Annotated in this window: 92 protein-coding genes; 48 read left to right on the top strand and 44 right to left on the bottom strand. The window is 69.6% G+C overall.

Annotated elements, in window-relative coordinates; translation table 11 throughout:
- Window positions 1-7: 7 nt before the first annotated feature.
- Window positions 8-1786, top strand: a complete 1779-nt coding sequence (locus C9992_RS12845) for a DEAD/DEAH box helicase (RefSeq protein ID WP_106816227.1) — start codon at window positions 8-10, stop codon at window positions 1784-1786.
- A gap of 115 nt (window positions 1787-1901) precedes the next feature.
- A complete protein-coding gene (locus C9992_RS12840; RefSeq protein ID WP_106816021.1) occupies window positions 1902-3266 on the top strand; it encodes a coiled-coil domain-containing protein in 1365 nt (454 codons plus the stop codon).
- A 75-nt stretch (window positions 3267-3341) separates the two neighbouring features.
- Here the strand turns inward: C9992_RS12840 and hpf are convergent, their stop codons facing one another.
- The 5 genes from hpf to mtrA form a co-directional block, all read right to left on the bottom strand.
- A complete protein-coding gene (gene hpf, locus C9992_RS12835; protein WP_106816020.1) occupies window positions 3342-4001 on the bottom strand; it encodes a ribosome hibernation-promoting factor, HPF/YfiA family in 660 nt (219 codons plus the stop codon).
- 120 nt (window positions 4002-4121) lie between these two features.
- Entirely contained in the window at window positions 4122-4841 is a 720-nt protein-coding gene (locus C9992_RS12830; protein ID WP_106816019.1) for a phosphoribosyltransferase family protein, read from the bottom strand.
- A gap of 95 nt (window positions 4842-4936) precedes the next feature.
- Complete coding sequence (locus tag C9992_RS12825) at window positions 4937-6628, bottom strand: LpqB family beta-propeller domain-containing protein (protein ID WP_106816018.1); 1692 nt, start codon at window positions 6626-6628, stop codon at window positions 4937-4939.
- A complete protein-coding gene (mtrB, locus tag C9992_RS12820) occupies window positions 6625-8301 on the bottom strand; it encodes an MtrAB system histidine kinase MtrB (protein WP_106816226.1) in 1677 nt (558 codons plus the stop codon). Before mtrB ends, C9992_RS12825 begins: the two co-directional genes overlap by 4 nt.
- 64 nt (window positions 8302-8365) lie before the next feature.
- The gene (mtrA, locus tag C9992_RS12815) at window positions 8366-9046 is read right to left on the bottom strand and encodes an MtrAB system response regulator MtrA (protein WP_106816017.1); all 681 of its coding nucleotides are present in this window, start codon (window positions 9044-9046) and stop codon (window positions 8366-8368) included.
- A 259-nt stretch (window positions 9047-9305) separates the two neighbouring features.
- Here mtrA and C9992_RS18500 point away from each other — a divergent pair, with 259 nt between their 5' ends.
- The 6 genes from C9992_RS18500 to aqpZ all read left to right on the top strand — a co-directional run bounded on the left by C9992_RS18500 (window position 9306) and on the right by aqpZ (window position 15974).
- Complete coding sequence (locus C9992_RS18500) at window positions 9306-10709, top strand: glycerophosphoryl diester phosphodiesterase membrane domain-containing protein (RefSeq protein WP_106816016.1); 1404 nt, start codon at window positions 9306-9308, stop codon at window positions 10707-10709.
- Window positions 10706-11386, top strand: coding sequence for a DUF4129 domain-containing protein (locus C9992_RS12805; protein ID WP_146145332.1), 681 nt, complete (start codon window positions 10706-10708; stop codon window positions 11384-11386). Before C9992_RS18500 ends, C9992_RS12805 begins: the two co-directional genes overlap by 4 nt.
- A complete protein-coding gene (locus C9992_RS12800; RefSeq protein WP_235008221.1) occupies window positions 11383-12627 on the top strand; it encodes a DUF4350 domain-containing protein in 1245 nt (414 codons plus the stop codon). Before C9992_RS12805 ends, C9992_RS12800 begins: the two co-directional genes overlap by 4 nt.
- Window positions 12624-13631 (top strand): AAA family ATPase, encoded by a 1008-nt coding sequence (locus C9992_RS12795; RefSeq protein ID WP_106816013.1) that lies wholly within the window; start codon window positions 12624-12626, stop codon window positions 13629-13631. Before C9992_RS12800 ends, C9992_RS12795 begins: the two co-directional genes overlap by 4 nt.
- A 99-nt stretch (window positions 13632-13730) precedes the next feature.
- The gene (locus tag C9992_RS12790) at window positions 13731-15032 is read left to right on the top strand and encodes a DUF58 domain-containing protein (protein ID WP_106816012.1); all 1302 of its coding nucleotides are present in this window, start codon (window positions 13731-13733) and stop codon (window positions 15030-15032) included.
- A gap of 153 nt (window positions 15033-15185) precedes the next feature.
- Entirely contained in the window at window positions 15186-15974 is a 789-nt protein-coding gene (gene aqpZ, locus C9992_RS12785) for an aquaporin Z (RefSeq protein WP_106816011.1), read from the top strand.
- Window positions 15975-16046: 72 nt separating this feature from the next.
- Here the strand turns inward: aqpZ and katG are convergent, their stop codons facing one another.
- The 3 genes from katG to C9992_RS12770 form a co-directional block, all read right to left on the bottom strand.
- The gene (gene katG / locus C9992_RS12780; protein WP_106816010.1) at window positions 16047-18356 is read right to left on the bottom strand and encodes a catalase/peroxidase HPI; all 2310 of its coding nucleotides are present in this window, start codon (window positions 18354-18356) and stop codon (window positions 16047-16049) included.
- A gap of 46 nt (window positions 18357-18402) precedes the next feature.
- Window positions 18403-18891 carry a Fur family transcriptional regulator gene (locus tag C9992_RS12775; protein ID WP_106816009.1) on the bottom strand — a complete coding sequence of 163 codons (489 nt, stop codon included), beginning with the start codon at window positions 18889-18891 and terminating at the stop codon, window positions 18403-18405.
- A 179-nt stretch (window positions 18892-19070) separates the two neighbouring features.
- Complete coding sequence (locus C9992_RS12770; RefSeq protein ID WP_106816008.1) at window positions 19071-20066, bottom strand: stage II sporulation protein M; 996 nt, start codon at window positions 20064-20066, stop codon at window positions 19071-19073.
- 16 nt (window positions 20067-20082) lie between these two features.
- Here C9992_RS12770 and C9992_RS12765 point away from each other — a divergent pair, with 16 nt between their 5' ends.
- A complete protein-coding gene (locus C9992_RS12765) occupies window positions 20083-20955 on the top strand; it encodes an RDD family protein (RefSeq protein WP_106816007.1) in 873 nt (290 codons plus the stop codon).
- Between the two features lie 269 nt (window positions 20956-21224).
- On the opposite strand, the gene ahcY is transcribed toward C9992_RS12765, so the two are convergent.
- On the bottom strand, window positions 21225-22721 hold the full coding sequence (gene ahcY, locus C9992_RS12760; RefSeq protein WP_106816006.1) for an adenosylhomocysteinase: 1497 nt from the start codon (window positions 22719-22721) through the stop codon (window positions 21225-21227).
- Between the two features lie 100 nt (window positions 22722-22821).
- A complete protein-coding gene (locus C9992_RS12755) occupies window positions 22822-23028 on the bottom strand; it encodes a DUF3499 family protein (protein WP_106816225.1) in 207 nt (68 codons plus the stop codon).
- Window positions 23029-23217: 189 nt separating this feature from the next.
- On the opposite strand from C9992_RS12755, the gene C9992_RS12750 reads away from it, so the two are divergent.
- Window positions 23218-23658 carry a metallopeptidase family protein gene (locus tag C9992_RS12750; RefSeq protein WP_200826326.1) on the top strand — a complete coding sequence of 147 codons (441 nt, stop codon included), beginning with the start codon at window positions 23218-23220 and terminating at the stop codon, window positions 23656-23658.
- 119 nt (window positions 23659-23777) lie between these two features.
- Here C9992_RS12750 and C9992_RS12745 read toward each other — a convergent pair whose 3' ends face one another.
- The 4 genes from C9992_RS12745 to manA form a co-directional block, all read right to left on the bottom strand.
- Window positions 23778-25184, bottom strand: a complete 1407-nt coding sequence (locus tag C9992_RS12745) for a DUF5719 family protein (protein ID WP_106816004.1) — start codon at window positions 25182-25184, stop codon at window positions 23778-23780.
- Window positions 25181-28117: a glycosyltransferase gene (locus C9992_RS12740; RefSeq protein WP_106816003.1), complete on the bottom strand. Its 2937-nt coding sequence runs from the start codon at window positions 28115-28117 to the stop codon at window positions 25181-25183. The genes C9992_RS12745 and C9992_RS12740 overlap by 4 nt, the downstream gene beginning before the upstream one ends.
- An 84-nt stretch (window positions 28118-28201) precedes the next feature.
- Window positions 28202-28528, bottom strand: coding sequence for a WhiB family transcriptional regulator (locus C9992_RS12735; RefSeq protein ID WP_106816002.1), 327 nt, complete (start codon window positions 28526-28528; stop codon window positions 28202-28204).
- A gap of 179 nt (window positions 28529-28707) precedes the next feature.
- A complete protein-coding gene (gene manA, locus C9992_RS12730; RefSeq protein ID WP_106816001.1) occupies window positions 28708-29850 on the bottom strand; it encodes a mannose-6-phosphate isomerase, class I in 1143 nt (380 codons plus the stop codon).
- 61 nt (window positions 29851-29911) lie between these two features.
- Here manA and C9992_RS12725 point away from each other — a divergent pair, with 61 nt between their 5' ends.
- The 4 genes from C9992_RS12725 to C9992_RS12710 are packed head-to-tail and all read left to right on the top strand — an operon-like array spanning window position 29912 to window position 35785.
- The gene (locus tag C9992_RS12725) at window positions 29912-31363 is read left to right on the top strand and encodes an O-antigen ligase family protein (RefSeq protein WP_106816224.1); all 1452 of its coding nucleotides are present in this window, start codon (window positions 29912-29914) and stop codon (window positions 31361-31363) included.
- A complete protein-coding gene (locus tag C9992_RS12720; RefSeq protein ID WP_106816000.1) occupies window positions 31360-32838 on the top strand; it encodes an O-antigen ligase family protein in 1479 nt (492 codons plus the stop codon). Before C9992_RS12725 ends, C9992_RS12720 begins: the two co-directional genes overlap by 4 nt.
- A gap of 56 nt (window positions 32839-32894) precedes the next feature.
- On the top strand, window positions 32895-34805 hold the full coding sequence (locus tag C9992_RS12715) for a glycosyltransferase (protein WP_106815999.1): 1911 nt from the start codon (window positions 32895-32897) through the stop codon (window positions 34803-34805).
- The gene (locus tag C9992_RS12710; RefSeq protein WP_106815998.1) at window positions 34802-35785 is read left to right on the top strand and encodes a glycosyltransferase family 2 protein; all 984 of its coding nucleotides are present in this window, start codon (window positions 34802-34804) and stop codon (window positions 35783-35785) included. Before C9992_RS12715 ends, C9992_RS12710 begins: the two co-directional genes overlap by 4 nt.
- A 31-nt stretch (window positions 35786-35816) precedes the next feature.
- Here C9992_RS12710 and C9992_RS12705 read toward each other — a convergent pair whose 3' ends face one another.
- The 3 genes from C9992_RS12705 to glf are packed head-to-tail and all read right to left on the bottom strand — an operon-like array spanning window position 35817 to window position 38532.
- Entirely contained in the window at window positions 35817-36566 is a 750-nt protein-coding gene (locus C9992_RS12705) for an ABC transporter ATP-binding protein (RefSeq protein ID WP_106815997.1), read from the bottom strand.
- Window positions 36566-37372: an ABC transporter permease gene (locus C9992_RS12700; RefSeq protein WP_106815996.1), complete on the bottom strand. Its 807-nt coding sequence runs from the start codon at window positions 37370-37372 to the stop codon at window positions 36566-36568. Before C9992_RS12700 ends, C9992_RS12705 begins: the two co-directional genes overlap by 1 nt.
- A 23-nt stretch (window positions 37373-37395) precedes the next feature.
- Window positions 37396-38532 carry a UDP-galactopyranose mutase gene (glf, locus tag C9992_RS12695; protein WP_106815995.1) on the bottom strand — a complete coding sequence of 379 codons (1137 nt, stop codon included), beginning with the start codon at window positions 38530-38532 and terminating at the stop codon, window positions 37396-37398.
- 168 nt (window positions 38533-38700) lie between these two features.
- On the opposite strand from glf, the gene C9992_RS12690 reads away from it, so the two are divergent.
- Entirely contained in the window at window positions 38701-40635 is a 1935-nt protein-coding gene (locus C9992_RS12690) for a DUF6541 family protein (RefSeq protein ID WP_106815994.1), read from the top strand.
- Between the two features lie 55 nt (window positions 40636-40690).
- Here the strand turns inward: C9992_RS12690 and C9992_RS12685 are convergent, their stop codons facing one another.
- From C9992_RS12685 to C9992_RS12675, 3 genes are all read right to left on the bottom strand, one after another.
- Window positions 40691-41632 (bottom strand): UDP-glucuronic acid decarboxylase family protein, encoded by a 942-nt coding sequence (locus C9992_RS12685; RefSeq protein WP_106815993.1) that lies wholly within the window; start codon window positions 41630-41632, stop codon window positions 40691-40693.
- Between the two features lie 64 nt (window positions 41633-41696).
- Window positions 41697-42575, bottom strand: coding sequence for a glycosyltransferase family 2 protein (locus tag C9992_RS12680; RefSeq protein WP_106815992.1), 879 nt, complete (start codon window positions 42573-42575; stop codon window positions 41697-41699).
- A 5-nt stretch (window positions 42576-42580) separates the two neighbouring features.
- The gene (locus C9992_RS12675; protein ID WP_160150888.1) at window positions 42581-43639 is read right to left on the bottom strand and encodes a glycosyltransferase family 4 protein; all 1059 of its coding nucleotides are present in this window, start codon (window positions 43637-43639) and stop codon (window positions 42581-42583) included.
- A 218-nt stretch (window positions 43640-43857) separates the two neighbouring features.
- Here C9992_RS12675 and C9992_RS12670 point away from each other — a divergent pair, with 218 nt between their 5' ends.
- From C9992_RS12670 to C9992_RS12640, 7 genes are all read left to right on the top strand, one after another.
- Window positions 43858-45075, top strand: coding sequence for a glycosyltransferase family 4 protein (locus C9992_RS12670; RefSeq protein ID WP_106815990.1), 1218 nt, complete (start codon window positions 43858-43860; stop codon window positions 45073-45075).
- Complete coding sequence (locus C9992_RS12665; RefSeq protein WP_235008220.1) at window positions 45072-46271, top strand: glycosyltransferase family 2 protein; 1200 nt, start codon at window positions 45072-45074, stop codon at window positions 46269-46271. The genes C9992_RS12670 and C9992_RS12665 overlap by 4 nt, the downstream gene beginning before the upstream one ends.
- A gap of 3 nt (window positions 46272-46274) precedes the next feature.
- A complete protein-coding gene (locus C9992_RS12660) occupies window positions 46275-47399 on the top strand; it encodes a glycosyltransferase family 4 protein (protein WP_106815989.1) in 1125 nt (374 codons plus the stop codon).
- Entirely contained in the window at window positions 47396-48640 is a 1245-nt protein-coding gene (locus C9992_RS12655) for a lipopolysaccharide biosynthesis protein (protein WP_106815988.1), read from the top strand. Before C9992_RS12660 ends, C9992_RS12655 begins: the two co-directional genes overlap by 4 nt.
- A gap of 68 nt (window positions 48641-48708) precedes the next feature.
- Window positions 48709-49713 (top strand): GDP-mannose 4,6-dehydratase, encoded by a 1005-nt coding sequence (locus C9992_RS12650; RefSeq protein WP_106815987.1) that lies wholly within the window; start codon window positions 48709-48711, stop codon window positions 49711-49713.
- Window positions 49710-50645, top strand: coding sequence for an NAD-dependent epimerase/dehydratase family protein (locus tag C9992_RS12645; protein ID WP_106815986.1), 936 nt, complete (start codon window positions 49710-49712; stop codon window positions 50643-50645). Before C9992_RS12650 ends, C9992_RS12645 begins: the two co-directional genes overlap by 4 nt.
- A complete protein-coding gene (locus C9992_RS12640; RefSeq protein ID WP_160150887.1) occupies window positions 50642-52852 on the top strand; it encodes a glycosyltransferase in 2211 nt (736 codons plus the stop codon). Before C9992_RS12645 ends, C9992_RS12640 begins: the two co-directional genes overlap by 4 nt.
- Window positions 52853-52870: 18 nt before the next feature.
- On the opposite strand, the gene C9992_RS12635 is transcribed toward C9992_RS12640, so the two are convergent.
- Genes C9992_RS12635 through C9992_RS12620 form a run of 4 tightly spaced genes read right to left on the bottom strand, consistent with a single transcriptional unit; the run spans window position 52871 to window position 59995 of the window.
- Window positions 52871-55573, bottom strand: coding sequence for a hypothetical protein (locus C9992_RS12635; protein ID WP_146145331.1), 2703 nt, complete (start codon window positions 55571-55573; stop codon window positions 52871-52873).
- Window positions 55574-55629: 56 nt separating this feature from the next.
- Window positions 55630-56430, bottom strand: coding sequence for an NAD-dependent epimerase/dehydratase family protein (locus tag C9992_RS12630; RefSeq protein ID WP_106815983.1), 801 nt, complete (start codon window positions 56428-56430; stop codon window positions 55630-55632).
- A 5-nt stretch (window positions 56431-56435) separates the two neighbouring features.
- The gene (locus C9992_RS12625; protein ID WP_106815982.1) at window positions 56436-57836 is read right to left on the bottom strand and encodes a polysaccharide biosynthesis protein; all 1401 of its coding nucleotides are present in this window, start codon (window positions 57834-57836) and stop codon (window positions 56436-56438) included.
- On the bottom strand, window positions 57833-59995 hold the full coding sequence (locus C9992_RS12620) for a glycosyltransferase (protein ID WP_106815981.1): 2163 nt from the start codon (window positions 59993-59995) through the stop codon (window positions 57833-57835). The genes C9992_RS12625 and C9992_RS12620 overlap by 4 nt, the downstream gene beginning before the upstream one ends.
- Before the next feature lie 224 nt (window positions 59996-60219).
- On the opposite strand from C9992_RS12620, the gene C9992_RS12615 reads away from it, so the two are divergent.
- From C9992_RS12615 to C9992_RS12600, 4 genes are read left to right on the top strand one after another with little or no spacing between them, the layout of a single operon-like run.
- A complete protein-coding gene (locus C9992_RS12615) occupies window positions 60220-61680 on the top strand; it encodes a UbiA family prenyltransferase (protein ID WP_160150886.1) in 1461 nt (486 codons plus the stop codon).
- Entirely contained in the window at window positions 61677-62105 is a 429-nt protein-coding gene (locus tag C9992_RS12610; RefSeq protein ID WP_106815979.1) for a GtrA family protein, read from the top strand. Before C9992_RS12615 ends, C9992_RS12610 begins: the two co-directional genes overlap by 4 nt.
- Complete coding sequence (locus tag C9992_RS12605; protein WP_106815978.1) at window positions 62102-63226, top strand: glycosyltransferase; 1125 nt, start codon at window positions 62102-62104, stop codon at window positions 63224-63226. The genes C9992_RS12610 and C9992_RS12605 overlap by 4 nt, the downstream gene beginning before the upstream one ends.
- A complete protein-coding gene (locus C9992_RS12600; protein ID WP_106815977.1) occupies window positions 63223-64275 on the top strand; it encodes an acyltransferase family protein in 1053 nt (350 codons plus the stop codon). The genes C9992_RS12605 and C9992_RS12600 overlap by 4 nt, the downstream gene beginning before the upstream one ends.
- Here the strand turns inward: C9992_RS12600 and C9992_RS12595 are convergent.
- Window positions 64259-66193 (bottom strand): hypothetical protein, encoded by a 1935-nt coding sequence (locus C9992_RS12595; protein WP_146145329.1) that lies wholly within the window; start codon window positions 66191-66193, stop codon window positions 64259-64261. The two genes, C9992_RS12600 and C9992_RS12595, sit on opposite strands and share 17 nt — an antisense overlap.
- A gap of 133 nt (window positions 66194-66326) precedes the next feature.
- Between C9992_RS12595 and C9992_RS12590 the strand changes: the two genes are divergently transcribed.
- A complete protein-coding gene (locus C9992_RS12590) occupies window positions 66327-67631 on the top strand; it encodes an acyltransferase family protein (protein ID WP_106815975.1) in 1305 nt (434 codons plus the stop codon).
- A gap of 69 nt (window positions 67632-67700) precedes the next feature.
- Here the strand turns inward: C9992_RS12590 and C9992_RS12585 are convergent, their stop codons facing one another.
- Window positions 67701-69842: a glycosyltransferase family 4 protein gene (locus C9992_RS12585; RefSeq protein ID WP_106815974.1), complete on the bottom strand. Its 2142-nt coding sequence runs from the start codon at window positions 69840-69842 to the stop codon at window positions 67701-67703.
- Between the two features lie 110 nt (window positions 69843-69952).
- Here C9992_RS12585 and C9992_RS12580 point away from each other — a divergent pair, with 110 nt between their 5' ends.
- Both C9992_RS12580 and C9992_RS12575 read left to right on the top strand, forming a co-directional pair.
- Complete coding sequence (locus C9992_RS12580; protein ID WP_106815973.1) at window positions 69953-70822, top strand: ABC transporter permease; 870 nt, start codon at window positions 69953-69955, stop codon at window positions 70820-70822.
- A gap of 46 nt (window positions 70823-70868) precedes the next feature.
- Window positions 70869-71543 (top strand): ABC transporter ATP-binding protein, encoded by a 675-nt coding sequence (locus C9992_RS12575; protein WP_235008219.1) that lies wholly within the window; start codon window positions 70869-70871, stop codon window positions 71541-71543.
- A gap of 31 nt (window positions 71544-71574) precedes the next feature.
- Here C9992_RS12575 and C9992_RS12570 read toward each other — a convergent pair whose 3' ends face one another.
- On the bottom strand, window positions 71575-72501 hold the full coding sequence (locus C9992_RS12570) for a glycosyltransferase family 2 protein (protein ID WP_106815971.1): 927 nt from the start codon (window positions 72499-72501) through the stop codon (window positions 71575-71577).
- 86 nt (window positions 72502-72587) lie between these two features.
- Between C9992_RS12570 and rfbA the strand changes: the two genes are divergently transcribed.
- The 3 genes from rfbA to C9992_RS12555 are packed head-to-tail and all read left to right on the top strand — an operon-like array spanning window position 72588 to window position 75867.
- Complete coding sequence (rfbA, locus tag C9992_RS12565) at window positions 72588-73460, top strand: glucose-1-phosphate thymidylyltransferase RfbA (RefSeq protein ID WP_106816222.1); 873 nt, start codon at window positions 72588-72590, stop codon at window positions 73458-73460.
- The gene (rfbB, locus tag C9992_RS12560) at window positions 73457-74458 is read left to right on the top strand and encodes a dTDP-glucose 4,6-dehydratase (protein WP_106815970.1); all 1002 of its coding nucleotides are present in this window, start codon (window positions 73457-73459) and stop codon (window positions 74456-74458) included. Before rfbA ends, rfbB begins: the two co-directional genes overlap by 4 nt.
- Window positions 74458-75867: a sugar nucleotide-binding protein gene (locus C9992_RS12555; protein WP_106816221.1), complete on the top strand. Its 1410-nt coding sequence runs from the start codon at window positions 74458-74460 to the stop codon at window positions 75865-75867. Before rfbB ends, C9992_RS12555 begins: the two co-directional genes overlap by 1 nt.
- A gap of 127 nt (window positions 75868-75994) precedes the next feature.
- Here C9992_RS12555 and C9992_RS12550 read toward each other — a convergent pair whose 3' ends face one another.
- From C9992_RS12550 to C9992_RS12525, 6 genes are all read right to left on the bottom strand, one after another.
- Window positions 75995-77125, bottom strand: coding sequence for a glycosyltransferase (locus C9992_RS12550; protein ID WP_106815969.1), 1131 nt, complete (start codon window positions 77123-77125; stop codon window positions 75995-75997).
- A 3-nt stretch (window positions 77126-77128) separates the two neighbouring features.
- A complete protein-coding gene (locus C9992_RS12545) occupies window positions 77129-78601 on the bottom strand; it encodes an LCP family protein (protein ID WP_106815968.1) in 1473 nt (490 codons plus the stop codon).
- Window positions 78598-79065: a 5-(carboxyamino)imidazole ribonucleotide mutase gene (gene purE, locus C9992_RS12540; protein WP_106815967.1), complete on the bottom strand. Its 468-nt coding sequence runs from the start codon at window positions 79063-79065 to the stop codon at window positions 78598-78600. The genes C9992_RS12545 and purE overlap by 4 nt, the downstream gene beginning before the upstream one ends.
- Before the next feature lie 462 nt (window positions 79066-79527).
- Window positions 79528-80664, bottom strand: coding sequence for a 5-(carboxyamino)imidazole ribonucleotide synthase (locus C9992_RS12535; RefSeq protein WP_106815966.1), 1137 nt, complete (start codon window positions 80662-80664; stop codon window positions 79528-79530).
- An 86-nt stretch (window positions 80665-80750) separates the two neighbouring features.
- On the bottom strand, window positions 80751-81335 hold the full coding sequence (locus C9992_RS12530) for a PH domain-containing protein (protein ID WP_106815965.1): 585 nt from the start codon (window positions 81333-81335) through the stop codon (window positions 80751-80753).
- Window positions 81336-81443: 108 nt separating this feature from the next.
- Entirely contained in the window at window positions 81444-82253 is an 810-nt protein-coding gene (locus C9992_RS12525; RefSeq protein WP_106815964.1) for a biotin--[acetyl-CoA-carboxylase] ligase, read from the bottom strand.
- 149 nt (window positions 82254-82402) lie between these two features.
- On the opposite strand from C9992_RS12525, the gene C9992_RS12520 reads away from it, so the two are divergent.
- Window positions 82403-83992, top strand: coding sequence for an acyl-CoA carboxylase subunit beta (locus C9992_RS12520; RefSeq protein WP_407662245.1), 1590 nt, complete (start codon window positions 82403-82405; stop codon window positions 83990-83992).
- Window positions 83993-84026: 34 nt separating this feature from the next.
- On the top strand, window positions 84027-84254 hold the full coding sequence (locus tag C9992_RS12515) for an acyl-CoA carboxylase subunit epsilon (RefSeq protein ID WP_106815962.1): 228 nt from the start codon (window positions 84027-84029) through the stop codon (window positions 84252-84254).
- A gap of 443 nt (window positions 84255-84697) precedes the next feature.
- Here C9992_RS12515 and C9992_RS17975 read toward each other — a convergent pair whose 3' ends face one another.
- The 4 genes from C9992_RS17975 to C9992_RS12490 are packed head-to-tail and all read right to left on the bottom strand — an operon-like array spanning window position 84698 to window position 89116.
- Window positions 84698-85831: a hypothetical protein gene (locus C9992_RS17975; protein ID WP_146145328.1), complete on the bottom strand. Its 1134-nt coding sequence runs from the start codon at window positions 85829-85831 to the stop codon at window positions 84698-84700.
- Window positions 85828-87084, bottom strand: coding sequence for a sensor histidine kinase (locus C9992_RS12500; protein ID WP_200826325.1), 1257 nt, complete (start codon window positions 87082-87084; stop codon window positions 85828-85830). Before C9992_RS12500 ends, C9992_RS17975 begins: the two co-directional genes overlap by 4 nt.
- On the bottom strand, window positions 87065-87742 hold the full coding sequence (locus tag C9992_RS12495; protein ID WP_106815959.1) for a response regulator transcription factor: 678 nt from the start codon (window positions 87740-87742) through the stop codon (window positions 87065-87067). Before C9992_RS12495 ends, C9992_RS12500 begins: the two co-directional genes overlap by 20 nt.
- A 9-nt stretch (window positions 87743-87751) precedes the next feature.
- Window positions 87752-89116 (bottom strand): class I SAM-dependent RNA methyltransferase, encoded by a 1365-nt coding sequence (locus C9992_RS12490; RefSeq protein WP_106815958.1) that lies wholly within the window; start codon window positions 89114-89116, stop codon window positions 87752-87754.
- A 200-nt stretch (window positions 89117-89316) separates the two neighbouring features.
- Between C9992_RS12490 and C9992_RS12485 the strand changes: the two genes are divergently transcribed.
- Window positions 89317-90003: a Maf family protein gene (locus C9992_RS12485; RefSeq protein ID WP_106815957.1), complete on the top strand. Its 687-nt coding sequence runs from the start codon at window positions 89317-89319 to the stop codon at window positions 90001-90003.
- A gap of 118 nt (window positions 90004-90121) precedes the next feature.
- Window positions 90122-91888, top strand: coding sequence for an acetyl/propionyl/methylcrotonyl-CoA carboxylase subunit alpha (locus C9992_RS12480; protein WP_106815956.1), 1767 nt, complete (start codon window positions 90122-90124; stop codon window positions 91886-91888).
- A 385-nt stretch (window positions 91889-92273) separates the two neighbouring features.
- Here the strand turns inward: C9992_RS12480 and C9992_RS12475 are convergent, their stop codons facing one another.
- Window positions 92274-93731, bottom strand: a complete 1458-nt coding sequence (locus C9992_RS12475) for an NAD(P)H-quinone dehydrogenase (protein ID WP_106815955.1) — start codon at window positions 93729-93731, stop codon at window positions 92274-92276.
- 149 nt (window positions 93732-93880) lie between these two features.
- Between C9992_RS12475 and C9992_RS12470 the strand changes: the two genes are divergently transcribed.
- Complete coding sequence (locus C9992_RS12470; protein WP_106815954.1) at window positions 93881-94714, top strand: purine-nucleoside phosphorylase; 834 nt, start codon at window positions 93881-93883, stop codon at window positions 94712-94714.
- Entirely contained in the window at window positions 94711-96921 is a 2211-nt protein-coding gene (locus C9992_RS18595; RefSeq protein WP_456085561.1) for a phospho-sugar mutase, read from the top strand. The genes C9992_RS12470 and C9992_RS18595 overlap by 4 nt, the downstream gene beginning before the upstream one ends.
- A 523-nt stretch (window positions 96922-97444) precedes the next feature.
- Here C9992_RS18595 and C9992_RS12455 read toward each other — a convergent pair.
- The 5 genes from C9992_RS12455 to C9992_RS12435 all read right to left on the bottom strand — a co-directional run bounded on the left by C9992_RS12455 (window position 97445) and on the right by C9992_RS12435 (window position 102774).
- Entirely contained in the window at window positions 97445-98365 is a 921-nt protein-coding gene (locus C9992_RS12455) for an ATP-binding cassette domain-containing protein (RefSeq protein WP_106815953.1), read from the bottom strand.
- A complete protein-coding gene (locus tag C9992_RS12450; protein ID WP_106815952.1) occupies window positions 98362-99216 on the bottom strand; it encodes an ABC transporter ATP-binding protein in 855 nt (284 codons plus the stop codon). The genes C9992_RS12455 and C9992_RS12450 overlap by 4 nt, the downstream gene beginning before the upstream one ends.
- On the bottom strand, window positions 99213-100100 hold the full coding sequence (locus tag C9992_RS12445; protein WP_200826324.1) for an ABC transporter permease: 888 nt from the start codon (window positions 100098-100100) through the stop codon (window positions 99213-99215). Before C9992_RS12445 ends, C9992_RS12450 begins: the two co-directional genes overlap by 4 nt.
- Window positions 100097-101056: an ABC transporter permease gene (locus C9992_RS12440; RefSeq protein ID WP_106815951.1), complete on the bottom strand. Its 960-nt coding sequence runs from the start codon at window positions 101054-101056 to the stop codon at window positions 100097-100099. Before C9992_RS12440 ends, C9992_RS12445 begins: the two co-directional genes overlap by 4 nt.
- Before the next feature lie 122 nt (window positions 101057-101178).
- Complete coding sequence (locus tag C9992_RS12435) at window positions 101179-102774, bottom strand: ABC transporter substrate-binding protein (RefSeq protein ID WP_235008218.1); 1596 nt, start codon at window positions 102772-102774, stop codon at window positions 101179-101181.
- Between the two features lie 121 nt (window positions 102775-102895).
- Here C9992_RS12435 and C9992_RS12430 point away from each other — a divergent pair, with 121 nt between their 5' ends.
- Both C9992_RS12430 and C9992_RS12425 read left to right on the top strand, forming a co-directional pair.
- Window positions 102896-103480, top strand: coding sequence for a GNAT family N-acetyltransferase (locus C9992_RS12430; RefSeq protein ID WP_106815950.1), 585 nt, complete (start codon window positions 102896-102898; stop codon window positions 103478-103480).
- Between the two features lie 723 nt (window positions 103481-104203).
- Entirely contained in the window at window positions 104204-105166 is a 963-nt protein-coding gene (locus tag C9992_RS12425) for a type IV toxin-antitoxin system AbiEi family antitoxin domain-containing protein (protein WP_146145327.1), read from the top strand.
- Between the two features lie 365 nt (window positions 105167-105531).
- On the opposite strand, the gene C9992_RS12420 is transcribed toward C9992_RS12425, so the two are convergent.
- On the bottom strand, window positions 105532-107469 hold the full coding sequence (locus C9992_RS12420) for a BglG family transcription antiterminator (protein WP_106815948.1): 1938 nt from the start codon (window positions 107467-107469) through the stop codon (window positions 105532-105534).
- A 119-nt stretch (window positions 107470-107588) separates the two neighbouring features.
- Between C9992_RS12420 and C9992_RS12415 the strand changes: the two genes are divergently transcribed.
- From C9992_RS12415 to C9992_RS12380, 8 genes are all read left to right on the top strand, one after another.
- Window positions 107589-107903: a PTS sugar transporter subunit IIB gene (locus tag C9992_RS12415; protein ID WP_106815947.1), complete on the top strand. Its 315-nt coding sequence runs from the start codon at window positions 107589-107591 to the stop codon at window positions 107901-107903.
- Window positions 107904-107952: 49 nt separating this feature from the next.
- Window positions 107953-108231, top strand: a complete 279-nt coding sequence (locus C9992_RS12410) for an HPr family phosphocarrier protein (protein ID WP_106815946.1) — start codon at window positions 107953-107955, stop codon at window positions 108229-108231.
- A 1-nt stretch (window position 108232) separates the two neighbouring features.
- Window positions 108233-109921 (top strand): phosphoenolpyruvate--protein phosphotransferase, encoded by a 1689-nt coding sequence (gene ptsP, locus C9992_RS12405; protein ID WP_106815945.1) that lies wholly within the window; start codon window positions 108233-108235, stop codon window positions 109919-109921.
- Between the two features lie 36 nt (window positions 109922-109957).
- Window positions 109958-111514, top strand: coding sequence for a PTS mannitol transporter subunit IICB (locus tag C9992_RS12400; RefSeq protein WP_106815944.1), 1557 nt, complete (start codon window positions 109958-109960; stop codon window positions 111512-111514).
- Between the two features lie 157 nt (window positions 111515-111671).
- A complete protein-coding gene (locus C9992_RS12395; RefSeq protein ID WP_106815943.1) occupies window positions 111672-112109 on the top strand; it encodes a PTS sugar transporter subunit IIA in 438 nt (145 codons plus the stop codon).
- Window positions 112109-113263, top strand: a complete 1155-nt coding sequence (locus tag C9992_RS12390; RefSeq protein WP_106815942.1) for a mannitol-1-phosphate 5-dehydrogenase — start codon at window positions 112109-112111, stop codon at window positions 113261-113263. Before C9992_RS12395 ends, C9992_RS12390 begins: the two co-directional genes overlap by 1 nt.
- Before the next feature lie 88 nt (window positions 113264-113351).
- Window positions 113352-114074, top strand: a complete 723-nt coding sequence (locus tag C9992_RS12385) for a sulfite exporter TauE/SafE family protein (RefSeq protein ID WP_160150885.1) — start codon at window positions 113352-113354, stop codon at window positions 114072-114074.
- A 126-nt stretch (window positions 114075-114200) separates the two neighbouring features.
- On the top strand, window positions 114201-115343 hold a 1143-nt coding region (locus tag C9992_RS12380; protein WP_106815940.1), incomplete at its 3' end, for a flavin-containing monooxygenase.

Genomic DNA, 115343 nt, shown 5'->3' with positions numbered 1-115343 from the left:
CGCAGCGATGACCTTCTCCGACCTCGGGCTGAGCCAGCCCGTCCTCAAGGCGCTGAAGGACATCGGCTACGAGACCCCCTCGGCGATCCAGGCGGCGACCATCCCCACGCTCCTCGGCGGGCGTGACGTGGTGGGCATGGCGCAGACCGGAACCGGCAAGACGGCCGCGTTTGCGCTGCCGATCATCGACAGGCTCGATCTCAGCCAGAAGTCGCCGCAGGCTCTCGTCCTCGCGCCGACCCGTGAGCTCGCCCTGCAGGTCTGCGAAGCGTTCACGACCTACGCCGCGCACCTGAAGGACGTGCACATCCTTCCCGTCTACGGCGGTCAGGGCTACGGGGTGCAGCTGTCCGCCCTCCGGCGGGGCGTGCACATCGTCGTCGGCACGCCGGGGCGGATCATCGATCACCTCGAGAAGGGCACGCTGGACCTCTCCGAGCTGCAGTACCTCGTGCTCGACGAGGCGGACGAGATGCTGAAGATGGGCTTCGCCGAGGATGTCGAGACGATCCTCGCCGAGACGCCCGAGACGAAGCAGGTCGCGCTCTTCTCCGCGACGATGCCCGCGCAAATCCGCCGCATGTCGAAGCAGTACCTGCACGACCCCGAAGAGATCACGGTGAAGGCCAAGACGCAGACGTCGGCCAACATCACCCAGCGCTACCTCATCACCGCGTGGCAGCAGAAGATGGACGCGCTCACGCGCATCCTCGAGGTCGAGAACTTCGACGGGATGATCGTGTTCGGCCGCACCCGCAGCGTCACCGAGGAGATCGCCGAGAAGCTGCGGGCGCGCGGCTACTCGGCCGCCGCCATCAACGGCGACATCGCGCAGCCGCAGCGTGAGAAGACGGTCAACCAGCTGAAGTCCGGAAAGCTCGACATCCTGGTGGCCACCGACGTCGCCGCCCGCGGGCTCGACGTCGAGCGCGTGTCGCACGTCGTGAACTACGACATCCCGACGGATGCCGAGTCCTACGTCCACCGCATCGGCCGCACCGGCCGGGCGGGCCGATCGGGCGACGCCATCAGCTTCGTCACTCCGCGCGAGCGGGGTCTCGTGCGCATGATCGAGCGCGCCACGCGGCAGGAGCTCACCGAGATGCCGCTGCCCAGCGTCGACGAGGTGAACGAGACGCGCCTGTCGCGGTTCGACGACCGCATCACGGCGGCCCTGGACGAGGCCGAGCGCATCGAGCGCTTCCGCGACATCGTCGCGCACTACGTGCGGCATCACGATGTGCCCGAGGTGGATGTCGCGGCCGCACTGGCCGTCGTCGCTCAGGGCGAGACGCCGCTGCTGCTGGAGCCGGACCCCGAGCCCGCGCCCGCCCGCGAGCGCCGGGAGCGCCCGGAGCGTGGCGAGCGCCCCGAGCGCGGCGAGCGCCGCACGCCGCGTGAGGGCTTCGCGACGTACCGCATCAACGTGGGCAAGCGGCAGCGCGTCGAGCCGCGCCAGATCGTGGGCGCGCTGGCGAACGAGGGCGGCCTGCGCCGCGACGACTTCGGCGCGATCAAGATCATGCCCGACTTCTCGCTCGTCGAGCTGCCGGCGAACCTTCCCGCGGGGGCGCTGGACCGCCTGGCCGACACCCGCATCTCGGGGCAGCTCATCGAGCTGCGTCCCGACACCGGTCGCCCGCAGCGCCGCAAGGACGCTACGGGCGGTTCGTACCGCGACAGCCGCGGGTCCGGCGACCGGTATGCCGGCCGTTCGCAGTCGCGCGGCTCGTACGGCGACGACCGTCCGGCGCGCAAGCCCCGGCACAAGCGCGGCGACGGCTGACCCGTTCCCTCCGGCCTGGGCGCAGCCCTCGCGGACGGTCACGCCCTGCGCGAAAATCCCCCCGTCGCACCCGCCCGCCTCAGCCCGCTCCCAGTCAGCCCCGTAGGATCGATCCATGGCCGGATTCTGGGGCAGACGCAAGCGTGAACAGGAAGAGCTGACCGCGCAGGATGCCGACCTCGCACGGCGCGCGCAGCAGGCCCTCGTCGCCGCCGACGAGCGCATCCGCCTCACCGCCGACGAGCTCGTCTTCGCCGACGCGGAACTCGGCGCGGGGCCCACACAGGAGCTCCGCGAGGCGCTCGACGCGGTGCGCACGCACCTGCAGGAGGCCTTCCACCTGCACCAGCTCAACCACGACGAGATCCCCGACACCCCGGAAGAGCTGCGCACGCGCAACGCGCGCATCGTGCAGCTGTGCGAGTGGGCGGAAGACCTCCTCGACGACCGCACCGAGGCTCTCGCCGCCGCGATCGAGCGGGCGCGTCGGGCGCCGGAGATCATCGCGAAGGTGAGGGCGGATGCGGCGCGGCTGCGCCTGCGCATTCCCGACGCCCGCGCCACCGTCGAACGGCTCGCCGCGCGCTACTCCGCTCAAGCTCTCGCCCAGATCGATGCCAACCCGGCCGAGGCCGAGCAGCTGCTCGGATTCGCCGAGCACAGCGCCGGGGTCGCCGAGCGCCGGCGTGAGGCGGGCCAGCGTGAGCAGGCGAACATGGCGTTGGAGGCATCCGCCGAGTCCGTCCGCCGCGCCGAGACCCTCCTCGATGCCGTCGAGACGTTCGAGGTCGAGGCCCTGCGCGCCGAGTCGACGCTCGCGGCCATCGTCGAGGACTCCCGCAACGATCTCGTGGTGGCGCTCAAGGAGCCGCAGACGCCGGCGGTATCCGCTGCCATCGCCGAGCTGCAGGGTGCCCTTGCCGCCCTGCCCGCCGCGGGCGTCAACACCGATCCGTTCGAGCAGCTGACCCGCTTGCGCGAGGCGAACGCCGGACTGGACGCTGCGATCGCCGCCGCTCGCGAGCGCGCGGCTCGCCCGATCCCGCCGCTCGAGCACGTGCGGCACGCGATCGACGACGCCGACCGGCAGCTCGCGGTCTCACGGGACGTCATCGCCGGTCACCGTGGCTGGATCGGCGCCGACGCACGCACCCGGCTCGCCGAAGCCGAGCGGGTGCGCGCCGACCTCGACCGCTACCTCGGCGCCTCCGCGGCCGCCGCGACCTCCATCGACGAAGATCATCGCGAGCAGGCGTTCGCCATGGCGCGTCGCGCCGCATTCCTCGCCAGCGAGGCGCTGCAGCTGGCCCAGCGCGACATCGACGCCGCCCGCCCGCAGCCCGACCAGTGGGGCGCTCCCGGCTTCGGCCAGGGCTACGGTCCCGGTTACGGCGGTCGCCGCGGCGGCGGTTCCGACGTGATGGGCGGGATCCTCGGCGGCCTCGTCATCGGCAGCATCCTCGACGGCATCTTCGACTGAACACCACCGACGACAGCAGGAGGGTGCGGCCCCGGGGCCGCACCCTCCTCGTCTGTCACACCGACGCGCGGTGCTTCAGGATGCCAGCTCCTCCGGCTGCGCCTGCGTGGCCAGCGAGATCACGCCGTAGTCCCATCCCTTGCGGCGGTACACGACGCTCGGGTGGTCGGTGCGTGCGTCGATGAAGAGGAAGAAGTCGTGACCGACGAGTTCCATGCGGTCGACGGCCTCCTCGACCGACATCCACTCCGGCTGGAACTCCTTCGTGCGGATGACGACGGGCGTGTACCCCTCCTCCTCCTCGCTTCCGGTGACGATCGGGATCTCGCCGGTCGCGACGGCGCGGAGCACGTCGGCGGATGCCGGCTGCACGTCGATGCCCTGAAGAGCACCGCTCCCCTTCTCGAACTTGGCGCCGCGAGGGTGGTTGCGCGCGTCGACGCGCTTGTCCTTGGCGCGCCGTAGCTGCTCGCACAGCTTGTCGACGGCGAGATCCAGCGCGGTGAATTTGTCACCGTCGGTGGCCTCGGCCCGGATGACCGGACCCTTGCCGTTGACCGTCAGTTCGACTGTCTCGTCTTCCATGCGACCGTTGTGATACGCGCGGTGCGTGACCTTGACGTCGACGCGTTGCGCGCGGGGGGCGATGTTCCCGATGCGGACGGCCTTCTCCTCGACGACACTGCGGAAGCGATCCGTGATGCCCACTCCCACGCCGACGATGCTGGTTTCCATCCTGACCTCCTTGTTCCGGTCCTCCCGGCCAAGGGCGGACCATCAGTCGCCTTGTGCACCCCACGGTAGCCGGGCGTTCGGACTCTGTCACCTGTGAGTTTGGAATGCGTCGACGCCCGTTCACCTCCGCCCGGCGAAGCGGCGCGGAGTGGCCGCGACGGTCACTGCGGCCACGACATCCACCCCCGCGGCACGGAGCGCGCGCACCGCCTCCGACAGGCTCGCACCGGTCGTCACGACGTCGTCGACCACGATGACGCGCGGACCTTCGGCCCTACTCGCATGCGCCTCCGACGCGGCTGCCGAGCCCCTGGAGCGGGTGCGCACAGGGGTCCGCGCGACCAGGCTGGAGGCGACGTTCCGGCGGCGCGCGTCGCGGTCGAGACCGCGCTGATCGGCTGTCCGCCGCGCGTGACGCAGCAGTCGGCGGGGCCGCCGCCCGGCACGCCGGATGAGCAGCTCGGGCACGCGGAAGCCCCGGCGCCGGAACGCCGCCGGTGACGTCGGCATCGGCACCAGCTCCGCATCAGCCGCACCGGTCCGGGCGAGCGCCGCCGCGAGGGCGGGAGCCAGTGCCGTCGCCAGCATCGTGCGCCCGTCCTCCTTCAGTGCCCGCAGCACGCGCGCTGCCACGCCGTCGAACTCCAGTCCGCTCCACACCGGCACGTCGCCGACGGCGGTGCGGATCACCTGACGCTGCGGGTCGGGCGTGAGCGCGAGCGCACACCGCTCGCACAGGGCGACATCGGGTTCGTCGCATCCGGCGCATGAGACCGGCAGCAGAAGGGCGAGGGCGTCGGCGCACGCCTCGCGAACCGCCTTGGCGAATGTGCTGTCCACGGTGCCAGCCTCGCCGCACGGGTCCCCCTCCGGGGCGCGCCCATCTGGATCCGGGGACGATGACGCGACGGCGCCCGCTGGGGAGGAGGCGACGGCTACTGCGGCTCGCCCTGCTCGGTGGCCAGCACCTGGATGCCGGCGGCCGTGGCCTGCCACGACGTGCCGCGCTTGACGTACAGCGTCCCGTCTTCCGCGCGCAGGCGCAGGCTCGAGATCCCGTTGCCGCCCGCGATGGAGGCCATGTCGGCGGGCGCCGACGAGGTCGCGGTCGGACCACCGACGAGCTGCTCGACGACGATGGACTGCCCGTCTCCTCGCCCGAGCACTCCCACACTCAGCTCGTCGATCCATGTGATGCCGACGCCGGATCCCCCGACCACGGCGAGCTGCAGCGGCGTGCCCAACCCGACGGGCACGCCGTCCGGGTCGCGCACGACCCCGGCGACGGAGACGAGGGTCCGGCCGCCCGTGGCGGTGATGGCCGCCAGACGTGCGCCGTCGCGCGACAGTGCCATCGCCACGATCGACGTCGCGTCGCTCCAGGCGTCGGGGACGTCGACGACGTCTCCCGACGGCAGGAAGGCCCGCAGCGCGGTCGGATCCTCACGCGGCACGCTCCAGACGATGCCGAAGCGGTCGATCGTCGGATCGACCAGGCCGCTGCGGGTGTCGAGCACGGCGGGGTCCGCCCCGCCGGAGTCGAGCCGCACGACCTGTCCGGCCGCCGTGCGCGCTGCGGCGAGATCGCGCTCAGGTCCCACCTGGACGCTCACGGGCGCCGCGTTCTGGACCGCCGCCGACAGGCCCGGGATCTGGTCGATCTCGTCGCCGGTGAGGAAGCCGAATCCGTCCTCCGTGAGCACGAGCGGCGCCGCGGGAACCCGCGTGGAGCGCACCGCGACCGGTTGCGCGTCGATGGGGGTCGAGTCCACGCTCATCACGACGTCGCTCACCCCGGCCGCCCGCAGACTCTCCTCGAGCTGGGTCAGCATCCGGTCCTGCAGGGTACGGCTGGCCGCCAGCACCGTCTCGGACAGCACCACCTCGGCCACGCCGTCGTCATCGACGATCACCGACGGCACCGCGGCCACGTCGTCGGGGAAGGCGGTGACCACCGAGTCGGCGAGCCACTCGCTCTTCGGCTTGTTGACGAGGGTCCCCGCGATGCTCCCCGCGGCCTTCGTGACGGGGAACCAGCGCACATCGGGGACGAGGTACTCCCACGACGGATCGAAGTACATCAGCGGGTAGCGGCGGAAGACGCTCGGGAACTGCTCCTCGTCGAGCCAGATGCCGTCGGGGGCCTCGGTGATGCGCCACTCCCCGTCGGACTGCTTCGCGAGGCGGAACGCGGTGCTCCCGGGCGCCAGCTCGGCGCGCTGGTACGAGCCCTTGTCGTCGACCGTGCCCACCACGTCGTAGGCGAAGTCCACGGTGCCGTCGCCGGTGTCGACGTAGTCCCGCTCGGCGCGCTCATCGACGGTGACGCTGGACTCGGGCTTCCATGTCTTGGCCAGCGACGGCGCCAGGAACTCCCGCGCGACGGCCCAGTTGCCGGCCACGCCCGGACCGGAGCCGGCGTCGATGAATCCCTCCACGATCTGCTGCGGCGTCGCGCCGGGCTGCGGCCGGTTCGGGATGAACGCGACGTTCTGCGATCCGTTTCCGGTCCCGCCGGACTCCAGCCCGTACTCGGGCGGTCCACTCGTGGGAAAGCCGGTGCATCCGGTGACGATCATCGCGCTCAGTGCGAGCAGGAGGGCGAGGATGCCGCGAGCGCGGGTCATGCGGAACCTCCTGGAGTCGCAGCCGGTCCGCGTCGCCCGGTCGCCCCGCCGACGTCCGGCGCGTCGACGGGAGGCAGATCGATGGGCGCCGTCATGCCGAGGTCTTCCCGCCCGTCCACCGTGTCGTCCCCGGGATCCACGGGAATGGGTGACGCCCCCGTGAGGTGGGCACCACGGCGCGGCAGGGTGAGGACGAAGTTCGTCCCGCGCCCAGGCTCCGACCACACCGCCAGTTCCCCGCCGTGCAGCTTCGCATCGCCCAACGCGATGGACAGCCCCAGGCCCGTGCCGCCGATCGTGCGCTTGCGCGAAGGATCGGCCCGCCAGAAGCGGTCGAACACATGGTCGACGTCTTGCTTGCGCATGCCCATCCCGTAGTCGCGCACACCGATCGCGACTGCCTGCTGATCGCTGTCGACCGTGACGACGATGGGTCTGCCCTCACCGTGCTCGATCGCGTTGCCCAGCAGATTGCGCACGATCCGCCGCACGCGCCGCGGGTCCATGTCGACGGGTGAGTACCCGCCGGGTGCCACCAGCCGCACATCGGTGCCGTGCTGCTCGGCCAGCTGCTGCATGGAGCCGATGACGTCCTCGGCCAATTGCGCCAGACTCGTCGGCTCGAGCTCCAGCTGCACCGAGCCCGCGTCGTAGCGGCTGATCTCGAGCAGGTCGCTCAGCAGCGTCTCGAACCGCTGCACCTGTGCGTTGAGCAGTTCGGCGGCTCGCGCCGTCGCCGGATCGAACTCGTCACGCTGATCGTTGATCATGTCGGCGGCCAGTCGGATGGTCGTCAGCGGCGTGCGCAGCTCGTGCGAGACATCCGACACGAACCGCTGCTGCACGAGTGACAGGTCGGCGAGCTCCTTGATCTGCGATTCGATGCTGTCGGCCATCGCGTTGAACGACCGCCCCAGCGTGGCGAGCTCATCCTCTCCGTGCACCTGCAGGCGCACGTCGAGGCGACCGGCGGCGAGCTTGGCGCTGGTGTCGGCTGCCTCGCTGATCGGCACGGTGACCGAGCGCAGCACGAACCACGCGATGACGCTGATGAGCAGCACGAGCGCGATGCCGACGAGCCAGAGGGTGCGCTGGACGAACGTGAGCGTCTGCGGCGCGTTGGCCAGGTCGTACGCGAGGTACAGCTCGTAGGAGGCGACACCCCGGATGTCGAGCTGCTGGCCGACCATGATTCCCGGAACGCTGCCGCTCCCCTCGGGGAGGGCGACCGGCTGCCAGATCTGCTGGTCGGGATTCGCCTCCACGAGCGCGCGCATGGCCGGCGTGAGCAGTTCGTCCACCACCCCTTCGGCGGTGCTGAAGTCCTGCGGGGCGTTGGGGACCGGCGGCCCGATGCGGTAGGCGGCGACCATCGTCGCCGAGGACTGATCGCGCAGCGCCGAGTTGGCCAGCGTCATGACGTTCTGCAGCTGCACCGCGTCGCTCTGGACCGCGGCATCCAGTGTGCGCTGCGCGGCCGCCCGTGCCTGCTCGGCGTCGATGAGCACCTGGTCCTTGCGCGAGGCGAAGAGGTCGTTCTGGATGGCCAGGGCCATCCAGACGCACGCCACCACGACGGCCAGTGCCGTCAGCCCGATCGTGACGAGGATCGTCCGGAAGCGCAGCGACCGCCGCCACAGCGTCGCGACGCTTCCCGGCCAGGAGCGCCACATGCGCCACCAGGGGACCGCCGGGCGCGCGGTGATGACGCCCGAGATCGGCGCTGTCACGACGACCTCAGACGACGGCGCCGGCGCGGTATCCGACGCCGCGCACCGTCGTCACGATCTTGGGATTGTCGGGATCCTTCTCGACCTTTGCGCGCAGGCGTTGCACGTGCACGTTGACCAGGCGGGTGTCGGCCTTGTAGTGGTAGCCCCAGACCTGTTCCAGCAGCATCTCCCGGGAGAACACCTGCTGCGGCTTGGAGGCCAGCGCCACGAGCAGCTCGAACTCGAGCGGGGTCAGGGCGATCGGGCCGTCGCCGCGGCGCACCTCGTGCGCGGCGACGTCGACGGTGAGGTCGCCGATGCGCAGCGTGTCGCCGGCCGGCTGCGCCGTGGGCCGCAGCCGCGTGCGGATGCGGGCGACCAGCTCCTTGGGGTTGAAGGGCTTGACGATGTAGTCGTCGGCGCCGGATTCCAGACCCTTCACCACGTCGGCGGTGTCGGTGCGGGCGGTGAGCATGATGATCGGGATGCCGGATTCCGCGCGGATGCGGGTGCAGATCTCGATGCCGTCCATGCCGGGAAGCATGAGGTCGAGGAGGATGAGGTCGGGCCGCTCGGTGCGCCAGGCGTCCACAGCCTGGGCGCCGTCGGCGCAGAACACGGTCTCGAACCCCTCCGTGCGCAGCACGATGCCGATCATCTCGGCGAGGGCGGTGTCATCGTCGACCACCAGGATGCGTGAAGTCATCGCGCGGGTTCGTTCCTTCTCTTCAGGCACGGGACCGGCACGCGCCGTCCCCATGCGCTTCCCACAGAGTAGTCGACACCGCCTGTGGAGCGGCCGAACCTCGCCCCAACCGTCGCCGGGAGCCGGGCGACCGCTGTCCCCAGGATCCGGCGGACGGCGGCGGAGGCATCCGGTCGATGTGGAACGATAGGGGCAACGCCGACCAGACGGCGCCTTCCCGCGCCACGCGCGGGGTCGCGCGCCGACGGAGAGGGGAACTGTGACCGCGTACCCGGCCTGGACGCCGGCGTCCCGCCCCGGCATCATCCCGCTGCACCCGCTCACGTTCGGCACCATCCTCGGTCGTTCGTTCGCCGCGCTGCGGCAGAACCCCCGTGTGCTGCTGGGGTTCGCGCTGGTCGTGCAGACGCTCGCGTACGTCGCGCTGCTGGCCGGCGTGCTGGCGGTGATGTGGGCGAGCTTCTCCCGCCTCGACACGCTGACCTATGGCACCGAGGAGTACGACACAGTCATGGCCGGGTCGATCGGCCTCACGGCCGTCGCGGGCATCGTCCTGTCACTGGCGGCCGGAGCGCTCAGCGTCATCGTGCAGGGCATCGTCGTGGTCGAGGTCACGCACGCCGCCGTCGCCGAGAAGCTCACCCTGGGCGCGCTGTGGCGACAGGTCAAGCCGATCGCCTGGCGGCTCATCGGCTACTCCCTCCTGCTCATCCTCGCCGTCGTCGCCCTGCTCGCCGTCGTGGTCGTCGCGGTGGTCGGCATCGCGATGGTCGCCCCGCCGGCCGCCATCGCGCTCACCATCGTCGTGATCCTCGCGGCCATCCCGCTCACCTGGTGGCTCATGATCAAGCTGCTGCTCGTGCCGGCGGCGATCATCATCGAGCACGCGACGATCCTGCAGGCGCTCTCGCGCTCGTGGACCCTCACGCGGCGGCGATTCTGGCCCGCGCTCGGGATCATCCTCCTGATCAGCGTCATCTTCGCCGTGGTCGCTCAGGTCGTCAGCATCCCGATGACCTTCCTCTCGCTGGGACTGACGACCGTGATCGCCCCGACCGGCGCGCCGGAGCCGACGGCGATCATCGGCTTCCTGGCGACGGCGGTGCTCACCCAGGTGCTCACGCTGTTGCTCCAGTCCGTCGCGGTGGTGGTGCAGTCCACAGCGACGGCGCTCATCTACATCGACTGCCGCATGCGCCATGAGGGGCTGGACCTCGACCTGCTCGCGTATGTGGAACGACGGGATGCCGGAGCACGGGGCCTTCCCGACCCGTACCGGCAGCACGTCGGCCGCGCCATCGCGCCGCGCTGGATCTCGCCGCAGGGACAGCCGTTCCCGCCGCCGGGACAGCCGTCCCCGCCCTCGTTGGCCGGCGGCCCGCAGCCCGCCCCCCCGGTCTACGCGGCGCCGTCCGCCCCCGCCCCGTCTGCGGGCGTCGGCTCCGCCGCGGCACCCGCGCCGGCGTACCCGCCGTACGCGGTCCCCCCGGCGGGACCGGCCGCGCACGCGGCGGCGCCGCAGCCGACGGCATCCCCCACGTCCCCGGCATCCCCCGACCCCCGGACCGCCGAACCGCCGCGGTCTCCCGACCCGTCGCCGACGACGTGGACGGCCCCCGGCGCCGCAGCCGACGGCACCGACCGAGAGTCGCCGTGGGCGTGATCCCGATCGTGTGGGCTCGACTCGCACGGGCCGCGGACGGCGTCCCGCCGCTCACGCCCGACGGCGACGAGGCGCGGCGGTGGGCGGAGCAGGAGCTCTCCGACCCGGCCTACGCCATCGCGGAACCCACACCGTTCGATCGCATCGCACGGGCGATCGGCGACTTCATTACGTCGCTGCTGAACCCCGATCTCTCGGGCGGATGGGGCTCGACTTTCGCGCTGGTCGCGGCCGTCGTCGTCGTCGCGATCATCGTCGCGGCGTTTCTGGTGTGGGGCATGCCGCGCGCGACCCGGCGCGCCCCGGCGCGGGCGGCGGCGCTGTTCGGCGAAGACGGACAGCGTTCGGCGGCGGAGCTGCGTTCGGCCGCCGCCGAACGCGCGCGGGCGGCGGAATGGGAAGCGGCCATCGTGCTGCGCTTCCGTGCTCTCGCCCGCGGGTGCCTGGAGCGGGGACTGGTCGATCTGCCACCGGGGGCGACCGTGCACGCCTTCGCCCGCGCCGCCGCCCGCGTGTTCCCTGCGCTGGCCGGCCGGCTGGAAGACGCGGCATCCGCCTTCGACGATGTGCGCTATCTGCGCAGACCGGGAACGCCCGAGCTGTACGACGCGGTCGCGGCCGTGGACGACGAACTCGCGGCGGCACGGCCGCCCGTCCTCGAGGGGGCGACGGCGTGAGCACCGCGGTGAGCGCGGCCCGCCCGCCCGTCCCTGCGGCGGCCGGCACCGCCGGCGATGTTTCCCCGTCGGGGTCGCCCGAGCCCGGGCTTCCGGCTTCCCGGCGGCGGCGCGTGGTCGCCTGGGTGGCCATCGGCCTCGCGCTGCTGGTCGTGGGCGGCATCGGCGCCGCGGTCTCGACCGCCAGCCAATGGGCCTCCCGCGGTGTGCTCGATCCCGAGTCCGCCGGCCCCGACGGAGCTCGCGCGATCGCCGACGTCCTGCGCGACCACGGGGTGGACGTGCGCGTCGTGCGCGACCGCGCGGCCGCGGCCGATGCGCTGACCGTCGGACCGGCCACGCTGGTGCTGCCCGATGCGCCGGCTCTCTCCGACGACGCCGTCCAAGGGCTCGCCGACGCGGCGACCGACGTCGTGCTGATCGAGCCGCGAGCCCGCACGCTCGATCTGCTGCTTCCCGGCTCCTCCCCCGCCGGCGCCAACCCCGGTGGCGCCGTCCGCCCGTCGTGCGACCTCGGTGACGCGGGGCGCGCGGGCCCGATCGCGCCGGGAAGCGTCTACCACCGTCCCGCTGAGGGTGAGGCGTGCTACCCCGCGGGAGACGGCTTCGGACTGGTCGTCACGCAGACCGACGCCGGGCGGATCGCCGCCATCGACGGGCGCACCGTCTTCGCCAACGACGTCCTGGCCGACGACGGCAACGCCGCGCTCGGGGTCAACCTCATGGGCCGGCATCCGGTCGTCGTCTGGTACGTGCCGGGCCTTGGCGACACCGACCTCGCCGACGCCGATCCCACCCTGGGCGAGCTCACGCCGCCGTGGCTCAGCCCGGTGATCGTGCTGCTGCTGTTCTCGGCCCTCGCGGCGGGCGTGTGGCGCGGGCGCCGGTTCGGTCCGCTCGTGACGGAGCGTCTTCCGGTCACCGTGCGCGCCTCGGAGACGACGGAAGGACGCGCGCGGCTGTACGCGCGTGCGCGCGATCCGCTGCACGCCGCCGACCGTCTTCGCATCGGGGCGCTGCGCCGCATCGCGGGGCGGCTCGGGCTCGGACCGCGCGCCGCGGCCACCGAGATCGCCGACGCCGCGGCGGCGGTCGCCGGGGCTGACCGTCGCATCGTGCGCGGCATCCTGATCGACGACATCCCGCGAAGCGACGCCGACCTCGTCGCCCTGAGCATCCGGTTGCGAGACCTCGAGGACGCCGTGCACGCGGCCGTCCGCCCCGAAAGGAGCCCACGATGACCGACTCCCCCACCACGACGGCCACGCCGGATCCCGGCCGGCCGCAGTCCGACGACGCGGCCTTGCGGGAGGCGATGAACCGCGTGCGCGTCGAGGTCGGCAAAGCGGTCGTCGGTCAGGACGGCACCGTCACGGGGCTTCTCATCGCGCTGCTCGCCCGCGGCCACGTGCTGCTGGAAGGCGTGCCCGGCGTGGCGAAGACCCTCCTGGTGCGGGCGTTCTCCACGGCGCTGGGCTTGGACAACAAACGCATCCAGTTCACGCCCGATCTGATGCCGGGCGACGTGTCGGGTTCCCTCGTCTACGACGCCAAGGCCGGCGAGTTCGAGTTCCGCGAAGGTCCCGTGTTCACCAACGTCGTGCTCGCCGACGAGATCAACCGCACACCGCCCAAGACACAGGCCGCGCTCCTGGAGGCGATGGAGGAACGCCAGGTCTCGACCGACGGCGTCACCCGGGCCCTTCCCGACCCGTTCCTCGTCGCGGCGACACAGAACCCCATCGAGCACGAGGGCACGTACACCCTGCCCGAGGCGCAGCTGGACCGGTTCCTCCTCAAGCTCATCGTCGACGTGCCGGCACGGGATGCCGAACTGGCCGTGCTGCGCCGTCATGCGAGCGGCTTCGATCCGCGCGACCTCGCCGCGGCCGGACTGCGTCGCGCCGCCACGGCCGACGAGATCCGCGCCGCGCAGCACGCCGCGGCATCCGTCACCGTCTCGGACGATGTCCTGGGCTACGTGGTCGCCCGCGCGCAGGCCACCCGCCGCAGCCCGTCGGTGCAGCTCGGGGTCAGCCCTCGAGCGGCCACCGCGCTGCTGGCGGCATCGAAGGCATGGGCCTGGCTCGGCGGCTATCCGGCCATCACGCCCGATCATGTGCAGACGATGCTGGTGCCCACGTGGCGCCACCGCATCCGGCTGCGCCCCGACGCCGAGCTGGAGGGCGTCTCGGTCGACGCCGTGCTGGGCTCGGTGCTGCAGCAGACGCGCGTTCCGATGTGACCTGGACGCGGGACGGGTCAAGGCGAGCGCCAGCGCGTTGACGCGGCCCGGGCCAAGATCGGTTAGCGAGGAACGAGCGCATCGAGATCCAGGGAGAACATGTACGTCACCGGTCGTCTTCCGCTCCTCGTCGCCGTCGGCGCGGCGCCCGTCGTGCTGCTGTCGGCAGCGGGCGTGGACGCGTGGCTCGCGGCGGCGGGATGGGTCCTGCTGTGCGTCCTGGCGGCACTGGGCGATGCCGCGGCGGCTCCCGATCCGCGCCGGGTGAGTGTGACGCGGGCCACGTCCCCCCGTGTGCTCCTGGGCCAGCCGGCGCGCACAGACCTGACCCTGCGCAACACCGGGGACCGCACGATCCGGGGGCGGATCCGCGACGCCTGGCAGCCGACGGCCGGCGCGCCGGCTGACCGGCCCGCGATCGAGATCCCACCGGGTGAGGCCCGCACCGTCACCGTTGCGCTCCTCCCCCGCCGGCGCGGGGAACTGCGCTCCCGCTTCGTGGTGATCCGCGCGCTCGGCCCGCTGCGCCTCGCGGGTCGCCAGGCGCGCCTGGATGCGCCCGGTGCCGTCCGCGTCCTGCCTCCCTTCACGGCGCGCCGCCATCTGCCCTCGCGGCTGGCGCGACTGCGCGAACTCGACGGGAACACCAGCATCCAGGTGCGCGGTCAGGGCACCGAGTTCGACAGCCTGCGCGAGTATGTCCGGGGCGACGACGTGCGCTCGATCGACTGGCGGGCCACTGCCCGGGCGAGCACCACGATGCTCCGCACGTGGCGACCCGAGCGCGACCGCCACGTCGTGATCGTGATCGACACCGGCCGCACGGCCGCGGCCCGCGTGGGCGACGGCGTGCGGATGGATGCCGCCATGGAGGCGGCGCTGCTGCTCGCCGCCCTGGCGACCCGTGCGGGCGACCACGTCCACCTGCTGATGTTCGACCGCGTGATCCGCGCCCGCGTGACACGTGTCGAGGGGCCCGCCCTGCTGCCCGCGCTGGTGGATGCCATGGCGCCGGTGGAGCCGCAGCTGATCGACACGGATTGGGATGCCGCCTTCGCGCAGGTGCGTGCCCTCACCTCGCGCCCCTCGCTGGTGGTGCTGCTGACCGCACAGGACGCCGCCGAGGCCGCGCGCGGATTCCTCGGGTCCCTTCCCGCACTCACCCGGAGCGCCCACGTCCTGGTGGGAGCCGTCACCGACGAGCTCGACCCGCTCCCGGTGCGCCCGGACGCGGCCGACGTCTACCGCGCCGCCGCGATCGAACGCAGCGCGCAGGATGCCGCGGTCGTCGCAGCCGCGATCGGACGCGCCGGGGGCGAGGCCATGGCCGCCACCCCGGAAGAGCTGCCTCCGCGCATCGCCGACCGCTATCTGGCGCTCAAGGCCGCCGGGCGTCTCTGAGACCGGCGGGAGCTGTCGGATCCGAGCGGACATGAATGCCTGAACAGGAGGTGAAACTTCGGACATCCGGCGTCACAAGTCGACACTCCGCCGCTGATTCCTGGGAAAACGCTGGACGTAGCGCTAGCCTCGCGTCGAGGAAAGGAGTCCGCCATGTCGGATACCACCACCAATCCGCCGTCCACGGCGACCAAGCTCGTCGCCGAGGCGATCGGCACGTTCGTGCTCGTGTTCGGCGGCGTCGGCACGGCGCTGTTCGCCGCCAACTTCCCGGCCGGATCCGAGGGGAACCCGCTCGGGGTCGGCTTCGTCGGCGTCGCGCTGGCCTTCGGTCTGACCGTCCTGGCCGGGGCCTACGCATTCGGTCCCATCTCGGGCGGCCACTTCAACCCCGCCATCACCCTCGGGCTCGCCGTCGCGGGCCGCTTCGAGTGGCGCAACACCATCGGCTACATCATCGCGCAGCTGATCGGCGGTGCACTCGGCACGACGCTCCTCGTGCTCATCGGCCTGTTCGGCCCGGCCGACTGGCTCGCCACCGCGCAGGACGGCGGCTTCGCGTCGAACGGCTACGGCGAGCTGTCGCCGGGCGGCTTCGGCCTGGGCGCCGCGATCATCGCGGAGATCCTGCTCACGGGGCTCTTCGTGCTGATCATCCTCGGGGTCACGCACACGGTCCGCGGCACGGCCGCCCTCGCTCCGCTGGCGATCGGCCTCACGCTGACCCTGATCCACCTCATCTCGATTCCCATCGACAACACCTCGGTCAACCCGGCCCGCTCGATCGCCGCGGCGATCTACGGCGGACCCGGCCCGCTCTCGCAGGTGTGGGTGTTCATCGTGTTCCCGATCGTCGGCGGCCTGCTCGCCGGCCTGCTGCACCGCGCCCTGTTCGAGCCGAAGGCGCTGCCCGCGGACCGCGCAGAGGCACGCGTGCGCTGACGCCGCCGAGCCACGTCGCACGAAAGCAGAAGCGGCCCGCCCCCTGCCGGGGCGGGCCGCTTCTCGCATGATTCAGACGAGGTCGAAGCGGTCGAGCTCGGTGACCTTGCCCCACGCCTTCACGAAGTCGCGCACGAACTTCTCCTGGGCGTCGTCCGAGGCGTAGACCTCGGCGAGCGCGCGCAGCTCGGAGTTCGACGCGAACAGCAGGTCGACGCGCGTGCCGATGCCCACCGGCTCACCCGAACCGTCCTTCGTGCCCGAGAACGCGTGGGAGCCCGGGTCGAGCGGCTTCCACGTGGTGCCGAGGTCGAGCAGGTTCACGAAGAAGTCGTTCGTGAGCACGCCCTTGCGGTCGGTGAAGACGCCGTAGTCGGAGTCATCCCAGTTCGTCCCCAGCACCCGCAGGCCGCCGACGAGCACCGTCATCTCGGGTGCGCTCAACGTCAGCAGGTTCGCACGGTCGATGAGGTGGTGCTCCTCCGGCATGAACGCGTTCGGGCCGTAGTAGTTGCGGAACCCGTCGGTGACCGGCTCGAGGAACGCGAACGACTGCACATCGGTCTGCTCCTGCGTGGCGTCGGTGCGTCCGGGGTGGAAGGGGACCTCCACGTCGACTCCGGCATCCTTGGCAGCCTTCTCGACGGCGGCGTTGCCGGCCAGCACGATGAGGTCGGCCAGCGACACCTTCTTGCCGTCGGTGCGGCCGTCGTTGAACGAGGCCTGGATCTGCTCGAGCGTGCTGAGCACGGTGGCGAGCTGGGCGGGCTTGTTGACCTCCCAGTCCTTCTGCGGCGCGAGGCGGATGCGGGCGCCGTTGACGCCGCCGCGCTTGTCGCTGCCGCGGAACGAGGATGCCGCCGCCCAGGTCGTCTCGACGAGCTGCGAGACCGTCAGGCCCGACTCGAGGATCTGAGCCTTGAGGGCCGCCGCGTCGGCGGCGTCGATCAGCTCGTGATCCACCGCGGGGACGCGGTCCTGCCACAGCAGCTCCTCCGACGGCACCTCGGGGCCGAGGTAGCGCTCGATGGGCCCCATGTCACGGTGGGTCAGCTTGAACCAGGCGCGGGCGAACGCGTCGGCGAAGGCATCCGGGTCGTCCTTGAAGCGACGCGAGATCTTGTCGTACTCGGGGTCCATGCGCAGGGCCAGGTCGCTCGTGAGCATGCGCGGCTCGCGACGGCCGTTCGAGTGCGCGAGCGGCACCATGTCGGCGCCGCCGCCGTTGATCGGGCGCCACTGGTGTCCGCCGCCCGGGCTGCGCATGAGCTCCCAGTCGTACGCGTACAGGATGTGGAAGAACTCGTTGTCCCAGCGGGTGGGGTGGTAGGTCCACGTGACCTCGAGACCCGACGTGATGGTGTCGTCGCCGTGGCCGGTGCCGTGGTTGTTCTTCCAGCCGAGGCCCTGCATCTCCAGGCCCGCGGCCTCGGGGTTGTCCTCGACGTTGGTGTCGGGTGCGGCGCCGTGGGTCTTGCCGAACGTGTGACCGCCGGCGATCAGGGCGACGGTCTCCTCGTCGTCCATGGCCATGCGGCCGAACGTCTCGCGGATGTCGCGGGCCGAAGCCAGCGGGTCGGGGTTGCCGTTGGGGCCTTCCGGGTTGACGTAGATGAGGCCCATCTGCACGGCGGCCAGCGGCTTCTGAAGCTCACGGTCGCCGGAGTAGCGCTCGTCGCCGAGCCACGTGGTCTCGGGGCCCCAGTACACGTCGGCGTCCGGCTCCCACACGTCGGCGCGGCCGCCGGCGAAGCCGAAGGTCTTGAAGCCCATGGACTCCAGCGCCACGTTGCCGGCGAGGATCATCAGGTCGGCCCACGAGATCGACTGACCGTACTTCTTCTTGACCGGCCACAGCAGGCGGCGGGCCTTGTCGAGGTTGACGTTGTCGGGCCAGCTGTTCAGCGGCGCGAAGCGCTGCTGGCCGGCGCCACCGCCGCCGCGGCCGTCGGTCACCCGGTACGTGCCCGCGCTGTGCCAGGCCATGCGGATCATCAGCGGACCGTAGTTGCCGAAGTCTGCCGGCCACCAGTCCTGCGACGTCGTGAGCACCTCGGCGATGTCGGCCTTCACAGCCGTGAGGTCGAGGGCCTCGAACGCCGCCTTGTAGTCGAAGTCCTCACCGAGCGGGTTGGCGACCGCAGGGTTCTTCGCCAGGATCTTCAGGTTCAGCTGGTTCGGCCACCAGACGCCGTTCGCGTTGCCGGTCGTCGGGTGCGGCTGACCGCCGTGGATGACAGGGCAGCCCTCGGCCTCGTTCGGGCGCGGACGGGTCTCGCCGTCCTCGCGCTCGTCGACCGGCGTGTCGATCGGGGTGACCGCCTGATCCGCGTCGGTGGGGTTCTCACCGATCTCGGGAATCGTCTCGTTCGTGTCGGTCATGGGCTTCCTTCCAATCGGTGTGGGCTAGGGGAATCGGACGGACAAGTCAGGATGCCGTGGCCGCGGCACGCGAGCCGGCATCGCCGGGCGCCGCGAGCGCCTCGGTCTCGGTCGCCGCGCACGCGGGGCACAGTCCCCAGAACGTGACCTCGGCGACCTGCACGGCGTAGCCGTGCGTCTCGGACGGGGTCAGGCACGGCGCCTCGCCCACCACGCAGTCCACGTCCTGCACCGCGCCGCATCGCGAGCAGATGAGGTGGTGGTGGTTGTCGTCGACACGCAGTTCGAACAGACCCGGGCGTCCCGCCGGCTCGAAGCGGCGCACCAGTCCGGCGTCGACGAAATCGCCGAGCGCGTTGTAGACCGACTGCAGACTCGTACCCGGGACGGTCTGCGCGACGATGCCGTAGAGCTCGTCGGCGCTCGCGTGCGGCCGCTCGATGAGCGCCTCGACGACCGCGCGCCGCGAGTCGGTGACCCGCAGTCCCGCCGCGCGCAGCCGCGCGACGGTGTCGACGGCGTGTGCGGAGGTCATGCCTCCACCCTACCGTTGTTTTGAGTAGCTCAAAACAACAGCAGATTCACTTGCGCTGAACGTACGCGATTTGCCCCCCTCTCGCGTACGTTCAGCGCAAGTGAACCGTTTCAGGCAGTAGCGCCCGGAGGACGGCGGCGAGGACGGCGGCGAGGACGGATGCTGACGCCGGCGCCGGATCAGCCGGTGACGAGCGTCGGCGTGCCGGCCTCGAACTCCGTGAGGTCGCCCGTCTCGCCGAGGCGCTGGGCGCGCCGGCCCACGACGAGCATGTAGACGAGGAAGGCGGCCAGCGCCGCGGCGCCGATGCCGATCTTGACCGGCCACGGCCACGGCTGCGCCGTGACGAAGCCCTCGATGAGCCCCGACAACCCGAGGGCGAAGACGAGCCCGATCGCGATGGTGGCCAGCGATCGCCCCGCCGCGGCGAGCGCCTCTCCGCGGGACCGGGGTCCCGGCGCCACCCACGCCCAGAAGATGTGCAGGCCCGCCGCCCCCGCCACGAAGAGCGATGTGAGCTCGAGCAGCCCGTGGGGGAGGATGTACAGCACGAACACGTCGGCGCGGTCGAACGCGGTGAGGATCGCCGCTGCCGTGCCGACGCCGACGGCGTTCTGGACGAGCACCATGACGGGCCAGATCCCGGTGATTCCGAAGAGCACGCATTGCGCCGCGATCCAGGCGTTGTTCGTCCAGACGGTTCCGGCGAAGACGGCGGCCGGGTTCTCGCTGTAGTACTCCGTGAACTGGTTCTCGGCGTAGTGCTCGAGCTGCGCCTGGCTTCCCAGGCTCGCCACGAGCGCGGGATCACCCGACACCCACAGCGCGGTCACCACCCACACCGCCACGAAACCGATCGCGATCGCCAGGGTGGTCCAGCGCACCCGGTACAGGGCCGCCGGCAGCTGCAGCACGAAGAATCTCGGGATCTGGCGCAGGGGATTCTCGGGGACGCCGGTCAGGCGCAGGCGGGCGCGCGCGAGCATGGTCGACACATGGTCGCTCTGCACGCTGCGTCCTGCGGAGGTCTTCGCGTCGGCAAGATCAGCGGATGCCGCGCGGTAGCGCGTGACGAGCTCGTCGACCTCCGCCCCGCTGAGGTGGCGTGTGCGGCTCAGCTCCTCCAGGCGCGCCCACTCCTCCCGCCGGGCGGCGGTGAGCGCATCGAGGTCCATGCGCTTTACTGTAGCCATGAGCGCTCCGCAGCCCGCCCCCGCTCCGAGCGTCCCGGGCGGTGCGATCGTCGACATCCAGCAGGATGAGGTGCTGACGGGCGAGGCCGTCGCACTCGACGTGCAGCCCCTCGGGTACTTCCTGCGGGCGCTCGGTGTCTTCATCGACATGCTGATCGGCGTCGTGGTGCTCCTCCTGTTCGCGTGGGGCGCGACCTGGCTGGTCGGCGCCGGCGCATTGGATGCGAACGTCCTGCCGATCCTCACGATCGTCGTGCTGGTGCTCGTCATGGTGGTCGTCCCGACGGTGGTGGAGACGTCGACGCGGGGCCGCAGTCTCGGGCGCCTGGTGGTCGGCGGGCGCATCGTCCGCACCGACGGCGGCGCTGCGGGGTTCCGGCACGCGTTCATCCGAGCGCTGGTGGGGGTCTTCGAGCTGTGGTTCACACTCGGGGCGGTCGCGGCGCTGGTGGGCGCGTTCACGCCGCGGTCCCAGCGCCTGGGCGACCTCATGGCCGGCACGTACTCCGAGCGCACACGAACCCCAAGGCTTCCCGACACGTCGTTCGGCGTGCCGCCGGTCCTCGCCGCGTGGGCGCAGATCGCCGACGTGGGCCGCCTTCCCGAACGGCTCTCACGCCGCCTGGCCCAGTTCGCGGCCTCGGCGGCGAGCCTGGATCCAGCCGCACGCGCCCGCGTCGCAGCATCCCTCGCCCACGAAGCCGCTCAGCACGTCGCACCCGTGCCGGCGGTCGATCCCGAGACGTTCCTCATCGGCGTCGTGGCCCTGCGGCGCGAGCGCGAGCTGCGCGCCCTCCGCCTCGAGACGGCGCGCGCCGAGGCGCTGGCCGCACCCGTTGCCGCGCCGCCTCGCGGCTTCCCGCAACGCTGACCCGCGCCGCCCCCCTGCGTGCCGCCGCCTGCGCCTGACCCTCTTCCCGCCTCGCACGCGCCCTCCACCCGCGAGACTCCATCCGAGCGCCGAAACTTCGGCCCCGAACCGCAGTCTCGGCAGCCCGTTGAAGTCTCGCGGCACCGTGCGGCGCTCGACGCCCCGGCCGTGCTGACGCCCCGAACGTGCCGGCGCTCCGACGCCCCGAACGTGCCGCGCTCCGGCGCCCCGGACGTGCGGCTCGCGCAACGCCCGGCGCGACGCCGGCGTCAGTAGCGGTAGTGGTCGAGCTTGTACGGGCCCTCGACGGGAACCCCGATGTAGGCGGCCTGCTCGTCCGACAGCGTGGTCAGCTTCACACCGAGCGCGTCGAGGTGCAGGCGCGCGACCTTCTCGTCGAGGTGCTTGGGCAGCGTGTACACGGCGGTCGGATACTCGTCCCGCTTAGTGAACAGCTCGATCTGCGCCAGCACCTGGTTCGTGAACGACGCGCTCATGACGAACGACGGATGCCCCGTCGCGTTGCCGAGGTTGAGCAGCCGGCCCTCGCTGAGCACGAGCACGCTCCGCCCGTTGGGAAGACGCCATTCGTGCACCTGAGGCTTGATCTCGACCTTCTCGACACCGGGGAGGGCCTCGAGCCCCGCCATGTCGATCTCGTTGTCGAAGTGCCCCACGTTGCCGACGATCGCCAGGTGCTTCAGGGCGAGCAGGTGATCGACCGTCACGACGTCCTTGTTGCCGGTTCCCGTGATCACGATGTCGACCTGGTCGGCGACATCGGCCAGCCGCGCGACCTGGTAGCCGTCCATCGCTGCCTGCAGCGCGCAGATCGGATCGACCTCGCTCACGATCACGCGAGCGCCCTGGCCGCGCAGAGCCTCGGCCGCGCCCTTGCCCACATCGCCGTAGCCGCACACGAACGCGATCTTGCCGCCCATCAGCACGTCGGTGGCGCGGTTGATGCCGTCCGGCAGCGAGTGGCGGATGCCGTACTTGTTGTCGAACTTCGACTTCGTCACCGAGTCGTTCACGTTGATCGCGGGGAAGAGCAGATCACCGGATGCCGCGAGCTCGTACAGCCGGTGCACTCCGGTGGTGGTCTCCTCGGTCACCCCGAGCAGGTCGGCGGCCATGCGCGTGAAGCGCTGCGGGTCGCGGGCGAGGCTGGCCCGGAGCGTATCGAGGACGATGCGGTACTCGGCGGAATCGTCGGCCGCGGCATCCGGCACCGCCCCGGCCTTCTCGAATTCGACGCCCTTGTGCACGAGGAGCGTGGCGTCGCCGCCGTCGTCGAGGATCATGTTGGGGCCGTCGAAGCCCTCGGCGGACCAGTCGAAGATCCGGTCCGCCAGGCGCCAGTACTCCTCGAGAGTCTCGCCCTTCCACGCGAACACCGGGACCCCGGCCGGAGCGTCGACGGTGCCCCTGGGCCCGACGACAACGGCGGCGGCCGCCTCGTCCTGCGTCGAGAAGATGTTGCAGCTGGCCCAGCGCACCTGCGCGCCGAGCGCGACGAGCGTCTCGATGAGCACCGCCGTTTGCACCGTCATGTGCAGCGACCCGGCGATGCGCGCGCCCTTCAGCGGCTGCGAGGCGCCGAACTCCTCGCGCAGCGCCATGAGCCCCGGCATCTCGTTCTCGGCCAGACGCAGCTGGTGCCGCCCGGCATCGGCGAGCGCGAGGTCTGCGACCTCGTACTCGAGCCGCGTCGACGGAGTCTCGGCGGAGGCAGCAGGCGTGGCGACGGGCGTGTGGGTCGGCATCCGCCCATTCTCCCACGCCGGTTCGCGCCCCGACACGTCAGAGGCCGCCGGGACGGATGCCGCGCCGGCGACGGGCGCGGGGGTGCGGGATGCCGGGCGGTCAGGCCTGCAGCGTCTCGTGGCGCACGACGACCCAGCCCTTCGGGACGGACAGGCGGTCGGTGTGCACCGCGCACAAGTCGTGGGCGTGCGGGTCGCCCGCCGCGCCGAGCGGCCCGATCGCGGCCATCTGGTCGCCGTAGTCGTAGGTGAGGGTCGACACGGCCTCTCGGGCGCACCCGACCTTGGAGCAGACTCTCTCGCGCATCGGCTCGACGCTACCGCCCGCCACCGACAGCGGTCGGGATGCCGCGCCGCACGTCTGCCCTCCTCGAAGGCGGAAGAGCGCCGAGATGCGGATCGGCTGCCCGCACGGGCTCCTCATCTCGGCATTCGTCCTCGTCCGGGCACGCACTTCCCGAGGACGCGGCTCGCCGCCGCGACCTAGGATGGGGGCATGGCGTGGCGTCGGACCCGGACCAGCGAACGCGCGCCGCGGCGCGCATCCCGTCATGGCCGCCACGGCCGTGAGGGACGCAGCTCTGTAGTGCGTCCGCCGCTGCCCCCGCTGGACACCCGCGTCGAGCGGTTCGATCTCTCTGTCGGCACTGCCGCCGAGTTCCTCCGCTCCGCATGGCCCGAGCTGCGCGACGTGCGCTTCGAGGTGGCCGACATGCCCGCCGCCACCGACGACGACGGCATCCCGCGGTGGACCGTTCTGCCGGGCGAACAGCGGATCATCCTGTACCACCTGCCCATCGAGCGCCTCACGCACATGCACCGCGACGACGAGCTGCACCGGCGGATGATGGTCGAGGGCGCGGTGTTCCGGGCCGCCGCCGAGTACCTCGACCGCGACCCCTGGGACCTCGGTCCCGAGCGGTTCCGCTACTTCTGATCCCCCTGCCGGCGTTCCCGTGCGCCGAGCCCCCGCCGGTCGAGAGGCGAGGAACGAGCCGTATCGGAACCCGCCCCCACCACCACGCGCGCCGCCCCGGAACCACGCACGGCGGGAGGTCAGGGGTAGACGATGACCTCGGCGGTCGCGACGTCCGCGGGCCAGATCGGCACGCCCGCCAAGGCGCCGTCGCCGGCGAACGACAGGGCGGCTCGAACGGGAGCCTCGGGATCGAGCGTGTAGAGCGTCCGCGCCGACAACCGCACCTCGATCGACCCGCTCGCGGGCACCGTGAGGTCGAAGGGCGAGCCGCCGTCGAGCGGCGTCACCGCGACGGCGACCGCATCATCGCCCGGGTTCACGACCGTCAGCGACGGGGTCGGGCCGCTGGGAGTGGCGAACAGCGACGGCACCGCCACCTCGGGGGCGGGCGTGAACCACGCGAAGTCGTCGCCCTCCTCCACGCCGGTCGCCTGCCACACCGCGGCAACGACGGGTGCGTCCGCGTCGACGGTGACGGTGTACGACCCCGCGCTCAGGCTGTCGAGGGCGAGCTCGAGCGGCTTGCCGGCCTCCAGCTGCACCTCCTGCGGTTCCCCGGTCGATCCGGAGCCCCCGGCCGACGCGATCGTCACCCGCGCCGTCGCCGCCGCGGAGGGCGACAGCATCCGCAGCACGGTCGCCGCTTCGGAGGCACCCGCCGCCGTCCCGGAGCGGGTGACCGTCACGCCGGCGATCACCTGGGTGTTCTCGGCCTGCGCGACGGGACCCACCTGGTCGACACCGCCCGGAGTGAGGGTGCGCGTGATGCTGGTCTGCAGCGACGCGTGCACCGGCGCGCCGACCGCGGAGACGCGCACGATGGGCGTCTCCTCACCCAGTGCGATGCCCGCCAGGGGCACGACGCGTTGCGTTCCGGGCGCGACGACGAGATCGGCGGCGCCCGGCGGCGTCTGCGCTCCCGACGCGCCGTACACGGTGAGCTGAACCGTCGCCGGCACGGAGCCGGGATTTCCCAGCAGCACCAGGTCGGCGGCGCCGGTGGCGGCCGATCCTCCGACGAGCCAGGAGTCCAGCAGCGGGGGGCGGCACGCGGACGCGGCGAACCCGGCGAGATCGTCCGCGGCGACCGTCGCGGCGCCCGTGGCGGCGACGTCGACGGCGTGGTCGTCGAACGGCGGCGCGACGAACGCCAGCGGGCCGGGGCCGACGTCCGTGGTGTACAGCCGCTCCTCCCGCGGGTCCCCGCCCTCGGCGGCACCGCTGATCACCGACTGCGGCGCGGCGACGGTGAGGGCGTCGGCATCCGTCGGGTCACGGCCGATCGAGAGGAGCGCACCATCGCACGCGACGATGGATGCCGCGGGAGCGGGGGTGGCGGCGAGGCTCAGCGGCTCGCGCACGACTGTCGGCCAGGGCACCGACACCGCGGTCACGACCGCGATGACCGCGATGATCGCGACCAGCGTGCCGATCAGCAGGCGGGCGCTCGTCGTCGCCCAGCGGAAGATCCGTCGATCGCTCATCGCCCCTCCTGCCAGTGCGGTCCCACGACCCGCGGTGTGCGTCGCGCCTCGCGGATCGACGCGCCCGTCGGCACGGCCAGCAGCAGTGCGATGCCGAACACGGCCAGCTGGCCGACGGCGATCCACTGACCGAGAGACGTGACGGATGCCGGCTCCTGCGGGCGCGGCGCCACCTCGTCCACGACGCGCCACAGCTCGCCCTTGGCCGTGTCGCCCACGACCACCAGCGTGTCGCGCTGGCCCAGCGCGGTCACGGCCGACAGGCGCGTGGTGCGGGCGCCGTCCGTCTCGGGAGGCGTCGTCGGCGCCAGCAGGATGAAGCCGATTCCGCGCTCGGCGAGCTCTGTCACGACATCGTCGGATGACGGTGTGACGAGGTCGGCGGCGAGATCGGCGAGCTCCGCGTCCTGAGGCGTCGGGTCGGTGCGCGTGGAGAGGAGGGTCGACTGCCCCCCGATCGTCTCGCTCGCCCCCCACACGACCTGCGCGGCGACGCCGGAGTCCGGTTGCGGCGTGAGGACGATCGTGCCGACATCGGGGTTGTCGCGACCCTCCGCCGCCACGAAGGCGGGCAGCGTGCTGGCGGGGCCGTTCGCGATGGTCGCGGCACCGCGCGAGAGGGCCGTGAGCGACGGCACGGCGAGCACCACTGCTCCGGCGAGAACGAGCGCGGCGGCGATCCCGCGCACCAGGGCGACCCGGGGGGCGAGCCCGGCGTCAAGCGAGACCAGCGCCCCGCCGAGCGCACCGAGCCAAGCGAGGCTGAGAGCTGTGCCGGGCCAGAGGGGCACGGTCTCGGACTGCAGGAACTGCACCGAAACCCCCACCGCCATGAACGCCGTGCCGAGTCCGAGGGCGGTGACCGCCAGCAGCGCGGTGCCGACGGCCCATCGCTGCGTCAGCGGAGCGGCGAGGGCGAGGAGCGCGAGCGGGACGCTGAGCAGGGGCACCCACCACACCGGGCCGTCGGTGAAGGTGGTCCACCCGGCCAGATCCGGTGTCGGGATGCCGGCGGCCAGGAGTGCGCGCCCGGCCGCGTCGGCGGCGACCTGCGGCCCGGCCCAGGGGACGCCCGGGTCGGCGACCAGCCCCCAGGCACCACCGTGGCCGACCGTGTTCCAGACGAGCGGCAGCGCGAGGGCGGCGGCGGGGATGACGGTCCAAACCAGCCGTGCGACCCCGCGACCGGCACGCAGGACGATGGCCAGCAGCACGGCGGCCAGCCAGATCACCGCGAGCGCCGGCGTGAGCGTGGGAGCCGTCGCGAGCACCGCCGCCAGAAGGAGGGAGGCTGTCCCGGCGCCTGTCCAGGAGCGGTGCGCGACACTGCCGGCGTAGAACAGCCACGGCAGCAGCAGGTGCACGATGACGCCGGTCGGCCGGCCCTGCGTCAGCGCGACCAGGAGGGTCGGCGAGAGCGCCCAGACCGCGCCGCCCAGCAGCCTCAGGCTGGATCGCTCGGTGACGCGGGTTGCCGCGAACCAGCCGCCGAGCGCCGCGAGCGGCAGGGCCGCGATCCACAGCAGCACCAGCGCTCGCGACGGTGACCAGGCCGTGAGCGAGCCGAGCACGGCGACCACTGCGGCGAACGGGTCGGCCGGACCGATCGTGTCGAGCCCGAGGGCCCGCTGGCCGAACGCGGCGTCGTCCCACAGCTGCCCGATCGTCGTCGCGAGCGGCTGCACCGCTCCCCCGCCGAGGACGGGCCAGGCCAGCAGGGCCGGGAACGCTGCGATCGAAAGGGCCAGCGCCGCCAGCACCAGCCACGCGCCGCCGCCCGAGAAGAAGCGCAGGTCGCTGCGCCGGTGACCGCCGAGGGCGACCTCGGGCTCATCGTCGAGGCGTTCCCGCAGCTCGCCCTGGCTCGTGCGCAGCGGGGTGATCTGCGCCCACGTGGCCGTGCGCGCACGGCTCAGCCGTCGCCGTGCCCGCCACACGGGCACGATGCCGACGAGGACGACCACGGCGGCGCCCCATTCGGGCGCGATCCTCCCCGGCTGCTTGCGGACGAGGTCGACGATCGTACGCCAGAGCGCGAGAGGAAGGATCGACAGCCAGTGCAACGGCACCCACGGTGGGCGGGCGTACACCAGGCGGCGATGCAGCTGCGCGACGCGCTCCGCGTAGACCGCGCGGCGGCGCCGCTGCGGGGTGAGCGGCGCGGGGGCGCCAGCCACGCCGTCGCCGGCGGTCGCCACCAGGGCGCTGGGAGCGAGCGCCACCCGGCCACCGGCCAGCCGCGCGCGCACACCGAGGTCGAGACCCTCGTCGGCGCCCGCCAGCCCGCGATCCAGTCCGCTCAACCGCCGCCACGCATCGGCACGGACGAGGATGCCTCGCACGTCGGAGCCGAGAGCATCCTCGAGCGCATCGTGCTGGCCCTGGTCGAGCTCGCCGTCGGAGAGCCCGACGGTCCGGCCGAAGCGGGTCATACCGACGCCGAGCGACACGATCTCGGAGCGATCGTCCCACCGCACGAGTTTGGGCGCGACGAAAGCCGCCGAGGGCGAGCGCTCCAGTGCACCCACCAGCTGGGCGAGCGCGTCGGGCTCGGGCGCGGTGTCCTGGGCGAGCAGCCAGACGGCTTCGCCCTCGAGTGTCCGGGTCGCCAGCGCGGTCGCGGCTGCGAACCCGGTCGACGCCGGAGCTTTCACGACGGTGCCGGCGCCCGCGGCATCCACCACTTCGAACAGGTGGTCGTCGCCGCCGCACACCACGATCGACAGCACGTCGACCGCACGGCTCTGCTCACGGACCGCGGCCAGCGTCCGGCGCAGGTGGAAGGCGGCCGGTGTCCGCCCGTCGGGACGGACGACCAGAACGGCGTGCACCCGGTAGGCGGGGAGCGCCGCCGGCGAAGGGGTGGCGTTCGGGGTCACCGCGTTGGACCGGGCGGCGTCAGACAGGGTGTCGTTCGAAGGGGCAGCGGGCATGTCCTGGCCAGCCTAGGCGCGCCGGTGCGGGACGCCGGGCGCACGCGCCGGATCGGCCGGATCCACCGGCCGACCCACGTGCGTTCAGCCCGCGCGACGCTTCAGCTTGCGACGCTCGCGCTCGCTGAGACCGCCCCAGATGCCGAAGCGCTCGTCGTTCTGCAGCGCGTACTCGAGGCATTCGCCTCGAACATCGCACGACGTGCAGATGCGCTTGGCATCGCGCGTGGAGCCGCCCTTCTCAGGGAAGAACGCCTCCGGATCGGTCTGCGCACACAGTGCGTCGGTCTGCCATGCGAGCGGATTGTCTTCTTCCGCATCGATGTTGCGACGTACCCCCGGAACCCCCAGTTGAACCGGATCGACGAACCAGTCGTCGGGAACGCCGGAACGGTACTGCGAAACCGCCATGTCGTTCTCACCCCCCGTGATCCTGCTCCACGCTGGTGCGTGTACCGATAATTACACTCGTGTAGTTCCCGGAGGTCAAGTCGCAGATAGTAAAGGCTCAACCGGCTCTTGAAGCTTCACGACGCGCCGACGACGCGCCCCGCTGTGTAACGGTCAGATGAGAAACCGCGAGCGAGCTCTCAGCGCCCCGGCAGCGCGATGAAGAGGTCCCCGGCGCCGGCTGCTCGGACGCCGCCTTCGTCTGGGGTGATGAGCGCCGCCCGGCCCGGTGTGAGCCGCTCGGAAGCACCGGTCGAAAGCCCCGTCACCTCGATCGCACCGGCGGTGACGACCGCGACCGCGGGGCCGGCGAGGGGCACGTCGACGCCGAGCGCAGGCGGCGTGACGGCGAGCAGCGCGAAGTCCCGCACCGGAACGTCGTACTGGTGCACACCGGGACTGACCGGACGCGGCGCGATGATCGGCGGCAGGCCGGGCGTCGGGTCGAGCACCCGCACGAGCTCCGCGGTGTCGATGTGCTTGGGGGTGAGTCCTCCGCGCAGCACGTTGTCACTGGCCGCCATGAGCTCGACGCCGAGCCCTTCCAGATACGCATGGAGCACGCCCGCGGGCAGGAACAGTCCCTCGCCGCGCCGGAGGGTCACGAGATTCATGAGCAGGGCGACCACGATGCCGGGATCGCCGGGGAACTGTTCGTCGAGTGCACGAGCGAGGTCCAGCTCGGCGGCGAACTCGTCGGAGTGCGCGGCGACGGCGGCGGCGATGACTTCACGGGCGACGTCGGAGCCGTCGGAGAGGAGCCAGCCGATGACGTCTGAGAGCGAGGCATCCGTCAGCTTCTCCGCCAGCGGCGCGGCACCGGGTCCGAGCGCCGCGACCAGGCGGCGCGTCGCCGTGAGGTCGCGCAGGCCCGCGAGCGCCCGGAAGGTGTCGCTCAGGGCGACGATCAGCTCGGGCTTGTGGTTGGTGTCTCGGTAGGTGCGCTCGGCCGCGTCGCGCGGGATGCCGGCGGCGTCTTCGCGGGCGAAGCCCGCTTCGGCCTCCTGCTTCGACGGGTGGGCCTGGATCGACAGCGGGGATGCCGCGGCCAGCAGCTTGAGCAGATACGGCAGCGGTCCGTCGAGGCCCGCGGCCCCGCCCTCGTCGGCGATCCAGCGGTCCAGCGTACGACCGTCGGGAAGCTCGGCCGGGTCCCCCGGGTGGTCGCCGAACCAGACCTCGGCCTCGGGCCGGGAGGCGGGCTGCCGCCCCTCGAGACCGGCGAGGAGGGACGTCGAGCCCCACGCGTAATCACGGGGCGCATTGGCAAGCGGGATCAGCACGCGAACAGCCTAGCCAGGCTGCAGGATCCGCCGAGCGGCCCCGGGTACCCTGAGAGCGATGATGGCCGTCCACTCGAAGCACCCGGCGTCGGCGCCGCCGGGACCGCCGGTACGCGAGAAGACCGGCCACCTGCTGCTGCGTGGCTGGTGCATCTTCGTGCTGTTCCTGTCGCTGTCGGGCACCGCCTGGGTGAACGCCTTCGGCGAGCCGGTCGCCGCCGGCGTCGCGATCGGCGGCGGCGTGCTCTCTGTGGTGCTGTGGATCGTGCTCCGGCCCCCGGTGCAGTGGCGTCGCCTCCCCTGGTTCGTGGTCGGGTACGTCGGCTGGGCTACCCTCTCGCTGGCGTGGTCGGCCTGGCCGCAGACCACCGCGCTGACGCTCCTGCTGCTGTACATCACGACGGTGCAGGCCCTGTTCGTGGGCAGTGTCCTCACCTGGCGCGAACTGGTGCGCGCCGCGGCATCCGCCCTCAAGTGGGTCGTCGCCCTGTCGTTCCTGTTCGAGCTGTGGGTGTGGGTCTTCGTGCGAGCGCCGATCCTGCCGGGCTGGATCATCGGCAAGGCGGACGACCCGATCGAGTACTGGTCGCGCGACAACCTGTTCGAGTGGGACAAGCGGATCCAGGGCATCATGGGCAACGCCAACCTGCTGGCGCCCGTCGCACTCCTGGCGATCGTCGTGTTCGGCATCCGGTTGGCATCCGGAGCTCCGCGCCGAACGTTCCTGTGGATCTGGATCGGGCTCTCGGCGTTCCTCTTCATCCGAGCCTCGTCGGCGACGGCCTATGTGACCGCGGCCGCTGTGGCCGTCGTGCTCGTCACCGTGCTCCTCATGCGCCGGGCGACGCGGCCCGGCGAGCGCACGAAGTACTACATCGCCTACGCGATCGTCGGCGTCGGAGGTCTCGCGTCGCTCTGGCTGCTGCGCGACACGCTGTTCTCGGCGCTCGGTCGCAGCGCCGATCTCACCGGGAGGGAGCGCATCTGGGAGGCGGTGCTCTCGCGCGCCGCCGAGCGCCCGTGGACCGGGTGGGGTTTCGCGACACCGTGGGTCCCGTCGGATCCCGCGTTCGACCGCTGGATCATCGACCACGGCCAGACCGTCATGCAGGCGCACAACATGTGGGTGGATGTCGCGATGCAGCTGGGCATCATCGGCGTCGTGCTCCTGACGCTGCTGTACCTCGCGTTCGTGTGGCGTGCCTGGTTCTTCGCCGTCGACCGCCCACGCTGGGATCTCCGAGCCGATCGCCCCTACTCCCCCGTGACGCTCCTGCCCACCCTGGTGGGTGCGATCGTCCTCGTGCAGGGCTTGGCGGAATCCAGCCCCCTTCTCCTGTGGGGATGGCTGTTCGTCGTCATGCTCGGCGCCAAGATCAAGCAGTCGCCGCACGTCGGCGTCGGGCCCGCCGAGCAGAGCGCGGCCATCGAACGCGGTGAGCGCGTTCGAGCGGGCAGCCGATTCCGCCTCGACGAGCCCATCGGCTCCCACCGCCGGGGAACGACGGAGTGACCGACGCGCCGCGCTCCGCATCGCCCGGATGGTGGGGCGCGGTGCTGGCGTCGGCATCCTTCGCGCGCGCGTACACGCTCGTCGTCTTCACCGCCGTCTTCTCGGCGTTCGCGATCGAGCGGATCGCGGGCCGCGTCACCTACGTCACGATCATCACCGGGCTGTGCCTGCTCGGCATCGCCGTGATGATCGCGCGCCGGCGCGAGATCTCGCTGCTGCGTCTGGTGCCCACCACCGTGGTGGTGTTCATCGGCTGGGCGTTCGCGAGCATCTTCTGGAGCAGCGACGCGAGCGCGTCGTTCTGGAGCTGGGTGTCGATGGCCGCGGTCGCCTTCCTGGCGGTAGTGATCGGCCACGTGCGCGACACGCTCCAGACGGTGCGGGCGCTCGGCGACGTGCTGCGCGTGCTGCTCGGGGTATCGCTCGGGCTCGAGGTGCTGTCGGGCATCCTGCTCGACGTGCCGTTCACGTTCCTGGGCATCCAGGGCAATCTCGCCCTGCTGGGGCCGGTGCAGGGCATCTTCGGCACGCGCAACCTGCTGGGCTTCGTCGCCGTGCTCGCGCTCATCACGTTCCTCGTCGAGTACCGCACCCAGTCGGTGCGCCCCGGGGTGTCGGTCGCATCGGTCGTGCTCGCCGGCGGGCTGGCGGTGCTGAGCGACTCCCCCACCGTCGTCGTCCTCGCCGTCGGCGTGGGCCTCGCGGTCGGGGCGCTGGCGCTGGTGCGGCACTCCCGGCCTGAGCGTCGCGCGGGACTGCAGCTTCTGCTCGGAGCGCTCGTGGTCGTCGGGGTGTTCATCGGCTACGCGGCGCGGCATCCGATCATCGCGTTCCTCGGCGCCGGCACGGACTTCTCGGTGCGGGTGGACCTCTGGAACTTCATGGTCGACATCCTCCGCCAGCGGCCCGTGCAGGGATTCGGGTGGTACGGCGTGTGGGACCAGCAGGAGTATCCGTTCAACGCCATCAACTACTGGCTCGACACCAGCCATGCCAGCGGGCTCAACGCCTACTTCGACACCGCCCTGCAGCTCGGCTGGGTGGGACTGGTGCTGTTCCTGGCCCTCGGTGCCCTCGCCTTGGCCCGGTCCTGGCTCGTCGCCGGCGAGCGCCGCTCGGTCATCTACGCGTGGACGCCCCTCATCCTCGTGGCCCTGCTCGTCGACTCGATGTTCGAAAGCTTCACGCTCACCGGACTCGGCTGGCTCATGCTCGTGCTGTGCGCGGTGCGTGCCGGCCAGTCGCGGTCCTGGCGCGAGCGCCTGGACAGCGGGACGGATGCCGGCGACGGCGGCACCGGCGCGGGCTCGGGGCTGCCGCACGCGGGTGGCGAGCAGCGCACGACGGGCTCGGGCCTGCCGTCGGGCGGCGACGCGACGCGCTCGGGCGGCGAACCGGGCACGCCGCCCGGCCAGCAGCCGCGGCCTCGGGACGAGCCGCCGCGCGCCCAGGGTCAGCCGAGGACGGCAGGGTAGGCTTCTCTCCGGCCCGACGTCTCGGCGCCCGCCGCACCGTCCCCGGAGAATCCCCCGTGACCCACGTCCTCCAGAACGTCGTCTTCCCGCTTGACCGCGATCCCGATCTGCTTCCTCTCTATGTGGATCCCGACACGTGGTCCGTGATCGACGAAGAACCGGTGCGTGTCTCCAACAGGGCTCAGCTGGGCAACATCCTGTCGCGGACCTCCGCGCGCATCGTGGCAGGGCGCCGCGTCTCGTTCGGCACCTATTTCAACGCATTCCCCGCGTCGTACTGGCAGCACTGGACATCCGTTCGGAACGTCACGCTGACCGTGCGAACCGACGGGCCAGCGACCATCCTCGTCTACCGATCTAATGGCTCCGGCGTTAGACAGCGGATCGAGACTCGCGAAGTGGAAGGGTCGGCCGTTTCGACCTTCGAGCTCGTGCTCGACCAGTACAGCGACGGCGGTTTCATCTGGTTCGACATCGTGGCCGACGAGAAGAACGCTGTCTTCCACGGCGCAGAGTGGACGACGGAGCAGGCGCCGGCACGTGAGGGCAAGGCGTCGATCGGAATCACGACCTTCAACAAGCCGGACTACTGCATCTGGACCCTGATGAATCTGGCAGACGCGCCTGAGGTCCTCGAGGTCGTCGACCGCATCTTCCTGATCGACCAGGGTGATCGACGTGTCGATGCGCAGCCGGAATATGCGGGAATAGCCGAGCGCCTGGGCGACACGCTGCAGGTCATCACCCAGCCGAATCTGGGAGGCTCAGGCGGGTTCGCTCGCGCGATGTCCGAGACACTCGACCGCCCCGAGAGCGACTTCGTTCAACTCCTCGATGATGACGTCCGGATCGAACCCGAGTCCATCCGCCGTTCGGTGATCTTCGGCCGGTTCGCGACCGTGCCCACGATCGTCGGCGCCCACATGTTCGATCTCCTCGACCGACCGAAGCTTCACGCGTGGGCCGAAGTCGTCGACGACGTGCCGTTCATGTGGCGGGCGCTCTACCAGGAGAAGCTGCCGCACGACTTCAGCGTCTCCAACCTCCGGCAGACACCCATGCTGCATATGCGCCTGGATGCCGACTACAACGGGTGGTGGATGTGCCTCATCCCGGTCTCCATCATTCGCGAGGTCGGTCTCCCGCTTCCCGCATTCATCAAATGGGACGATGCCGAGTACTGTCTCCGCGCCCGAGACGCGGGCTATCCCACTGTGTCCATGCCTGGCGTGGCACTCTGGCACGTCTCGTGGGTGGGAAAGGACGACTCGATCGACTGGCAGGCGTACTTCCATGCGCGTAACCGGATCGTGGCTGGCCTGCTTCACTCGCCCGTCCCCAAGGGCGGCACGTTGATCCGCCACAGCCGGCGCGTGGACCTCAAGCATCTGATGATGATGCAGTACTACCCCGTCGCTTTGCGTCATCTCGCCCTGCGCGACGTCCTGTCGGGCCCCGAGCACATGCGCTCCAACCTGGCAACGGCGATGCCGCGCGCACGAGCTCTGGCCAAGGACTTCCCCGAGACCGTTGTGCACCGGGACAGTGGCGTACCGCTCAGGTCTAGACGAGGGCGCCTCGTCTTCAAGACCACCCGGCGAAACGAGTTCGACAGTCCCACGGGTCTGCGGCTCCGACTTTTCACAGCCAGGACTTTGATGTCGCATTGGTTCCACAAACCAGAAGGCGTCAATGTCCAGCAGCCTGAGGTGGAGTTCGGAAAGAACGACGCGCACTGGTGGCGTGTTCCGATGTATGACAGCGCACTCGTGAACTCAGCGGACGGTTCCGGCAAGAACGTCTACACACGCGATCGGAGACTCTTCCGCTCGATGCTGCTCGAGAGTGTGCGCCTACACCGAAGACTCCAACGCGAGTGGCCACGGTTGGCGGCAGAGTACCGATCCGCCAGGCAGGAACTGACGTCGCCGACTGCCTGGCAGCGCACTTTTGAGGTTGTCCGATGAGCGCGACACCTTCCACTTTCGAACCCGCGACCGCGACCATCGCGATCGTCACCTACAACCGGTCCGGCCTGCTGACGCGTTTGCTGACCAGCATCTCGGAGATGGAGCCGAAGCCCGGCCACGTCGTCGTGATCGACAACGCATCGACCGATGACACGACGGACGTCGTGGAGTCCCTCCGCGAGGCTCTCGCTCCTGTCGCCGTCGTCTACCGCCGGATGGAGACGAACACCGGCGGCTCCGGTGGGTTCAGCGAGGGCATGCGCGTCGCGTACGAGCTCGGCTCCGAGTGGATCTGGCTCATGGACGACGATGTCGAGGTGCTGCCGGACGGCCTCGCGAAGATGGGTAAGTGGGCGCCCCGCTTCAAGAGCATCCAGGGGCGCCGCTACGACTACGACGGCAGCCCGTTCTACTGGCAGTATCGGGTCGCCGAGCCGCTCGGCATTCCGATCCCCTTCGCGCCTGCCGGGTTCGACGAGTCCGGCTACAAGCCGATGAACTCCGGATGCTTCGAGGGCATGTTCATCCACCGCGACATCGTCCGCCAGATCGGCCTCCCCGACCCGCGCTTCTTCATCTACTGGGATGACCAGACCTACGGCTGGCTGGCTTCGCGTGTCACGCAGTCCGTCGTCGTGGATGACTTCGTCCTGCGGCGCACCCGCGAGATCAAGCAGTGGGACATGGGCATCCGCCACCTGAACGCGTCGAGCAACGCCTACCGCTACTACATCATGCGCAACCGGGCATACATCAAGAAGTACTACCGCGCGCTGGGCGTCTACCGTCCCGTGCCGTTCGCGCTCGGCACGGCGCTGACCTTCGGCAAGGAGCTGATTCGCCTGGTCTTCGTGGAGCGGACGGTCCGCGGCACCTCGAACCTCTTCCGCGGCCTGAGCGATGGACGGAAGATCGCGAAGGACGCCTCGTGGGAACCGATGCCGCCGCTGGAGACTGCGACGACCTTCGGTCGTTGAGCGAGCGAGGAACGAGCGAGACGAAACGCGGTCAGCCGCCGGTCGTGTAGTCGGCGTTGTAGCGGTCGAGAACCTCGCCGATCGGAGCATCCATCGCCAACCGATGCTTGTCGAGGTAGAGGCCGCGGTCGCAGAAGCGCCGCAGATCTCGCTCGCTGTGCGAGACGAAGAACAGGGTGCGGCCGTCGGCGAGGAGCTCATCGATGCGGGCATAGCACTTCTCACGGAAGGCCTTGTCGCCCACCGCAAGCACCTCGTCGACGAGAAGGATCGGCTCTTCAAGCTGCGACACCACGGAGAAGGCCAAGCGCACCTTCATACCGTTGCTCAGATGCTTGTACGGCGTATCGACGAAGTCGTCGAGCTCGGCGAAGTCGATGATCCCGTCAAAGCGCCGCGTGACCTCCGCCTTCGACATACCGTGCAGTCCAGCAGTGAGTCGCACATTTTCGCGGACCGTGAGATCGCCCACAAACCCGCCAGTGATCTCGATCAGTGGGGCGACACCACCGTTGACCGAGACGGTTCCCTCATCGGGCAGCAACACACCGGCGACGAGTTTGAGCAGAGTGGACTTTCCCTGTCCGTTGCGGCCGACCACGCCGATCGACTCGCCGGGCTTCACGTCGAAGTCGACATCCCGCAATGCCCAGAACTCACCCGGCTTCGAGCGGCGCGAGGAATCGGCGAAGAGGTCCTTAATGCTGCGGCGACCCCGACGATTGCGACGGAATCGCACGCCCAGGTCCCTGACCTCGATCGCCAGCCCGGCTGCCGTCATCACAGCTCCTTCAGCATGGGACGCTCGAGTCGCTGGAAGGTGAAGATCCCGAGAGCGAGGAACAAGAACGACATCACCGCGCCCATCGCGATGACCCACGGGTCCCACTCCTGGGGAAAGAACCCGACGCGATAGAGCGCGAAGATGCCTGACAGGGGGTTGAAAGCGGCGATGGTCTCGAAAGCACCGGGCAGGTCCTCGACGCCGTATATGACCGGCGACGCGTAGAACAGTGCGCGGAGGATGAGCTTCGTGGTGCGCTCCAGGTCCGTCCACAGCACGCACAGCGGCGATATGAGCAGACCGAGCCCGACGAGAAGGACCGCTTGAAGGAGGATCGCCACGGGGAACCAGAGCAAGCCCCAGTTCAGTTCAGCGGGCGTCTCACCGAACTGCGCGATCACGATGAACAACACCAGCACTGGTATCGAGCACAGGAACTCGATCCCCTTGGAAAGCACGATCCGGTTCACCCAGATGGTGCGAGGAATGGCAGTTGAGCGGACCAGTCGCGCATCCTTGTTGAAAGCACGCGTGAAGTCAGAGACCGCCGCGTTGAACCACACCCAGGGCAGCAGTGCAGTGATGAGGAACACGATGTACGGTTCGTGGCCCACAGTTCGCTGGAACACTTGCGTGAACACGAACCAGTAGATCGCGCTCATCACCAGCGGATCGAGGACAGACCACAGATAGCCGAGCGCGCTCGTGGAGTAGCGCACCTTGAGGTCGCGCGCCGACAGCAGCCACAGCGAGTGGAGGTAGCGCCGGGGCGATCCGGGGGCGCCAACGGCGGCAGTGCTCACGAGACGAGTCTACGAGGGCGGAGTCACGCGAGCTGGTTGTTCCACATCGAGAGCGCCGACCCGATGGCCATGTGCATGTCGAGGTACTGATATGTGCCCAGACGACCGCCGAACAGCACGTCGCGCTCGCCCTTGGCGAGCTCACGGTATGCCATGAGTCTGGCGCGGTCCTCCGGCGTGTTCACTGGGTAGTACGGCTCGTCGTCGCGCGATGCGAATCGCGAGAACTCGCGCATGATGACGGTCTTCTCCGCGGGATAGCGGTCGGCGCGCTCGGGGTGAAAGTGCTTGAACTCGTGGATCCGCGTGTACGGGACGTCAGCGTCGGCATAATTCATCACGGGCGTCCCCTGGAAGTCGCCGACGTCGAGCACCTCCTGCTCGAAATCCAACGTCCGCCAGGAAAGGGCACCCTCCGTGTAGTCGAAGTAACGGTCGACCGGCCCGGTGTAGACGATCGGAAGCTGACCGACGGTGGCGTTCTTGTTCAGCGGTTGGGATCGGTCGAAGAAGTCGGTGTCGAGCTTTACGTCGATGTTCTCGTGGTCGGCCATCCGCTCGAGCCAAGCCGTGTATCCGTCCGTGGGCAGGCCTTCCCACGTGTCGTTGAAGTAGCGGTTGTCGTAGTTGTACCGGACCGGGAGGCGGCTGATGACCTCGGCCGGCAGCTCCTTCGGGTCCGTTTGCCACTGCTTGCCGGTGTAGTCGCGGATGAAGGCCTCGTACAGCGGGCGTCCGATCAACGCGATGCCCTTCTCCTCGAGATTCGCGGCATCCTTCGCGTCGAACTCGCCTGCTTGCTCGTGGACGAGCGCCCGCGCCTCGTCGGGAGAGTATGCGGCCCGGAAGAACTGGTTGATTGTGCCCAGGTTTATGGGCATCGGGTATACGACGCCGTTGTGGTTGGTGTAGACGCGGTGGACGTAGTTCGTAAACGTCGTGAATCGGTTGACGTACTCCCACACTCCGCGGTTGGAAGTGTGGAACAGGTGCGCACCGTAGCGGTGGACCTCGATGCCCGTCGTCGCTTCATCCTCGCTGTACGCATTGCCCCCGATGTGGTGACGACGGTCGATGACGGTGACCTTGCGGCCGGACGCTGCAGCACGCTCCGCGATGGTGAGGCCGAAGAAGCCGGAGCCGACGATGAGGAGGTCCATGGAGAGTTTGCTTTCAGGGTCGACGCGGGACAGGGCGAGGCCTGACGTGCCATAGCCCCGAGCAAGTGTACCCGTCGGCGATCGGCTGACTCGGCGGCTTCGATATCCGGCGCACATGACCGGTCGGTTACGATTGCTGATTGCTGTCTGCGCCACTAACGGAGGGTCATGATCGAGGACTGGGTTCCTGCAGCGCTGCCGGCTCTTGTTGGCGCGCTGCTCGTGACGGTACCGGGGCTGATCGTGGTGTTCTCCGGCTGGGGAGCGCTGCGCGTCACTCACCTCCTCCTTGCACCGGCGGTCTCCATCGCCCTGGTCGGCGTCAGCGCCACCATCGCTCCCCTCGTGGGCATCAACTGGTCGATCGTGCCGTTGCTCGTGCTCACCGCCGTCGCGGCGGGCTGCGCGTATCTGCTGCGACGACGCGTCGTCGAGGGGCCGATCCCCACGCCGCGCCGCACGGCGATCACCGTACCCCTCGCGTTGGCGGCCGCGGCATCCATCCTCTTGATCCAGTTCGTCCGCGCTTTCGGCACCGCCTCGAGCATCGCCCAGCGATTCGACAACATCGTCCATCTGAACGGCGTGAAGTGGGCGCTGGATACGGGGAACGCGTCGCCGTTCAACATCGGCGCCACGTCGGACATCGGCTTCTACCCGAACGCATGGCACGCGCTCACCGCGCTCACGGCTCAGTTGAGCGGCGCCGATGTCGCCGTGTCCGTGAACGCCGCGAATCTGATCATCGTGGCCGTCGTCTGGACCGCATCGAACATGGCCCTGGCCGGTGTGCTGTTCTCGGGCAGGGCTGCCGCGTATGCCACGGCCGCCGCGCTGTCGACCGGCTTCGGCGCGTTTCCGGCGCTCTTCTTCAATTGGGGCGTGCTGTACCCGAACGTCCTCGGCTACTCGCTGATCCCCGCCACTCTGGCCGCCGGGTTGTCGCTGATCGGCACGCAGGGGTGGGCCGCGCGAACCCGCGACGGACTCCTCCTCGCCGTGGTCACCACCGGGATGTTCCTCGCGCATCCCAATGCCCTCCTGGCCGCGACGCTGTTCGGGTGGCTCCTCGCCCTCGGAATCTGCGTGCGCGATCTCAGCGACCGGCGCTCGCGTGCGGTCTGGATCCGCACCGCGATCATCGGGGCCGGCGGGGCGGTGGCGTGCGTGGTCCTGTGGACCGTCGCCCGGACACCCCCCGAGCACTCCGGCTGGCTGCCATGGCAGAACGCCGCCCAGGCGGTCGGCGAAGCTCTGCTGGTCTCGCCGCGCGGATTCATGCCCACGATCGTCACGACGGTGCTCCTCGTATCCGGTTTCGTGGCGCTGGTCACCACACCGCGCCTGCTGCCGCTCGCGCTGCCTTTCATCGCGGCCGTGACACTGTTCGTCCTGGCCTCCGGGTTCCCGGTCGGCTACCCCTTCCGATCCCTGCTCACGAACCCCTGGTACAGCGACTCCAATCGCCTGGCCGCGCTGCTTCCCATCGCCGCGATCCCCATCGCCACCGCGGGAGCGGTGTTCCTCGTGGATCTCGTGCAGCGATGGGTCGCTCAGCGCTCGGCCCCTGGAGGCGCCCGCCCGAAGTGGTTTGCCGGAAGCCTGGTGGTGATCGGCGTAGTCGCGCTCGCATCGATCGCGATGGGCCCCAATGCTGCGAAATCTCTTAGACAGGTACGTGAGGCGTACACCGCGACGGCCGACTCGCTGCTCATCTCCGACGACGAGAGAAAGCTGCTCGACCGGCTGGACACACAGACGCCCGACGACGCCCTGATTATCGGCAGCCCACGCACCGGAGCGTCGCTGGCGTACGCGCTCGCCGACCGCGAGGTGACCGAGAGGCACATCTTCGGGAGCCCGTCCGCGGACAAACTGTTCCTCGATCTTCACCTACGCGACATCGAGACCGATCCGCAGGTGTGCGCGGCGGTGAACCGGCTGGGCGTCGACTATGTGCTCGACTTCGGGAGCCGCGACGTCATCGATGACACGGCTGCATCGGCGTACGCCGGCGTGATTGACCTCGTCCCCTCGCGACGACTCGTCCTGGTCGACTCCGAGGGTCCGAACGCGCGCCTCTTCCGCATCGACGGATGCTGAAGGGGCATCCGCGGCACTGCGGCAGCGGGAAGCGCTTCGATCAGCCCCCGGAACGTCACTCCGTGAGAACGCGCCGGAAGTAGTCGACCGTGCTCTGGAGGCCGGCGGCCAGAGCGACCGTCGGCTCCCAGCCCAGTTCGGACCGCGCACGCGAGATGTCGGGCTGACGCTGCTTGGGGTCGTCCTGAGGAAGCGGGCGGTGCTCGATGCTGGACGAGCTGCCCGTGATCTCGAGTACAGCCTGCGCGAGTTCGAGCATCGTGAACTCGCCCGGGTTTCCCACGTTGATCGGTCCGGTCACCTCGTGCGGGGTGTTCATCAACCGCACCATCCCATCGACCAGATCGTCGACGTAGCAGAAGGACCGCGTTTGCGAGCCGTCGCCGTAGATCGTGATCGGCTCACCTCGCAGCGCCTGGACGATGAAGTTAGACACCACGCGACCGTCGTTGGGGTGCATCCGCGGCCCGTAGGTGTTGAAGATGCGGATGACCTTGATGGACAGGTCGTGCTGGCGCCGGTAATCGAAGAACAGCGTCTCGGCCGCTCGCTTGCCCTCGTCATAGCAAGACCGCGGCCCGATCGGGTTGACGTTCCCCCAATACTCCTCGGTCTGAGGGTGCACCGCCGGATCGCCGTAGACCTCGGAGGTCGACGCCTGCAGGATAGGGATGCGCAGTCGCTTCGCGAGGCCAAGCATGTTGATGGCGCCGACGACGCTCGTCTTCGTGGTCTGGACCGGATCGTGCTGATAGTGCACAGGTGAGGCCGGGCAGGCGAGGTTGTAGATCTGGTCGACTTCGACGTACAGCGGGAAGGTCACGTCGTGGCGCAGCACCTCGAAGCGGGGATGCCCGAGGAGGTGCTCGATGTTCGACTTCGAGCCGGTGAAGAAGTTGTCGACGCAGATGACCTCGTTGCCTTCGGCGAGAAGCTTCTCGGACAGATGAGAACCGATGAACCCGGCTCCGCCGGTGATGAGGATCCTTGACGACACCGAGCAAGCTTACCCGAGCACAGCACCCGCCCACCCGCCGCCGAGGGCCGTCGGCTCACGCACGTCAGCGCGTGGCCGAGACCATCTGCCGCTGGCCGAACGTACGCCCGAGCATCCCCTCGAGACGGCCGACGAACATGGGCCAGCCGTCGGCGAGGGTGATTGGCGCCGCATTCCGCACGCCGTACAGCAGCCCGGCTCCGGTGAACGCCGCGCGCCACCACCACGGATAGCCGTGGGCGCTCATGGCGCGTCCCGTGCCTCGTCCGTAGGCACGCATCTTCCTACGCCGCTCCTCAGTCGTCAGCCCGAAGGCCGTGGAGATGCCGTCGACGTGGACTTCGTGGGGCAGCCACACGAACTGCGTCGCCGCCTCGGGGTGGCGTTCGATCACACGGAGCAGGAGGTCGGTCCCCTCGGCGACCTGCCACGGGGTCGAGGCGCCTGGTCCGATGCCCTCATCGAATCCCCCGACGTCCTCGAACACCGAGCGCCGTAGCAGGATGCCCATCTCGATGACCGTCCACACGTTCCAGCGGTCGACAACGGTGCCAGGGGCGGGGAGCACGGTCTTGGGGCCCCGCTCGTCCCACGACGAGAACCCGCCGGCGAGGAAGTCGGTGCCGACGGCTGCGCGGATGCGGTCCACGGTGCCCGGGGGAAACACCGTGGTGTCGTTGGGGAAGTTGAGGACGAAGTCCCCGGCCGGCAAGGCTGCGACCCCCGTGTTGCGACCCAACGAGGCACCCCGTGCGGACTGCGTCACGATCACCGGCAGGCCACCCGCGGAGTACTCGTCTGCCAGCTCGACGACCTCTGCATACCTGCCCTGGGCGACGAGCACGACGCGGTCTGCGGGTGCGAGCTCCCCCTCGAGAGAGGTCAGGAGCGCGCGCAGCGGCTCGATGCGACCGAGAGTGGTGACGATGAAGCCCAGGTTCACGATCGCTATTCTCCCCGACGGATCAGCTCGTCCCATCCCCGAGCCGTCCTCTCCCACGTGAAGCGCCCGGCGTTCTCTACGCCGCGGGCCCGCAGCACCTCACGCAGATCCGAGTCCTCGGCGAGCTCGACCATCGCCCTGGCGAGCGCGCCCGCATCCTCGGCGGGAAAGTACTTGGCCGCCTCGCCCAGCACTTCGCGATTGATCGGGATGTCGGAGGCGATGACGGGAACACCGAGGCTCTGCGCCTCGACCGGGGGGATGCCGAAGCCTTCGTGAAGCGACGGCCAGATGAACCCGACGGCGTCACGGTAGTCCTGCGCCAACTCCTCATCGGTGACGGGCCCCTTCCAGTCGAGCCTTTCGCCCGGCACGTTCCTCTCCGCCGCGTACGGCTGGAGCGCCGGATCCAGTTGACCGATCAGCCGAACACGGACAGCCGACCCCTCGGGAAGCTCAGAGGCAGCATCGATGACCGTGCGGATGTTCTTCGCCGCGCCCTGGCGACCGAAGACTAGGAACGTCGAACCGGTCGGCGTGGCGTGCGCCGCCGACCGAGCCGCGACGAAGCTGTCCGCCCCCGCGTACACGACATCGATCCTGGCCGGGTCGATCCCGAACTGCTCGGCGATCTCACGCTGGGAGGCCCTGCTGATGGTCACGAGCCGCTGCCCGTGCCGCAGCATCCCGAGGCGCACCGCCAGGTACCACTGCACGCGGAACAACGGGGTGAAGTCCTGCGGGCGCATCGCGGGGGCGATGTCGTGAACGACGGAGATCTGCCTTCTGTAGAGGAAGGGCGCGATGGTGGCCGGATTCAGCAGGAGCGGCGTCCCGTTAGCCCGCAGCCACAGGGGCAGTTCGATCTGCTCCCAGATCGGCCCGGCGAAGCGGCCGATGACCTGATGGGGCACGTCGGGAACCTGGGTGCCTTCGGGAAGCGGGGGCGTCACCAGAAGGATGTCGCCCCGCAGGCGCGCGAGGCGCTCGGTGAGCTCGGTGGCGAAGCGCCGCGCACCTCCGAACGAGTTGAGAAGGAACCGCCCGTTGATCACCACTGTCACGGTGGCCATCGTAGTTGTGGCTCGTCGTGCGGCCGGGGGCCGGCCCACGGCCGGAACCCGCCCAGGCGCCATCGACTACGATGGCTCACTGTTGTCCAGGGCCGACGAGGAGGATCATGACCAGGCAAGCGACGTCCGTCGCGGTACCGATGTCCGTGACCCCACGAGTCGTCGCACCTCGGCACTCCTCCCGTCCTCGCAGGGGGCGCTGACTCCGCATGTCGACGGCCCGGATCGCGATCGCGTACGACTGCCTCTACCCGTTCACGACGGGTGGCGGTGAGCGTCTGTACCGTTCCTACGCGGATCACATGTCGCTCCGCGCCGTAGCGGTGGACTACCTCACGGCGCAGCAGTGGCCCGACGGCGAGGCACCTGACGAGGCCGCCTTCCGAGTCGTCCCCGTCACCGGTCGGCTGCGCCTCTACGACGAGGCTGGCGTCCGACGCACCTCCGTGGCCCTGCGCTTCGCGTGGGGGCTGTTCCGCGCGCTGGTGCGCCGTCGGCGCTCCTACGATGCGGTCGTCGTCAGCGGGCTGCCCGTTCTCAACGTCTTCGCGGCGCGTGCGGCGCTCCTGGGGTCGCGCACGCGCCTCGTCGTGGACTACCTCGAGGTCTGGGGTCGCCGGCAGTGGAGGGAGTACGCCGGCCCCGCAGTCGGCATGATCGCCTGGATGCTCCAGCGACTCGCCGTCGCGCTGACCCCGACCGCGACGTGCCATTCGCAGCTCACCGCCCGCCAGCTGCGCGTCGAGGGCATGCGGCGCCGCATTCTGCTGAGCCCCGGCCTCATCGACGGCGAGTCCCCCCACGCCTTCGTCCCGGAGGCGGCAGCGCCCCCGTATGCGGTGTACGTCGGCCGACACATCCCCGACAAGCGCGTCGAGGCCGTCCCTCCCGCTGTTGCGCACGCACGCCGCACCATCGCCGATCTCGGACTGGTCGTGCTCGGGTCGGGTCCGAGCACGGCCGAGGTCGAGGCCGCGGTGAAAGCGGCGGGCGGCGACCGCTGGACCCGGCGCCCGGGGTTCGTCCCGCAGGAGCAGCTCGATGACCTCATGGCGAATGCCGCGGTGCTCGTCAACCCGTCGCGTCGCGAAGGATACGGCCTGGTCGTCGTCGAGGCATCGGCCCACGGCACCCCCGTCGTACTCGTCGACGATCCCGGCAACGCGGCGACCGAACTCGTCGAGCCCGACGTCAACGGCGTCGTCGCGGCATCCGCGTCCGCATCCGATCTCGGCGCGGCAATCGTGCAGGCGGTGCAGGCGGGCCCGCCGCTACGGCGCCGTGCGCGATCGTGGTACGACACGGCCATCAAGACCCGAACCGTCGAGCGCACAGTCGGAGGCATTCTCGCCGAGCTCGGAATCGCCTCGCCTGCGCCGACGGGGGCGGACGCCCACCCCGCCGACTCCGAAGAAGGACCAAAGTGAACCAGCCTGTCCCGGCAGGATCCGTCGAACTGACGATTCTCATGCCGTGCCTCAACGAGGCCGAAACGCTCGCCGTCTGTATCGAGAAGGCACAGGGCTTCCTCGCGCGATCGGGGATCTCCGGTGAAGTGCTCATATCGGACAACGGCTCGACCGATGGATCGCAGGGGATCGCCGAGCGACTGGGCGCCCGCGTATCGTCAGCACCACGTCGCGGTTACGGCGCCGCGTTGATCAACGGCATCGAGAACGCGCGTGGCCGCTACATCATCATGGGCGACGCCGACGACAGCTACGACTTCGTCAATCTGGAGGCCTTCGTCGAGCGCCTGCGCGGCGGCGCCGATCTGGTCATGGGCAATCGGTTCAAGGGCGGCATCGCCCCCGGCGCGATGCCTCCGCTGCATAAGTACCTGGGCAACCCGGTGCTCTCGGGGATCGGGCAGCTGTTCTTCCGGCCGAACATCGGCGACTTCCACTGCGGTCTGCGCGGCTTCAACCGGGACCGCATCCGCGCTCTCGACCTGCAGACGACGGGCATGGAGTTCGCATCGGAGATGGTCGTCAAGGCATCCCTCGCGCGTTACCGGATCGAGGAGGTTCCCACCACACTGAAGAAGGACGGTCGCTCGCGGGCGCCGCATTTGCGCAGCTGGCACGACGGATGGCGTCACCTGCGCTTCCTCCTGCTGTTCGCGCCCCGGTGGCTCTTCGTCTACCCCGGCCTCGTGGCGTTCTTCCTGGGAGCGATCGCCGTGGCGGTGCTCGCCTTCGGAAGCGTGGAGATCTCTGGAGTCGGCTTCGACGTGACGACGATGGTCTACGCGAGCGCGCTCTGCGTAATCGGGTACCAGTCGCTCCTCTTCTTCTGGCTCACCAAGCTCTTTGCGACGCAAGAGGGCTTCCTGCCCGCCAGCCCGCGCTATCGGGCGATCGTCGCCAAGTGGAGTGCTGAACGCGGCCTGCTCATCGGTCTGTCGCTGTTCCTCATCGGAGTCGTCATCGGCGTCGTCCAGGTTGCCCGATGGGGAAGCCTCGACTTCGGGGAACAGGACGCCGCCGCCGTCGTGCGCATCGCCATCCCCAGCGCCCTCGGGATCGTGCTCGGGTTCCAGACCATGATGATGAGCTTCTTCTCCGGCGTCCTGACCACGCCGCGACGCGAGACTCGTCCGGACGCGGTCATCGAGAGCTGAGCGATGACCGTGCACGTCCTCGTGGACATGCTCTTCTACACCGGCACGCGCGGCGGCACGGAGACGTACGCCCGCGAGATCATCAAGCGGATGCCGGAGGCGTTCGCCGACGTCAGACTCACCGCTCTTGCGAATCGGGCCGGCGCCGAGCGTATCCGCGGCTTCTTCCCCGGAGACGTGCAGGTGGTCGACTGGGTGGGCGCAGACCGTGTGTCCTGGGCGGCCGGCGAAGTCCTCGCCGTGAACGCCCGCGCGAAGCGGGCGCGCGTCGATGTCATCTGGAGTCCGGCCAACTTCGCCCCGATCACACGGTCGCGTGCGGCGCGGGTCACGACCACCCACGATGTGACGTACCACACCGCAGGGGGCGGCATCGGCGGGGCCGTCACACGGATCACCTCATGGCTCATGACCCGCGCCGCTCTCACCTCGGACGCGGTGATCACCGGATCTCACGCCGCCGAGGAGGCGGTGACCTTGCACATGGGCATCGCCGCTGACGAGATCACAGTGATCCCACACGGCACGAACGCCCCGAATGCGTCCGAGGACCCATGGCGCGAGCTCGCCGAGATCGGCATCCATCCGGGACGCCCCGTGCTGCTCAGCACCGGCAACCGCCTACCCCACAAGAACTTCGAAGGCCTCCTTCGCGCTGTCGCGCAGCTGGACGGTCCACGACCGCTCGTGGTGATCCCGGGAAGTCACGGAAAAGATCCGCTCGCGCCGCTGGTCGAGAAGCTGGGCCTGCAGCACGATGTTGTGCTCCCCGGGTGGGTCTCGTCTGCGCAGCTGGAGGCGCTCTTTGCCGTGGCTGCCGTCTACGTCTGCCCCTCGCTCACGGAAGGCTTCGGGCTTCCAGTCATCGACGCGATGCGCCGCGGCTGCCTGGTTCTTGCCAACGATGTCTTGGTGCTGCGCGAGGTCGGCGGCGATGTCGCCATGTACGCCGACGCGACCTCACCGGAGCTTTTCGGCGCCGCCATCGTCCGAGCTATCCACGAGGACGGGTCGGAACGACGCCACGACGGCGTCCGGCGTGCCTCTGAGTACACCTGGGAGCGCTCGGCGGCCGAGACGGCGCGTCTGATCGAGTCCACCGCTGCCCGGAACAGAGGCCCGGCGTGACCGAGACCGTGCCGCTCGGGCGGCGGCTCATGCTGTTCTTTCTGGTTCCGGCGATCGCCGCGATCTCCCCGCTCCTCGTCCTCCCGATCGTCGCGCGGACCGCGGGGCAGTCGGGGTGGGCGAGCGCGATCGCAGGCGAATCGGTGGGGACGGTCGCATCCATCGCGATCGGCTACGGCTGGGTCGCGCTGGGTCCTGCTCTGGTGTCCATCGCAGCCGACGACAAGCGGCGCGGAGCGCTGTACCGCGGGTCGGTCATCGTCCGCCTGCTGGTCGCCGTCGTCGCCCTCCCCGTCATGGCGGTCATCTGTTGGGTGGTCGCCGCACCGGGCAGCGAGTGGCTCGCGGTCCTGATGGGCCTGCAGGGGGCGCTTATCGCCCTGTCGTTCACCTGGTTCTCGGCGGGGGTGGGCCGGCCGACCGCGATCGTCTTCTACGACTCCATCCCCCGGCTCGTGGCGACGGCGCTGTGTGCCATCCTCATCGCGCAGGGTGCCCCCGTCGAGTTGTACCCGCTCGCCGGCATCCTGGTCACCCTGGTCGGGACCGCGCTGTTCACCCGCGGGGTGCTCCGGCGCTACCCCGCGACGTGGCCGAGCCGCCGCGACCTGCGCGAGCTCTTCCGCATCGGCGCTCCGGTCGCCGTCAACGATGTCGGGCTGGTGGCGTACTCGAGCGTTCCGACGCCGCTCGTCGCACTGACGGCGTCCCCAGGGGAGGCGGCGGGGTTCGCGTCCGCCGACAAGATGCTCAAGCTCGGCCAGTTCGTCCCGATGACGCTCGCCAACGCGCTGCAGGCATGGATCACCGAGGCGCACGGTCCCGCCCGCGGGCGCCGAATGCGTCTGGCGATGCTCGCCCATGGCGGGATGGGTGTTGTCGGCGGGGCGTTCCTCGGCGTTCTGGGAGCCTGGGCCAGCGCGCTGCTCTTCGGCGCGGAGGCCGCGGCCACGACGCCCGTGCTCATGACGCTTGGCACCACCTTCGCCTTCTTCTCCTTGCGGACGTCCGTCACCCGCCACGTTCTCTACCCCGCGGGCGAAGCGGCGGCGGTGGTGCGCGCGACGCTGATCGCGACCGTCGTCGGGGTGCCCCTGATGATCGGCCTCGCGCTGTTCCTTGGGCCCGTGGGGGCGGCGATCGGGTACATGGCGACCGAGGCCGCGGCGACGCTCCTGCTTTGGCGGCGGTGCGTGCGCTCCCTGCACGAACTCGATCACGCGCAGCCGATCGCGGGTTGAGGGGACTGCCGACCTCAGCCGACGCGGCACCCGGGCTAAGATGTTCTGGTTGTCAAGCTGGAGGAACCATGGCTAACGCGCGCCGCGCACTCATCACCGGTATCACGGGCCAGGACGGCGGTCACCTCGCCGAGCAGCTCCACGACAAGGGGTACGAGGTCTTCGGCCTGATCCGCGGCCAGAACAACCCCCGCCGCGAGAACGTCGTCGCGGAGTTCCCGTACGTCACTCTCATCGAGGGCGATCTCACCGACCCGACCTCCCTGATCCGGGCGGTCGAGACGTCCGATCCCCACGAGCTGTACAACCTCGCCGCCGTCAGTCACGTCGGCTACTCCTTCAAGAACCCCACGCTGACCGCCGACGTCACGGCGAAGGGCGTGCTGAACGTGCTGGAGGCAGTCCGGGTGACGGGCCGCTCCGAGGCGACGAAGGTGTATCAGGCGTCGACGTCCGAGATGTTCGGCGGGCTCGACTACAACCGACCGGGGGCCGGCTACAACGAGGACTCGCTATTCCACCCGCGCAGCCCGTACGGGGTGGCGAAGCTCTACGGCCACTGGATCGCGAAGAACTACCGCGAGAGCTACGGCATGTTCGTGTCGTGCGGTATCCTCTTCAACCACGAGGGTGAGCGCCGCGGCGTCGAGTTTGTGACGCGCAAGATCACGCACGCTGTCGCGCGGATCAAGCTCGGCCTCCAGCCCACCATCGAGCTGGGCGACCTGTGGCCCAAGCGCGACTGGGGCTACGCCGGGGACTTCGTCGAAGGCATGTGGCGGATGCTGCAGCACGACGTCCCCGACGACTTCGTGCTCGCAACGGGCGAGACCCATTCGATCGAAGAGTTCCTGACCCTCGCGTTCGCCGAGATCGGCATCGACGACTGGCGTCCGTACGTGGTGCAGAACCCGGCGTTCATGCGGCCCGCCGAGGTAGACATCCTCCTGGGTGACCCGTCGAAGGCGGAGACGGTCCTAGGCTGGCAGCGCAAGGTGGACTTCCCCGGCCTCGTGAGCCTCATGGTCGCCCATGATCTCCAGCTGGCGGAGTCGCAGCGCACCTTCGCATGACGCGGCGGTTGATCGTCACCGGCGTCGACGGATTCGTCGGGCGCCATCTGGCGCGCACCGCCGCGCGGGCCGGTGTTGAGGTGTTCGGCATCTCGCGCAGCCGGACCGCAGATCCGGTATTGAGCGAGCACCTCGCGGGCTACGTGTCCGCCGACCTGCGGGAGCTCTGGCCGACCGGGCTCCCGGCCGATGCCGCCGTGGTCCACCTTGCCGGGCTGGCAGCCGTCGGGCCCTCGTTCGATCGCCCGCAGGACTACATCACAGCGAACAGCGCGATGGTGACCAACATGTGCGAGGCCCTCATTGCGCGCGGCCATGAAGGTCGCGTCGTGGGCGTGAGCACCGGCGCCGTGTACGCGCAAGCCGGCGATGACCCGGCGCGTTCCGAGGGCGATGCCGTCGCGTTCTCGTCACCATACGTCGTCAGCAAGGTCCTGGTCGAGAACCAGCTCTCGTACTACCGCGGGCGAGGACTCCAGACGGTCACTGCGCGGCCCTTCAACCATGTCGGGCCCGGGCAGGGCCCGGGCTTCATCGTCCCGGACCTGCTCGCGCAGCTTCGCACGCTCCCACCAGGAGAGCCGCTTCACGTCGGCAATCTGCTCACCCGGCGCGACTACACCGACGTTCGGGACGTTGCGCGGGCGTATCTCGAACTCGCCTTCGCTGAGACGCTGGCCCACGATCTCTACAACGTCGCCTCGGGCGCCGCTCGTTCCGGTGAGGAGGTCCTGGCCGAGCTGTGCAAGGCCGCTGGGCTGCCGCTGCCGCGGATCGAGGTCGACCCCGCGCGGGTGCGCGCGACGGATCCGCTCGTGATCATCGGAAACGCATCGCGGCTGCGCACCGAGACGGAATGGGCGCCGCAGATCCCCTTCGATCGCACGATCGCGGATGCGGTCGAAAGCGCCGGCGAAGCGGTTCGACCGTGACCGTCGATCTCACGGTGGTGATCACCACCCACGCCGAGGACCACCTGCTGCGCCCCACGATGCGCGCCATCCACGACGCGATCGAGGCTGTCACGGATGCCGGCTACCGGGTCGAGCTGCTGATGGTGGCCGACAACCCCACTCCCGCCGTCCGCTCCGAGACTGCCCGGTGGACCCACGAGTCGCGGTTCGAGTCCCGCGTGCTGGAGGTCGCCCTCGGTGAACCGGGTGCGTCACGCAACGCCGGGGTGCGCGCGGCGAAAGGCACCTACATCGCGCTGTGCGACGGCGATGACCTCTTCACCGCCGACATGCTGCTGGGCGCCGTCCGGATCCTCGACGAGCGGGGCCGGCGGGCCATCGTGCACCCCGAGCACGTCGTGAGCTTCGGGGAACGCAGCGCGCTGTGGCCGATCCGAAGCACGGACGATCCGTCGCTGACCTACCGCGACCTGCTCACGAGCAACCTCTGGCCGTCGTGCTCCGTCAGCCCCCGCGAACTTCTGCTGGAGTTCCCCTACCCGGAACTGCCCCCGGGCTCGGGGTATGGTCCCGAGGACTACTTCTGGAATGTGGTCACGGCCTCCGCCGGAATCCCCCATGTCACCGTGCCCGGGTCGTTCCACTTCTACCGCACGCGCCGCGCGGGCGGCGTCAACAACGCCAACGCCAGCGCTCTGCTTCCTCCGTTCGATCTCGACGCGCTGCGCGCCAACTTCCCCCGGGTCGAAACGCCGACGACCCCCGCGACGCTGGCTCAGCGCGCGCGCCGCGGGGTCGCACAGGCCTATCACGTGTTGAAGCCCATCGCGCGCCCGGTCCCCTTCACCGTCCGCCGTCGGGTGTACAGGATGCTGCGGTCGGCGATCGGCAAGCCGATGTGGAGCACCACCGCGCTCGACGCGGCCACGACCGCCCGCATTCGGAGGGTCGCCGAGATCGAGCCGGCCCTGAGCTGGACGCTCTACCACCTCGAACGCGACGAGGTGCACGTCTGGCGCCCCGTCTCAGACGCCTACGCCGACATCCTGGAAGCTCTCTGGGACGGTTTGCGCGGACGGTGCGGCCTCGTCATGCTCGCACCGTGGGTCGGTATCGGCGGCGCCGACCTTGTCGTGCAGAACTACGCGAATGCGTTCATCGCGCGGTCGGATCTGGCGGATCAGACCGCGCTGATCACCACCGCGGACGCATTCCGAACCGACACGGATCTCATACCGGCCGGGATGCTCCATCACCAACTCCCCGAGTCGTACCGAAAGCTGCCGCACGATCGGCAGCGGCAGCTCATCGCACAGGCGATCATCCTGCTGAAGCCGGCCACGATCATCTCCGTCAACTGCTTCGACTTCTCGCGAGCCCTGAACACGTACGGTTCGCAGCTGTGCACGGACCGCCGCGTCTATCTGACGTTCTTCGCGTTCGATCGCATCGGCCGCGGGAGCTACCCGACCAACCCGATCACCGACGACGCAGGACGCCTTTTCACGAGTCGACTCGCCGGTGTGATCACAGACAACCACGCCACGGCCGCCCTGGTGGCCGACACGATGGGCATCGACGACACCGTGGTCAAGGTTCACCGTCAGCCGGCGATGCGATCCATCCCGGAGTTCGAGTCGATTGCCCAGGGATCCGCGTACATCGACGAGCAGTTCTCGGCGGAGCGCCCGTTCGAAGTCGTCTGGCCCCACCGGATGGACCGAGAGAAGCGGGTCGACAGTCTGGTCAAGATCGCAGAAGAAGTCCGGCGTCGGGGGCTTGCGGTGCGGATCAATGTGCACGGTTCCGCCGTGTTGCACGCCGGCGACCCTGACCTACGACCGCAGTTGCGACGCCTCGGGGTCGTGGTGCACGGCCCGTACAAGGGCGGTCTTCCCGCGCTGCCCGTCGACCGGTATCACTGCATGCTGCTGACCTCGGAATCAGAGGGCCTGCCGCTGTCGATCGTGCAGGCGATGCACCTCGGCCTGCCGGTGATCGCGAGCGCCGTGGGCGGCGTCGGCGACATCGTGAAGGATCGCGAGACGGGTCTGCTCACCACGGGGCCTGACGACATCACCGGCTTCGTCGATGCCATCGCGGCACTCGCGGGATCACGCGAGCTCCGCAGGACGCTCATCCGCGGCGGCTACGACTTCGCCCGCGCGAATCACAGCGTGGAGGCCTTCGAAGCGCTCGTCCGCGAGGAGTTCGGCACCCTCTGAACGTGTTGCGGGTCCAAATCACGGGTAACGGCCCACGCCGCCCGAGACGGTGATCACACCACCCTGGAACTGCTGCGTGTAGTTGCCCGAAGCCGGATCCGCCGACGGCGCCCCCTTCGGGAACCCGAGCACACCCACATTCCGGCCCCAGTTCATCCACGTGTCACGCACCGCATTCGGAACCGCGAACGAACCCACATCGCTCTTGACCATCCAGCCGCCCTGGAACGCCTGATAGCAGCCACCACCACCCAGCGTGCACGACTGCGAACCCTGCGCCGCACCCAGCCACGGACTCTTGATCACCGTGTCGAACCACGGATCCACCGTCGACGACACACGGCCCACGCCGCCCGAGACGGTGATCACACCACCCTGGAACTGCTGCGTGTAGTTGCCCGAAGCCGGATCCGCCGACGGCGCCCCCTTCGGGAACCCGAGCACACCCACATTCCGGCCCCAGTTCATCCACGTGTCACGCACCGCATTCGGAACCGCGAACGAACCCACATCGCTCTTGACCATCCAGCCGCCCTGGAACGCCTGATAGCAGCCACCACCACCCAGCGTGCACGACTGCGAACCCTGCGCCGCACCCAGCCACGGACTCTTGATCACCGTGTCGAACCACGGATCCACCGTCGACGACACACGGCCCACGCCGCCCGAGACGGTGATCACACCACCCTGGAACTGCTGCGTGTAGTTGCCCGAAGCCGGATCCGCCGACGGCGCCCCCTTCGGGAACCCGAGCACACCCACATTCCGGCCCCAGTTCATCCACGTGTCACGCACCGCATTCGGAACCGCGAACGAACCCACATCGCTCTTGACCATCCAGCCGCCCTGGAACGCCTGATAGCAGCCACCACCACCCAGCGTGCACGACTGCGAACCCTGCGCCGCACCCAGCCACGGACTCTTGATCACCGTGTCGAACCACGGATCCACCGTCGACGACACACGGCCCACGCCGCCCGAGACGGTGATCACACCACCCTGGAACTGCTGCGTGTAGTTGCCCGAAGCCGGATCCGCCGACGGCGCCCCCTTCGGGAACCCGAGCACACCCACATTCCGGCCCCAGTTCATCCACGTGTCACGCACCGCATTCGGAACCGCGAACGAACCCACATCGCTCTTGACCATCCAGCCGCCCTGGAACGCCTGATAGCAGCCACCACCACCCAGCGTGCACGACTGCGAACCCTGCGCCGCACCCAGCCACGGACTCTTGATCACCGTGTCGAACCACGGATCCACCGTCGACGACACACGGCCCACGTGGGCCTGCACGGTGACGGTTCCGCCCTGGAAGCTCTGGATGAAGTCGGCGCCGCCGGGAACCGACGGATCTGCGATCGGCAGGGCAAGCGTTCCGCCCTGGCGGCCCCAATCCGACCAGGTCGCGAAGACCGAGTTGGGAACGACCCGGGCGCCGACCGACGCGTGCTGAACGATCCACGCGCCCTTGAATGCCTGCAGGCACACGCCGTCGGCGCTGCAGCCTGCGTCCGAGATCGGCAGGCCCATGGCGCCGTACTCGCGACCCCAGTTGAACCAGACGGCGAGGAACGCTGAAGAGATGTACCTCACGCCGATGGACGAGTTCTGGACGAGCCATCCGCCCTGGAACTCCTGTCGGCAGGCGTTGCCCATGTCAACGCAAATTACTTCAGACGTCGGGTAACCGACCACGCCGAACTCCCGGCCGTAATTGCCCCAGGAGGCGAGGTACTCGTTCCGGACCCCGTGCACGCCCGCGGCGCTGCGGAACACCATGCCGCCTTGGAACGACTGCGAACAGCCTGTGGGTGTGCACGTCATGGGTCCCGTGGTGTATCCCAGCCAGGCACGGTTCGCTGCGAAGTAGTCGGCGAACTCGCCACCCACGTCGTAGCCCTTAGTCGAGCCGAACCAGGCGGTGAAGTAGTTGAAGAAGTTTCGGTTTCCGTAGCTCGAACAGGCGTCGCCGGTACCGTAGCCGGCGGCGAGAGCCGCCCTGTTGGGCTGGTACGGGGTGTAGTAGTACAGGTCCGCCGTAGCCTGGTTCTGGATATAGACCGGCGACGACCCGCACGCCGTGTTCGGGTGGAAGAGCACGTTCCATGTGCGGCCCGGCGCGTACCACGTGAAGAAGTTCGACGTGCCCGGCGGGTTCGCGTAACGCTTCATCTGATGCGCCGCGCCGTACACCTGATTGAAGAATCCGTAGTATGCCTCGTTGCAGGCCGCGGTGTCGGGGCAGCCTTGGCCCATGGCCGCCATGTACCGCCATTCGCTCGGCCACGTGTGAGTGACGAGGCCCTGCTCCTTTTGCAGGGTCACGAGGAGCACCTTCTGGCTGATGCCGCACGACCTTCCGACGGCCGCGATGACGTCTGCCGCCGATTGGTACGCCCGGCCGGTATAGCCGGCGCACATCTGATCGGCGGGCTTGTTGGTCGTGTCCAGCCTCAGGTCCTTTAGACAGGTGTAGCCCGCTTGACAGGTCGATACTTTCGTCTCGAGAAAGTCCTGCACCTGGCGGGCGGTCATCGCATCTCCGTTGAAGAAGATCGAATCGTCGATGATGCGCCCAGGGTCGAAGACGCCCGCCTCGGCGGCGTGCGCGGGCGTCGCAGGCGTCCCGAAGGTTGCGACTGCCTGGAGCAGGCTCGCCACCAACACGAGCACCAGAGTCGCTGTGCCGCGTCGCAGACCTTTCCCGTGCGTTTCCACCCCACAAGCGTGGCACAGCGCGAGCGGATCGCGCCGCAACCTCGCGGATAGCGGTTTCAGGAGAGCCGCGTGCGCAACTCCGCGATGGCGGACCGCGTGGGCTTCCAGCCCAGCGACGACAACATCAGGGAGGGATCGCCCACGCTGTAGGAGACGATTAACTCGTGGAGCGCCTCGAACGCCTCCGGCGGTGCCGCTCGGGCAAGCATAAGATTGTCCGTGGCCTCGCCCGTGGCGACGTTAACGGCACCCGTGAAGTCAGGCCTCCCAGAGGCCGCAAGCAGTGCGTCGGCGACATCATCGACATGGACATAGTCGCGCACGTAGTTCGCGGACATCGCCAGCACGGGCCTCTCACGTCGAATCAGCTTGTTGATGAGCGATCGATGGCATCCGTCGCCGAAGACGTTGAAGATCCGCATCGAAAGTGCGGAGATGCCCGTGCGCTCGGCCTCTGCGGCAACCGCCTGCTCGCTGCTGATCTTGACCCGCGCGTACGCCGATACGCCCCGCAGATCGTCGGATTCCGTAAAGGGCGCAGTGCCGGCGTCGCCGTACACGGCGGCGCTCGACGCGAAGATCAACCGCGCGACGCCGGACTCTGCGGCCTGACGTGTCAGTGCACCCGCTACATCCGCCGCCGTATCGATGCCGTCGTCGTCTGCCGCGAGAGGAGGATTGACCAGGTTGATCACGGCGTCGGGCTTCACCCGCGACAGCCTCGTTCTCACCGCGGCGGCATCCGAGGCATCCAGCTCCTGGCGGGTCGTCACGAGGACCCGGCACCCGACCGCCGCCGCGCGGCGCGCGAGGGCGGCGCCTATGGGCCCTCCGCCGCCCAACACGAGGACCTGCATCGGGTTCACTGCAACGCCGCGAAGCCGAAGTCTCGCAGCGCCCCTCGCAGTTCCGAGTCCTCGATCGCGTACGAGCGCGTGCGCTCGAGCATCTCGCGCGCCCAGCCCAGCGTGTCGCCGGGGCGGTGGTCCGACTCCTCCGTCAGCACAAAGATCTTCGGGTGGGTCGTCGCATCGACGGAGCTGGCCCGGTAAGACAGTTCCTCGAACATCTTCTCGCCCGGCCGCAGGCCGATGATGTCGATGTCAAGCGTCGGGTCGACCGCCGCCACCAGGCTGCGGGCGAGGTCGTAAACCCGGATCGGCTCCCCCATGTCGAGGACGAAGAGGTCACCCTGCCGACCGGTGGTCGCCGTCTGGATCACCAACTGCGCCGCTTCGTCGATGGTCATGAAGTATCGCGTGATCTCTGGATGTGTCACCGTGAGGTTCTGGCGGCGGAGCAGCTGGCGCCGGAACGTCTGCATGACGCTGCCCTCACTCTCCAAGACGTTCCCGAACCGAACGCCCGAGAAGCGCGTCGATTTCGCGACTGCGCCAATGTCGCTCAGGAGCAGCTCCCCGATGCGCTTGGTCGCACCCATCACATTGGTCGGACGGACAGCTTTGTCGGTCGAGACGTAGACGACGCGGCTGACACCGGCATCCGCTGCTCGCTCGAAGACGTTGAGCGTGCCGCCAACGTTGTTGTTGAACGCCTCGATGGGGTTGGACTCCATGAGGGGAACGTGCTTGTAGGCGGCGACATGGAAGACGAGGTCGGGCCGGGTGCGCTCCATAATCTGCGCTATCCGGGCCTGCGACTGCACGTCGGCGATCTCGAGCTCCAGGGCGTCGGCCCCGCGCAGCGACTGCCCGAGATGGAACACCGACGGCTCGGATCGATCGACGCCTACCACGAGCGCTGGGTCCAGGCTGAGCAGCTGGTTGACCAGCCTCGATCCGATGGAACCTGCTGCGCCGGTCACCAGGACCCGCTTGCCCGCGATGATCTCTCGAGCCAACATCATGTCGTGCTTCACCGGCGCACGCCCGACGAAATCGAGCACGTCGACGTCGGTCAGGTCGGAGATGGACACCCGATCGCGGGACACGATGCGGTACGTGCGCGGCACGATCGCCAGCTCGACGCCCGGCCGGGGAACTCTTCCGACAAACTCACGGAGGACATCGGCCGGTGCCGACGGAATCGCGAAGTAGACGATGTCGACGCCGTGCGCACGACAGACCTCGGCGACCTCCGCGAGCCGCCCGAGCACCTCTGGCGCCGTCGAGCTGTCGTCGAGATAGCCGACCACCACCTCTCCTGCGGCGGCGGCGTCTTCTGCAAGAGTGCGGCCGGCGGTGCCGTGGCCTGCGATGAGGACGCGCTTGCCCTCGAGCGAGTCGCTCCCGTGCCCAGTCATCCGTCAACTCTATCGAGTGCGGCTGCTGCCCCTTCCCGGGGGGGGCTGAACTCCTCGGCCACTTCCGCCCGGAACGCCTCCCACGAGTGACGGGACCGCGCGGCGCGATGGCCGGCTTCGATCAGGGCACGGCGGGTCCGCACGCTCCGCAGCGACTCGATCGCGTCCGCAAACCCCTCGATGTCCTCCGGTCCGGCGGTGAGGAACCCGGTCCGGCCATCCTCGATGAGGTCGGGAACGCCGCCCACAGATGTCGCGATGACCGGCAATCCCCGGACAAGGGATTCCACGAGCACCAGCGGCATCCCCTCACTGCCGGAAGTCAGCAGCAGGCCATGGTATGGAGACGTGTCGACGGCGGCGAGGCCGCCGCGGTACGGACCCCGATAGTGGATCCCCGCGCCTTCCAGGGCGGCGATCGTCTCCTGGGCGTCCGACATCACAGCTTCGCCCCACACATCGATCTGGGCCCCCACGCCCCGCGCGCGAAGCTCGCGAGCAATCCGAGGGAGCACATCCGGCCGCTTGTCGGGGTCCAGCCTGTGCGGCCAGATCAGACGGATGTCTTCCGAGGCGAGCTCTTGCGAATAGGCGGCCGACGTCGTGTCGAGCGCGGGTAGGACATCGCTGCCCACCGGGAGCGGAAGGACCTTGATCGCGGGAGCATCGAGACCGAGCGCGTCCGCGGCGAAACGTGCTGTCACAGTGTTGTCGGTCAGGATTCGCCGCAGCCCGCCCAGACTCCTGCGCAACCCTTGGTCCGCGATCGGGCTGGACGGCAGACCGTCTCCGCGCGTGTCGAAGCCGAACAGCGTCAGCCTGATGTCAGCGCAACCCAGGATGTGCGGCCCGAAGAGATGCATGGCGTCGGTGAGGTGGTGGCAGTTGACGGACAGGACGGTGGTCGGCTGGACCAGGACCATCAACTGTGCAATGAGGCGCTGCCTCCAGTCCGGGGCCAGATCCTCGAATGCGCGCGGCATCTGGATCAGGCGCACCCCGGCCGGGACGCGTTCGTGGTGGGTCTTGGCGGGGTCCGCGGTGGTGAGAAGCGCCGTGCGACCGCGGAACTCCGGCAACTCGCTGATGGCGCGGGCGTACGCCGCGGCGGCGGCATCGCCGCCACCTGTTCCCAACCACGGAACCGCGACGATCGCCGACACTCCCGTCAAGGATGTGACGACATCGCTGAGGATCGCGCCGTACCCGTCGTCACCCGCCTCCCATACGGGCAGATGGGCCCTATTCTCGAGCGTCCATGACACCGCGGGGTCGATCCAGGCGAGTTCGCGCAGCACCGGATCCAGACCACGACCGGCTGCGTTGTCTTCGCTGGCGCGCGGCAGCCGCCGCTCGACCGCGTCGCGCGCACGTCCGAGCATCCGCGCCGCGCGGCTGATCACTCGCTCCGGTATTCGTGCGGCATGCCGTGGGGGCTCTTCTTCCGGGCGAGCAGGTGGAAGTGTCGCGCCCAGCGCTTCCACATCGACGGGCGGGAGGACCAGGACCGGGTCGGCACGCCCATTCACGAGAAACGGGACTCGGCGGAGCTGGACGACCGAATCGACGACACCGTGGACGAATCCGCGGGCGACGGTGTCGATGTTCCATGTCCACGCGGTGGGGCCGAGACCACGCTCGGTCGAGAGTTCGCGGTAGTTCACCTGCTGGAACACGGTGCGACGCGCGACGGCGAGGAGCGGCCAGAGGTCGTGGCACAGGATGTCTCCCGCTGAGACCGCATGCGTGCGCATATCCTTCGGACGCCACTCGTCATTGAAGCGTCCGAATCGAAGCACCGCGGCCGGGTGCAGGATCACGTTCTCCGGGGCGGACTGCAGTTCTCGGACCATGTCGACGAGCGTCGTGGAGGTGACGAGATCCGCTCCGTCCGCGACGACGACGATGTCGTGGCGCGCGCGCTCGACTGCGCGGTTGAACGCCTCACCGATCGTCTTCCCCTGCGCCACCGCGAGCTCGACTCCGGCGTCGGTGAGTCGAGTAACCTCCTCGCACGTGCGGGCGACATCGCCGAACACCGAGACAACGATGTGAGCGCGACCGCCCATCTGCTCGAATGCGGCGACCGCCGCCAGCCACGCGTTCAGACAAGGACGCAGCGAGCGCCCCTCCTCGTTGGCGCACACCACGATCGACACCGCTGGAGGGGAGCTTGCTGGCTCCATTCGGCACGTCCTCTCCGACAATTACCAGTTGAGCAGATGAGACGAGGATACGCACCCCGCGGTACGCCCGATCACCGCGGGCTTGTGCGGGCGAACCGAGACATCGTGAGTCCGTGCCGCCAGCTGCGAGCAATCCGAACGCTCCCCCGCGACTACTCTTGATCGGGGCAATTCGCACGCGCACTGATAGGAGCGACTTGGAAGAGCAGCGGCCGTTGATCGTCGACCTCGATGGGTCGCTCCTGCGCACCGACACGCTTCACGAGGCGGTTGCGGCTGGGCTTCGGCATCCCGTCCGGCTGCTGAATGCCTCGGCGACCCTCGGCCGCAGCGGCAAAGCCGCGATGAAGCAGGTGCTCGCGGTTGACGGCGTCGATCTGCGTCAGGCGCCGCTGAACGCGTCGGTGGTGGACTTCGTCCATCGGCGGATGGCGGACGGAGGCAGGGTCTTCCTCGTCACCGGAGCGGACCGCATGCTCGCCGACCAGGTCGCCTCCCGCATCCCGGGCCTGAGCGGTGTGATGGCCAGCGACGGCACGACCAATCTCATCGGACCGGCGAAGACACGCGTGCTGGTCGAACGTTTCGGCGAACGCGGATTCGACTACATCGGAAACTCGCGCGCCGATCTCGATGTCTGGGCGCGCTCAGAGGGCAGATACCTCGCCACCCTGCGTCCGGAAGGCGAGCCCGGGTGGGCGCGGGAGGTCGACTTCGACGAGGTTCTTCGGGACGCCTCGCCCAGCCCCCTGCGGACCTGGGCGCGCGCGCTCCGCGTGCACCAGAGCCTCAAGAACGTGCTCATCTTCCTGCCCCTCGTCGCAGCTCACGAGTTCACGAATCCCGGGATGCTGCTCGCCGCCATCGGCGCGTTTATCGCCTTCACGCTGATGGCGTTCGGCGTTTACCTCCTGAACGACACCCTCGACCTGGCCGCTGATCGCGCGCATCACACCAAATACCGGCGTCCGATCGCCGCCGGGTGGGTCTCCCCGCTCACCGCCGTCTTCGCCAGCGGTGTGCTGACGGTCGCCGCCATCGCCCTCGGCGCCCTGCTCGGCCTGCCCTTCCTCGTCGTCCTGCTCGTGTACGCCGTGGCGACCACCTCGTACAGCTTCTGGTTGAAGCGCATCGCAGTGATCGACGTGGTCGTGCTCGCCCTCCTCTATATGGTGCGCATCGTCGCCGGCGCCGTCGTGACCGGTATCGAGCTGTCGTTCTGGTTCACCGCGGTCACGCTCTTCCTCTTCCTCTCCCTCGCCCTGGTGAAGCGGTACGCCGAAGCGCACGAGTCGCGCGAGCGGACCGGCGAGATCCCCGGCCGCGGCTATTCGGGCGAAGACGTGCACGCGATTCTGGCACTCGGCAGCGCCACGGGCATCGCGGCGGTCCTGCTGGCCGCGGTCTACATCCAGAGCGATGCAGTGTCCGACATCTACCCCTCTCCTACGGCGCTCTGGCTGGTGATACCGACCGCGTTCTGCTGGGTCGCGAACCTGTGGCTGAAGGCCGGCCGCGGTCAGATGCACGACGACCCGCTCGTCTTCGCGCTCCGCGACCGTGCCAGCCTCGCCGCCGGCGCGGTGATCCTGCTCGCCTTCGCGGCAGCCTCTGTCCCGGTCGTGGAGCAGCTGATCCCCGGCGGCCAGACACCGTGAGCGACCGCGATCATCTCACCCGGCAGGGACTGCGGTTCCTTCTCGTCGGCGGGTACAACGTCGCCTTCACCCTGGCGGCCTTCTGGGTGCTCGACACCCTGTGGGGCCAGACCATCGGCGTGCAAGCGGTGTACTGGACGTCTGCCGTCCTCGGCGTCATCAACGGCTTCATCGCCCAGCGCATCTTCGTCTGGCGCTCGAGCGGCGCCTGGCACGGCGAACTGCTCAAGTTCTTCGTCCTCAACGCGGCCGTCTCCGCCGTCAACTCCTTCCTGCTGTTCCTCACCGTGACCCTGTGGGGTCTGCCCGCATTCCCCAGCCAGGTCGGCATCACCGCATTGCTGACGCTGACCTCCTTCTTCGTCAGCCGCAACTGGGTATTCCGAGCACCCGCCGAGACCGAAGACGAGAGCACACCGTCATGACACGCCGAATCGATGTCTTCCTGCAGTACTACAAGCCCCATGTCAGCGGGCTGACCAACATGGCGGCCACGCTCGCCGAGTTCGCGGCAGCCCAAGGCTACGACGTGCACGTGCATTGCGTCGCGAAAGCCGGTGCCTCGACGGTGAGCGAGGTGGACGGCGTCACCGTCCATGCGTACCGCCGGTCGTTCTCCCTGGGCCGGGGGAACTTCTCGTTCGGATTCCTGGCAGCCGCGTGGCGGGTCCGCTCCCTCCCGGGCATCGCCCACTTCCATCTCCCGCTCCCGGAATCGGCTTTCTTCGCGTGGACCCTCCGGCACCGCCCCCTCGTCGTGACGTACCAGTGCGACGCCCCGATGATCGGTCGCCTCGGCACGCTGGCGGCCAAGGCTCTGGACATCTCGCACGGCGCGCTCATCCGCAGGTCGGCAGCGACCGCGACGTCGAGCACGGACTACGCCAACAACTCGCGCCTCAGCAAGCTCTTCCGGTCCGTGGGGTCCCTCGGCATCCCCGCGACCAGCCTCGATCGCGCGGGCGGATCGCCGAGGTTCGCGGTGGCCGGTCGCCGGCAGATCGGGTTCCTCGGACGCCCGACTTCCGAGAAGGGAATCGACGTCCTCATGGAGGCGCTCGACCGCCTCCCGGACGACGTGATGCTAACTCTGGCCGGGCCGTTGGACGGACTGAGCGCTGACGTCGGATACGACCGGGCCCGACTGCAGCAGTTGATCGACGCCGGCAGGGTGCGTTCCCTCGGGTTCCTGGAAGAAAGCGACATCGCAGATTTCTATGCGTCGCTGGACCTCTTCGTGCTTCCCTCGACGAACTCGTTCGAGGCGTTCGGCATCGTTCAGGTGGAGGCGATATCGGCGGGCACTCCCGTGGTCGCATCGGATCTCCCGGGCGTGCGGACCATCCCGAGGAACACCGGCTACGGCGAGATCGCACCCGTGGGCGACGCCGAGGGTCTGGCCAAAGCCATCGAGGCGGCCTTGTCGGCGGATTACGACCGGTCTCGCTCGCGCGCCGTCCTCGAGTCCGTGTACCTGCCTCCCGTCCCCGAGAACGCATACCTGGCGATCTTCGACTCGCTGTCGTCCGAAGCGGCGAGACCGTGACGTCCCCCAACGCCGAGCCCCAGTCCCCGCGGGTTCGCGATCGCAGCGTGGACGTCCTGCGAGGGATCGGCATCGTCGTCGTGGCGATGGGGCACGTGGATCTCTCGGGCGTCGGCGGCGCGTGGGCGGTGTACCTCTACTCGTTCAACGTGGCGCTCTTCTTCGTCGTCAGCGGCTACATGTGGCGCGACACTCCCGGAACGCCGTATTGGCGCCTCGTGGTCAAGAAGGCTCGTCAGATCCTCATCCCGTACGCGGTGCTCTTCGCCATCTCGCTGCTGTACGGCCACATCATCGTCCGATACGCGTTCGGCCAGCCGGTCGCTCCCTTCGATCTTCGCCAAACCGCGAAGGCGTTCCTGCTCTCGAGCGAATGGCTGAACACGGTCCCGACGTTCAACTTCGCGCTCTGGTTCCTGCCGATCTTCTTCGTCGCCTCGGCACTGTTCCCACTCATCCAGAAGATCAAGCCGATGGTCGTCTACGTTCCGGTCATCCTCCTCGTGATGGCATCCGCGATCCCGATCCAGTACTGGCTGCCCGGCCGCCCGCCGCTCGCGATCAACGTGCTCCCGGTGGCGATCGGGTTCATGGGCGCGGGGTTCCTGGTCCGCCGCTGGCTCGATGTCCGCCGCGTCGGGCTGCCGGTAGCGACGGCCCTGTTCGCGTTCACGCTCGTGATCGCGTACAACTTCCCAGGCAACGTCGCCGCGATCGGCACACTCTGGTACTTCCCCTCGGCGGTCGCGAGCTTCATCCTCTACCTGCGCATCGCGCAAGATGTGGAATCAAGCCGTCTGCTGGCCTACATCGGTGCGAACAGCCTGGTGATTTTCGGCGTGCACGGACTCGTGGCGAACACCTACGGCCACACGCCGATCCCCTCGTACTTCGCGGGCTGGGACGGGTTGATCACCTACATGATCAACGTCGCGTACGTCGTGCTCGTGAGCGTCGCGATCGTATTCGCCTACCGGTGGGCGAAAGCGCGAGTGCTCTCCCGCCGCCGCACCTCGGCGCCGGGGCCGACGGTCAGCGGCACGCGTTGACGAGGACGGTCGAGCCTGTCGGGAACATTCCCGAGCTCGGCACCGACTGCAGCTCCCGCCAGCACGCCGACTGCTCGGGATAGCGCTCTCGCCACTGGTCCTCGCTCCCCTCGTAGAGGACCAGGAAGTCGGCTGACCGCAGCGGGTCGACCGTCGCCGTGCCTGCCTCGAGCGCTGCCAGCTCCATCGGAACCACGAGGTTGCAGAGGCGATCTCCATAAAGGCTATAGGGGAGCGCCGAGAGCATCGTCTGCTCCGCGTTGCCCCACTCCTTGACGCCGCCGAGAGTCTCGATGGCGATGGTGGAGCACCCGTGTTGGGGCAGCCAGGAACTCCCCGAGCCCGCTCCCCATGGATTGCCGGGAGTCGACGGCTGCGCCGATTCACCGAGGGTGCGCAAGTCCTTGGCCACATGCAGGCCGGGGTACGCGTTGGCCTCGGTCCACGCGATCTGCACGATCGCGATGACCAGCGCGCACACCGCGGCGACGACATCGACGACCCGGACCGCCAGGAAGGATGACAGCACGATGGCGCCGAGGAGGACGACCGTCGGGCCGATCACGTACCGCGCGTCGTAGGCCGAGGGCTGGATCATCACCGTGGCCGCGACAAGACCCACCGCCCCCAGCTGCAGGCGCCAGAGCCACGCAGGCCGGTCATCGCGGCGCCGGACGAGGAAGAGTACCAGCTGAGCGGCCAGGACCACCGCCGCGAGAATAGTGACTGCGAGGGGGACGTAACCGAAGCCGCCCGCCCGTGGGTCGTAGTCGGGCTTCGCAACGCCGTGCAGCATTCCCGTCGCGATCGAACCCAGGTACGTGATCAGGCGGCCGGGGTCGACGAGCCCTGAGCCGCGGTCACCCGAGACGAAGATCGAGAAGTCGACGACGCCGTTGAAGTGCAGGGGCCCGAACGAGGCTTTGACCGGGTAGACCGGGTTGCCGAACGACACCAGATTTCTGGCGTAGAACGCGAGCCCGAGCACCATCGGCGCCGCCGCGCCGACGACCACCGGCCACAGCGCCGCCCACCAGCCGCCGGCACCGCGTCGGCGCAGGAACGCCGTCACGAGCCACACCACCAGGAGCAGCGCGCTCGTCAGGATGCCTGCGGGCTTGGTGGCCAAGATGGCTGCCGCAATCGTCCCGGCCAGTATCATCTCGGGTGCGCCGACGCGCTTGACCACCAGGATGACGACCATCAGGGTGGCGACGGCGGCGCCGTACGCGACGTCGACATAGAGAATGCGGGGCTGAAGCCAGATCACGGGCGCCGAGACGATGAGCGCGCCGAAGGCGACACGCACCCACGGGAGGGAGAATCGCCGCGCGAGCATGACGTTGAGGGCGAGCAGCAGGATGACCAGATGGGGCAGCTGAACGCCGTTGTCGAACACCGTCGCCCCGGTGAACGAGGCGAGGTTCACCCCGCCCATCATGGTCAGGTCGGTGTAGAACATGTACTGATTCGGGGACTGCCATCCCCAGAGCGTCCCCGTCTGCAGAAGCTGCGCCAAGATCGGTCCGTGGTACAGCTGCCCGTCGATCGAGAGTTCGGGCGTGATGACCACCGCGAAGACCTGGATCGCCAGCAGTGCGGCGATGATCGCGGCGCTCGGCCACGCCGCCGACGTCCAGCGCCGCAAGCCGCCGGAACTCCGGACGAGCCGCCTGCGCGCGCGCGGCGTCGACGCGATGGTCACGAGCACCACCGCGCACACCAGGTTGGTGATCTGCCATGGCAGGCCGATCGCCGCGAGGCCAGCGAGGACGAGTCCGTAGCCGTAGACACCCGCGACCGCCGCGAAGAGCAGCGACACGGAACGACCGCGGCTCGGTGCCATGAGGAGGTAGACGACGAGGAACACCGCCAATTGCACGGCGAGCCCGACGATCCCAGCACCCATATTCAGCACACGGCGAGAATAGTCGAACCGCGCATGCGCCGCGGACGACCCCTCCATTCGGGATGTGGGCGTGGCCGTGAAAGAATCTCCACTGCCGCCGATCCCTTCTGCCCCGGTCGGCCACCCTGAGGAGCAGCTCCCGATGACCGAACCACGCCGACCGCAGGGCGGCGGCATCGCCTTCCCGTCCGTCGAGGTCACACCCATGGGCGAGCGCCGGATCGGCGCCCTCACCGGGATCCGCTGGTGGGCGGCGTTCGGAGTGCTCCTGTCCCACAACATCCCCGGTGGCGACACCCCGCGAATCATCCAGTCCTTCTTCGAGCAGGGCAACCTCGGCGTCACGGTCTTCTTTGTGCTGTCGGGCTTCATCCTCACTTACACGTACGCCGGATCCCTCGCCAGGCCGACGGGCGCCAAGATCTGGAACTTCTACGTCGCGCGATTCGCCCGCGTCTACCCGCTGTACCTGCTCGTCCTGCTGTGGGTCACCCCGCGGAAGATCGTCACGTATGGCGCCCCGATCGATGAGTCGTGGCTCGGGCACCTCTTCGGCGTGCAGGCGTGGTTCCGCCTCCCGATCGCCTGGGACTGGAACGGCCCCGCGTGGTCGGTCTCCGTCGAGTTCTTCTTCTACGCACTGTTCCCGCTCATCATCTTCCTCGCGCGACCGCTGCTCACATCGGCGCGACGGGCATGGGTCTTCGCTGGGATCGCCCTCGCCGCGGTCGTCCTCGAGTCGGTGCTTGCCGAGCCTATCGGCTGGACGAGCGATGGAACGGCCACGGTCTTCCCGCCGCTGCGGCTGTGCGACTTCGTGCTCGGCATGGCGATGGGCGCGGTCTACCTCCGGTCGAAGTCCAACCGACGCCTCGCGCGCTGGGGCCTAGTGCTGCTCGCGCTGTGGCTCGTGTGGACGATCCTGGTCATCTGGCTGCGCACTTCGTACTTCGGGCTCCCCGGCTTCAACATCGCGTACGCCATTCCCTCCGCGGCGCTCATCCTAGGGCTCGCCTGGACACCCGATCTCGCCACGACCCGGTGGCTCGCGACCCGCCCCATGATCGTGCTTGGCGAGGCGTCCTACGCCTTCTACCTGATCCACATGTCGGTCGGCGCCGACCTGACGCTCGGCCTCCTGTCCAACGGATTCGGCAAGAAGAACACCTTCTTGTGGATTATCGGCGTGATCTTCCTCACCGCGATGGCGATCGGCCTCAACACGATGGTGGAGACGCCGGCCCGGCGATTCATCCGCAAGTGGCTCACACCCCAGCGCAAGCGCGCCGCGCCCTCGGGCCCACGACGGGCCGAGCAAGAGCACGCCGTCACCGACGACTCGACCGCAGCACCGAGCGACTCCGCGTCCGATGCCGCGAAGGAGCCTGAACCCGAAACGGCGGAGGGAACCCAGGCGGCGATGCGCGCCAGCGCCGCGCGTGACTAGACCAGACCGCATCGTCGTGGCCGCTTCCCCGGTGACGGCGTCGCTCGACCGGCGCTTCGCGCGGCCGGGTCACGACGCGGGGGCTGCGCCGTCGGCCGCCGTCGCGGCCTCACGGAAGTAGCCGACGACCGAATGCAGTCGCGCATCGAACGCGTCGACGGAGAAGGACGACTCGATGCGCGCGCGGGCGGCGTCGGCGCGTTCCAGCGCCTCGCGCTCGTTCGCGATGATCGTCGCGAACGCGTCGAGATACGACGACACGTCGTCGAAGGCGGGTACGGGAAACCCCGTCGTGGTGTCGAGCACCTCGCCGACCCCGCCCACCAGAGGAGCGACCACCGGGATGCCGGCGGCCATGGCTTCGAGGAGGCTCAGCGGCAGCCCCTCCCACTCACTGGTGAGCACGTAGGCGTCGAAATCGTCGACCGGCAGCTCACGGAACGAGGCGAACGGCGGGTGACGCACAGCACCCGCGCGCTCGAGCCGGTCCAGGGTGTCGGCCAGGGCCGCGTCACCCATCACCTCGAGACCGTAGAAGTGCAGCTCCACCGGGAGCCCGCGCGAGCGAGAGGTCTCCGCGATGCCTGCGAGGATGTCGAGCCGCTTCGGAAGGTCGAACCGGCCGGCCCAGAACACGCGCAGGGGCCTGGCTGCACCGACCCCCGCCGGCGAGGTCCGATGCCGACGCGGGACGTCGACGACGTTGCGCTGGACGACGAACTTCGAGCGGTCGTATCCGAGTTCGTCCACGACGCGGTCGATGTACTGCCGCGTGTCAACGAGCACCCCCGAGACGTGATCGAGGAAGTGCGGCGATCTCAGAAACAGGACCGACAGGCGCTCCCCGTCGTTGCTGCGGTCGATCGCGAATGTCGAGAGGAAGAGCCGGGAGTGTTTCGCCAAGGCCGCACCGAAGCGCTCCACGACGTCGAAAGCTACAGTGGAATTGAACGCGTGCACGGTGTGCGGGCGCAGCTGTCCGACGAGCTGCGGAACGATCCATCCGACGAGCGCGTCGCGGTGCACGCCGCGATCGAGGACGGACACGCACTCCACGACGCTCGCCTTGCCCCTCACTTCCCCAATTCTGGTCGAGCGGACCGGCTCGGTGGTGATCACTGCGATCGACGCGTCAGGGTCGTTGCGAAGGATCGCATCGATGTAGTCGACCACGACGCGATCCCCACCACCGGTGCGCAGCCACGGCGCGAAGAACAGGTAGTCAAGGCGATCCGGAAGCTGCGACCGCAGCCACCAGTACGCCTCGATCTCGCGCATGACGCCTGGAGCGAGCGCGTCCCAGTCCTCGGCCCAGCGAGCGACGTCCGACCTCGGGAACGGCACGAGGGGCTCGATCCGATTGGCGGCCCGCCACGCATCGACGAGTGTGTGCTCGAACCGCTCAGCGCTCGCGCGCCGCCGGCGAAGAGCCTCCGCCATCTCCAGCCACGGGCGAGCGAGGCGTCCTCCCACGCGGCGAGCGCGGGGGAAAAGCCGGGTTGCCCTCAGTGGCCGAGGGAGCGCAGCACCTTCAGCGACAGCAGAATCCGCAAGCGTCGGCAGCGCGCCGAGCACTGGGCCTGATCGGACCCTGGCGTCGTAGTCGCCCCAGCGACGGATGAAGGTCGCGGTATGGGGCACTACCCGCTGCGGGATGGCAGCCTGAACCAGGCTCGCCGTCAGGGCGAGGCTGCCCCCTTCGTCGGGTGCAACGCCGCTGAGGGTCTCGCGACGAGCCATAAGCGTGGGTGCCCAGACCTCGACGTGGGCCAGCGCCCGCCTGGTTCGCACCTCATCTGGCCGGACCGGCTCCCACGTGGGCTGCGTCCACGTTCCGGTGCGACGACCGAAAGTCACTGCTTCGCCCGGCCGGAGGACCGCGCCGCCGTCGCTCTCGGCGGCGTGACGCAGGAACTGGTCGTCGACAAGGTCCCCGGCTTCGACGATCGCGAGGTAGTTCGCGGACGACTCGGCGATGACGCGGGAAACGAGTGCCGCGGGATCCTCGACCTCGAGCGCGCGCACCGTGGCGTTGGCGCGCACGTGCTCGGGAACCCGCGCCGCCACAGCAGGGCTCGCGGCGACGGTCAGACGCACATCGAAGTTGTCGCGAGCGGCCTCGCCCGCCAGGAGGACGGAACGCACTGTCGGAGCCAGCTCGCGACCGTGACGCCACGCGGGAACGATGACGTCGATTGTGGAACGGGGCACGTCGTCCTTTCCGGCAGTGCGCCCATGATATCCACTGCGCTCCTAGACGATCTGCCAGCCAGGGCAGATTAGGATGTTGTGGTTGCGTGCCCGACCAACGCCAGAACCCTATGACACAAGAACCCTCCTCCGCCGCCTCGGCCCTGCGGTCCCCCGGCGCCGGTCTCGGTCTCATCGATGTGCTGCGCCGACGACACCTGCTTGCCCTGCTGGTGCGCAAAGAGGTGCAGATCCGCTATCGCGGCTCGGTCCTCGGCTGGCTCTGGTCGTATGTCAAGCCGCTCGTCCAGTTCGCCGTCTTCTTCGTGGCGCTCGGAATCTTCCTGGGCCTCAACTCATCGATCGAGTTCTACCCGGTCTACCTCCTCGCCGGCTTCACCGCCGTGACGTTCTTCAGCGAGGCGTTCCAGAACGGCACCAAGAGCATCGTCGACAACGCGCCGCTCATCAAGAAGATCTACCTTCCGCGAGAGCTCTTCCCGGTGGCCAGCATGCTGGTGGCGACGGTCAACGTCCTCCCCCAGGTCCTCGTGGTCTGGGTCATCGCGATCGTGTTCGGCTGGCACTTCTCCTTCGCCGCCGTCGGTGCGATCATCCTCGGTTTCCTGATCATCGCAATCCTGTCCACCGGCCTCGGCCTGCTGTTCGGCGCGATCAACGTCGCATTCCGCGACGCGCAGAGCTTCGTCGAGATCATCATCATGTGTGCGATGTGGGCGTCGCCGGTCATGTACCAGTGGTCGATGGTGCAGGAGCAGGTCTCCGCTCTCTGGTTCGACATCTACAGGCTGAATCCGCTGACCCCCGCCGTGGAGCTCTTCCACTTCGGCTTCTGGCTCGCTCTGGATCCCGAAGGCGGCCGCCCGATGCCCGACCTCGCCCAGTACTCGTTGTACGCGTTGATCGTCGCGGTCGCAGCGCTCCTGATCGGTCAGGTCGTCTTCCGCAAGTTGGAGGGGCGCTTTGCACAAGAGCTCTAGTGAAACGCCGGCCATCCTGGTCGAAGACGTCCATAAGGACTTCAAGTTGCGTCACACGCACTCCATCAAGGAGACGTTCCTCGCTGCCGTTCGACGCAAGCCGCTGACGACCGACTTCCACGCGCTGGACGGTGTGTCCTTCGCCATCGAGCCGGGTGACTCGGTCGCATTGCTCGGCTTCAACGGCTCGGGCAAGTCCACGATGTTGAAGCTCATCTCGGGCGTGCTTCTTCCCGATCGCGGGCAAGTGCGCACGCGTGGGCGTGTCGCCGGTCTCATCGAGGTCGGCGCCGGCTTCCACCCGGACCTGTCCGGACGCGAGAACGTGTACCTCAACGCCGCCATCCTGGGGATGTCCAAGAAGGAGACGGAAGACCGCTTCGACGAGATCGTCGCCTTCAGCGAGATCGAGAAGTTCATCGACACGGAGGTGAAGCACTACTCTTCCGGCATGTTTCTGCGTCTGGCTTTCGCCGTCGCCATCCACACGGAGCTCGACATCCTGCTGATCGACGAGATCCTCTCGGTCGGTGACGAGCCGTTCCAGCAGAAGTGCTTGGCGCGCATTCGCGACATGCACGACCAGGGCAAGACGCTGGTCGTCGTCTCGCACGACCTGGATATGGTCTCGAACCTGTGCAGCCGCGGGATCCTGCTCCGCAGCGGGCAGGTCGCGTTCGACGGCGACAGCAAGGAGGCCGTCGCGGTGATGCGCGGCTGAGGCAGGCGGACGCAGCCCGCGGAGCGGACGGCTACTTCCGACGACGCAGCCGGCGCAGTCGTCGCCAGACCGGATGGCGGGCATAGATCTCGCGTGCGAGATCCTCGTCACGGCGGGAGAGTGCGGCGAGCAGTTCCTGATGTTGACGTTCCATCTCGGCGCGGAGATTCTTTTCCACTAGGGCGATGTAGAGGGGCAAACCGGGCCCGTTCTCCCGCACCCAGCGGGTCAGCTCCCGGTCGCGGACCGCGAGGTCGTCGCGGGCATGGGCGCCCTGCAGCTCAAACATGCTGTTCCCGTCCGCTCCCTCGGCGGCGGGGCGATGCATCCAGTACGCGAGCGGGACCCCGCCGAGGAAGGCCACGGGATGCCGAGCGGTCAGGCGCAGGTAGAACTCCCAGTCTTCCACCGTCTCGAGCGATTCGTCGTAGCCGCCCAGTTCGTCGTGGACGGCACGTCGATACACGAACGAGATCGGCACCGCCCGATTGATCTCGAGCAGGCTTGTAAAGTCCACGTGGGTGAGCCCCGCCCAATACGGCATGCGGGCCGTCTCGACCCATTCACCGTCACGAAGCTCCTCTTCCAGGATCTCGGTCGCCACCATGACACCGGCATCCTGCGGACTCGCGTCCAAGAGCGCGACGGTCTTGGCGAGAAAGTCGGGGTGCCACAAGTCGTCGTCGTCGTGGAGCACGATGTACTCCGCACTGGTCGACCGCACTCCGAGGTTCGCCGCGGCGCAACGCCCACCCGGCGCGACTGTGTCGATGACTGAGACGCGGTCGGCTATCGACGACGACCGTACCACTGCGTCCACTTCCCCGCGGACACCACCGTCGTTGACGACCATGACCTCGGCTTCGCCGAACGACTGCGACGCGATGTCTTCGAGTGCCCGGCCGAGAAGGGCCGGACGATTCTTGGTGCGCACGACGACGGACACGCGATATGGCATCCGACCAGCGTACCGGGGCAGATCTGCGTGGCGGGGAACACCGGCGCTGATAGCGTCGGTGTCGACGGCAGAGAGAGGGAGTGGAGTTGAAGGGGATTCTCCTCGCGGGAGGTTCGGGCACGCGTCTGCACCCCGTGACATTGGGCGTTTCAAAGCAGCTTGTTCCGGTGTTCGACAAACCGATGATCTACTACCCCCTATCGACGCTGATGCTCGCCGGAATCCGGGAGATCCTGGTCATAACCACACCTCACGACCAGTCCGCCTTCCAGCGCCTCCTCGGGGATGGAAGCCAGTTCGGCGTGGATCTCTCGTTTGCCGTGCAGGCGTCGCCCGACGGTCTCGCGCAGGCGTTCACGATCGGCGCGGAATTCATCGGCGGCGACCGAGTCGGGCTCGCGCTGGGCGACAACCTGCTGTACGGCCCTGGGCTCGGCTCCCAGCTGGAGCGCTACACCGAGGTCGACGGCGGCGTCATCTTCGCGTACTGGGTCGCCGAGCCGTCCGCGTACGGTGTTGTGGAGTTCGACTCGTCCGGTCGCGCGATCTCCCTCGAGGAGAAGCCAGCGCGACCCAAGAGCAATTACGCAGTACCCGGCCTCTACTTCTACGACAACGACGTCGTGGAGATCGCGCGCGGACTCTCGCCGAGCGCGCGGGGCGAACTGGAGATTACCGATGTCAATAGCGCCTACCTGCGTGAGCAGAGGCTGCAGGTGGAGGTTCTGCCTCGGGGCACCGCGTGGCTGGACACAGGCACGTTTGACCAGATGACCGACGCTGCCGACTACGTGCGAACCATGCAACGGCGCACCGGGCTGTCGATCGGCGTTCCGGAGGAGGTGGCGTGGCGCCGGGGCTTCCTGACCGACGACGACTTGCGCGCACGCGCCGAGAAACTCACCAAGTCCGGATACGGCGCGTATCTCCTCGAGGTGCTGGAAGGCGGGCTGGGATGAGCCGGCGTCTGCTCGTGACCGGCGGGGCTGGCTTCATCGGATCGAACTTCGTTCACCACGTCCTGGAGCACACCGACGACCACCTGACGGTTCTCGACAAGCTCACGTATGCCGGAAACCGTGCGTCCCTCGACGGCCTTCCCGCGAATCGCTTCCGGTTCGTGCAGGGCGACATCACTGACCGGAATCTCGTGGACGAGCTCTTCGCGGACGCGGACGCCGTCGTGCACTATGCGGCGGAGTCCCACAACGACAACTCTCTCGACAACCCGCGTCCGTTCCTCGACACGAACATCGTCGGCACATACACACTGCTGGAAGCGGCGCGCAAGCACGATCGCCGCTTCCACCACATTTCGACTGACGAGGTGTACGGCGATCTGGAGCTGGACGACCCCCAACGTTTCACGGAGTCGACACCGTACGACCCCTCGTCGCCGTACTCCGCCACGAAAGCGGGAAGCGACCTCCTCGTCCGCGCCTGGGTCCGTTCGTTCGGGGTGCGGGCGACGATCTCGAACTGCTCGAACAACTACGGGCCCTACCAACACGTGGAAAAGTTCATTCCTCGTCAGATCACCAATGTGATCCGCGGGATCCGCCCCAAGCTCTACGGCAGTGGTGAGAACGTCCGCGACTGGATCCACGCCGACGACCATTCGTCAGCCGTCCTGACCATCCTCGACAAGGGCGCCATCGGGGAGACGTATCTCATCGGCGCCGACGGCGAGAAGAACAACCGGGAAGTCGTCGAACTGATCCTCGAACTCATGGGACAGCCGGGCGACACATACGACCACGTCACCGACCGCGCGGGGCACGATCTCCGATACGCCATCGATTCGACCAAGCTTCGGTCCGAACTTGGGTGGTCCCCGGCTTACCGCGACTTCCGTGCCGGCCTGGAAGCCACTATCCGCTGGTATCGAGACAACGAATCATGGTGGGCGGGAACAAAGGACGGCGTTGAGGCCTTCTACGCCGCAAAGGGCCAGTGATGACCGTTTTCGGCAAGACGATGTCCCTGAGCCGTACCCCCATCCCTGGTCTCGTCGTCTTCGACCTTCCCGTCCACGGCGACTCTCGCGGCTGGTTCAAGGAGAACTGGCAACGCGAGAAGATGATGGCTGCTGGGCTGCCGGATTTCGGCCCCGTGCAGAACAACATCTCATTCAACGACGCCGTCGGCACGACACGCGGCATCCATGCGGAACCGTGGGACAAGTGGGTATCGGTGGCCTCAGGCCGGATTTTCGGGGCTTGGGTCGATCTTCGAGAGGGACCGACGTTCGGGGCTGTGTTCACGACCGAGCTCGACCCGTCGCGCGCGGTCTTCGTACCCAGAGGCGTCGGCAACTCGTACCAGACACTCGAGCCGAACACCGCCTACACGTATCTCGTCAACGACCATTGGTCACCCTCGACGTCGTACTCCTTCCTGAACCTCGCCGATGAAACCGTCGCGATCGACTGGCCGATCCCGTTGGCCGACGTAGAGATCTCGGCAAAGGACCTTGCACACCCTCGCCTTTCCGAGGTGAAGCCGATCGCGCCGCGAAAGATCCTCGTCGTCGGCGCGGGTGGTCAGCTCGGACTGGCGCTGCGAGCACAGTTGGCGCACCAGGACAGCGTTGAGTTCACGACACGGGCGGAGTTGGACATCGCTTCTGCGCAGCTGAGCACTGCCCGGCATTGGCGAGACTATGGCGTCATCGTCAACGCGTCCGCGTATACCGCCGTCGACACGGCGGAGACGCCCGAGGGAAGGCGCAGGGCCTGGTCATCCAACGTGTTCGGAGTCGCTGCACTTGCCAGAGTGGCGACTGAGCACGGCATCACTCTTGTCCATGTCTCCAGCGACTACGTCTTTGATGGGTCCCTGCACCGCGCCTACCGCGAGGACGACCTGTTCTGCCCGCTCGGTGTCTACGGCCAGACGAAAGCCGCTGCCGACGCGATCGTTGCGACGGTGCCGCGCCACTACATCGTTCGGACGTCATGGGTCATCGGTGAGGGCAAGAACTTTGTTCGCACGATGGCGTCATTGGCAGGCCGCGGTGTTGATCCGAAGGTCGTCATGGACCAGACAGGCAGGCTCACGTTCACCGACGACATCGCTCGGGCTATACGTCACCTCGTCGAGGCTGAGGGAGAGTACGGGACATATAACCTGACCGGCTCCGGTGAACCGACTTCGTGGGCGGATATCGCGCGTCGCGTGTACGCGCTCCTCGGATACGATACCGGCCGCGTCACAGCTGTGAGCACCGAGGAGTACTTCGCGTCAGTGCCTGGGCCTGTCGCGCCGCGCCCGAGGAACAGCGTCCTGGATCTCAGCAAGATCGAAGCGACCGGATTCGTCACCACGCCTGTGGACGAATCGCTTCGGCGCTATTTGGCTACGTAGGATTACCACGTGCAGCGCGCACACGACCAGACGATGCGGAACATCGACGGTAGCTGGATCTGCGGTCTGCGTGGCCACGTCTTCGAGCCAGCCTGAACTTTGTCGGAAACGGTCGCCGTCGAGCGGCCTACAGCTCCGCGTGCAGCACCCAGACCTTATCGGCCGCCTCGCGCCACGAGAAGGCCCGCCCGCGGTCGCCTGACAGCACGGCGAGCCGCTCCGCCGCGGACGTCGACCCGAGTCCGGCGGTCAGGGCAGCGCCCAGTCCCTCGGACAGCTCGGCCGCATCAGAGGCGGTCACCAGCACTCCCCCGTCGTGCACGACCTCTTCGTGTACCGCGGAGGATGCCGCGAACACCGGCACGCCGAGCGTCAAGGCATCCACCACGCGCCAGGGGAAGGCCGCGCGACGCGACGGCGCCACGAACCCCAGAGCGGCGCCGTACACGGCAGCGCGATCAGCGGCCGCCAACGAACCCCGCACGTGCAGCGCGCGTTCGGGAATCCCCGCTGCCGATGCGAGATCCGCCACGGCCGGCTCATGCCCATCCTCGACGTCGATCACCACGACGGGGAGATCCACACCGGATGCCGCCACCGCCGCCAGCCCGACCCCCAGGCCCTCCGAGCCCAGCGGTCCGCCCGCCAGGAGCAGGAATCCCTCGGGAAGGCCCAACTCCCGGCGACGCCCCACCTCGTCCGTCGGCACCGAGAAGCCCAGCGGCGCGGCTCCCGCGATGACACGGGTGCGATCGCTCAGGCGTGGCGCGATTTCCGCCAGCCTCTCACCGATCGAATGCGTCGGAACGACCACCGCGTCCGCGTGCTTCACTGCGCGCTTGAGCATCGCCTTGTGCCAGGCCACCGCCGCCTTCGGCAGCTCGGCCGGGGATTCCCAGGGCCGCAGGTCCCACACTGTCACCACGGTCTGGTCGTGGTCGTGCACCCGGTCGTGGCGCACGAGCGGCGCGAACAGCGACGGGGAGTGGATCATGCCGCCGCCGATCCCGGTGCCGACGCCCAGCTGCAGCGCCGCGGCCAGCTCGCGTCTGGCCAGGGCGGTTCGCCGAACGCCCGCGAGTCCGGGGACGGCAGCCCACGCCTCGGGATCGCCCCCGGCCGGTGCGACGGCCTCCACCTCGCAGCCAGCGGGCGCCCCGGCCACGAGCGCGCGGGCGAGCTCGCGGGATGCCTCGGCCAGCGCCGGCTCGGTCGGCGCGACGAGCTGGTCCAGCACGACGCGCAGTGTCGCGACCACCGGTCAGCCCTCGGGGGTCGGGGTCGGCGGGTGGAGCGTGGTCTGCACCAGCTCCTTGATGTAGGCGTAGTCCGGGTTGAACTCGTCGATGCCGCCCTGCGGCGTCAGCTCGAGCGTCGTCACCGGCTGCTCCTTCGCCTTGAGCGCGAGGTCCACCAGCGTGGGGATGAGGGACTGCGGCAGATCGGTCTGCACGATGTCGGCACCGGCCGCGGCGACCTCCTGGAACCGCGTCAGCACCACCTGCGGCGTGAACTGCGCGAGGATCGCCTCCTGCAGCTCGCGCTGGCGCCGCATCCGGTCGAAGTCGCTGGTGGTGTAGCGCGAGCGCGCGTACCACTGGGCGGTGTCGCCGTCCATGTGCTGCTGCCCCGGCTCGATCCAGCCGATCGCCCACGCATCCACGTCATGCGGGTCCACGCCCTCGGGCGGACCGCCCTTGGGAAGGCGCTCGACGACGTTGATGTCGACGCCGCCCAGTGCGTCGACGAGCGAGGCGAAGCCGTGCATGTCGACGAAGACGTAGTACGGGATCTCGATGCCGAGGATGCCCTCCGCGGCATCCTTGGTCGCCTCGATGCCCGGCGCCGAGCCGTTGGCGGCGGCATCCGGATACAACTGATTACCGTCCTGGCACACCTCGACCTCGGTGCGCAGCTGGTTGATGCCGCTCCCCCAGCCGCAGTTCGCGTCGGCGTGCCCTTCGTGCCCGTTGGGGTACTTCTCCTGCATCGGCCCCTCCGCGAACGGGAAACGGGGCATGTCGCGCGGGATGCCGGTGATCGTGGTCGCGCCCGTCTGCGCGTTGACCGACACGACCGAGATGCTGTCGAACCGCATCGAGTCGCGACCTTCGCCGCTGTCGGCGCCGAGCAGCAGGATGTTGTAGTAGCCGTCGGACGGCGGAACCGTGGGGCCGCTCGCGCCGAAGATGGTGCTGATCGTGCTGCGCACCGTGCCGACCGCGTTCGACGCGTACGCCGCGGTGCCGCTGGCCACGACCATGAGCGCGACCGCGGCCAGCGCGATCCCGAACCGCGCGATGCGGCCGGTCCTCACCAGACGCACCAGGCGCAGGGTGTCGATCGTGAGCACGATCCACAGGATCGCGTAGGCGATGAGCAGGCCCTGCGCGATCAGGAGCGGCACGGGCCGAAGAAGTCCCAGCCAGTCCGGCAGCCAGGCGCTCGTCACGATGCTCAGCCCCGCCGTCGGCGCGAGGAGGGCGAACAGCAGTGCGACGACCGCGAGCACCCAGAGCACGAGCGTCGCGCCGATGCCGAAACGGCCCAGCTTTCGGTTACCGGCCAGCACCTGTGCGGAACCGGGGATGAGGAAGTTGAGCGCCACCAGCCACCACCCGCGCCGCGTCATCATGGGCCGTGACGAGGCATCCGGGTATCTCATCGGCCGCTCCTCGACGACCGACGGGCCCGCACTCCGTGCGGTGGTACGCGGCGCGCTCATGACGCTCACAGCGACTCCTTGAGCCGCCGGTTCTTCTCTTCGACCTGGGCCTCGAGGTCGCGCGCGTACGCCTCGATCCGGTCGGCGACGGCGCCGTCTGCCGACCCGAGGATGCGCGCCGCGAGCAGCCCGGCGTTCTTCGCGCCGTTGATCGAGACCGTGGCGACCGGGATGCCGGCAGGCATCTGCACGATGCTCAGGAGCGAGTCCATGCCGTCCAGCGTCGCAAGCTGTACGGGCACCCCGATCACGGGAAGCGCGGTCACGGAAGCGAGCATTCCGGGGAGGTGCGCGGCGCCGCCCGCGCCGGCGATGATGGCGCGCAGGCCCCGGGAGCGAGCGTCGCGCCCGTAGCGCATCAGCTTGTCGGGAGTGCGGTGGGCCGACACCACCTCGACCTCGTGCGGGATGCCGAGATCCGTGAGCGCCTGCGAGGCGTCGCTCATGACCCGCCAGTCCGAGTCGGAGCCCATCACGACGCCGACCAGCGGGGCGTCGGCAGAGTGCAGGGGCCGCGGTTCAGGTGTGGACGCAGTCACCCGTCAAGGGTAGGGGCGAAGGCTGGAAGATCCCCGCAACGGCGCGGCACCGAGGCGTTTCGTCTCGCTTCGCTCGCTCAACGACCGGGCGCAGGCTTCGCTCGCTCGATGGCCGAGGGCAAGCGCGTTTCGTCTCGCTTCGCTCGCTCAACGACCGGGCGCAGGCTTCGCTCGCTCAACGACCGGAAACACGACCCGCTCGCTCGACGACCGGGCGCAGGCTTCGCTCGCTCGATGGCCGAGGGCGAGCGCGTTTCGTCTCGCTTCGCTCGCTCAACGACCGGAAACACGACCCGCTCGCTCAACGACCGGGAACACGACCCGCTCGCTCGACGACCGGCGGCGAGTGCCGGTCGTTGAGCGAGGGAGCGCAGCGACCGAGACGAAACGCGCGGCTCAGTCGAGGAAGAAGGATGCCGCGGCCCGCGCCTGGTAGGCGACGTCATCGAGGTCCTGCCCGATGACGTTCACGTGGCCGACCTTGCGACCGGGACGCGGCGCCTTGCCGTAGGTGTGCACCTTGGCCTGCGGGTGCTCCGACATCGCGGCGGCGAACCGCGCGTCGAGCGCGTCTTCGGCGGGGCCGCCGAGGATGTTCACCATCACGGCCCACTCCGTGACCGGGTCGGTGTCGCCGAGCGGCAGGTCGAGTACCGCGCGCAGGTGCTGCTCGAACTGACTGGTCACGGCGCCGTCCTGGCTCCAGTGGCCGCTGTTGTGCGGGCGCATCGCCAGCTCGTTGACGAGGAGCCGCTCGTCGGTGGTCTCGAACAGCTCGACAGCGAGCATCCCCGTCACGTCGAGCCCCTCGGCGATGGATACCCCGATGCGGGCCGCGACCTCCTGCAGTCGTTCACCCGAGTGGGGCGCCGGTGCGACGACCTCGGCGCATACGCCGTTGCGCTGCACCGTCTCGACGACGGGATACGCCCGCACATCACCCGACGGACGGCGGGCCACTTGCTGGGCGAGCTCGCGTGTGAAGTCCACGAGCTCCTCGACGAGCAGGGCGCCGCCACGGGCATCCTCCGCGAGCGTCGTGAACCAGTCCTCGGCCTCGGTGCCGGCCGAGACGACCCGCACCCCCTTGCCGTCGTAGCCGCCGCGGGGCGTCTTCACGACGGCACGCCCGCCGTGCTCGTCGATGAATGCCTGCAGCTGTTCGCTGTCGGTGACGGCCGCCCAGTCGGGCTGCGGCATCCCGAGCTCTTCCAGTCGTGCGCGCATGAGGAGCTTGTCCTGCGCGAATCGCAGGGCGTCAGGCCCCGGGTGCACCGCGACACCCGCCTCGACGAGCGAGGCGAGCACATCCTGCGGCACGTGCTCATGGTCGAAGGTGAGCACATCAACGTCGCGGGCGAACGCCAGCACGGTGTCGGCGTCGCGGTAGTCCCCCACCGCGGTCGCGGCCAGACTCGCCGCCATCCCCTCCTCTTCGGCGAGGACTCGAAGCTCGACCCCCAGCTCGACCGCCGGCGCGATCATCATGCGGGCCAGCTGCCCGCCCCCGACGACTCCGACTCGCAGCGTCATGCCACTCCCTCTCGACTGCACACTCCCTCCATCATCCCGCACCGGGATGGGGCCGAGCAGTCAGCGCTGTGGAAGGGGCCGAGCAGTCAGCGCTGTGGAAGGGGCGGCTGCGGCGGCACCGCGGGCGGCGGTCCGGGTGGGAGCGGCTGCGCGTCGCGGTGCGCGAGGATCTGGTTCACCTCGACCTGGTCGACGAGCGCCTCGTGCACGAGTGCGACGCTGGGGATGTTGGACAGGCGCAGCGGCTCGTCGATCCCGTTGCGCAGCGTGATCGTGCCGGCGCCCCACATCCGCTGGATGACGCCCCGCCGCACGGTCAACGTGTATCCGCGGACATGCGTCAATTCCCGGCGCTTGGCACCGAACACGCCGCGCCGCTCCATGACGCGCCGCGTGGTGATGGTGTACGCGTGACCGAGCCACGCGAGATACGGCAGCACCACGAGCAGCAGCACGATGACGGCGGCGGCGGTCAGCAGCATCCAGTTCTCGAACGGCGCCGGCAGGTTGCCGTAGAAGTAGCCGCACGCGCCGGCGACCGCGATCAACACGATCGCCGACCACGTCAGCCGCCGAGCGTGCGGGCGGAAACGCGCGACGAGCAGCTCCGGCGTCGGCGCGCCGGGGGCCGGCGTCAGCGGCCTGCCGCCATAGCTCGTCGGCTGCGTCATGCATCCATTGTGCGGTGAGCATGTGACAGGGCGGCGCTCACCCGCCGTCTGAGGTCACACACGCGCGGCCGCTTCCTCGGCGCCGCGGCACGAACCCGGTCGGCCGCGTCACACCGGCCGGCTGCGAACGTGCACGACGTCGCCGGCCGAGACGACGCTCTCGAACTGGCCGTCCTGCAGCACGACGAGACGGCCATCGGGATCGATGCGGTGCGCGCGACCCCACAGCGTCGCACCGTCGGGGAGCGACACGGCCACATCGCTTCCCACGGTGCCGCAGAGCGCCTCGACCTCGCCGAGCACCCCCGACGCGGCGGCATCGCCGCCTTCCGCAGCGAGCGCACGAAGGTGCTCGTCGAGCGCGACGAGGTAGTCGGCGAGCAAGCGATCCTCGTCGCACTCCAGCCCATGGGCGGCGAACGACGTCGCGGTCTCGACGGGCAGAGCCTCGACCGGCATGCGCGTGTTGACGCCGCTCCCGACGACGACCACATCGGGTCGCCCTGGCACCACCTCGGCGAGGATGCCGCAGACCTTCGATCCGTCGATGAGCACGTCGTTGGGCCACTTCAGCGTGGCGGAGTGTCCGGCCGGCGTCACCTGCGCGCCGATCGCCCGTGTCATGGCGGCGCCCGCAACCAGCGGCACCCATCCACGGGCCTCAACCGGGATGCCGTCCACCCTGACGACGACCGACACCGCGAGCGCGGTGCCGGGCGGCGTGACCCAGGTGCGGTCGAGACGGCCACGGCCGGCGCGCTGATCCGTCGTCAGCAGGAGCGAGAGGTGCGGCCAGTCCTGGGGCGCCTCCTGCACGTGACGCACCACATCGGCGTTCGTCGAATCGGTGGACGGGATGACCTGAACGCGCGGGCTGACAGCAGCGGTGCGCGGGAACCCCTCGGCCTCGATCGTCATAGGGTTCACGCTACCTGCGACCATCACTCGAACGGAGGTGCCCTTCGACGGAGCGCGAGGACGTGTGGGGGAAGGGTGACAGCGGATGCCGCGGCCCCTTGTGCGAACCCTCCAACGCCGCCGGCGGGCCCGCCGATAGGGTGGAATCCGTGACCGAGCAGCCCGACCTTTCGACGACCGCCGGCAAGATCGCCGACCTCCGCGCCCGCTTCCAGGAGGCCGTGCTCGATCCCGAGGAGGTCGCGAAGGACAAGCAGCACGCGAAGGGCAAGGGCACCGCGAGGGAGCGGATCGACCAGCTGCTCGACACCGGCAGCTTCGTCGAGCTCGACGAGTACGTCCGCCACCGCACCACCGCGTTCGGCATGGACCGCTCCCGTCCGTACGGCGACTCGGTCGTGACGGGCGTCGGCACCATCCACGGCCGCACGGTCGCCGTCTACGCGCAGGACTTCTCGACGTTCGGCGGCTCGCTCGGCGAGGTCGCCGGAGACAAGATCATCAAGGTGATGGAGTTCGCGCTGCGCAGCGGCATCCCGATCGTCGGCATGCTCGACTCCGGTGGCGCGCGTATTCAGGAGGGCGTCGTCGCGCTCGGCAAGTACGGCGAGATCTTCCGCCTCAACACCGCCGCGTCCGGCGTCATCCCGCAGATCTCGATCATCATGGGCCCGGCCGCCGGCGGTGCGGTCTACTCCCCCGCCCTCACCGACTTCGTCGTCATGGTCGACAAGACGAGCCAGATGTTCGTGACCGGTCCCGACGTCATCAAGACCGTCACCGGCGAAGACGTCGGCATGGAGGAGCTGGGCGGCGCGCACACCCACAACACGCGCTCGGGCGTGGCGCACTACCTCGCCGAGGACGAGGAGGACGCGATCGACTACGTCCGCACGCTCCTCGGCTTCCTGCCCGACAACAACATGGCAGAGCTTCCGACCTACGAGTCGGAGTTCGAGTTCCAGACGACGGATGCCGACCGCTCGCTGAACACGATCATCCCCGACTCGCCGAACCAGCCGTACGACATCCACCAGGTGATCCGCGGCATCGTGGACGCCGAGGACTTCCTCGAAGTACAGCCGCTGTTCGCCCCGAACATCGTGATCGGATTCGGCCGCATCGAAGGTCGTTCGGTGGGCATCATCGCGAACCAGCCCTCACAGATGGCCGGCACGCTGAACATCGAGGCCGGCGAGAAGGCGAGCCGCTTCGTGCGGTTCTGCGACGCCTTCTCCATCCCCATCGTGACCCTCGTGGACGTGCCCGGGTACCTGCCCGGAACCGACCAGGAGTGGACGGGCGTCATCCGGCGCGGCGCGAAGCTCCTGTACGCCTACGCCGAGGCGACCGTGCCGCTGGTGACCGTGATCCTGCGCAAGGCCTACGGCGGGGCGTACATCGTCATGGGCTCCAAGCAGCTCGGCGCCGACATCAACCTCGCGTGGCCGACCGCCGAGATCGCGGTCATGGGCGGACAGGGCGCCGTCAACATCCTCTACCGCGGCGAGATCAAGCGTGCCGAAGAGGCCGGCGAAGACGTCGCAGCCGTGCGCGCACGCCTGGCGAGCGAGTACACCTACAACGTCGCCTCGCCGTTCCTGGCGGCCGAGCGCGGTGAGCTCGACGGCATCATCGAACCGGCCCAGACCCGGGTGTCGATCGCGAAGGCCCTGCGGGCCCTGCGCGGCAAGCGCGCGAGCCTTCCGCCCAAGAAGCACGGGAACATCCCGCTGTGACCGCCCGGACTGCCATGGACAGGGAGCGAGCGCTGTGAGCGCCGATGATCCGACCGCCGACGGTGTGACCATCGACGTCCGCCGGGGCACCCCGACCGAGGAGGAGCTCGCCGCTCTCATCGCCGTCGTGAGCGAGGCCTACGTCGGCGAGAAGGCGGAAGCGGTCGCCGACGATCGGGTACGGCGCAGCGCCTGGGAGCTGTCGCAGCGCACCCTCCGCCAGCCGCTGCGCCGCGACCTCGGATGGGGCAGATTCGGCTGAATCTGCGGGACGCCGGTGACTATGAATACCCGGCATCCTGTTTTGTCCCCCGAAATACCTACAGACACCGCGGTTGTGCGCTAGGGATACTTGTTCCGCTGGAACGCTTCTGCGTTCGGCCGATCCGATTCCGTTCGACGGAAATCCCGGATCCGGCCACGCGGACGGTTTTCGGGTAACCGTCCGCGAGGCGAGGGGCGGGCGGCTTCGCCGCCCCTCGCCTCCTTCCACTCCGCTCCCTGCCTGGGGTCCCCTCCCCCTCCCGGGCGGGGAGCGCGGCAGCCCTCACGCGTCCGAGACGTCGTGCGCCGTGTCGGACGACGGATGCCGGCGCGATCCGCGTCGTGCGCCGGGTCCGCGCCGGTTCGGCGGCCGAATCGCGCCGCCGCCGGTGATGACTCGCGCCTTCCCGGGATGCTCGCGAGCAGCGGGTCCGTGAGGGCTCACGCCCTCCCGGGGTGCGGGATCTCGCGCCACAGATCGACGGCATCCTCATCGCTCGGAGCGCCGACCGACGGCGAACGGCCGACGACGGTCACCGCGATCCGCTCATCGGGCGATGTGCGGATGTAGAGGCGGTCGGAGCTCGCGGAGCGGAGCGCCTCGGCCAGCTGCGCCCTGATGATGGCGAGGGTGGGCTCGTCGACGTCGTCCAGGCCGCCCTCGTCCAGCACCGTGACGTTGGCGCCGCGCCGGCGGGCGCGCTCCAGCTCGGCGCGCACCTCGTCGTCGAGCAGCCGCGGTCCCCGCATCTCGTCGCGCAGCCGACCCTCGGCGATGCGCGCCTCCAACCGGTCGGCGTCGGTGAGCATGCCGCGCTGTGCCACCGTGCGCGTCAGCACCGGACCGGCGACGGCCAGAGCCTTCTGCACCTGCACCCGCCGCTCACGCTGTCGCACGACCTGCGACGTCTGCCACGCGCTCGCGGCCCGCTGCAGCCGGGTGAGCCGCGCGGTGTCGCGGGCGGCGCGATCCATCGAGAAGACGAGCAGCTGCGCACAGGTCACCCACACGACCGAGCCCACCAGCCCCAGCGCGAGCGCGTTGACCGGGCCCATCCAGAACATCGACGCGATCGTGAGCACGACGATGCCCGTCCACGCCGTCCAGGGCCGGCGACGCACCATGACGATCGTCATGAGCGCACCGATGCCGCCGAGGTACCAGGTGGCGAACGACGCCAGGCGCGACGCCTCCCCCACCGAGAACGAGATGGCACTGGGCACGACGACCGCGCACGCCAGCGCGAGGATCATCGCCGGAACGGGCAGTCGGATGGGACCGCGGATGCCGTCCGCAGGGGTGGGCGCCCCCGCATCCGCCGCCGGTGACTGGCCGGCAGGCGAGGGCTCCTCAGCACTCGTAGCCGGGGGCACGGCGGGCGCGGGCGAGGCGGCCTTGCTGGACGCCGGCTCCCAGAAGATGCAGAGCCACGTCGTGCCGAGATAGAAGGCGAGGGCCGCGACGATGAGGAAGGGTTGCGGCACCGGCGCCGAGCCCCACGCCAGTCCGCGTGCAGCGAGGTACGCGGTGAAGGCGACCGCCAGCAGGACGAGGACGTTCTTGACGCTGATCATGCGGCGGGCACCTGCCAGGTCAGACGCACCACGGTGCCGTGAGGGCCGGTCTCGAGGTCGGCACGCCCACCCACGGCCGCCACGCGGGCGATGATCGATGCACGGATGCCGAGACGGTCGTCGGGGATGGCATCCAGGTCGAAGCCCTCCCCCGCGTCGCGCACCTCGACCCGCACCTGTCCGTCAGCGGCCGCCACGACGATCGCGAGCCCTGCCCCACCGGCGTGCTGGACGGCGTTGGCCACCGCCTGCGTCGCCGCCAGCACGAGCGCACGGGCCACGCGGCCCGGAATCGGGGCGGTCGCGGGGTCGATCTCACGCCGCATGTCGACGTCGGCGCCGAACTCGGCGGCGGCCGCGGCGACCTGGTTCGCCAGGGTGTCGGCATCCCACGGCTCGTCGGTGCCCTCGTGATCGTCCTGCTCGGTGTTGGCCAGGCGCGTCAGGGCCTCGCGGGCCATCGTCGCGGCAAGGGTCCGCTCTCTCGGCGTGCTGGCGCGCTCGGCGGCGATGAGGGCGGCCAGCACGCTGTCGTGCATGAGAGCCGCCACCGCGACGCGCTCCTGCTCCGCGGCATCCGTGGCGGCCGCCTTGGCGTACGAGGCGACCGCCTCGGCACGGGTCTCATCGACATTCACGGCCACCGAGCGGAAGAGCCATCCGAGGGTGAGGATCACCCCGCCGAGGATGAGGGTGAACGAGACGTCGAGCGCCACGGTCGGCCAGTACACGGCGTCGAAGTGCACCTGCACCATGCGCACGACGCCGAACAGCAGCGGCACGAGGGCGGTCCACACGATCTGCAGCGGGAACGGGAACGCGAGCACCGCGGCGAGCGTCGCCAGGTTGATGAGGTACCAGATCCACGGCTCGTCGACCGTCGTCGGGGTGATGCCGGTGGTCGCCGCCGGCCATGCGGCGAGGGCGAGCACGTAGATGACGGCGAACACGCCCGCCGAGATCCGCACGCCGCGCCCGATGAGGCAGGCGAGCAGCATCACCGCGAGGCTTCCGAACACCGTGACCATGAGGATCAGGTACCAGCCGGCTTCTGCGTCCGACGAGCCCAGCGCGGCGAAGAACGCCTGCGCGCCGATGATCAGCGAGCCGATTCCGGCGGCCAGGGCGATGATCCGCTCCACGCGCGCGCGGGTGAAGGAGCCGATGCCGGTGGTCACCTGAGGCGAGTGGGGGATGCGGGCCCACGCGGAGCCGAGCACTCCGGTCTGCGTGTCAGCGGCCACGCGCGACATCCCCGGCATCCGCGGTCGGCTCGACGAGGATGCCGTCCTCGACGGCGCGGTGCAGCAGGTCGATCTTGGTGGGTGCCGGACGACCGACCTCCACGTATTTCACGCGGATGCGTGTGATGTTCTCCTTGGCGGTCGAGTAGGCCACACCCAGGCGTTCGGCGACGACCTTCAGCGGGAGACCGGCGGCATACAGCCGCAGCACGTCGCGCTCGCGAGCCGACAGCTGGGCGTCGGCGAAGGCACGATCGCCTTCGACCGCGCTGGCCCACTCCACGTTGTTGAGGGGCTCGCCGCGCGCGACCGTGCGGACTGCGGCGATGACGTCGTCGATCGGCGAGGACTTGCTGACCACGCCGGCCGCGCCGGCGGCGAGCGCCTCGCGCACCGCGGCGGGGCGGTCGGCGACGCTGTGAATGATCACGCTCGACCCATCCAGCACGAGACGGCGGACGTTCTCGGTGACCGTGGTGCCGTCGCCGAGCGTCAGGTCGAGGACGACCACGTCGGCCGGAGGCTGCCGGGTGGACGCCCGCCACTGCAGGTACTCGGTGACGGTGCTGCCCGAGAAGGCGACCGTCATCGAATCGGCCCGGGCGCAGGCCGCCTCGAGCCCGAGCCGGACCGACTCGTGGTCGTCGATGAAGGCCACGCGCGTCATGCCGTCAGCCTAGCGAGGTGCGCCGACTCGGGTGAGGAGTGCGACCGCCTCGATGTGATGCGAGTGCGGGAAGAGGTCCAGCGCGTCCACCCGGGCCAGGTCGTAGCCGCCGGCTCGGAACGTCGCCACGTCGCGCGCGAGGGCGACCGGGTCGCAGGCCACGTAGACAACGGTCTCCGGTGAGAGGCCGGTGATGTGCTCGACGACCTCACGTCCGGCGCCGGACCGCGGCGGGTCGAGCAGCACCACCCCGCGCGTGAGACGCTCCCGCTGCGTGGCGGATGCCTCGGCCGCCAGCCGCGTCAGCCACCGGTCGACGCGGCCGGTCTCGGCGCGCGCGCCCACCCAGTCCGCGAGGTTCTCGCCGGCGTGCTCGGTCGCGCGGGCATCCGACTCGATGCTCGTCACACGCGTCGCGGCGCCGCCGAGCTCTCCCAGAGTCGCCGCGAACAGCCCGACGCCGCCGTACAGATCGAGGTGCCAGGCATCCGGATCGATCCACGCGCCGTCCGGGCGGGTGGTCGCGCCGTCGGCTCCGCGCCCGCGGACGGCGGCCGTGACCGCCTGTGTGAGCGAATGCGCGGCGAGCCGGTGCACCTGCCAGAAGCCACCGGCGTCGACGCGGAAATCCCTGCCGCCGACGCGCTCGAGCACGACCTCGCGCTCGGGGGTGCGGCGTGCCGGGCGGCGGGAGCCCTGCCTGCGTGCACCGCTCGCTCGCCGCTCCGGTCGCGGCAGCACGCGCACGCGGCCGTCGCCGGGCTGGACGAGGTCGACCCGCCCCGGCTCGGCCGCACGGAGCGACAAGGCGGCCTCTTGGATCGGGGCGGTGGCCAACGGCAGGTCGGCGACAGGGACGACGCGATGACTGCGGGCCGCGTACGGCCCGATACGGCCCTCGTCGTCGACGTGGAGGCTCACCCGGGTGCGCCACCGGGTGCCGTCGACGCTCTCGTCGGCGAGCACCTCCCCCGTCGCCGAGACGACGGGCTGCGCGGGCGACATCGTGGCCGTGGGATTCTCGATGCCGCCGAACCGCTGCAGTGCGTCCAGCAGCACACGCAGCTTCAGCTCACGTTGGTGGGACAGCTCGATGTGACCGAAGTCGGCGCCGCCCGGCCGGTTCTCGGGCGCCGCGTCGACGTCCGCCTGGCGCCAGACGTGCGGGCGCCGGTGCGGCGACGCCTCGAGCACGTCGAGCGTCTCGCCGCGCCAGAACGACTTCTTGCTGGTGTCGGTAAGACGTACGCGAACCGTCTCACCCGGGATCGCGTCGGGCACGAACACGACTCGCCCCTCGTGGCGGGCGATGAAGACCCCGCCGTGGGCCACGTCGGTGATCTCGAGGTCGATGACGTCGCCGGTTCCGCTCACCCGTCGAGCCTACGACCGATCGGGGGGCATAACTCAGGCTTGCGCGTCTTCCTCCGACACACGACCGCTGAATTTCGCCGTCCGTGGTGTCGCGCCGCTTCAATCCGCCTGAGTTGTGGCCGTGCACCCCGCGTACGGTGGTCTTTCGCCGCTTCGGTCCATCGGAGTGGTGGCCGTGCACCCCCGCGTACGGTGGTCTCATGCGCGTCTGCCTCGCCTCGACCTCACCCGCCCGGCTGATGCTGCTGCGGCAGTTCGGCATCCGCCCCCTCACCCTCGCTCCGAACGTCGACGAAGAGGCCGTGGTCGCGGCGGTCGAGGCGGCGGAGTCGCGCACGCTCGCGCCCGAGGAGCACGTGCTGCTGCTCGCGCGCCGCAAGGCCGCGGACGTCGCCGCGCGCCTGGTCGACGACATCGCCGACTTCGACGGGATCGTCATCGGGGGTGATTCCATGTTCGAGCTGGACGGGGCGATCCTCGGCAAGCCGTACACACCCGAGAATGCGACCGAGCGCTGGCACGCCATGCGAGGGCGCACCGGTGTCCTGCACTCCGGGCATGCCGTCGTGCGGATCGAGCCCGGCCAGCCGCCGCGCGAGGTGCACGCGGTGGCCGCGGCATCCGTCTCCTTCGTCGCGGACGTGACGGATGCCGAGATCGAGGCGTACGTCGCCTCGGGCGAACCACTGCACGTCGCCGGCGCGTTCACCGTGGACAGCCTCGGCGGCGCGTTCATCGACCGCGTGGACGGCGACCCCTCGACGGTCGTGGGGATGTCGGTCTCGACGCTGCGCCGGCTCGTGCGCGAACTCGGTGTGGAGTGGACGGCGCTGTGGAACACCACCGACCCGTCGCTGGGTTCGGCGCTCGAGGCACCGACGGAGTAGCCCTGGCGGGCGACGCGCCGAGGGCCGTCCTGGCTTGTAGTAGGAATCCCACGTTTCTCGTCGGTTCTTGTACGAACCGGTCAAAAGACCGAGTGACCGCGTCGGTAGGCTGGCATCCATGCCTCAGATCGCCAAGGTTCTCGTTGCCAACCGCGGCGAGATCGCCGTTCGCGTCATCCGCGCCGCCCGCGATGCCGGCAAGGCCTCGGTCGCCGTCTACGCCGACCAGGACCGCGACGCCATGCACGCCCGGCTGGCCGACGAGGCGTACGCGCTCGAAGGCACCACGAGCGCGGAGACCTACCTGTCGATCGAGAAGATCCTCTCGGTCGCGCGTCGTTCGGGTGCCGACGCCGTTCACCCGGGTTACGGATTCCTCGCCGAGAACGCCGACTTCGCCCGCGCCGTCATCGGCGCCGGTCTCGTCTGGATCGGTCCCACTCCCGAGGCGATCGAAGCGCTCGGCGACAAGGTCACCGCGCGCGCCGTGGCCGAGAAGGTCGGCGCGCCGCTGGCGCCCGGAACCCCGGGGCCTGTCTCGGGTGCCGACGAGGTCGTCGCCTTCGCCGAGCAGGTCGGCCTGCCGATCGCGATCAAGGCGGCCTACGGCGGTGGCGGGCGCGGCCTGAAGGTCGCCCGCACGATCGAAGAAGTGCCCGAGCTGTTCGAGTCGGCGACGCGAGAGGCGATCACGGCGTTCGGCCGCGGCGAGTGCTTCGTCGAGAAGTACCTCGACAAGCCCCGTCACGTCGAGACGCAATGCCTGGCGGATGCTGCGGGCAACGTCGTCGTGATCTCGACCCGGGACTGCTCGCTGCAGCGCCGGCACCAGAAGCTCGTCGAGGAGGCACCGGCGCCGTTCCTCACCCCCGAGCAGAACCGCGTCCTCTACGAGGCATCCAAGGCGATCCTCAAGGAGGTCGGCTACGTCGGCGCGGGTACGTGCGAGTTCCTCATCGGTGCGGACGGCACCATCTCGTTCCTCGAGGTGAACACCCGCCTGCAGGTCGAGCACCCCGTCTCGGAAGAGGTCACCGGCATCGACCTCGTGCGCGAGCAGTTCCGCATCGCCGAGGGCGAGGAGCTCGGGTACGACGACCCGGTGGCCGAGGGCCACTCCATCGAGTTCCGGATCAACGGCGAAGACCCGGGCCGCGGGTTCCTCCCCCAGCCCGGACCCATCCACGTCTTCAAGACGTTCGGCGGACCCGGCGTGCGGCTGGACTCCGGCGTCACCGCCGGCGACAGCGTGTCGGGAGCGTTCGACTCGCTGCTCGCGAAGATCATCGTCACCGGCCGGGACCGCGCCGAGGCCCTCGAGCGCTCACGCCGCGCCCTCGACGAGTTCGAGGTGTCGGGCCTGCCCACCGTGCTGCCGTTCCATCGCAAGGTCGTGCGCGACCCCGCCTTCACGGCCGAGGACGGCCGGTTCGGGGTGTACACGCGCTGGATCGAGACCGAGTTCGTGAACGACATCGCACCCTGGGACGGCGAGCTCGAGGCGCCGAAGCCGGCCGAGGCGCGACACACCGTCGTGGTCGAGGTCGCCGGGAAGCGGCTCGAGGTGAGTCTTCCCGACCGCGTCGTCAGCGCCCCCGGTGTCGCCGGACGCCCGGCCGCCGTGCCGCCGTCGCGCCGCTCGCACGCCCCGTCGGTGGTCGCGGGTGCCTCCGGAGACGCGGTCAAGTCGCCCATGCAGGCGACCGTCGTGAAGGTCGCCGTCGAAGAGGGGCAGCAGGTCGTCAAGGGCGACCTCGTGGTCGTGCTCGAGGCGATGAAGATGGAGCAGCCCATCCAGGCGCACAAGGACGGCGTCATCGGCGCCATCAACGCCGACCCCGGCACCACCGTCTCCGCCGGCCACCAGCTGCTCACCATCTCCTGACATCCCTGGGGCCGCTGGCGTGGCGGCGTGTGCGGCGGCCCTGCGGGCGCCTCGGCCGCGGCCTCCGCTCTCCGCCGGGCATGCCCGTGCGGCCGCATCCGCTCTTCGCCGCGTTCAACAGGTCAACCGCGCTTCCACAGGACGATCAGGGCTCCGAACATCCTGTGCAAGCGCGGTTGACCTGTTGAACGGCAGGCCTCGACGCACCGACATGCCACGACCCAGGCATCCTCACTGGCCGGCGATGACGGATGCTGCGGCAGCGGCATCCGTCATCCCCCGAGCATGCCCCTCCGGCACACAGCATGCCGCTCCGGTGCCGAGCAGGCCGGGGCCTGGTCGCGACGAAAACGGCGCGGCGCACCGCCGGGCGACGCGGCGGGGGTCAGTCGCCGTAGACGTTGTGGTCGACGACGTGCATTGCGCGCGCGGCATCCGTGATGCTGCCCGAGAGCGACGGGTAGACCGCGAACACGCGGGAGACCTGGTCGACGGTGAGGCGGCGCTCGACGGCGATCGCGATCGGGTAGATGAGCTCGGACGCGCGAGGCGCGACGATGACTCCGCCGATGACGGTGCCGCTGCCCTCGCGGGCGATGAGCTTCACGAAGCCGTCCTTGACGCCCATCATCTTCGCGCGCGCATTGGCGGCCAGCGGCAGCTTGTGCACCACGCCGTTGATGTGGCCGTCTTCGATGTCCTTCTCCTGCCAGCCGATCGTGGCGATCTCGGGCGCGGTGAAGATGTTCGAGGCGATCCGGCGGCGCTCGAGCGGGATCACCACGTCGCCCAGCGCGTGGAACACCGCGGTGCGTCCCTGCATGGACGCGACCGAGGCCAGCGGGACGAAGGTCGTGCAGTCGCCGGCGGCGTAGATGTTCGGCACCGAGGTGCGGGCGACGCGGTTCACCTGGATGTGTCCGGAGTCGGTCATCTGGATGCCGGCTTCCTCCAGTCCGATCCCCTTGGTGTTCGGGATGGAACCCACCGCCATCAGGCAATGGCTGCCCTCCACCGTGCGCCCGTCGGACAGCGTCACGACGACCCCGTCGCCGGTGTTCTCCACCCGCTCGGCCCGCGACTTGGAGAGCACCTTCATGCCCCCGCGCTTGAAGACGCGCTCGAGCACGGCCGCGGCATCCTTGTCTTCACCCGGGAGCACCTGGTCGCGGCTGGAGACCAGCGTCACCTTGGCACCGAGGTTCATGTAGGCACCGGCGAACTCGGCGCCGGTGACGCCGGACCCGACGACGATGAGGTGCTCGGGCAGCGCGCTCATGTTGTACAGCTGCGTCCAGGTGAGGATGCGCACACCGTCGGGCTTGGCGCTGGACAGCTCCCGCGGCGACGAGCCGGTCGAGACGACGAGGGTGTCGGCCTCGATGCGGTCGAAGTCGGTGCCACCCGGACCGGTCGAGACGACCACGGCATGGTCGCCCTCCAACCGGCCATGTCCCGAGATGATGCGGACCCCCGCCTCGACCAGCGACGCCCGCATGTCGTCGGACTGCTGCCGCGCAAGGGTAAGCAGACGCTTGTTGACGGCGCTCAGGTTGATGGCGATCTCGGGCTTGAGCGGCTTGCCGTCCTTGCCCTTCGCGAACAGCTGCACCCCCAGGTCCCCCGCGTCGGCGATGGCGACCGCGGCGTCGGCGGTGGCGATGAGCGACTTCGACGGGACCACGTCGGTGATGACGGCCGAGCCGCCGATGCCGGCCCGCTCCACCACGGTCACCTCGGCTCCGAGCTGTGCGGCGGCCAGCGCGGCCTCGTAGCCGCCGGGGCCGCCGCCGAGGATCGCGACGCTCTGGGTGGTCTCGAAGCTGATCGACATGGATTCCATTCTCCCCTGCCCGCGGCCTCGTCCGCACACGCCCGCGGCCTCGTCCGGACACGCGCGCGGCCTCGCCTGGACCCGGCCGCGACACACCCGGGCACGGCGCCGTGCGGGGTCTGCTGGCTCTCGTGCCCGGCGGTTCCTAAAGTGGTGGCATGTCAGACACCACCGGCAATCCTCTCGACGATCCCAGGGCCGACCCGTTCGCGGTCGCCGCGACCGCCGCGGAGGACATCGCCCGTATCACCGGCGTCGAGCGTCACGACATCGCGCTCACGCTCGGCAGCGGGTGGGGCAAGGCCGCGGATCTGCTGGGCGAAACCACCGCGACGTTCCCCGCGACGCAGGTGACGGGCTTCAGCGCGCCGGCACTGAGCGGTCACGTCGGCACGCTGCGCAGCATCGTCACGCCCAAGGGTCGCCGGGTCCTCGTGATCGGCGCCCGCACTCACTATTACGAGGGCTACGGCGTGCGCCGGGTGGTGCACAGCGTGCGCACCGCCGCCGCGACGGGCGCCCGTACGATGGTGCTCACCAACGGCGCCGGCGGCATCAAGCACACCTGGAGTCCGGGACGACCGGTGCTCATCAGCGACCACATCAACCTCACGGGCGCGTCGCCGCTGGAGGGCGCGACCTTCATCGACCTCACCGACCTGTACTCCCTGCGCCTGCGCGACATCGCGCGATCGGTCGACCCGACGCTCGACGAGGGCGTGTACTGCCAGTTCCGCGGTCCCCAGTACGAGACCCCGGCCGAGGTGCAGATGGCCAAGGCGATCGGCGGTCACATCGTGGGCATGTCCACCGCCCTCGAGGCCATCGCGGCGCGACAGGCCGGCATGGAGATCCTCGGGTTCTCGCTCATCACGAACATGGCGGCGGGCATCCAGAAGACGCCGCTCAGCCACCAGGAGGTGCTGGATGCCGGCCGCGAGGCCGAGCCGGTCATCTCGTCCCTGCTCGCACGCGTGATCGGACAGCTGTGAACGACGAAGAAGTCCCGGCCGCCGACGCGGAGGTGCAGGAGCCGGCTCCCGACAAGGTGCCGACAGGAACGGATGCCGCATCCTCGGCCGACGCGGACGCCGTGCTCGCGGCGGCCCACGCGTGGCTCGCTCAGGACCCCGACGGTGAGACGCGCGCCGAGCTGCGCGCCCTCATCGACGCCGCTGAGGCGGGGAACCCCGGGGCCGCGGCGGATCTCACCGATCGCTTCTCCATGCGGCTGGCCTTCGGCACCGCGGGCCTCCGGGGCGCTCTCGGCGCGGGAAGCAACCGTATGAACCGCGTCCTCGTGGCGCAGGCCGCCGCGGGGCTCGCGGCCTACCTGCGGGAGAAGGCGGGGCTTCCGGCCATCGGGGCGGATGCCGAGCACACGGGCCCGACCGGCGATCCGCTGGCCGGCAACGGGGATGCCGCAGCCGACGAGGCGACCGCGCTCGTGCTCGGCGAGCCCGGCGCGGCGACTGGGTCCGGTCCGGTGCCTGGGTCCAGTGCGGCGCCTGAGTCCGGTGCGGCGCCTGGGTCCGGCGCGGCGCCTGAGGCCGGCACGGAGCCCGAGGACGGCGATCGCGGGCAGGATGCCGGCGCCGCCGCCACTCCCGAGGAGCTCGACCTCGACGCCGTTGAGGACGCTGACGCCGCAGGAGCCGTGGACACGGGCGCCGCGGACGCGCGCATCGAACCGTCGTCGGGACTGGAGCCGGTGCCGGAGCTGGTCGAGGCGCTCTCGCCCGACGCGCTCGAGGCGGAAGGCCCCGAGGTCCCCGGCATCCTGGGTGATGCGCCCATCGTGGTGATCGGCTTCGACGGCCGCCGCAACTCCGACGTGTTCGCCCGGGATTCCGCCGAGATCTTCGCGGGCGCCGGGCTGCGCGCGATCCTCCTTCCGCGGATGCTGCCGACACCGGTCCTCGCGTTCGCGGTGCGGCACTTCGGCGCGGCCGCGGGTGTCATGGTCACCGCGAGCCACAATCCGCCGAACGACAACGGCTACAAGGTGTACCTCGGCGGTGCCGATCAGGGCTCGCAGATCGTCTCCCCCGCCGATGCCGAGATCGCCGCCCACATCTCGCGCATCGCGGACGAGGGCGACATCGCCACCATCCCGCGCTCCTCCGGCTTCGAGATCGCCGGTGAAGCGGTCGTCGACGAGTACATCGCCGCGACGGCGGCTGTCGCGTCGGCGCCGGCCGGCGCCGACGGACTCACCTGGGTGTACACGGCGATGCACGGTGTCGGGTGGGAGACGCTGTCGCGCATCCTCGAGACGGCCGGCTACCCGGCCCCTGTGCCGGTGACCGCTCAACTCGAACCCGACGGCGCGTTCCCGACTGTGGCCTTCCCCAATCCCGAGGAGCCGGGCGCCATGGACCTCGCCTTCGCCACGGCACGGGATGCCGGCGCCGACCTCGTGATCGCCAACGACCCGGACGCCGACCGGCTGGCGGTCGCGGTGCCCGACGACTCCGCCGACGGCGGGTGGCGTCGGCTCACCGGCAACGAGATCGGACTGCTGCTCGGCTGGCGCGCCGCCCGACGCGCCGCGGCGGACGGCAACGCGCCCGCCGGGGCCTCGCTCGCGTGCTCCCTGGTCTCATCGCCAGGCCTGCAGGCTGTCGCTGACCACTACGGCCTCGACTTCCACGCGACGCTGACCGGCTTCAAGTGGATCTCACGCGCACCGGGGATCGTCTTCGGCTTCGAAGAGGCGCTCGGGTACCTCGTGAACCCCGAGACGGTGCGCGACAAAGACGGGATCTCGGCCGCCGTGGCGATCCTCGGCATGGTGTGCGAGGCCCGCGAGCGCGGCGAGTCGCTGTCCGATCTGCTGGCGCAGTTCGACGCGACGTTCGGGTCGTTCGCGAGCGACCAGATCTCGGTGCGGGTCGATGACGTGTCGCAGATCTCGAGCATCATGGCGGCGCTGCGGGAGCGGCATCCCGAAACCGTCGGCGACGTCGCGGTGGACCGCGTGGACGACCTGCTCGAGGGAGTCGACGACCTTCCCCCGGGAGACGTGCTGCGACTGTGGCTGGCCGACGGCTCGCGCGTCATCGTACGGCCGAGCGGAACCGAGCCGAAGTTGAAGCTCTACCTCGATGCGCGCGGCGACTCCCGCGAGGACGCCGCCGCACGCATCGGAGCCCTCGCCGACGGCGCCCGGGCCCTCCTCGCCGCCTACGGCGGCTGACCCGATCACCTCGTCATCGGGGATCCTCCCGGGCTCGGGGCGCAGAACGTGCGTTCGGGGCGCAGCACTCGGGTTCGGGGCGCAGGACGTCCGTTCGGGGCGCAGAACGTGCGTTCGGGGCGCAGCACTCGGGTTCGGGGTGCAGAACGTGCGTTCGGGGCGCACGGCGTCCGTTCGGGGCGCAGCCCGCGCGCCCCGAACGCCCCTCGCGCGCCCCAAACCCCCTGGGGACGGTTCAGTGCAGCATCCGTTCCACGCGATCGGCGCTCCCCCGCGGGTTCGGGGCGCAGAACGCCCGTTCGGGGCGCAGAACGTCCGTTCGGGGCGCAGCACTCGGGTTCGGGGCGCAGCCCGCGCGCCGCGAACGCCCCTCGCGCGCCCCAAACCCCCCGGGGACGGTCCAGCGCAGCATCCGTTCGGCTCGATCGGCGCTCCCCCTCCGGTTCGGGGCGCGGAACGTCCGTCCGGGGCGCATCCAGCGCGCCCCGAACACCCGTCGCGCGCCCCAAACCAGGGGGACGGTTCAGCGCAGAACGAAGTGGCCGGGTGAGACCTCGGCGAGCGTCGTGCCGTCGGGCTCCAGACCGACCGGGTCGGGCCGGGCGGAGATGCGCTCGAGCCGCCGCCGGGCCGTGCCGGGATCGGTCGAGAGGGCGGCGTCGAGCAGGTGGCGGGTGTAGGCGTGCTGCGGGGAGGCGAAGACCTCGGCGGTGGGCCCCAGCTCCACGATGCGACCGCGGTTCATGACGGCGGTGCGGTCGGCGATCTCGCGCACCACCGACAGGTCGTGGGAGATGAACAGATAGGTCAGCTGCAGTTCTCGCTGCAGCCGCAGCAGCAGGTGGGTCACCTGCGCCTGGATCGACATGTCCAGGGCCGAGAGCGGCTCGTCGCAGACCACGAAGTCCGGCCGCACGGCGATCGCGCGAGCGATGACGATGCGCTGACGCTGCCCGCCGCTGAAGGCGCGGGGGCGCCGGTGGATCGCGTCGCCGTCGATCCCCACCGCGGCGAGCGCTTCGACCGCCTGAGCGCGGGTGTCGGCGTCTGGCGTGAGCACGGCCAGAGGCTCCATGACGTTCTGCAGTGCCGTGCGGTGCGGGTTCAGGGACGAGAACGGATCCTGGAAGATCACCTGCATGGACCGATGGAAGGGGGCCCGTCGAGCATGCGGGAGCGACGTGAGCTCCACGCCGTCGTAGGTGACGGTGCCGCTGGTCGGCTCGTCCATCTGCAGGATGCAGCGTCCCAGCGTCGACTTGCCGCTGCCGGACTCTCCGACCAAGGCGAGCGTCTCACCTCGGCGGATGGTCAGATCGATCCCGTCGACCGCGCGCACCACGCCGCGCCGGCGCCCCCACGCGCTGCGCACCGGGAACGTCTTCACCAGTCCCTGAACGCGCACGAGGTCGCCGGTGGTCAGCGCCGGGGTCTGGTCGGTCACGAGTCCGCTCCTGCCGTGCTCTCGATGCCCCCGGGCACGGCGGCCAGGAGTTCGCGGGTGTACGGATGCCGCGGCTCGCGGAAGACGCGCTCCACCTCGCCCGACTCCACGATCCGGCCGTCCTTCATGACGAGGACGTCGTCGCAGACCGCGGCGACGACCGCGAGGTCGTGTGTGACGATGAGCACCGTCAGTGCCCGCTCGGCCTGCAGGGTGCGCAGGAGCGCCAGGATCTGCGCCTGGATCGTCGCATCCAGCGCGGTGGTCGGCTCATCGGCCAACAGCAGTTCGGGCCGCGCGAGCAGCGCCATGGCGATCATGGCCCGCTGGCGCATGCCGCCCGAGAGCTCGTGCGGGTAGCGCGACATCACGCGGTCGGGATCGGGGATGCGCACCGCGGTGAGCGCGTCCCTCGCCAGGTCGTACGTCTGTCGGCGCCCGATGCGCTGAAAACGCTGCACGACCTCGGTGAGATGCTTGCCGATGCGCACGAGCGGGTTGAACGACGTCATCGGGTCCTGGAAGACCATCGCCGCCGGAAGCGGGCGGCGCGGCAGCGACGCCGTGATGTCCTCCCCATCGAGGAGGACCTGGCGCCATTCGCGCGTCGCACCGTCGGGGAGGATCCCCATCAGCGCGCGCAGCAGCATGGTCTTGCCCGAACCGGACTCCCCCACGATCCCGACGACACGTCCGCGCGGCACCTGGAACGAGACGTCGTCGAGCACCTGTACACGGCCTCCGGTGCGGCCCGGGAGGTCGACGTCGAGGCCGTCGACGCTCAGCAGCACGTCGCCCGGTGCCGCGGCGGCCGCAGACGCGGGCGGGCGCGGGGATTCGGCATCCGTCATCGTCCGCCTCCTTCGCTGACCGACTGTCGCAGCGCGTCGCCGAGCACGTTGAACGACAGCACCGTCACGAGGATCAGCACACCGGGGATCAGGGCCAGGTACGGCGCGGTCTGGAGGCTGCCCTGCGCGGTCTCCAGCAGGCTGCCCCACGAGGCCATCGGCGGCTGGATGCCGAGACCGAGGAAGCTGAGCGCCGACTCGGTGAGGATCGCGGTCGAGATGCTGGCGGTGGCGGCCACGATGATCGTCGGCGTCGCATCAGGCACGACGTGCCGCCACACCACGAGGCCGCGCCGCACGCCGATGTAGCGCGCATACCGGACGAAGGGGCGCTCGCGCAGGGTCAGCGTCTCGGCGCGGACCAGGCGGGCTGTGGCCATCCATGAGAACACCGCGATGATGAAGATGATCGTCCACAGACCCGGCTTGAGGAACACGCTCGCGACGATGACGAGCACCATCCACGGGATCGACGACAGGAAGTCGACGAAGCGCATCAGCAGATCGTCGACCCGGCCGCCCGCGTAGCCCGCGATCAGTCCCACCAGCACGCCGATGGCCGTCGCGGCCGCCATCGCGAGGATGCCGACGGTCAGCGAGATGCGGCCGCCGTAAACGACGCGCGAGAAGTAGTCGCGTCCGAGTTCGTCGGTGCCGAACCAGTGTGCGGCGCTCGGCGGCTGCCATCGGATGGCGAGATCGGTCGTGGTCGGGTCCAGCGGCAGCAGCGGCGCGAGGAGCGAGACGAGCCCGATGACGGCGAGGAAGGCGATCGCGAGGATGGCCGAGACGGAGCGGAACGACCGCGTGCGGTGGACGAGCGTGGTGGCGTCGATGGCGCCGGCGGTCTCGGGGGTTCCGACGACGTCGGGGGAATATGTCATGATCCCGCTCCGATCCGGATGCGCGGGTCGACGAGGACGTAGAGGATGTCGGCGATGAGGTTGCCGACGATCACGAGCACGGCCGACAGCAGCAGCACCGCGAGCACGACGGGGTAGTCCAGGCTCCGCGTGGCCGTGAGGAAGTAGGGGCCGATGCCGGGCCAGCCGAAGATCGACTCGGTCACGATCGCACCCGTGACGAGGATCGGAAGGGCAAGGCCCAGCTGGGTGATGATCGGCAGCATCACGTTCCGGCTGACGTGCCGGGTCAGCACCTGACGACGCGAGGCACCGAAGCCCCGCTGGACCAGGACGTAGTCCTGCGAGAGCTGGGTGATCGTGGCGGAGCGCACATACCGTGCCAGTTCCGGGAAGAACGCCACCACCAGCACCACGAAGGGCATCACGAAGTGCAGGAGGAAGTCGACCGGGTCGCCCTGCTTGCCGACCGAGTGCATGCCGATGATCGGGAACCAGCGCAGCTGGTACCCGAAGATGTAGATGACCAGCAGCGCGAACCAGAACGACGGGGTCGCGATGCCGATGCCGGCCAGGCCGTCGATCGTCTTGTCGACCACCGTGCCGCGGCGTGAGCCCGCCACAAGCCCCAGCACGATCGCCAGCAGCAGCGCGGCGAGGTACGCCGGAGCCACCAGCATGATCGTGTTGGGGATGCGCACGGCCAGCTCCTCGGCGATCGAGTGCCGGCTGGCCAGCGAGTAGCCGAAGTCGCCCTGCAGGACGTTGACCAGCCACAGGCCGTACTGCACGACCACGGGCTGATCCAGTCCGTACCGCTCGCGCATGGCGGCCTTGGTCTCTTCCGACATCTGCGGCGTCGTGATCGTGTCGACGACGTCGTACGGCGCGGCGTGCAGGAGCGCGAAGACGACGAACGTCACCAGCAGCAGCATCGGCACGACCTGCAGCAGGCGGCGGAGGATGTAGACCGCCATCGTTCTCCTTTCACGTGTGCCGTTCGGCTGCGACGCAGATGCCCGGGCCGCCGCCCGGTGCCGGCCGCTGCACACACGACGACGTCACGGGCACCCGTGAGGGTACCCGTGACGTCGGCGACTCACTGCTCGGTGAGGAGCCCGAAGTTCTCGAACGTGTAGATCGGAACGAGCTTGGCGTCCTCGACGCCGCCGATCCGCGGGTTCACGGCGAGGATCTTGAGGTTGTCGGCGAGCGGGAAGACCACCGCGTCCTCGGCGATCTGCGCCTGCAGGTCCGCGTAGATCTCCTTGCGGGCATCGGGGTCGAGCTCGACGGCACCCTGGTCGAACAAGGCGTCGGTGGCCGGGTTCGAGTACGAGAAGTAGTTGGCGGAGGCGCCGGTGCGGTACAGCAGGCTGTAGGCGTCCGGGTCCTGGCCCATGATGTAACCGCCGAGGAACGCGTCGTACTGCGAGTCGGCGCCCTTCTGGATCTCCTCGAAGACCGCGGCCGGCTCGATGCCCGCCAGCTCCACCGTGATGCCCGCATCCTTCAGCTGCTGCTGGATCAGCGTCGCCTCGGTGGTCTGGGCGGGGTCGGCGCCCGCGTAGGCGAGGGTGAAGCTGAGGTCCGAGACGCCGGCCTCTTCGAGCAGGGCGGCCGAGGCATCCACGTCCTGCTCGTACTTCTCCACGTCCTCGGTCGCGAAGGCGTTGCTCGGCGGCAGGATCGTGTACGCGTTCTCGTAGTAGTCGTCGCTGAGGAACGCGCCGGTGTTGATCTCGTCACGGTCCAGCGCGAAGAAGATCGCCTGGCGCACCTTCGGGTCGGTGAGCTTCGCGGCGTTCAGTCCTAGGTAGGCGACCCGGCCTTCGGCGTACGGGTAGACGTTGAGACCGGCGCCCTCGAGCTCGGTGATCTGGTCGGGCGTCGCGAACGAGGCATCCACCTCGCCCGTCTGCAGCGCCGTCTTGACGGTGTTGGCGTCGGTCACGATCCGCAGCGTCAGCTCGGGGATCTTCGGCGCCTCGCCGTAGTAGTTCTCGTTGGCCTCGAAGGTGAGGTACTGGCCCCGCTCGTACTCGGTCAGCTTGTACGGGCCCGAGCCGACCGCGATCGGGTCGAGCTCGGTGACGGAGAAGTCGGTGACATCGCCGTACACGTGCTCAGGGATGATGTAGGTCTCGGTGGCGATGTTGCTGAGGGCCGCCGCGCTGACGCTCGGCAGGTGGAACACGACGGTGCGCTCGTCGGTCGCCTCGGCCGTGATCGGCTGGTCGCCCACGTAGAGGAGGTCGGCGTTGCCGTTCTCGCGGACCGCCTTGTTCGTGTAGGTGAAGACGACATCGTCGGCCGTCAGCGGCTCGCCGTCGGACCACTTCAGGCCGTCCTTGAGGGTCACCGTCACCGAGAGGCCGTCCTCGGCCGGCTCGATGGAGTCGGCGAGCTCGTTGACGACTGTGCCGTCGGCCTCGACGCGCGCCAGCGGCGAGTAGACGAGGTTCGTGACGGTCAGACCCCAGCGGTCGCTGACGTTGATCGGGTTGAGCGACGAAGGGTCGCTCGCGATCGCGTACGTGAGCTGGCCGGTCGCCTCGGCGGCGGAGGTGTTCTCGGGTGCGGCGCCGCCCTGTGCACAGGCGGCCAGGCCGATGGTCGCAGCCAGTGCCAGTGCAAGGGGCGCGATCAGTCGCCTCTTCGTCTTCATCGTGTTCGGGTCCTCTTCGCTGTGCATGCGCCGGAATGGACGCACCGTTCGAGCCTAAGCGGACCCATCGGAACGAAGCTCGACGGGGGCCGACAATTGCGAAGTATGACGGCATGAGTCGGCGCAGATCGAGTCGTAGGCTCGGAGGATGCTGCTCACCCTGCCCATCACGCTCGAGAATGCGTACGTCCGTCTCGAGCCGCTGAGCGCCGACCACGAGGCCGACCTCCGTGCAGCGGCGATCGGCCTCGAGCACACCTGGTACACCTCGGTGCCGCGTCCCGAGGCCGTCGCGGCCGACATCACCCAGCGGCTGACCTGGCGCGACGAGGGCCACATGAACCCGTGGGCCGTGCGACGCCTGGACACCGGACGAGTGGTCGGCACGACGACCTTCTGCAACATCGACCAGGCGAACCGGCACGTCGAGATCGGCCACACGTGGATCGGCGTCGAAGCACAGCGCACCGCGGTGAACACGGCGGCGAAGCTGCTGCTGCTCGGCCACGCGTTCGACGCGTGCGACGCCATCGCCGTGGAGCTGCGCACCCACTGGCACAACCGGCAGTCACGGGCCGCCATCGCGCGGCTCGGCGCGAAGCAGGACGGCGTGCTGCGCAACCATCGCCTCGGTCCGGACGGCACCCTTCGGGACACCGTGGTCTTCTCGATCCTCCCCCACGAATGGCCCGCCGTGCGGCTCGGACTGCAGGAGCGCCTCGCCCGCGGCTGACCGGGGCCGCGGCATCCATCCGCCCCTCCTCCCGCCGGGTACGGCTCGGGCCTTCGGGTTTGGCGCGCACGGCGCGCGTTCGGGGCGTACGACGTCCGTTCGGGGCGCACGGGACGCGCCCCGACCGTCCGGAACGCGCCCCAAACCCGAGGCGACCACCGGATGCCCGGGGTCATGGCTCGGGTGTACGGGTTTGGGGCGCACCACGTACGTTCGGGGCGCACGACGTCCGTTCGGGGCGCACAGCTCGCGCCCCAACCGTCCGAAACGCGCCCCAACCCCGGGAGAGGCACGGGAGGCCGGGGCTAACCGGCGCCGCGGCATCCGTCCGTCCTCTCGACGTCGCTTCTCTCCCGGGTTCGGGGCGCACCACGTGCGTTCGGGTCTTCGGGTTTGGGGCGCACGGCTCGCGTTCGCGGCGCACGGCTCGCGCCCCAACCGTCCGGAACGCACCCCAAACCCGAGGCGAGCACCGGATGCCCGGGCTAACCGGCGCCGCGGCATCCGTCCGTCCCCCTGACGTCGCTTCTCTCCGGAGTTTGGGGCGCACAGGGCGCGTTCGGGGCGCACAGGTCGCGCCCCAAACGTCCGGAACGCGCCCCAAACCCCAGGCGACCGCCGGAGGCCCCGGGGTTGGGCGTCCTCTCCTCCCCAGCCGGATCTTCTCCACAATGTCCGTCCTCGACGGCCATTTCGCGATGCGTTCGTCACAGACTCACGGGTGTGACTCACCTGACTCTGTTCCGACGCGACCAGCTTCTCGGCACGATGACACCCAGGCGACTTGCGGCGCAGGTGCGGGCGGGCCAACTGATGCGGCTGCGTCCCGGCGTGTATGTGCCTTCCGCGGACTGGGATCGAGCGAGTCCCGAAGCCCGCGCCGTGGGCCGGGCGCGCGCCCTGACGCTGACGGCCGCGACCAGTCCGGTCATATCGCACGAGACAGCGGCGGCAGTGCACGGACTGCCGCTCTACCGCGCCGATCGCCATCGTGCCCACGTCATCGCCCCGCATTCGCGGCCCGGGCGGGCGGGTGGCGTGATCCGCCACCGCGGAGAGCTCGCCGATGATGACGTCGTCGAGATGCACGGACTGCACGTCACATCCCTCGCACGCACCGTTTCCGACGTCGCGCGGACGGCCACGTTCGAACAGGCGGTGACGGTGGCCGATGCGGCGCTTCGCCAGCAGTTCCTCGGCGCCCGCGGCGAATACGACGTCGATGGAGCGGAGCGGTTCCGGCAGGCAGCGCTCGAGATCGCGCGCCGCTCCGCTCACGGCGTCACCCGGGCGCGGCGGGTGCTCGATTTCGCGGATGGTCGCGCTCAGCTGCCTGGCGAGAGCATCAGCCGCATCCGGCTGTACGAGATCGGATTCCGTGACATCCGTCTCCAAGTCCCGGTGCCAGGCCCCGGGCATCGCCTGTACTTCGTCGACTTCGGCTTGGAGGACGTCGAAGCGTTCGGGGAGTTCGACGGATCACTCAAGTACGTCGACGGACATCTTCTCGACGGACGGACGTCGTCGCAGGTACTCGACGAGGAGAAGCAGCGCGAGGACTGGATCCGCGGAACGACGCAACGCCGCTACGCCCGGTGGGGCTGGCCCCACATCACGACGGCCGCGGACTTGCGCCTGCGGCTCGATGCCTTCGGGATCCGGCCTCCCCATTGGACAGCCCGGTGAGTTGGGCATCCAGGGCGTCCGTTCGGGGCGCTTCGCGTCCGCTCGGGGCGCGTGATGTCCGCCCCAAACGTCCGGAATGCGCCCCAAACGTCCGGAATGCGCCCCAAACCCGGATTCGGCCGGGACTCTGGGAACAGGGGACCCGGCACCCGGACAACCCGGTGAGTCGGGCATGCACGGTATCCGTTCGGGGCGCTTCGCGTCCGTTCGGGGCGCATCGCGTCCGCTCGGGGCGCGTGACTTCCGCCCCAAACGTCCGGAATGCGCCCCAAACCCGACCGGCCGGGACTCCGGAAACGCGGGGGCGCGAGCATCCGCCCAAACCCGGACACGAAACGACCACACGCCGGCGCGGATGCCGAAGTTCAGCCGTCGATGACGGCGACGAGCTCGTCGAGGAAGGCGTTGAAGTCCGTGCCGCGACGCACGATGCGCTGCACGCTCTCGCGCTCGCTGAACACCTCGACGAACTGCTCGAACACGGTCTGGAACGCCTCGCGGTCGGTCTCGGAGAAGGCCACCAGGGCGACTACCTGCACCCGGCCGTCGCCCCACGCGATCGACGGGTCGGCGATGCCGATCGCGATGGCGGTGCGGGATGCCGTCATCTCCAGGGCGTGCGGGACCGCGAGCGCGTCGGTGAACGCCGTGGACGACAGCCGCTCGCGCTCGATCGTGCGCTGGACGTACTCGGCGTCGATGACGCCGCGACCCTCCAGCAGCGCGCCGAGCCGGCGGATCACGCCCTCCTCCCCGGCCGCGTCGTCCAGCCCCCGGACGAACGCGGTCGGCTCGAAGTAGCGCTCGAGCTCGGCGCGCAGGCGCGCCAGCCGCCGCGTTCGGCGGATGCGGCTGGCCGCGGCCTGGACACGCTCGATGTCGCCGTCGGTGAGGAACGGCTGGATCCGGACGATCCGCTCCCCCGCCACCGGCGGGTCGATCGTCGTGAGCACGAGGTCGGTGTCGATCGACGCCCAGTCGGGGTCGACGCGGGTCTCGACGCCGACCACTTCGATCGCCTGCCCGAGCGACCGGTCGACGCTCGATCGCAGCAGCTCATGCAGGTCGTAGTACCCGGGGCAGACGATCGTCGCGGTGAGCAGCTGATCGGCCCGGCGACTGCGTTCGAGTCGGCCGCCGACGTGCATGGCGATGTACGCGATCTCGTCATCGGGCAGCGGGATTCCCAGACGCTGCTGCAGGCGGCTCGCGATGAACACCGCGACCTCGAAGATCATCGGGTACGTCGACTTCAGCGACCGCGTGAGCGGGTTACGCGACCACGCCTGCTCACGCGCGCGGTGCAGCAGGTTCTGCACGTGCAGGGCCAGGCGCGCGATGAAGTCCTCGTGCACGATGTCGACGAGGAACTCGTCCGCCGCGGCCACGACGACCTCCCGGACCGCGGCGGCCACCTCCGCATCGAGCGCGGGCGGCGACCCGGATGCCGCCCCGCCGGGTCCGTCGGGAGCGACCACCCTCGTGAGCACGAGTGTCGACAGGTGCTGCAGATCGGCGGTGCCCAGCCGCACCCCGAGATGGCGCTCCGCCAGCTCGGCGATGATGCCGGCGACCTGCGCCTGCGTCGGACGCTCCGAGGTTCCCGCGACGGCCTCCCCCGCGTCGAGCGGCCGGTCGCGGGCGGTGCGGTCGGCGGCGATCGCGATGTGCATGACGACGTCCCCGATGCCGAACTCGTTGACGAACCAGCCGAGGTCGCCCAGGCGCGCGACCAGCTCCGTCTTGAACGGCCCGAACGCCTCGGCGCCCACCGACCCTTCGCCGAGCGTGCGGCGCAGGGCCGCGAGATCGAAGGCACCGGCATCCATCTCGTCGTGCGCCAGCCGGCTCAACAGCCGGCGCTGCGCCCCCTCGGTCCCGCGCAGCCGCGCGCGCGACGCCGACCGCTCCAGCGTGAGGTCCGTGCCGCCCAGCAGTCCTCGCACCCGGGCCAGGTCGGCATCGAGGGTCGCGGGAGAGACGTGCAGCGCGTCCGCGGTCTCGAAGACGTCGATCCCGTCGGGGGCGTCCAGCAGGGCCCGCACCAGCGTGTGCAGCCGGTCGCGGGGCGTGCCCGACTCCGTGCCCGCACGCAGCGCCGCAGGTGCGTCCGGGCCGGCGCGATAACCCTGCGGCCCGGACTCCACGGCGATGCCGGGGTGGACGCGTGCGTTGGCCGCCGTAACATACGACCGGATGCTGCGCGGCGTGACGCCGAGCGCGTCCGCGAGAGCTGACGCCGTCACCCAGTCGCCGTCGCGCAGGAGAAGGCCGAGCACGCGATCTTGCCGGGCGCGGGTCACCAGCCCAGTCAACCACGGCCGCCTGCCCGCGGGGCCCGCGCGTTTCCGCCCCTGCGGAAGAAGGACTGGTTGTCCACTCTCAGCGTCCTCACAAGAATTGCCAGTGAGGAGGCGGATCGATGAGGATCCTGGTGGTCTGCGGAGCGGGTGCCTCGAGCACCTTCGTCGCACAGCGCGTGCGGCACGCAGCCCATGCCCAGGGACTCGACTACGCCGCCTTCGCCGGCACCGAGCAGTCGCTCCCGATCGATCTCGATGCCGTGGATGTCGTCCTCGTGGGACCGCACCTGGCTCATGCGCTCGAGCGCATCGAACGGGATGCCGCCGCACGGGGGGCGACGGTGGTGCTGCTGCCGTCCGACATCTTCACCGACAGGGACGGCACCCGAACGCTCGCCCTCGTCCGCGCCGCGGCGGGCACCGAACAGACCTGAACCCGACGACACCGACAGACCTGAACGAGACAGACAGAGAGGTCACGACATGCCACCCACCTCCCGGACCGTCCGCATCGGATCCGCGCACGGGCTGCACGCACGCCCCGCCAAGCTGTTCGCGCAGGCGGCGAAGGATGCCGGCATCCCGGTCACGATCGCCAAGGATGCCGGAAGCCCGGTGAACGCAGCGAGCATCCTGGGCGTCATCGCGCTGGGCGTGGAGCAGGGCGACTACGTGACGCTGACAGCCGACGGCGAGGGCGCCGAGCCCACGCTCGACCGGCTGGCGGAGCTGTTGACCACCGACCACGACGCGGAGGCCTGACATGAGCGAGCTGCGAGGAGTCGGCATCGGGCTGGGCGTGGCCCAGGGACCGGTCGCGCGCATGGCGGAGCCGCTTCCGGCCCCCTCCGACGAGCCCAGCACGCTGGCCGCCGACGAGGAGAAGGCACGGGTAGCGGAGGCCGTCGCCGCCGTCGCCCGCGAGCTCGAAGCACGCGGCACGCAGGCAGGCGGCGCCGCCCAGGAGGTGCTCGAGGCGCAGGCGATGATGGCGGAGGATCCGACTCTCGCCGACGAGGTCAACGCGCGCATCGCTCAGGGCAAGACGGGCGAGTTCGCGGTGTTCGACGCGTTCGCCTCGTTCCGCGATCAGCTCACCGCGCTGGGCGGATATCTCGGCGAGCGGGCCGCCGACCTCGATGACGTCGCCCAGCGCGTCATCGCGCGCCTGCGCGGGGTCGCGGCTCCCGGTGTGCCGGATCCGGGGTACCCGTTCGTCCTCGTTGCGAAAGACCTTGCTCCCGCTGACACGGCGCTGCTCGACCTCGACAAGGTGCTCGCGCTGGTGACGACGGAGGGCGGCCCGACCTCGCACACCGCGATCCTCGCGCGGGAGAAGTCGATCGTCGCCGTTGTCGGCGCCGTCGACGCGAAAGGCCTGCGCGACGGCGAGACCGTCATCGTGGATGCCGCGGCCGGCGTCGTGACCACCGAGCCGACCGCCGACGAGCTGGAGCGGGCCGACCGCCGGGCCGCCGATCGTGCTGCGGCCGCCTCGGCGCCGATCACCGACGGCGCCCTCGCGGACGGCACGGCCATCCCGCTGCTGGCCAATCTCGGTAATCCGGAGGGCGCGGCGGATGCGGTCGCGCTCGGCGCCGAGGGCGTGGGCCTGTTCCGCACCGAATTCCTCTTCCTGAGCTCCAACCAGGCGCCCACCGTCGAGCAGCAGCGCGAGTCGTACACCAAGCTGCTCGCGGCCTTCCCCGGCAAGAAGGTCGTCGTGCGCGTGCTCGACGCCGGGGCCGACAAGCCGCTGGCTTTCCTCAACGACGCGCACGAGGAGAACCCCGCCCTGGGACTGCGGGGACTGCGCGCGCTGCGCGCCAGCGAAGACATCCTGCGTGAGCAGCTCACTGCCCTTGCCGAGGCGGATGCCGCGACCGACGCGGACCTGTGGGTCATGGCTCCGATGGTCTCGACCGTGGAAGAGACCGCCTACTTCGTCGAGATGGCTCGCGACTACGGCATCAAGACGGCCGGCGTCATGGTGGAAGTGCCGTCGTCGGCACTGCTGGCCGATCGCATCCTCGCCGAAGCGGACTTCGCCTCCATCGGCACCAACGATCTCACGCAGTACACGCTCGCCGCCGACCGGCTGCTCGGCTCGGTCGCCTCGTTCCAGGACCCGTGGCACCCGGCGGTGCTGCGCCTGGTGCGCGAGGTCGGCGAGGCGGGCCGGGCCACCGGCAAGCCGGTCGGCATCTGCGGCGAGGCGGCGGCCGACCCGCTTCTGGCCGTCGTGCTCGTCGGCCTCGGGGCCACGAGCCTGTCCATGGCGCCGACGGCGCTCGCCGACGTCCGGGCGACGCTGCTGCAGCACACCCTCGACCAGGCGCGCGAGATCGCCTCGGCCGCCCTCGCCGCCTCCGACGCGGCATCCGCTCGCCTCGCGGCGGCGAACGCCGCCGGCGCGGCCACGAACACCGCCGCACCGGCGGCCACCCGATGAACACCCCCTCCCGAACACACACAAGGAGACAGTGAAATGACAACGGCGTCAGTGCCCGCCACGGGCACGAGCAAGGCACGGGTCGGAGTCCAGCGCTTCGGCACGTTCCTGTCCGGCATGATCATGCCGAACATCCCCGCGCTGATCGCGTGGGGCATCTTCACCGCGTTCTTCATCGCGGTCGGCTGGACTCCGGTTCCGGCGCTGGCGACGCTGGTCGGACCGTTCATCCACTACCTGCTGCCGATCCTCATCGCCTACACCGGCGGCAGCATCATCTACGGCGTACGCGGCGGCGTCGTCGCCTCGATCGGCACCTTCGGCGCGATCGCGGGGTCTGACTACCTCATCGCGCAGATCAACGCCGACCTGCCCGCCGACAACCAGCTCGGCCAGGTCCACATGTTCATCGGCGCGATGATCATGGCGCCGATCGCGGCCTACTCCATGAAGTGGCTCGACAGCCTGTGGGAGGGCAAGATCAAGGCCGGCTTCGAGATGCTCGTGAACATGTTCTCGGCGGGCATCTGGGGCTTCGCGCTGGCGATCCTCGGCTTCTACCCGATCGCCTGGGTCGTCAACGGACTCATGCAGATCCTCAGCAACGCGGTCGACTGGCTCGTCTCGATGAACCTTCTGCCGCTGACGAGCATCATCATCGAGCCGGCGAAGGTGTTCTTCCTGAACAACGCCATCAACCACGGTGTGCTGACGCCGCTGGGCATCCAGCAGTCGGCCGAGACCGGTTCGTCGATCCTGTTCCTCCTCGAGGCCAACCCCGGTCCGGGCGTCGGCCTGCTGCTGGCGTTCACGTTCTTCGGGATCGGCGCCGCGCGTGCCTCGGCACCCGGTGCTGCCGTCATCCAGTTCTTCGGCGGCATCCACGAGGTGTACTTCCCGTACGCGCTCATGAAGCCGATGCTGATCCTGGCGCTCATCGCGGGCGGTATGACCGGCGTCACCACGAACATGCTCCTCGGCGGCGCGCTGCGGGCCCCGGCGGCACCGGGCAGCATCTTCGCGGTGATCGCGCAGATCGCGAACAACTCCTATTTCGCGGTTCTTCTGTCGGTGGTGCTGGCCGCCACCGTGACGTTCCTCATCTCGTGGGTCATCCTGCGCGCCTCGCGCAAGCGCGACCTGGAGGCGATGGCGGCGACGGACGACGCCTTCGGCGCGGCGATCACGCAGACCGCGGCCGCCAAGGGCAAGTCCTCGGCGCACCTGGACGGTCTCCGCGGCGGCGCCGCCACCCAGACGGATGGCGGTATCGAGCCGGCGACCATGACCGAGCGCGAGATCAAGAACATCGTGTTCGCGTGCGACGCGGGCATGGGCTCCTCCGCCATGGGGGCGAGCGTCCTGCGCAACAAGATCAAGAAGGCGGGCATCGAGGACGTCACGGTCACCAACAAGGCGATCGCGGCCCTCGACCCGTCGGCCGACCTGGTCATCACTCAGAACCAGCTCACCGACCGCGCGCGGCAGAAGACGCCGAACTCGGTCCACGTGTCGGTGGACAACTTCATGAACTCGCCCAGGTACGACGAGGTCGTGGACCTGGTCCGCGCGCAGCACGAGGATGGTGCGTAGCTGAGACCGCGGCGGGGCCGGGCCGGCGAGATGCCCCCGGCCCCACCGCTTCGGTCCGGTCTCGGTCCGGGATCGGACCGAGACGGCGGAGGCGGCATCCGTTCCCGGCGGCACCGCGAGAGAGCACGAGCGACAGGAAGACAGAAAGGGCGAGAACATGGCACGCGAGGTTCTGAGCATCGGTCAGGTGCGCATCCACTCCGGCAGCGCGACGCGCGACGAGGCGATGCGGGAGGCGGCCGACATCCTGCAGTCCGTCGGCGCGGTCACCGGCGCCTACTACGACGCCATGCTGCAGCGCGAGCAGACGGTCTCGACCTACATGGGCAACGAACTGGCGATCCCGCACGGCACCAACGAGACGAAGGGCGAGATCCTCGAGTCTGCCCTCTCCGTGGTGCGCTACGACGGCGGCGTGGACTGGGACGGCAACCCGGTCACCTTCGTCATCGGCATCGCGGGCAAGGGCGACGAGCACCTCGAGATCCTGTCGCAGATCGCCATCCTCTTCTCCGACGAAGACGACGTGGCCCGCCTCAAGGCGGCACAGACGCCCGAGGAGCTGTTCGGGCTCGTCTCGGCGGCGGGCGTGTGATGAAGGCCGTCCACTTCGGCGCCGGCAACATCGGGCGGGGCTTCGTCGGCCTGCTGCTGCATGAAGGCGGCTACGAGCTGGTGTTCTCGGATGTCGCGGCGCCCCTCGTCGATGCGATCAACGCCGTCGACCGCTACACGGTGCACGAGGTGGGCGAAGGAGGTCGCGACACCGTGGTGACCGGGTTCCGCGCGATCAACAGCGCCGAGCACCCCGATGAGGTCATCGAAGAGATCGCGGGCGCCAACGTCGTCACCACCGCCGTCGGACCGACGATCCTGAAGTTCGTGGCGCCTCACATCGTCTCGGGGCTGGCGCTGCGCGACCCGTCGAGCCCACCCCTGCAGGTCATGGCGTGCGAGAACGCGATCAACGCGACCGACCTGCTCCGCGACGAGATGCGTGCCCTCGCCGGCGACGCCTGGGACGCCCTGGCCTCGCGCGCGGTGTTCGCCAACACCGCCGTCGACCGCATCGTGCCCGCGCAGCCCGAAGGGGCCGGCATCGACGTGACCGTCGAGCCGTTCTTCGAGTGGGCGATCGAACGGCTGCCATTCGACGACGATCCGCCGAACATCCCCGGCGCGCATTTCGTCGACGACCTCGCGCCGTACATCGAGCGCAAGCTGTTCACCGTCAACACCGGCCACGCCGCGACGGCGTACTTCGGCGCCCTCGCCGGTGCCGAGACCATCGCCGACGCCCTCGCCGACCCGGAGATCGCCGCCAAGGTGACCGCCGCGCTGGAGGAGACATCGGCGCTGCTGGCCGCCAAGCACGAGTTCGAACCCGAGTCGCTCGCCGAGTACCGAGCGACGATCCTTCGACGCTTCCGCAACGAGGGTCTTCCCGACACCGTGTGGCGCGTGGGACGGCAGCCGCTGCGCAAGCTGTCGCGCCAGGAGCGGTTCGTGGGGCCGGCGGCCGAGGCCGCCGAGCGGGGACTGCGGGTGGACGCGCTGGTCGCAGCGATGGGCGCGGCCCTCGCGTTCGACGACACAGAAGATGCCCAGTCGATGGACCTGCAGCGGATGCTGCGTGAGCAGGATGCCGCGTCGTTCACCGCGTCGGTGACCGGCCTGGAGCCGGAACATCCTCTCTTCCCGAAGGTGGAGGCGATCGTGCGCGCCCGGCAGGCGGAGATCTCGGCGTAGATCCGATCCTCCCCGCACCGGTCCACGCGGCGCGCTCCGATGGACGACACGGGAGGGCACCGGTCCGACCCGCCTAGAGTGGGAGTCTGTGACTGTCATCCTCGCCGGCATCGCGGCCTTTGTCGCCGCGGTGATCCAGCGCGTCACCGGGCTCGGCTTCGTCCTCGTGCTCGTCGGCCCCATCGTGCTGCTGTACGGTCCCGTCGAAGGCATCACGATCGCCGTGCTCCTCGCCCTCGTCGCCTCACTCGTCGCCATCCCGCTCGTGTGGAAGCGGATCGACTGGCGCCGGACCTGGTGGCTGGTGTGGCCGGGCCTTCTGGCCGCTCCGTTCGGTGTGCTCGTCGTGCGGCTGCTTCCGGAGGCTGCGCTGCTTCTCGTGATCGCCGCCATGGCCTACTTCGCCCTCGTCGCCGGGCACCTGCCCGTCCTCTCCGCCTCGCTCTCCGGTCGGCCCGGAGCGATCGTCGCGGGGTCGGCTGCCGGATTCATGAACGCGGCGAGCGGGCTGGGCGGTCCGCCGCTGGCGGCGTACGCGGTGGGCGACCGGTGGGCCCAGGTGCGCTTCGCGGCGAGCGCGCAGGTGATCTTCGTGGCGCTCGATGTCGCGTCGATCGCCTTGCGTGGTCTTCCCCTCACACCGTGGGAGGACGTCGGTGCGCTGGTGCTCGCCACCGTCGCCGGGATCGCGATCGGCTCGATCCTCGCCCGGAACATCTCGCCGCGGATCGCACGGATCGCCATGCTGGTGATCGCGTGGGCGGGCGCGACGGTGGTGCTCATCCGCGGCATCCTGGCTCTCTTTCTCTGACGGGTCGGGCGCGGGGTCCCCCTCGCATGCTCACCGCGATTTCTGTTGCCGCCTCGCCGGCCATAGGGTGCTGTCGGCGGCATCGTCACGCCGACACGACGACGTGTGAACGGACGCGAGGGATCAATGAGCGATCAGCGGTATGCCATCATCGGCGCCGGGCCTTCGGGCCTGGCCGCCGCGCGTGCCCTGCAGAAGGCGGGCGTCGCGTTCGACGGCTACGAGGCCTCCCAGGGCGTCGGCGGGCTGTGGGACATCGACAACCCCCGCTCCACGATGTACGAGTCGGCGCACCTCATCTCTTCGCGCACGACCACCGAGTTCACCGAGTTCCCGATGCGCACGGCAGCGGACTACCCGAGTCATCGTGAGCTCATCAGGTACTTCCGCGAGTACGCCGACCGGTTCGGGCTGACCGAGCGGTTCCGGTTCGGCGCGAAGGTCACCGCCGTGGAGCGCGCGGACGACGGGGGCTGGATGCTGCGGGCTGAGGTGGCACCGGAGGTCCCCGCTTCGGCGGACCCCGAGGACGTGGCGGCGGCCGCGGGCGCGCGGTCGATCACGCGGCGCTACGACGGGGTGATCCTCGCCAACGGAACGCTCGCCGAGCCGAACGTTCCCGCCTTCCGCGGCGAGTTCGCCGGGGAGCTGCTCCACACCAGCGCGTACAAGTCCGCGACTCAGCTCACCGGCAAGCGTGTGCTCATCATCGGCGCGGGCAACTCCGGCTGCGACATCGCGGTCGACGCCGTGCATCACGCCGCGTCGGTGGACATGAGCGTGCGGCGCGGCTACTACTTCGTGCCCCGCTATCTGTTCGGCCGCCCCTCCGACACGCTCAATCAGGGCCGGCCCCTCCCCGCGCGGATCAAGCAGTTCGTCGACAGCCGCGTGCTCCGGGCGTTCACCGGAGACCCGGTGCGCTTCGGCTTCCCCCGGCCGGACTACCGGATCTACGAGTCGCACCCCATCGTCAACACGTTGATCCTGAATCATCTCGGCCAGGGCGACCTCCGCATCGTCCCCGACGTCGACCGCTTCGAGGGGCGCACCGTCCGCTTCCGCGACGGATCCTCGGGCGAGTACGACATGGTGCTGCTGGCGACCGGGTACAAGCTCGACTATCCGTTCGTGGATCGTGCGGAGCTCGCGTGGACAGGCATGGCACCGCGTCTGTATCTCAACGTGTTCCCGCCGACGTTCAACGGACTGTACGTGATGGGCATGATCGAGGCATCCGGAATCGGCTGGCAGGGCCGGTACGAGCAG

The sequence above is a fragment of the Microbacterium timonense genome (assembly GCF_900292075.1).
Taxonomy (GTDB): Bacteria; Actinomycetota; Actinomycetes; order Actinomycetales; family Microbacteriaceae; genus Microbacterium; species Microbacterium timonense.
This window is presented reverse-complemented; position numbering and strand designations above follow the sequence as displayed.

Coding starts and splice junctions, on each gene's coding strand:
- C9992_RS12845 (WP_106816227.1), top strand. CDS start 8: ATGACCTTCTCCGACCTCGGGCTGAGCCAGCCCGTCCTCAAGGCGCTG.
- C9992_RS12840 (WP_106816021.1), top strand. CDS start 1,902: ATGGCCGGATTCTGGGGCAGACGCAAGCGTGAACAGGAAGAGCTGACC.
- hpf (WP_106816020.1), bottom strand. CDS start 4,001: ATGGAAACCAGCATCGTCGGCGTGGGAGTGGGCATCACGGATCGCTTC.
- C9992_RS12825 (WP_106816018.1), bottom strand. CDS start 6,628: ATGACCCGCGCTCGCGGCATCCTCGCCCTCCTGCTCGCACTGAGCGCG.
- mtrB (WP_106816226.1), bottom strand. CDS start 8,301: ATGTGGCGCTCCTGGCCGGGAAGCGTCGCGACGCTGTGGCGGCGGTCG.
- mtrA (WP_106816017.1), bottom strand. CDS start 9,046: ATGACTTCACGCATCCTGGTGGTCGACGATGACACCGCCCTCGCCGAG.
- C9992_RS12795 (WP_106816013.1), top strand. CDS start 12,624: ATGACCGACTCCCCCACCACGACGGCCACGCCGGATCCCGGCCGGCCG.
- C9992_RS12790 (WP_106816012.1), top strand. CDS start 13,731: ATGTACGTCACCGGTCGTCTTCCGCTCCTCGTCGCCGTCGGCGCGGCG.
- aqpZ (WP_106816011.1), top strand. CDS start 15,186: ATGTCGGATACCACCACCAATCCGCCGTCCACGGCGACCAAGCTCGTC.
- katG (WP_106816010.1), bottom strand. CDS start 18,356: ATGACCGACACGAACGAGACGATTCCCGAGATCGGTGAGAACCCCACC.
- C9992_RS12775 (WP_106816009.1), bottom strand. CDS start 18,891: ATGACCTCCGCACACGCCGTCGACACCGTCGCGCGGCTGCGCGCGGCG.
- C9992_RS12770 (WP_106816008.1), bottom strand. CDS start 20,066: ATGGACCTCGATGCGCTCACCGCCGCCCGGCGGGAGGAGTGGGCGCGC.
- C9992_RS12765 (WP_106816007.1), top strand. CDS start 20,083: ATGAGCGCTCCGCAGCCCGCCCCCGCTCCGAGCGTCCCGGGCGGTGCG.
- ahcY (WP_106816006.1), bottom strand. CDS start 22,721: ATGCCGACCCACACGCCCGTCGCCACGCCTGCTGCCTCCGCCGAGACT.
- C9992_RS12755 (WP_106816225.1), bottom strand. CDS start 23,028: ATGCGCGAGAGAGTCTGCTCCAAGGTCGGGTGCGCCCGAGAGGCCGTG.
- C9992_RS12750 (WP_200826326.1), top strand. CDS start 23,218: ATGGCGTGGCGTCGGACCCGGACCAGCGAACGCGCGCCGCGGCGCGCA.
- C9992_RS12745 (WP_106816004.1), bottom strand. CDS start 25,184: ATGAGCGATCGACGGATCTTCCGCTGGGCGACGACGAGCGCCCGCCTG.
- C9992_RS12740 (WP_106816003.1), bottom strand. CDS start 28,117: ATGCCCGCTGCCCCTTCGAACGACACCCTGTCTGACGCCGCCCGGTCC.
- C9992_RS12735 (WP_106816002.1), bottom strand. CDS start 28,528: ATGGCGGTTTCGCAGTACCGTTCCGGCGTTCCCGACGACTGGTTCGTC.
- C9992_RS12725 (WP_106816224.1), top strand. CDS start 29,912: ATGGCCGTCCACTCGAAGCACCCGGCGTCGGCGCCGCCGGGACCGCCG.
- C9992_RS12710 (WP_106815998.1), top strand. CDS start 34,802: ATGAGCGCGACACCTTCCACTTTCGAACCCGCGACCGCGACCATCGCG.
- C9992_RS12705 (WP_106815997.1), bottom strand. CDS start 36,566: ATGACGGCAGCCGGGCTGGCGATCGAGGTCAGGGACCTGGGCGTGCGA.
- glf (WP_106815995.1), bottom strand. CDS start 38,532: ATGGACCTCCTCATCGTCGGCTCCGGCTTCTTCGGCCTCACCATCGCG.
- C9992_RS12690 (WP_106815994.1), top strand. CDS start 38,701: ATGATCGAGGACTGGGTTCCTGCAGCGCTGCCGGCTCTTGTTGGCGCG.
- C9992_RS12670 (WP_106815990.1), top strand. CDS start 43,858: ATGTCGACGGCCCGGATCGCGATCGCGTACGACTGCCTCTACCCGTTC.
- C9992_RS12660 (WP_106815989.1), top strand. CDS start 46,275: ATGACCGTGCACGTCCTCGTGGACATGCTCTTCTACACCGGCACGCGC.
- C9992_RS12650 (WP_106815987.1), top strand. CDS start 48,709: ATGGCTAACGCGCGCCGCGCACTCATCACCGGTATCACGGGCCAGGAC.
- C9992_RS12645 (WP_106815986.1), top strand. CDS start 49,710: ATGACGCGGCGGTTGATCGTCACCGGCGTCGACGGATTCGTCGGGCGC.
- C9992_RS12630 (WP_106815983.1), bottom strand. CDS start 56,430: ATGCAGGTCCTCGTGTTGGGCGGCGGAGGGCCCATAGGCGCCGCCCTC.
- C9992_RS12625 (WP_106815982.1), bottom strand. CDS start 57,836: ATGACTGGGCACGGGAGCGACTCGCTCGAGGGCAAGCGCGTCCTCATC.
- C9992_RS12605 (WP_106815978.1), top strand. CDS start 62,102: ATGACACGCCGAATCGATGTCTTCCTGCAGTACTACAAGCCCCATGTC.
- C9992_RS12590 (WP_106815975.1), top strand. CDS start 66,327: ATGACCGAACCACGCCGACCGCAGGGCGGCGGCATCGCCTTCCCGTCC.
- C9992_RS12580 (WP_106815973.1), top strand. CDS start 69,953: ATGACACAAGAACCCTCCTCCGCCGCCTCGGCCCTGCGGTCCCCCGGC.
- C9992_RS12570 (WP_106815971.1), bottom strand. CDS start 72,501: ATGCCATATCGCGTGTCCGTCGTCGTGCGCACCAAGAATCGTCCGGCC.
- rfbB (WP_106815970.1), top strand. CDS start 73,457: ATGAGCCGGCGTCTGCTCGTGACCGGCGGGGCTGGCTTCATCGGATCG.
- C9992_RS12555 (WP_106816221.1), top strand. CDS start 74,458: ATGACCGTTTTCGGCAAGACGATGTCCCTGAGCCGTACCCCCATCCCT.
- purE (WP_106815967.1), bottom strand. CDS start 79,065: ATGGGCTCCGACTCGGACTGGCGGGTCATGAGCGACGCCTCGCAGGCG.
- C9992_RS12535 (WP_106815966.1), bottom strand. CDS start 80,664: ATGACGCTGCGAGTCGGAGTCGTCGGGGGCGGGCAGCTGGCCCGCATG.
- C9992_RS12530 (WP_106815965.1), bottom strand. CDS start 81,335: ATGACGCAGCCGACGAGCTATGGCGGCAGGCCGCTGACGCCGGCCCCC.
- C9992_RS12525 (WP_106815964.1), bottom strand. CDS start 82,253: ATGACGATCGAGGCCGAGGGGTTCCCGCGCACCGCTGCTGTCAGCCCG.
- C9992_RS17975 (WP_146145328.1), bottom strand. CDS start 85,831: ATGATCAGCGTCAAGAACGTCCTCGTCCTGCTGGCGGTCGCCTTCACC.
- C9992_RS12500 (WP_200826325.1), bottom strand. CDS start 87,084: ATGTCGCGCGTGGCCGCTGACACGCAGACCGGAGTGCTCGGCTCCGCG.
- C9992_RS12495 (WP_106815959.1), bottom strand. CDS start 87,742: ATGACGCGCGTGGCCTTCATCGACGACCACGAGTCGGTCCGGCTCGGG.
- C9992_RS12485 (WP_106815957.1), top strand. CDS start 89,317: ATGCGCGTCTGCCTCGCCTCGACCTCACCCGCCCGGCTGATGCTGCTG.
- C9992_RS12480 (WP_106815956.1), top strand. CDS start 90,122: ATGCCTCAGATCGCCAAGGTTCTCGTTGCCAACCGCGGCGAGATCGCC.
- C9992_RS12475 (WP_106815955.1), bottom strand. CDS start 93,731: ATGGAATCCATGTCGATCAGCTTCGAGACCACCCAGAGCGTCGCGATC.
- C9992_RS12470 (WP_106815954.1), top strand. CDS start 93,881: ATGTCAGACACCACCGGCAATCCTCTCGACGATCCCAGGGCCGACCCG.
- C9992_RS12450 (WP_106815952.1), bottom strand. CDS start 99,216: ATGACGGATGCCGAATCCCCGCGCCCGCCCGCGTCTGCGGCCGCCGCG.
- C9992_RS12445 (WP_200826324.1), bottom strand. CDS start 100,100: ATGACATATTCCCCCGACGTCGTCGGAACCCCCGAGACCGCCGGCGCC.
- C9992_RS12440 (WP_106815951.1), bottom strand. CDS start 101,056: ATGGCGGTCTACATCCTCCGCCGCCTGCTGCAGGTCGTGCCGATGCTG.
- C9992_RS12435 (WP_235008218.1), bottom strand. CDS start 102,774: ATGCACAGCGAAGAGGACCCGAACACGATGAAGACGAAGAGGCGACTG.
- C9992_RS12430 (WP_106815950.1), top strand. CDS start 102,896: ATGCTGCTCACCCTGCCCATCACGCTCGAGAATGCGTACGTCCGTCTC.
- C9992_RS12415 (WP_106815947.1), top strand. CDS start 107,589: ATGAGGATCCTGGTGGTCTGCGGAGCGGGTGCCTCGAGCACCTTCGTC.
- C9992_RS12410 (WP_106815946.1), top strand. CDS start 107,953: ATGCCACCCACCTCCCGGACCGTCCGCATCGGATCCGCGCACGGGCTG.
- ptsP (WP_106815945.1), top strand. CDS start 108,233: ATGAGCGAGCTGCGAGGAGTCGGCATCGGGCTGGGCGTGGCCCAGGGA.
- C9992_RS12400 (WP_106815944.1), top strand. CDS start 109,958: ATGACAACGGCGTCAGTGCCCGCCACGGGCACGAGCAAGGCACGGGTC.
- C9992_RS12395 (WP_106815943.1), top strand. CDS start 111,672: ATGGCACGCGAGGTTCTGAGCATCGGTCAGGTGCGCATCCACTCCGGC.
- C9992_RS12390 (WP_106815942.1), top strand. CDS start 112,109: ATGAAGGCCGTCCACTTCGGCGCCGGCAACATCGGGCGGGGCTTCGTC.